This is a genomic window from Myxococcales bacterium, from assembly GCA_016712525.1.
GTDB lineage: Bacteria > Myxococcota_A > Polyangia > Polyangiales > Polyangiaceae > JAAFHV01.
Window position 1 is genome coordinate 173015 of sequence record JADJQX010000008.1, and the last position, 115343, is coordinate 288357.

The 115343-nt window shown below is 69.8% G+C and carries 83 protein-coding genes and 1 pseudogene (2 of these 84 running past the window's edge); 40 read left to right on the plus strand and 44 right to left on the minus strand.

Translation table 11 applies throughout. From position 1 onward, the window contains the following. The 3 genes from IPK71_30230 to IPK71_30240 all read left to right on the plus strand — a co-directional run. A protein-coding gene (locus IPK71_30230; protein MBK8218027.1) for a LysR family transcriptional regulator crosses the window boundary here: on the plus strand, nucleotides 1-527 show its 3' portion. It extends 448 nt beyond the left edge of the window; the window shows 527 of its 975 coding nt (coding positions 449-975); its start codon lies beyond the left edge, outside the window; the stop codon is at nucleotides 525-527. A 25-nt stretch (nucleotides 528-552) separates the two neighbouring features. Then, nucleotides 553-1485, plus strand: coding sequence for a glycerol-3-phosphate dehydrogenase (locus IPK71_30235; GenBank protein MBK8218028.1), 933 nt, complete (start codon nucleotides 553-555; stop codon nucleotides 1483-1485). 139 nt (nucleotides 1486-1624) lie between these two features. Then, nucleotides 1625-4198, plus strand: coding sequence for a metallophosphoesterase (locus tag IPK71_30240; GenBank protein MBK8218029.1), 2574 nt, complete (start codon nucleotides 1625-1627; stop codon nucleotides 4196-4198). A 26-nt stretch (nucleotides 4199-4224) separates the two neighbouring features. On the opposite strand, the gene IPK71_30245 is transcribed toward IPK71_30240, so the two are convergent. Beyond that, nucleotides 4225-5115 (minus strand): endonuclease/exonuclease/phosphatase family protein, encoded by an 891-nt coding sequence (locus IPK71_30245; GenBank protein ID MBK8218030.1) that lies wholly within the window; start codon nucleotides 5113-5115, stop codon nucleotides 4225-4227. A 68-nt stretch (nucleotides 5116-5183) separates the two neighbouring features. On the opposite strand from IPK71_30245, the gene IPK71_30250 reads away from it, so the two are divergent. From IPK71_30250 to IPK71_30260, 3 genes are all read left to right on the plus strand, one after another. Next, nucleotides 5184-6101 carry a hypothetical protein gene (locus IPK71_30250; protein MBK8218031.1) on the plus strand — a complete coding sequence of 306 codons (918 nt, stop codon included), beginning with the start codon at nucleotides 5184-5186 and terminating at the stop codon, nucleotides 6099-6101. Nucleotides 6102-6164: 63 nt separating this feature from the next. Then, nucleotides 6165-7880, plus strand: coding sequence for a hypothetical protein (locus tag IPK71_30255; GenBank protein MBK8218032.1), 1716 nt, complete (start codon nucleotides 6165-6167; stop codon nucleotides 7878-7880). Beyond that, entirely contained in the window at nucleotides 7877-9199 is a 1323-nt protein-coding gene (locus IPK71_30260) for a sigma 54-dependent Fis family transcriptional regulator (GenBank protein ID MBK8218033.1), read from the plus strand. The genes IPK71_30255 and IPK71_30260 overlap by 4 nt, the downstream gene beginning before the upstream one ends. A gap of 22 nt (nucleotides 9200-9221) precedes the next feature. Here IPK71_30260 and IPK71_30265 read toward each other — a convergent pair whose 3' ends face one another. The 4 genes from IPK71_30265 to IPK71_30280 form a co-directional block, all read right to left on the minus strand. Then, on the minus strand, nucleotides 9222-9740 hold the full coding sequence (locus IPK71_30265; GenBank protein MBK8218034.1) for a hypothetical protein: 519 nt from the start codon (nucleotides 9738-9740) through the stop codon (nucleotides 9222-9224). Nucleotides 9741-9868: 128 nt separating this feature from the next. Then, entirely contained in the window at nucleotides 9869-11221 is a 1353-nt protein-coding gene (locus IPK71_30270; protein MBK8218035.1) for a protein kinase, read from the minus strand. Nucleotides 11222-11224: 3 nt separating this feature from the next. Then, the gene (locus tag IPK71_30275) at nucleotides 11225-12595 is read right to left on the minus strand and encodes a serine/threonine protein kinase (protein ID MBK8218036.1); all 1371 of its coding nucleotides are present in this window, start codon (nucleotides 12593-12595) and stop codon (nucleotides 11225-11227) included. 92 nt (nucleotides 12596-12687) lie between these two features. Beyond that, nucleotides 12688-13419, minus strand: coding sequence for a TetR/AcrR family transcriptional regulator (locus IPK71_30280; protein ID MBK8218037.1), 732 nt, complete (start codon nucleotides 13417-13419; stop codon nucleotides 12688-12690). Nucleotides 13420-13512: 93 nt separating this feature from the next. Here IPK71_30280 and IPK71_30285 point away from each other — a divergent pair, with 93 nt between their 5' ends. Further along, complete coding sequence (locus IPK71_30285; protein MBK8218038.1) at nucleotides 13513-14463, plus strand: SDR family oxidoreductase; 951 nt, start codon at nucleotides 13513-13515, stop codon at nucleotides 14461-14463. 564 nt (nucleotides 14464-15027) lie between these two features. Here the strand turns inward: IPK71_30285 and IPK71_30290 are convergent. From IPK71_30290 to IPK71_30300, 3 genes are all read right to left on the minus strand, one after another. After that, nucleotides 15028-15912 (minus strand): enoyl-[acyl-carrier-protein] reductase, encoded by an 885-nt coding sequence (locus IPK71_30290; protein MBK8218039.1) that lies wholly within the window; start codon nucleotides 15910-15912, stop codon nucleotides 15028-15030. A 71-nt stretch (nucleotides 15913-15983) separates the two neighbouring features. Continuing rightward, a complete protein-coding gene (locus IPK71_30295; protein MBK8218040.1) occupies nucleotides 15984-16718 on the minus strand; it encodes a response regulator transcription factor in 735 nt (244 codons plus the stop codon). Nucleotides 16719-16767: 49 nt separating this feature from the next. Continuing rightward, on the minus strand, nucleotides 16768-17793 hold the full coding sequence (locus IPK71_30300) for a histidine kinase (protein MBK8218041.1): 1026 nt from the start codon (nucleotides 17791-17793) through the stop codon (nucleotides 16768-16770). A 114-nt stretch (nucleotides 17794-17907) separates the two neighbouring features. Between IPK71_30300 and IPK71_30305 the strand changes: the two genes are divergently transcribed. After that, on the plus strand, nucleotides 17908-20244 hold the full coding sequence (locus IPK71_30305) for a DUF853 family protein (protein MBK8218042.1): 2337 nt from the start codon (nucleotides 17908-17910) through the stop codon (nucleotides 20242-20244). Nucleotides 20245-20322: 78 nt separating this feature from the next. Here IPK71_30305 and IPK71_30310 read toward each other — a convergent pair whose 3' ends face one another. Then, the gene (locus IPK71_30310) at nucleotides 20323-21882 is read right to left on the minus strand and encodes a 3,4-dehydroadipyl-CoA semialdehyde dehydrogenase (GenBank protein ID MBK8218043.1); all 1560 of its coding nucleotides are present in this window, start codon (nucleotides 21880-21882) and stop codon (nucleotides 20323-20325) included. Nucleotides 21883-21916: 34 nt separating this feature from the next. Then, nucleotides 21917-22789 (minus strand): helix-turn-helix domain-containing protein, encoded by an 873-nt coding sequence (locus tag IPK71_30315; GenBank protein ID MBK8218044.1) that lies wholly within the window; start codon nucleotides 22787-22789, stop codon nucleotides 21917-21919. A 63-nt stretch (nucleotides 22790-22852) separates the two neighbouring features. Here IPK71_30315 and IPK71_30320 point away from each other — a divergent pair, with 63 nt between their 5' ends. Together IPK71_30320 and boxB are read left to right on the plus strand one after the other, a co-directional pair. Beyond that, entirely contained in the window at nucleotides 22853-24508 is a 1656-nt protein-coding gene (locus IPK71_30320) for a benzoyl-CoA-dihydrodiol lyase (GenBank protein ID MBK8218045.1), read from the plus strand. 27 nt (nucleotides 24509-24535) lie between these two features. Further along, on the plus strand, nucleotides 24536-25960 hold the full coding sequence (gene boxB / locus IPK71_30325; GenBank protein MBK8218046.1) for a benzoyl-CoA 2,3-epoxidase subunit BoxB: 1425 nt from the start codon (nucleotides 24536-24538) through the stop codon (nucleotides 25958-25960). A gap of 55 nt (nucleotides 25961-26015) precedes the next feature. On the opposite strand, the gene IPK71_30330 is transcribed toward boxB, so the two are convergent. Further along, nucleotides 26016-27104 carry a serine/threonine protein kinase gene (locus IPK71_30330; protein ID MBK8218047.1) on the minus strand — a complete coding sequence of 363 codons (1089 nt, stop codon included), beginning with the start codon at nucleotides 27102-27104 and terminating at the stop codon, nucleotides 26016-26018. Nucleotides 27105-27278: 174 nt separating this feature from the next. Here IPK71_30330 and IPK71_30335 point away from each other — a divergent pair, with 174 nt between their 5' ends. The 8 genes from IPK71_30335 to IPK71_30370 all read left to right on the plus strand — a co-directional run bounded on the left by IPK71_30335 (nucleotide 27279) and on the right by IPK71_30370 (nucleotide 37327). Continuing rightward, complete coding sequence (locus IPK71_30335; GenBank protein MBK8218048.1) at nucleotides 27279-28484, plus strand: molybdopterin-dependent oxidoreductase; 1206 nt, start codon at nucleotides 27279-27281, stop codon at nucleotides 28482-28484. 31 nt (nucleotides 28485-28515) lie between these two features. Further along, on the plus strand, nucleotides 28516-29007 hold the full coding sequence (locus IPK71_30340) for a hypothetical protein (GenBank protein ID MBK8218049.1): 492 nt from the start codon (nucleotides 28516-28518) through the stop codon (nucleotides 29005-29007). Nucleotides 29008-29220: 213 nt separating this feature from the next. Further along, a complete protein-coding gene (locus tag IPK71_30345) occupies nucleotides 29221-30528 on the plus strand; it encodes a hypothetical protein (protein ID MBK8218050.1) in 1308 nt (435 codons plus the stop codon). Between the two features lie 115 nt (nucleotides 30529-30643). Continuing rightward, nucleotides 30644-31234, plus strand: coding sequence for a TetR/AcrR family transcriptional regulator (locus tag IPK71_30350; protein MBK8218051.1), 591 nt, complete (start codon nucleotides 30644-30646; stop codon nucleotides 31232-31234). 264 nt (nucleotides 31235-31498) lie between these two features. Beyond that, nucleotides 31499-33865 (plus strand): endopeptidase La, encoded by a 2367-nt coding sequence (lon, locus tag IPK71_30355; protein MBK8218052.1) that lies wholly within the window; start codon nucleotides 31499-31501, stop codon nucleotides 33863-33865. A 213-nt stretch (nucleotides 33866-34078) separates the two neighbouring features. Next, nucleotides 34079-35869: a sel1 repeat family protein gene (locus tag IPK71_30360; GenBank protein MBK8218053.1), complete on the plus strand. Its 1791-nt coding sequence runs from the start codon at nucleotides 34079-34081 to the stop codon at nucleotides 35867-35869. Nucleotides 35870-35877: 8 nt separating this feature from the next. Next, entirely contained in the window at nucleotides 35878-36441 is a 564-nt protein-coding gene (locus IPK71_30365) for a hypothetical protein (GenBank protein MBK8218054.1), read from the plus strand. A gap of 337 nt (nucleotides 36442-36778) precedes the next feature. Further along, nucleotides 36779-37327, plus strand: a complete 549-nt coding sequence (locus IPK71_30370; GenBank protein MBK8218055.1) for a hypothetical protein — start codon at nucleotides 36779-36781, stop codon at nucleotides 37325-37327. A gap of 14 nt (nucleotides 37328-37341) precedes the next feature. Here the strand turns inward: IPK71_30370 and IPK71_30375 are convergent, their stop codons facing one another. The 3 genes from IPK71_30375 to IPK71_30385 are packed head-to-tail and all read right to left on the minus strand — an operon-like array spanning nucleotide 37342 to nucleotide 40321. Then, on the minus strand, nucleotides 37342-37929 hold the full coding sequence (locus IPK71_30375) for an aminodeoxychorismate/anthranilate synthase component II (GenBank protein ID MBK8218056.1): 588 nt from the start codon (nucleotides 37927-37929) through the stop codon (nucleotides 37342-37344). After that, complete coding sequence (locus tag IPK71_30380) at nucleotides 37926-39464, minus strand: anthranilate synthase component I family protein (GenBank protein MBK8218057.1); 1539 nt, start codon at nucleotides 39462-39464, stop codon at nucleotides 37926-37928. The genes IPK71_30375 and IPK71_30380 overlap by 4 nt, the downstream gene beginning before the upstream one ends. Continuing rightward, nucleotides 39461-40321, minus strand: coding sequence for an aminotransferase class IV family protein (locus IPK71_30385; protein MBK8218058.1), 861 nt, complete (start codon nucleotides 40319-40321; stop codon nucleotides 39461-39463). The genes IPK71_30380 and IPK71_30385 overlap by 4 nt, the downstream gene beginning before the upstream one ends. 94 nt (nucleotides 40322-40415) lie before the next feature. On the opposite strand from IPK71_30385, the gene IPK71_30390 reads away from it, so the two are divergent. Together IPK71_30390 and IPK71_30395 are read left to right on the plus strand one after the other, a co-directional pair. Next, a complete protein-coding gene (locus IPK71_30390; GenBank protein MBK8218059.1) occupies nucleotides 40416-41126 on the plus strand; it encodes a DUF882 domain-containing protein in 711 nt (236 codons plus the stop codon). 87 nt (nucleotides 41127-41213) lie between these two features. Continuing rightward, the gene (locus IPK71_30395; GenBank protein ID MBK8218060.1) at nucleotides 41214-42485 is read left to right on the plus strand and encodes a TolC family protein; all 1272 of its coding nucleotides are present in this window, start codon (nucleotides 41214-41216) and stop codon (nucleotides 42483-42485) included. A 12-nt stretch (nucleotides 42486-42497) separates the two neighbouring features. On the opposite strand, the gene IPK71_30400 is transcribed toward IPK71_30395, so the two are convergent. Then, complete coding sequence (locus IPK71_30400; protein ID MBK8218061.1) at nucleotides 42498-43205, minus strand: hypothetical protein; 708 nt, start codon at nucleotides 43203-43205, stop codon at nucleotides 42498-42500. 44 nt (nucleotides 43206-43249) lie between these two features. On the opposite strand from IPK71_30400, the gene IPK71_30405 reads away from it, so the two are divergent. Beyond that, nucleotides 43250-44701, plus strand: coding sequence for a deoxyribodipyrimidine photo-lyase (locus IPK71_30405; protein MBK8218062.1), 1452 nt, complete (start codon nucleotides 43250-43252; stop codon nucleotides 44699-44701). 53 nt (nucleotides 44702-44754) lie between these two features. On the opposite strand, the gene IPK71_30410 is transcribed toward IPK71_30405, so the two are convergent. Next, nucleotides 44755-46056 carry an NAD(P)-binding domain-containing protein gene (locus IPK71_30410; protein MBK8218063.1) on the minus strand — a complete coding sequence of 434 codons (1302 nt, stop codon included), beginning with the start codon at nucleotides 46054-46056 and terminating at the stop codon, nucleotides 44755-44757. An 82-nt stretch (nucleotides 46057-46138) separates the two neighbouring features. On the opposite strand from IPK71_30410, the gene IPK71_30415 reads away from it, so the two are divergent. From IPK71_30415 to IPK71_30425, 3 genes are all read left to right on the plus strand, one after another. Then, entirely contained in the window at nucleotides 46139-46546 is a 408-nt protein-coding gene (locus IPK71_30415) for a thiol-disulfide oxidoreductase DCC family protein (protein MBK8218064.1), read from the plus strand. Then, complete coding sequence (locus IPK71_30420; protein ID MBK8218065.1) at nucleotides 46543-47646, plus strand: hypothetical protein; 1104 nt, start codon at nucleotides 46543-46545, stop codon at nucleotides 47644-47646. The genes IPK71_30415 and IPK71_30420 overlap by 4 nt, the downstream gene beginning before the upstream one ends. Nucleotides 47647-47827: 181 nt before the next feature. Continuing rightward, nucleotides 47828-50437 (plus strand): amidohydrolase family protein, encoded by a 2610-nt coding sequence (locus IPK71_30425; GenBank protein ID MBK8218066.1) that lies wholly within the window; start codon nucleotides 47828-47830, stop codon nucleotides 50435-50437. 73 nt (nucleotides 50438-50510) lie between these two features. Here the strand turns inward: IPK71_30425 and xth are convergent, their stop codons facing one another. From xth to IPK71_30450, 5 genes are all read right to left on the minus strand, one after another. After that, the gene (gene xth, locus IPK71_30430; GenBank protein ID MBK8218067.1) at nucleotides 50511-51275 is read right to left on the minus strand and encodes an exodeoxyribonuclease III; all 765 of its coding nucleotides are present in this window, start codon (nucleotides 51273-51275) and stop codon (nucleotides 50511-50513) included. Beyond that, complete coding sequence (locus IPK71_30435; GenBank protein MBK8218068.1) at nucleotides 51272-52858, minus strand: oligosaccharide flippase family protein; 1587 nt, start codon at nucleotides 52856-52858, stop codon at nucleotides 51272-51274. The genes xth and IPK71_30435 overlap by 4 nt, the downstream gene beginning before the upstream one ends. 106 nt (nucleotides 52859-52964) lie before the next feature. Next, nucleotides 52965-53420, minus strand: coding sequence for an AgmX/PglI C-terminal domain-containing protein (locus IPK71_30440; GenBank protein ID MBK8218069.1), 456 nt, complete (start codon nucleotides 53418-53420; stop codon nucleotides 52965-52967). Nucleotides 53421-53422: 2 nt separating this feature from the next. Next, nucleotides 53423-54082: an OmpA family protein gene (locus IPK71_30445; protein MBK8218070.1), complete on the minus strand. Its 660-nt coding sequence runs from the start codon at nucleotides 54080-54082 to the stop codon at nucleotides 53423-53425. Between the two features lie 208 nt (nucleotides 54083-54290). Next, nucleotides 54291-60398: a hypothetical protein gene (locus IPK71_30450; GenBank protein ID MBK8218071.1), complete on the minus strand. Its 6108-nt coding sequence runs from the start codon at nucleotides 60396-60398 to the stop codon at nucleotides 54291-54293. Nucleotides 60399-60428: 30 nt separating this feature from the next. Between IPK71_30450 and IPK71_30455 the strand changes: the two genes are divergently transcribed. From IPK71_30455 to IPK71_30470, 4 genes are all read left to right on the plus strand, one after another. Next, complete coding sequence (locus IPK71_30455) at nucleotides 60429-62450, plus strand: hypothetical protein (GenBank protein MBK8218072.1); 2022 nt, start codon at nucleotides 60429-60431, stop codon at nucleotides 62448-62450. Beyond that, nucleotides 62447-64357: a hypothetical protein gene (locus IPK71_30460; protein ID MBK8218073.1), complete on the plus strand. Its 1911-nt coding sequence runs from the start codon at nucleotides 62447-62449 to the stop codon at nucleotides 64355-64357. The genes IPK71_30455 and IPK71_30460 overlap by 4 nt, the downstream gene beginning before the upstream one ends. A 143-nt stretch (nucleotides 64358-64500) precedes the next feature. After that, on the plus strand, nucleotides 64501-65697 hold the full coding sequence (locus IPK71_30465; protein ID MBK8218074.1) for a hypothetical protein: 1197 nt from the start codon (nucleotides 64501-64503) through the stop codon (nucleotides 65695-65697). 267 nt (nucleotides 65698-65964) lie between these two features. Further along, nucleotides 65965-66510, plus strand: a complete 546-nt coding sequence (locus tag IPK71_30470; GenBank protein MBK8218075.1) for a hypothetical protein — start codon at nucleotides 65965-65967, stop codon at nucleotides 66508-66510. 27 nt (nucleotides 66511-66537) lie between these two features. Here IPK71_30470 and IPK71_30475 read toward each other — a convergent pair whose 3' ends face one another. Further along, a complete protein-coding gene (locus tag IPK71_30475; protein ID MBK8218076.1) occupies nucleotides 66538-67773 on the minus strand; it encodes an ammonium transporter in 1236 nt (411 codons plus the stop codon). Between the two features lie 200 nt (nucleotides 67774-67973). Here IPK71_30475 and IPK71_30480 point away from each other — a divergent pair, with 200 nt between their 5' ends. Next, nucleotides 67974-69929, plus strand: coding sequence for a hypothetical protein (locus IPK71_30480; GenBank protein ID MBK8218077.1), 1956 nt, complete (start codon nucleotides 67974-67976; stop codon nucleotides 69927-69929). Between the two features lie 84 nt (nucleotides 69930-70013). On the opposite strand, the gene IPK71_30485 is transcribed toward IPK71_30480, so the two are convergent. The 5 genes from IPK71_30485 to IPK71_30505 form a co-directional block, all read right to left on the minus strand. Beyond that, on the minus strand, nucleotides 70014-71246 hold the full coding sequence (locus tag IPK71_30485) for an FAD-dependent monooxygenase (GenBank protein MBK8218078.1): 1233 nt from the start codon (nucleotides 71244-71246) through the stop codon (nucleotides 70014-70016). A gap of 54 nt (nucleotides 71247-71300) precedes the next feature. After that, the gene (locus IPK71_30490) at nucleotides 71301-72659 is read right to left on the minus strand and encodes a hypothetical protein (GenBank protein ID MBK8218079.1); all 1359 of its coding nucleotides are present in this window, start codon (nucleotides 72657-72659) and stop codon (nucleotides 71301-71303) included. 181 nt (nucleotides 72660-72840) lie between these two features. Beyond that, the gene (locus IPK71_30495; GenBank protein MBK8218080.1) at nucleotides 72841-74007 is read right to left on the minus strand and encodes a thiolase family protein; all 1167 of its coding nucleotides are present in this window, start codon (nucleotides 74005-74007) and stop codon (nucleotides 72841-72843) included. Between the two features lie 4 nt (nucleotides 74008-74011). Continuing rightward, complete coding sequence (locus tag IPK71_30500) at nucleotides 74012-76387, minus strand: 3-hydroxyacyl-CoA dehydrogenase/enoyl-CoA hydratase family protein (protein MBK8218081.1); 2376 nt, start codon at nucleotides 76385-76387, stop codon at nucleotides 74012-74014. A 217-nt stretch (nucleotides 76388-76604) separates the two neighbouring features. Continuing rightward, nucleotides 76605-77414 carry a 1-acyl-sn-glycerol-3-phosphate acyltransferase gene (locus IPK71_30505; protein MBK8218082.1) on the minus strand — a complete coding sequence of 270 codons (810 nt, stop codon included), beginning with the start codon at nucleotides 77412-77414 and terminating at the stop codon, nucleotides 76605-76607. A 188-nt stretch (nucleotides 77415-77602) separates the two neighbouring features. Here IPK71_30505 and IPK71_30510 point away from each other — a divergent pair, with 188 nt between their 5' ends. Continuing rightward, nucleotides 77603-80113, plus strand: a complete 2511-nt coding sequence (locus IPK71_30510; GenBank protein MBK8218083.1) for a beta-propeller domain-containing protein — start codon at nucleotides 77603-77605, stop codon at nucleotides 80111-80113. A gap of 124 nt (nucleotides 80114-80237) precedes the next feature. Here the strand turns inward: IPK71_30510 and IPK71_30515 are convergent, their stop codons facing one another. The 3 genes from IPK71_30515 to IPK71_30525 form a co-directional block, all read right to left on the minus strand. Then, the gene (locus IPK71_30515) at nucleotides 80238-81833 is read right to left on the minus strand and encodes an FAD-binding oxidoreductase (protein MBK8218084.1); all 1596 of its coding nucleotides are present in this window, start codon (nucleotides 81831-81833) and stop codon (nucleotides 80238-80240) included. 122 nt (nucleotides 81834-81955) lie between these two features. Continuing rightward, nucleotides 81956-82768: a TPM domain-containing protein gene (locus IPK71_30520; protein MBK8218085.1), complete on the minus strand. Its 813-nt coding sequence runs from the start codon at nucleotides 82766-82768 to the stop codon at nucleotides 81956-81958. Nucleotides 82769-82869: 101 nt separating this feature from the next. Continuing rightward, nucleotides 82870-83505: a LemA family protein gene (locus IPK71_30525; protein ID MBK8218086.1), complete on the minus strand. Its 636-nt coding sequence runs from the start codon at nucleotides 83503-83505 to the stop codon at nucleotides 82870-82872. 84 nt (nucleotides 83506-83589) lie between these two features. On the opposite strand from IPK71_30525, the gene IPK71_30530 reads away from it, so the two are divergent. Continuing rightward, entirely contained in the window at nucleotides 83590-84711 is a 1122-nt protein-coding gene (locus tag IPK71_30530; GenBank protein ID MBK8218087.1) for a hypothetical protein, read from the plus strand. A 20-nt stretch (nucleotides 84712-84731) separates the two neighbouring features. On the opposite strand, the gene IPK71_30535 is transcribed toward IPK71_30530, so the two are convergent. Continuing rightward, entirely contained in the window at nucleotides 84732-85841 is a 1110-nt protein-coding gene (locus tag IPK71_30535) for a YdcF family protein (GenBank protein ID MBK8218088.1), read from the minus strand. Between the two features lie 185 nt (nucleotides 85842-86026). On the opposite strand from IPK71_30535, the gene IPK71_30540 reads away from it, so the two are divergent. The 3 genes from IPK71_30540 to IPK71_30550 all read left to right on the plus strand — a co-directional run bounded on the left by IPK71_30540 (nucleotide 86027) and on the right by IPK71_30550 (nucleotide 88481). Next, complete coding sequence (locus tag IPK71_30540) at nucleotides 86027-86620, plus strand: hypothetical protein (protein ID MBK8218089.1); 594 nt, start codon at nucleotides 86027-86029, stop codon at nucleotides 86618-86620. Nucleotides 86621-86784: 164 nt separating this feature from the next. Continuing rightward, on the plus strand, nucleotides 86785-87639 hold the full coding sequence (locus tag IPK71_30545; protein ID MBK8218090.1) for a M23 family metallopeptidase: 855 nt from the start codon (nucleotides 86785-86787) through the stop codon (nucleotides 87637-87639). Then, complete coding sequence (locus tag IPK71_30550; protein MBK8218091.1) at nucleotides 87636-88481, plus strand: aldo/keto reductase; 846 nt, start codon at nucleotides 87636-87638, stop codon at nucleotides 88479-88481. The genes IPK71_30545 and IPK71_30550 overlap by 4 nt, the downstream gene beginning before the upstream one ends. Here the strand turns inward: IPK71_30550 and IPK71_30555 are convergent. Together IPK71_30555 and IPK71_30560 are read right to left on the minus strand one after the other, a co-directional pair. Continuing rightward, on the minus strand, nucleotides 88471-89133 hold the full coding sequence (locus IPK71_30555) for an HD domain-containing protein (protein MBK8218092.1): 663 nt from the start codon (nucleotides 89131-89133) through the stop codon (nucleotides 88471-88473). The genes IPK71_30550 and IPK71_30555 overlap by 11 nt on opposite strands. After that, the gene (locus IPK71_30560) at nucleotides 89130-89702 is read right to left on the minus strand and encodes a TIGR00730 family Rossman fold protein (protein ID MBK8218093.1); all 573 of its coding nucleotides are present in this window, start codon (nucleotides 89700-89702) and stop codon (nucleotides 89130-89132) included. The genes IPK71_30555 and IPK71_30560 overlap by 4 nt, the downstream gene beginning before the upstream one ends. A 71-nt stretch (nucleotides 89703-89773) precedes the next feature. On the opposite strand from IPK71_30560, the gene IPK71_30565 reads away from it, so the two are divergent. The 3 genes from IPK71_30565 (at nucleotide 89774) to IPK71_30575 (ending at nucleotide 94401) form a co-directional block, all read left to right on the plus strand. Continuing rightward, nucleotides 89774-91453 (plus strand): protein kinase, encoded by a 1680-nt coding sequence (locus IPK71_30565; GenBank protein MBK8218094.1) that lies wholly within the window; start codon nucleotides 89774-89776, stop codon nucleotides 91451-91453. After that, entirely contained in the window at nucleotides 91450-92130 is a 681-nt protein-coding gene (locus IPK71_30570; GenBank protein ID MBK8218095.1) for an NAD(P)H-binding protein, read from the plus strand. The genes IPK71_30565 and IPK71_30570 overlap by 4 nt, the downstream gene beginning before the upstream one ends. 111 nt (nucleotides 92131-92241) lie before the next feature. Next, on the plus strand, nucleotides 92242-94401 hold the full coding sequence (locus IPK71_30575) for an OPT/YSL family transporter (protein MBK8218096.1): 2160 nt from the start codon (nucleotides 92242-92244) through the stop codon (nucleotides 94399-94401). Between the two features lie 128 nt (nucleotides 94402-94529). On the opposite strand, the gene IPK71_30580 is transcribed toward IPK71_30575, so the two are convergent. Beyond that, the gene (locus tag IPK71_30580) at nucleotides 94530-95879 is read right to left on the minus strand and encodes an NAD(P)/FAD-dependent oxidoreductase (protein MBK8218097.1); all 1350 of its coding nucleotides are present in this window, start codon (nucleotides 95877-95879) and stop codon (nucleotides 94530-94532) included. 358 nt (nucleotides 95880-96237) lie between these two features. Here IPK71_30580 and IPK71_30585 point away from each other — a divergent pair, with 358 nt between their 5' ends. Continuing rightward, nucleotides 96238-97470, plus strand: coding sequence for a PQQ-binding-like beta-propeller repeat protein (locus IPK71_30585; GenBank protein ID MBK8218098.1), 1233 nt, complete (start codon nucleotides 96238-96240; stop codon nucleotides 97468-97470). Nucleotides 97471-97522: 52 nt separating this feature from the next. Here IPK71_30585 and IPK71_30590 read toward each other — a convergent pair whose 3' ends face one another. From IPK71_30590 to IPK71_30610, 5 genes are all read right to left on the minus strand, one after another. Next, on the minus strand, nucleotides 97523-98722 hold the full coding sequence (locus IPK71_30590; GenBank protein ID MBK8218099.1) for a PD40 domain-containing protein: 1200 nt from the start codon (nucleotides 98720-98722) through the stop codon (nucleotides 97523-97525). 60 nt (nucleotides 98723-98782) lie between these two features. Further along, nucleotides 98783-100201, minus strand: coding sequence for a hypothetical protein (locus tag IPK71_30595; GenBank protein ID MBK8218100.1), 1419 nt, complete (start codon nucleotides 100199-100201; stop codon nucleotides 98783-98785). Between the two features lie 9 nt (nucleotides 100202-100210). Further along, nucleotides 100211-102769 carry an Hsp70 family protein gene (locus IPK71_30600; protein MBK8218101.1) on the minus strand — a complete coding sequence of 853 codons (2559 nt, stop codon included), beginning with the start codon at nucleotides 102767-102769 and terminating at the stop codon, nucleotides 100211-100213. A gap of 77 nt (nucleotides 102770-102846) precedes the next feature. Beyond that, entirely contained in the window at nucleotides 102847-103227 is a 381-nt protein-coding gene (locus IPK71_30605) for a hypothetical protein (protein MBK8218102.1), read from the minus strand. After that, a complete protein-coding gene (locus IPK71_30610; protein ID MBK8218103.1) occupies nucleotides 103224-104495 on the minus strand; it encodes a hypothetical protein in 1272 nt (423 codons plus the stop codon). Before IPK71_30610 ends, IPK71_30605 begins: the two co-directional genes overlap by 4 nt. 189 nt (nucleotides 104496-104684) lie before the next feature. Between IPK71_30610 and IPK71_30615 the strand changes: the two genes are divergently transcribed. Both IPK71_30615 and IPK71_30620 read left to right on the plus strand, forming a co-directional pair. Next, on the plus strand, nucleotides 104685-105536 hold the full coding sequence (locus IPK71_30615) for a class I SAM-dependent methyltransferase (protein MBK8218104.1): 852 nt from the start codon (nucleotides 104685-104687) through the stop codon (nucleotides 105534-105536). Nucleotides 105537-105666: 130 nt separating this feature from the next. Then, on the plus strand, nucleotides 105667-106530 hold the full coding sequence (locus tag IPK71_30620) for a hypothetical protein (protein ID MBK8218105.1): 864 nt from the start codon (nucleotides 105667-105669) through the stop codon (nucleotides 106528-106530). 133 nt (nucleotides 106531-106663) lie between these two features. Here IPK71_30620 and IPK71_30625 read toward each other — a convergent pair whose 3' ends face one another. The 5 genes and pseudogenes from IPK71_30625 to IPK71_30645 form a co-directional block, all read right to left on the minus strand. Beyond that, nucleotides 106664-107635 (minus strand): hypothetical protein, encoded by a 972-nt coding sequence (locus IPK71_30625; protein ID MBK8218106.1) that lies wholly within the window; start codon nucleotides 107633-107635, stop codon nucleotides 106664-106666. A gap of 166 nt (nucleotides 107636-107801) precedes the next feature. Beyond that, a pseudogene (locus IPK71_30630) lies at nucleotides 107802-109714 on the minus strand (M2 family metallopeptidase). A 221-nt stretch (nucleotides 109715-109935) separates the two neighbouring features. Continuing rightward, nucleotides 109936-111126, minus strand: a complete 1191-nt coding sequence (locus tag IPK71_30635; GenBank protein MBK8218107.1) for a pyridoxal phosphate-dependent aminotransferase — start codon at nucleotides 111124-111126, stop codon at nucleotides 109936-109938. Then, nucleotides 111123-113603: a serine/threonine protein kinase gene (locus IPK71_30640; protein ID MBK8218108.1), complete on the minus strand. Its 2481-nt coding sequence runs from the start codon at nucleotides 113601-113603 to the stop codon at nucleotides 111123-111125. The genes IPK71_30635 and IPK71_30640 overlap by 4 nt, the downstream gene beginning before the upstream one ends. Nucleotides 113604-113790: 187 nt before the next feature. Further along, nucleotides 113791-115343 carry the 3' portion of a hypothetical protein gene (locus IPK71_30645; protein MBK8218109.1) on the minus strand. It continues 208 nt past the right edge of the window, so the window shows 1553 of its 1761 coding nt (coding positions 209-1761); the start codon falls outside the window, past its right edge; it ends in the stop codon at nucleotides 113791-113793.

Here is a 115343-nt window from a genome sequence, read left to right on the forward strand (position 1 = left end):
ACGGCCCCATCGGGCCTTCGCACGACGCGCGCGCCGAGAACCACCTCCTCGGAGAGGTCGAGGTGGGGGTGTTCGGCGTCGAGGCCCTCGTGAAACGCGCGAAGAAGCAGTTTCCGTATTCGCTCGCGGGCCTGCCCCTCCTTCTGCCGACGAAGGGCACCCCGCTCCGGCGCGCGCTCGACGGCTGGCTCGACGAGCACGGCATCGTCCCCGACGTGGTGGGCGAGATCCAGGACGCCGCCCTCCTGACCACCTTCGGGGAGATGGGAAAGGGCCTCTTCGTGGGCCCGAACGCCCTCGCCGAGCCCACGTTGGCGGCGAGGGGCCTCGCGCTCGCGGGCCTGCTCGAGCCGCTCCGAGAGCGGTACTACGCCGTCACCGTGACGCGGAAGGTCGCGCACCCCGCCATCGAGACCTTGCTGTCGTCCGCCCGCTCCGAGGTCTTCCCCCCGAGGCCCAAGCGCGCACGCCAAGCCGACGTCCGGGAGCGACGCGCCGAGCCGAAGCGGCGGGGCCGTTCACCCTGACCCAAAGCCGTGTATCGTTCTCGCCATGACGGCGAGGAACGTGTGCGTGGTGGGCGGTGGACCTTGGGGGCTCGCGCTCGCGGCTTCGATCGGGCGAGCGGGAGGGACGGCGCTCGTCGTCACGCGGCGGGAGGGTCTCCTCCCCGAGGGCGCGCGCCGCGTGACGATGCGGGAGGGCTGCGAGGCCGCCAGGCTCGTCATCTTCGCCGTGCCCACGGGGGTCGCACGCGAGGTCGCGCGCGAGCTCGGAGACCACCTCGGTGGCCAACACTACGTCGTACACGGGGTCCGCGGGCTCGTCGGCGACGACCTCGAGACCGTGAGCGACGTGCTCCGCGACGAGACCCCGGCGCGGCGCGTGGGGGCCCTCGGTGGCCCGGCCCTCGAGGCCGATCTCCACGCCGGGAGGCCGAGCGTGATCGTGACGGGCTCTCGTTTCCCCGAGGTGAACGAGGTGCTCACGGAGGCCTTCGCTTCGCCGTCGCTCCGCGTCTACGCGACCCACGACCTCCGCGGCCTCGAGTGGGGCTCGGCCCTCGTCGGGTGCATCGCGATCGCGGGAGGGTTCGCCCGCGGCCTCGGCATGAGCGCGGGGCTCGTGGCAGCCTTCATGACCCGAAGCGTCAACGAGGCGGCACGCATCGCGGTCGCGGCCGGCGGGGAGGACAGGACCTTGCTCGGCCTCGCCGGCTACGGCGACCTCCTCGCCGCCATCGTCCAAGACGATCGGCCCGAGATCGTGCTCGGACGCCTCTTGGCTTCCGGCAAGTCTCGCGAGCAAGCCCTCGCCGAGGTGAAGCTCCGGGTGGAAGCGGTCGAGCTCGTGCCGCGCGTGCTCGCGTGGGCCGACAAACGCGACCTCCGGACCCCGATCCTCCACGCGATCGATCAGGGAATCCTCGGTGGCGCGCCTCCGGAGCAGCTCCTGCATCAGCTCATGACGATGCCGCACGCCTGAGACGCTTCGGCCGCGCGCACGCACCCCGACCGACATCTACCCACGCAGCTCGACGCAGCGCGTGAGATCTGCGTTATCCATGCGGATTTTCCTCCTTCGAGACTCGAAGGGGTCACGTCCGCGTGCGATGATCGACACCATGCGAAGGCTTGCGCGCGCGGGTTGGGTCGGGCTCTTTCCTTTGGTCTTTGGGTTCGTTCACCTCCAGGGCTGCGGCTCCGAGACGGACCCGGGCGGGACGCCCCCCGACCCTACGGCGACGGTGCCCACCGGGACGGGGAGCGTGCCTCCGCCGACCGAGCCTCCGGTCGACCTCCGCAAGGAGCGACCGTGGGAGGTCATCAGCGAGAAGGGCGAGACGTACCTGTCCGACGTGTTCTACGCCGACGCCGCGCAGAACGAGCAGGTCATGCCCTACGCGATCGACGGTCACGTCATGATCGATCGCCTGATCTACCCGACCCTCGGCAACCCGAACCTCTACGTGAAGGGCGATCCGAAGGACTCGTTCATGATCGTGAGCCGGATCGAGGACGCCGTGCTCCGCCACCTCTCGCCGGTGGACAAGGGGCCCAAGGCCGGCACGCAGCTCCACACGGTGCAGCTCACGGAGACGAACGCGAGCGGCGTGTTCTTCCTGCTCGTGCCTCGCGCCCAGCGCGCGCAAAACACCGAGGTCAAGACCCCTGCCCTCTACGGCGCGGGGACCGGCGTCATCCGCATCAAGCCGAGCGAGATCTTGATGCACGACGAGCCCGCCGACATGCCCGCGGCGCTCAAGGCCCGAAAGACGTACAGGTTCGTGTTCCGCCAAGACGTGATGGCGGCCGTGGCCTCGGGCCTCTACGACGTCCGCATGGAGGTGCGCGCCGACAACGCGCTCCTCCAGGTCGGCGGCAAGCCCGTGTACGAGTACCAGTACAACGCCGTGCGCGTGTTCGACCGCGAGACCGAGGAGTACACGGCCCTCAACGTGACCGACACGCAGGTGTCGATAGGCGATTTGTACGACGGCAAGACGCTCGCGAAGCTCGACGACTTCGTCTACTTCGTGAACACCACGCCGAACACGAACGTGCGCCAGGCCGCGTTCATCACGTTCAACGGCGACCTCCACAACGGCGGCTCGCCCGGCGGCTTCCGCCAGCGCTACGTGGCCACGACCTACGCCGAGGAGGCGAAGGTCATCGTGGCAGCCCTGAAGAACCTGACGATCCCGATCTTCCTCACGGTCGGAAACCACGACGGCTACGTGGCGACCGGGCACGTGCCGAGCGCGGTGCGTGGGGTCGACACGGCCGTGGGCACGTCCCTCGAGGAGGTCGTAGGTGAGGCCTCTCCCAAGGCGTGGCCCGACTTCCGCTTCGCGGACTACCAGGCGTACTTGAACCGCACCAAAGACGCGCTCGGTGGCCTCCACAGGGACATCTACACCGGCAGGTTCGCGCGCACGAAGGGCGACACGTTCACGACCGGCTGGAAGGAGCTGCCGGTGGCCGACCGCAACATGTTCCTCTACGACGGCCTCCAGCAGTGGCAAAAGACGTACGGTCCGCTCTACGCGTCGTGGAAGTTCGGGAAAAACCGGTACGTGAACATGAACTCGTTCGAGATGCGCCAGCACAGGCGCTCGGGCTGGGGCATGTACACGGTGAACTACGGCGGCGCCCTCGGCGAGACGCAGGTCGACTGGATCGATCGTGAGCTCGTGCGCGCCCAAGACGCAGGCGACGACGTCATCATGCTCGCGCACCACGATCCGCGCGGCGGGCACAACGGCGAGGACTTCGGCTACCTCTTCGAGCAGCTCGAGTACCAGAGCGTCCAGCAGAGCGCGTTCAACTACATCATCGGCGAGGTCATCAACCCCGTCGTCTGCAAGCTTCCGTGGTGGGCGCTCTCGAGCAACAAACAGGAGGCATGCCTCCACGACGGCCTGCAAGAGTGGATGCGTCCCGACGCCGAGTTCGACTGCCTGCCCGCCGAGAAGGGCGCCGACGGCAAGTGCATGGCGAACCTCTTCACGGGGCCGAACGCGAAGCCGCTCCAGTTCTCGAACCTCGAGCTCATGGATCGCATCGCGAAGAACCCGCAGGTGCGCACGCTCATCTTCGGCCACACGCACTACAACTCGTACGAGATGTGGCAGTCGGGCGACAACCTCTTGCCCGGCAAGCTCCCCATCGACGACGTGAGCGTGAAGAAGTTCGCCACCTACGAGCTCGAGAACCCGGTGCGTGGCCACGCGCTCCTCGAGCGGCAGCGCCCGTACGAGGCCTCGTCCGCGGCCTTCGCCGACAAGACCATGAGCGCCCCCCGGCGCACGACCTACGATCCCAACGAGGTCGACGAGCGCCCGATCGACCGCGCGGTTCGCGAGTACGCCGCGGCCTACGAGCGGGCGATCGCCGGAAAACACCGCACCCTCGCGGGCAACGGCTCGCCGCGTGAGCTCTCGATCCTGCGGCTCACCTGCAACGCCGACCTGACGAGCCAGAAGTACCAGGGGCGCGCGATGTACGGCTTCACCGTGCTCCACGTGAGCAAGAAGACCGACGCGCGCGGCTACACGAGCCCCCAGGTGAACGGGCTCTCGTTCTTCATCAACGCCGGCGACGACCGCTTCGACTTCATCCGCACGGTGGCGCTCGATCGCATGGTGAAGGTCACGCCCAAGGACGGGAAGAACCCCGTGGGCTCGCTCTTCCAGTAGCGCAAACCTTCGAAACCACTAACGTTTTAGTCGACGAAGCGGACCACGACCATGGCGTGGTCCGAGTCGACCGTCGGCTCGGCGTCCGGTGAGAACGGGTGGTCGCGGAGGGCCTCGTTGAAGAACGAAGCCTCCCGCACGCGCTCGCGGAGGCCCGCCGTCACGAGCACGTGATCGATCTGCTCCGGCGTGCCCCGATGCAGGACCGACGTGCGCGCCTCGGCGGGGGCGGCGTCGGTCGCGGGGAAGAGCTCGTGCGGCAGCCCTTCGGCGCGCACGATGCGCACCGGGACCGAGCTCGCGGTGTCGTTGAGATCACCGAGCACGACGACCTCCTCCCCCGCGGACGCACGCGCTTCGACGAGCCCGCGCACGAAGAGCGCCTCGGCCGCGCGGGAGACCAAGCTGCGCAGGTCGGCTTCGGCGCGCTCCAGGCCTCCCTCCCACCAGAGCTCCTTCCCGTCGGGGCCCTCTTTGGCCTTGGGGAGCTTGCTCTTCCAGTGCGTGCAGAAGAACGTGGCCGTGTGGGGACCGAAGGCGAGGGTCGCCCGGACGATGGGGCGCCGGAGCCTCAACCGCCCCGGAAACGGTGGCGCGTCTCCCTCACGAAACACGGGAAATGGCAGCGTATCCGTGGCGATGGCCTCCCACGAGAGCACGGGGACCCGCGTCACGATCGCGTTCCCGATGCCGCGCGCGTCGGCCCCCCCGAAGAGCACCTCGAACCCCTCGCCCCCGGGGACGTGGGACATCACCTCGCGGACGAGCGCCTCGGACCCGACCTCTTGCAGGGCGATGACGTCGGCCTCGGCCCGCGCGATCTCCTTCGCGACGACCCGGGCCTTCTCGCGGAGCACGGGGGCGTTCTTGGGAGAGTCGAAGAAGTCCTTCACGTTGAAGGTGGCGACGGTGACCATCGGCGGAGAATACCGCGGAGCGGGGAGACCGGGGTGGACGACCGGAATCGGCGGGTTATTCTCACGCCATGGAGCTCTCGGCCGACACGTTCACTTGGCTCATCTCGCAGGCTGCCCGCCTCCGTGCGGCGCACGGTGAGGTCATCGGAACCCCCGAGCTCGTCGAGCCCACCGGCGAGTATTTCCCCGACGCCTTCGAGCGCGACGCCGAGAGCGTCGAGCGCCTGCTCACGCGGCTCGTGAGCTACACCCCGCTCGACGAAGAGCTCCCGGTCCGGCTCGGGTTCGAGGAGGACGAGGCGAGCGCGCAAGCGGGAGGGTGCGGTAGCACCGCGTGCGGCAAGGGCGGCGGCGGCGAGAACGGCGCTCGAGGTCGGGTCGTCGCGCTCGAAGAAGGCTATGGCGTCGTCGTGGACGTGCGCGACGCGGGCAACCCGTTCACCCTCACCACCGCCCTCGCCCGCTCGGTCGGTACGATGGTGCTCGCCGAAGGCGGCGAAGAGGTCCACCCCGACGACCTCGGCCCCGTCTCCGAGGTGTGCGCCATGGCCCTCGGCTTCGGCGTGCTCATGCTGAACGGTACGGCGGTGTACGCAAAGGGGTGCGGAGGCATCAAGCTCCATCGCGCCACGCACCTCACGGTCGACGAGACGGCTGCGATGGTGGCGCTCTTTTGCCGGGTGTACGGCCACGAGCCTCGGCGCGTGAAAAAGCACCTCGAGGTCACGCAGGCCGAGTCCTTCGACGAAGCGCTCGCTTGGGTCGACTCGAACCCCGATGTCATCACCAAGCTGCGCGAAGCTCCCGAGCTGCTCGAAGCGGGTGGCTTCGAGCTGTCCCCTCCGAAGGGGCTGCTCGGCCGCCTCTTCACGAAGAAGACCGACCTTCAGGTCAAGGCCGCCCCGAAGCGCGTGCGGTCCGAGGACGAAGAGCGTCGTATCGCGCGCGCCAAGGCCCTGGTCGACGAGGCCCTCGGCTCCTCCTGACGCCCCCTGGGCGAAGAATTGGGGCGCCCATCCGGCCCGTGCTCGACTACGCTAGGGGCGAAGATGCACCGGCAACCGCCCGTCCTTCCCTCCGAAGAAATCAACCTCTACGTCCGCACGTACAACTCGCTCCTTCGCTCGTCGGGGGAGGTGCGTATTCGTGCTCTCGAGGAGGCGCACGCCTTCTCCAAGTCCTCCCTGCACGTGGGGGCGCTCGCGACCAAGATCGACCTCTCGGCCTTCGGCTACGCGGCGGGTCGCTTGCCGTCGTGCATGCCGCAGGTCACCAACGTCGTGCTCGGGCAGTCGCACGAGCTCTTCGAGGCCGCCGGATACGACGTCCGTTCGTGGCAGATCGTGAAGACGCGAGGGCGTAGGCGCCCCCTCCGTTGGAACGGGGACGACCGCCTCGCCGTCTTCGTCGCGAGCGTGAGCGACATCGACGACCTCGTCCCGATTTTGGTCGCGTACCAGATCGAGTGGAACAAGATGCACCAGGCCCTCTCGGGTCACCGAGGCAAAGAGAAGGCCCTCGCCGACGAGCCGGCGCTGCTCGAGGCGGCACTCGGCCTGGAAGAGGGCGGCGCCGAGCGCTTGGCCGACGCCTTCGGGAAAGGTCACCTCCTCGAGGGCTTGCAGGCGGTCGCCAAGGGTCGGCTCGATCTTCGGATCCGCTCGCTCGCCTCGTCGTACTCCCAGTACCAACGGGCGGCGCAGCGCTGGTGGGGCGCCATCGAGCCCTCGTACCTCGAGCGCGGGAAGGACCGCGCCCCCGTGTACTTCGTGTCGTCGAACACGCACGCGATCGCGAACCTCCTCGGCGGGTACGCACGCGCGCACCGCCGCGAGATGATCGCGTGGGCCGTCGCGACCGACCCCGAGGGCCTCGGCGACGACGTGGCCAAGGCCGCCGAGAGCGGCGACGAAGCCGAGCTCGCCCCCCTCCTCTACTACCTGCTCCGCGCGTTCATCCACTCCGGCGCAGGCGAGCAGAAGATGAACGAGGTGCGCGATTTCGAGAGCAAAAACGGCATCTTGCACCTCTCGGGGCCGGGCCGGATCGACGTCGACGCCCAGCTCGTCAAGCTCTCGGATCTCGATCTCTCGCTCGTCGATCCGCGCCTCAAGGTCGAGGGCATGGAGGCGCTCGCGAAGAGCGACGCCGTGCTCATCAACATCGACTACCCGCTCGGCATGGCGGCCTACCACCTGCTCTCCCGCATGGGGCAAGGCGTCGGCGAGGTGCGCGGGATCTACATCATGGGCAAGGCCGCCACGCTGAACGGCCGCGTCGGCGACGTGCTCGTGAGCCACACCGTCTACGACGAGCACTCGGGCAACACCTTCCTCTTCGACAACGCCCTCGGCGCCGACGACGTGGCCGCGCACCTCCGCTTCGGGAGCGTGTTCGACAACCAGTCGGCCGTCACCGTCCGGAGCGCGTTCCTCCAGAACAAGGACTACATGGCCTCGTTCTACCGAGACGGGTACACCGTGCTCGAGATGGAGGCCGGTCCCTTCTTGGGCGCCGTTCACGAGCTCGTGAGCCCGCGGAGGCTCCCCTCGGACGAGATCGTCAACCTGAACCCGCACATGTCGTTCGACGTCGGCCTCCTCCACTACGCGTCGGATACGCCCTACTCGCGCCGCCAATCGCTCCTGTCGAAGAGCCTCTCGTTCTTCGGCGTCGACAGCACCTACGCGTGCGCGATCGCGATCGTCCGCCGGATCTTCTCGCAAGAGGTGGCCCGCGTGAGGAGCGGCGCGAAGGCGACGTGACCTCGGACGACGGCACGCGCACGAAAAAACACGTCCGCGCCGACATCGCGCGGGCGGACGAGAAGGTCGTGCGCGTGACGGTGAGCGTCTCGCGCGGGCCCGACGCGGGGAAGACGTTCGCGGCCGAGCCTCGGGCGAGCGCGACGGTCGGCACGGGAGAGGGCACCGACCTCCGCCTCACCGATCCGACCGTGAGCCGGTACCACGTCGAGCTCGAGCCCACCTCGAGCGGCGTGCGAGTGCGCGACCTCGGGAGCCTCAACGGGACGTACCTCGGGCGAGCGAGGATCGCCGCGGCCGAGGTGCCCCAAGGGACGGCGCTCACCCTCGGAGACAGCACGATCACGGTCACGTCCGCCGACCTCATGGCACCGGGGGACGTCCCCGAGGTGCCCGAGATCGTGACGCGGAGCCCCCGCATGCTCGACGTGCTCCGTCACGTCACGAGGCTCGCGCGGCTCGCCCTCCCGGTGCTCGTGACCGGAGAGACGGGCACCGGGAAGGAGCTCGTCGCCAAGGCCCTGCACGACAAAGGGCCGCGCGCGCGAGGGCCGTTCGTCGTCGTCGACTGCGGCGCCCTGTCTCCGCAGTTGGTGGAGTCCGAGCTGTTCGGCCACGAGCGCGGCGCGTTCACCGGGGCGGTCGCGAGGCACGTCGGGGCGCTCGAGCGCGCGCACGGCGGCACGGTCTTCCTCGACGAAATCGGGGAGCTCCCGGGCCCGGCGCAGGCGGCCCTCCTCGGCGCGCTCGAGCGAAAACGCGTGCGACGGGTCGGTGGCTCCGCCGAGATCGCGCTCGACGTCCGGATCGTCGCGGCCACCCACCGCGACCTCCGCGCCGAGGTGAACCGAGGGACGTTTCGCGCCGATCTCTACTACCGCATCGCGGGGGCGCACCTCTCCCTACCTCCGCTCCGCGAGCGCCCCGAGGACATTCCCTTGCTCGTGAGGCGCTTCGCGGAAGAGGCCGGCGGCTCACCCGATTTGGTGCCCGAGAGCGTCGTCGAATCGTTCACGCGCATGCACTTCGCGGGCAACGTGCGCGAGCTCCGGAACGCGGTCGAACGCGCCCTCGCGCTGGATCTGGAGGGCGCCGCGCCCCTCGATCCGCCCGCGCGCGACGAGGACCGCGATGCCGCCGGCGAGACCCCGGTCGTCCGGTACCGAGACGCCCGAGCGAAGGCGGTCGCGGACTTCGAGCGCGCCTACGTGACCGATCTCATCGCTCGCGCAGGCGGAAACGCATCCGAGGCCGCGCGGCTCGCCAAGATGGACCGCCCGTACCTGCTCGGGCTCCTGCGCCGCTACTCCCTGCGCTGAAGGCCGGGTGCCACGAGCGCGCTCACGCACCGCTCCGGCGTGCGCGCACGTTCGCCACGACGCCGACGAGCCCCACGGCCGAGACGAGGAGACACGCCCACGTCGAGTGGAATCGGCAGGGGACGAGCAGGTTGGCGAAGAAGGCCAAGAGCAGCGGATAGACGAGCACGCGCTTCGCGGCCGCCATCGGGAAGGACGAGGCGACCTCGTCGGCGAGCGTAACGGGCTCCCTCACGATGCTCGCCGCGCGGACCGGCACCATGGCGCGGCCTCCGTCGAACGGCGCGACGAGGTCGGCGTCGAAGAGCCGCTCGCCGCACTCGGGGCACACCCCCACGTCCGCTCCGAGCTCGGCCTGACATACCGGGCACGGGAGGGACCTCACGCCAGTCGCGTGCGCACGAACGGGCGCAACGGCGAGCTCGAGCTCGGGGAGGTCGAGCGTGTCACAGGCCACCTCCGAGGCCCTCGGCGTGCTCGCGCTGTCCGGGAGCGGAGGGAGGACGAGGTCGGGCACCGCGGGCATGTCGCCGTTCTGCATGTCCGGTCCTCCTGCAAAGGGCCGGCCACCCACGACACGGGATGTTTCTCAATAGTTACAATATGTTGCGCGTGCCTGTCCGTAGGCTTCGCCCTCCCCCGTTGGGGCCAGCCAACAGGCGGAGAGCATCACGCGGCGTCGTCGAGGTGCTGCCTCACGACCACGCCCACGGTCGCGACGATCGAGACCACGAAGAACGTGATGGGGAGCACCCCGGACGTTCCGCCAGCGAGAGCCGCGAGGACCGCGGCGCCGAACGAATAGGTCGCCACACGCTTGCCGATGGAGACGGGCAAGATCCCGACGGGGGCGAGCCACGCCGGCACCCTCGGCCCGAGCACGACGTTCGGCCCTCGGAACGGCGTGATCGCGGACGCCCGTGCCCCGCACGAGGCACAGACGACGGCGTTCGGCGCGAGCTTCGCGCCGCAGGTCGTGCACGGCGCAGCGGCGACCTCGATGGCCGTCTCGGGCTTGCGGTCGACCTCGACGAGCTCGAGCGGGGCGTTCGAAGTCGGCTCGGGCTCGAGCACCATCTCGGCGCGTAGACTGCCTGCCGGAGAGGCTTCGGTGCGCGTGGGTGGCGGAGGGAGCGCGAGGTCGGGAACGTTCGCAACGTCCGCGCTCGCGGACAAGGGCGGCTCGGGCTCGCTCTCACCCCGCTCGATGCGAGAGAGCGCGTGGAGCAACGCTTCGGCCGAAGGGGGGCGCGCCGAAGGCTCCTTCTCGAGGCAGGACGCGACGAGGCGGACGAGCGAGACCGGCACGACACGCTTCGTGCTCTCGACGGGCGGCGGGCGCGCTTCGAGGTGCTGGTACATGAGCGACGTCGCGTCGCCCTCGAAGGGGAGATGTCCCGAGAGCATGCGAAAAAAGAGGACGCCGACCGAGTAGAGATCGGCGCGCGCGTCGACGGGCTCGCCACGAATTTGCTCGGGCGCCATCGACTGGAGCGTGCCCACGAACGTGCCGGGCTCGGTGAGCGTCTTCTGTCCCGTCGCCTTCGCGATGCCGAGGTCGAGCACCTTCACGCGCTCCTCTCCCTCAAGCCCTCGCACGAGCATCACGTTGCGAGCGGTCACGTCCCGGTGGACGATGCCGGCGGCGTGGAGCGCGCGAAGCCCCTCGAGCACGCCGCGCGCGACCGGAAAAAAGCGCTCGAGGGCCATTCCCCCCTCGTCGATCACGGACCCGAGCTGCACCCCATCGAGCAGCTCCATGACGAGGTACACGTCGCCCGACTCCGACACTCCGACGTCGATCACCTCGACGAGGCACGGGTGCGAGACCTTGGCCGAGAGCACGGCCTCCGCGTGGAAGCGCGCCACGTACGCCGGATCCGCACGGAGATCCGCGGAGAGGATCTTCACCGCGCAGTCGCGCGAGAGCCTCGTGTCGAAGGCCCGCACGACCCGGGCCATACCTCCCTTGCCGAGCTCTTCCCCGAGCCGATAGCGGCCCCCGAGCAGCGCATCGTCCATCGCTCACGTACCGTAGCGATCGGCGACCCGCCGCGCCACGACGGAGACGATGCCCACGACGACCGCGAGCGACAGGGCCACGTATCCCTCGCTCACCTCGAGCTTGACGAGGAGCGCGAGCCCGAGGCTTGCCCCCAACGTGAGCGGCACCGAGATCCACATCGGGATCGCGCCGAGCACACGAAGGACGACGGGAGCCGAGTCGCGTGGCGGCACGGCGGCGAGCGCGGCGCTCCGGCGCGTCACCGGGCGCATGCCGGAGCCGACCCGAGGAGCCCCACAATGGGGGCATGTGTCGGCCGTCTCGGCGACGTATTTCTTGCAAGATGCACAGGTTTGGGAGACCGGGCGCGCCATGAGCGCCGTCCCCGCGGAGCGAGGGGCGTCGGCGAGCTCGAGCACGACCTCGGCGTGGGGGCCGCTGCTCGACGCGACGGTCACCTCGTCGAGCGGGTCGAGCGCGGGCTGGCTCCCTGCCGCCGGCACGACGCGGCTCGACGGGGGCCCGTCGTCGGAGATCGCGAAGAGCCCTTCGAACGAGGCGAGCGCAGCCGCGACCTCGGTGGCGTCCGAGAAGCGCGCCTTCGGGTCCTTCTCGAGGCACCGCATGACGAGATCCGCGAGAGAACGAGGGATCCCGGCCTCCGGGCACGCGACCTCGGGCCGAGCCGGGACGGTCTCGAGGTGGTGCATGACGAGCGCCGAGCGCGGCACGTCCGGGTAGAGCGGCTTGCCCGTGAGCATGCGGTGGAAGACGACGCCCAGCGCGTAGACGTCCGCGCGAGGGTCGAGGGCTTCACCCATGATTTGCTCGGGTGCGATGTACTCGAGCGTCCCCAGGAACATGCCCGCCTCGGTGAGCTGCGTGCCGGCGTTCTGAGCCTTCGCGATCCCGAAGTCGACGATCTTCACGTAGTCGTTCACGCGCCCCTTCGCGACGAGCATCACGTTGGCGGGCTTCACGTCACGGTGCACGATCCCGAGCGCGTGGGCGGCGCCGAGCCCTTCGCACATCTCCCTCGCGATGCGGAAAAAACGCCCGAGCGAGAGCCTCCCGTCACGCGCGAGGCGCACCGAGAGAGGCTCCCCTTCGAGCAGCTCCATGACGAAGTAGAGATCGCCCGAGTCGGTCTCGCCGTGGTCGAACACCTCGACGACGTGGGGATGCCGGATCTGCGCGGTGCGCCGGGCCTCGCGCACGAACCGCGCGTGGATGTCGGGAGTTCGCGAGTGCGCGTCGACCACCTTCACGGCGACCGGACGATCGAGCTTCAAGTCGAGCGCGCGGTGCACCGTGCCCATGCCTCCCTGGCCGAGCAGGGAGTCGAGCCGATACCGCCCGCCGAGGACCGTGCGCTTCGAGGGATCCGCCATTCGAGACCAACCCTCATGGTATGCGCTTCCCACAACGGCGCGGAAGCTTCATCCAACGCAAAGCCTGCCCACACGTAGGTTCTTAGGCGACCTCAGCCGGGGCTCGCCTCGGGGACGCGCCGACCTCGCGAGAGCCAGTCGTTCGCGAGGGCACGAACGAAACGCTCGAGGTCCGCCTCGAGGTCACGGGCCATCGAGCAGAGCTCGGGTCTCGCGAGGGCTCGACGAACGGCCTCGGCGGGGCACGCGTACGGGTAGAGGCCGCCGAGCGCGGCGACCACGTCGTGCATGAGGGGCACCCCGATCGCGACCGGCACGTAGGGCTCGAGCACGAGCGCGACCTCGTCGAAGAACGCCGCCGAGCGGAGCTTGAACGCGACGATCGCCTCTTCGCTCAGGTTCCTCTCGAGCACGGTGGGGAGCGCGCTCGTCAGCACCACGAGCACCGGCCGCGAAACGAGAGAGCGCGCGAGGGTGCGCGCGAGCTGGTCGATGGACGACGATGCCGGCCCCGGGGCCGCGCGGCGCTCGTGGGCAGGACGACGTCGTCGTGTCCCCGTGGTGCACGGCTTCGGGAGGGAGCCTCGAAGGTCGCCGAGCCACGCCTCGTACTCGGCCTCGAGGAGGGCGAGCAGCACGGCCTCGCGGCTCTCGAAGTACCGGTACACGTTCGACTTGGTCATGCCCGCCTGCCGCGCGAGCTCGTTCAGGCCAAGGCCGTCGACCCCTCCCGTACCTTCGACGAGGGCACGCGCGGTCGACAGGAGGTGCGCCCGACGCTCCTCCTTTTGCTCTGGTTTTCGCGCACGTACGAAGCCCGACATCTCCATCGAATCTACTCCCCCTTGACGAAGAGACCAGTGGTCGTTTAATTAAAGACCACTGGTCTCTAATTGTTGGAGACCGCAGGAGCCCTCATGCCGCGACCTCACATGTGCCCCGAAGCTCTCCTCCGCACCGACCTCACCGGGAAGACGTTCGTCGTCACCGGGGGCAGCTCGGGCATCGGCCTCGTCACGGTCGAGCAGCTCGCGAAGCAGGGGGCGACCGTCGTGCTCGCGTGCCGCCGTGTGGCCGAGGGGGAGCGCGCGGCCGCGGAGATGAAGGCGCGCGGCGCCCGAGGGGCCATCGAGGTCATGAGCCTCGACCTCGCCGACCTCGCGAGCGTCCGAGCCTTCGCCGCGGCCTTCCTCGCGAAGCACGACGCGCTTCACGGGCTCGTGAACAACGCCGGCGTCATGAACACTCCCAAGGGGACCACGAAGGACGGCTTCGAGACCCAGATCGGCACGAACCACCTCGGCCACTTCTTGCTGACCGAGCTGCTCCTCGGTGCCCTCGAGAAGGGCGCGCCGTCCCGCATCGTCGCGCTCTCGAGCTGCTACCACGACATGGCGCAAGGCCGAGAGGGCCGCATCGATCTCGACGATCTCCACTTCGAGCGCCGCCCGTACGACGGGTGGTCCGCCTACGCGCAGTCGAAGCTCGCCAACGTCCTCCACGCACGGGAGCTCGCACGGCGCGTCGCCGACAAGGGCATCACGGCCGTGAGCGTGCACCCGGGTTGGGTGAGGACGAACCTCATTCGCCAGACCATGCCCACCTGGCTCCAAGACACCGTGCTCCGGCCGTTCTTGCGCCTCTCGGGCATGATCGAGCCGTGGGAGGGCGCCCAGACGACGCTCTATGCCCTGCTCGCCCCCGAGATCGAATCGGGTGCATACTACAGCCAAACCGGCATCTACCGCGAAAAGAAGCTCGCGGCAGGCGGGTGGCCCATGCGCTCGCCGAACCCGAACGCCCACGACGACGGGATGGCCGCGCGGTTCTACGACACGAGCCGGGCGCTCGTCGGCCTCTCCGGCTGACGCGGGCCCACGAGGGCCGAGGGCTATCCATCGGTGTCCTACGCCCCCGCCGTGGCCAAACGCGCCTCCCCTCTCCCCTCTCCCCCGTACACGTGCCCGTGCCCGTGCCCGACAACGGCGCCGCGGCCAACCGCGCCTCCCCTCTCCCCCGTACACGTGCCCGTGCCCGTGCCCGTGCCCGTGCCCGACAACGACGCCGCGGCCAACCGCGCCTCCCCCTCTCCCCTCTCCCCTCTCCCCTCTCCCCCGTACACGTGCCCGTGCCCGTGCCCGTGCCCGACAACGGCGCCGCGGCCCTACACGGCCACGCCATGCCGGGCACGGGCACGCGGAGAGCCCTGAACTCCCTCGGCCCGTCGTGGTCACCGATCGCCGGGCGCGGGCACGGGCACGGGCACGCGGAGAGCCCTGAACTCCCTCGGCCCGTCGTGGTCACCGATCGCCGGGCACGGGCACGGGCACGGGCACGGGCACGCGGAGAGCCCTGAATCGACTCCCTCGACCCGTCATGTTCACCGAATGCCGGGCACGGGACGCGGAGAGCCCAGAGCTACCCCTCGAGCCTCAGACCGTCTTGCCCATGATCGAGTAGCCCTTGTCGACGTAGATGGTCGACCCGGTGATGCCGGCGCCCAAGGGGCTCGCCAGGAACGCCGCGGTCGCGCCCACCTCGAGGGCCGTGATCGCCTCGGGCAGGGGGGAGTTCGCCTTGGTGTACGCGATCATGTCGTGGATGAACCCGATCGCCGACGCGGCACGCGACGCGAGCGGGCCCGCCGAGATGCAGTTCACGCGGAGGCCCCACTTGCGCCCCGCCTCGAACGCGAGCGTGCGTGTGTCGCTCTCGAGCGCCGACTTGGCCGAGCTCATGCCCCCGCCGTAGCCGGGAATGACACGCTCGGCGGCGAGGTAGGAGAGCGACACGAACGTCCCGCCGGGCTTCATCATCGGGCCGAACGCGCGCACGAGGGACACGTTCGAGTACGCGCTCGTGCCGATCGCCGAGAGGTAGCCCTTACGGCTCGTCTCGAGCAGCGGGTTCTTCACCTCGGGGCCGTTCGCGAGCGCGTGCACGACGAGGTCGATCGGGTGCTCGCCGAAGTCTTCGCGGAGCTTCGCGGCGACGCCGTGGATGGAGCAGTCGCCGTGCTCCTTGTAGCGCTTGCTCTCGCGCGTCTCCGCGGGGATGTCGTCGAACGTGTCGAAGTCGGCGTCGAGGGCGTAAATCTTCGAAAACTCGAACTTTTCACCCGACGAGAGCACCATCGACTCGTCGAGCTTTCCGCGGCGGAGCAAGGTCGTGAAGATGTTGTACGCCGGTGGCCACGTGCCGACCGTGACCTCGGCCCCCGCCTCGGCGAACGCCTTCGCGATGGCGAAGCCGAAGCCCGCGTCGTCTGCCACACCCGCCACGAAGGCGCGCTTGCCCTTGAGATCGATCGGAAGCATGCGCGCACCCTTTCAAGGGTAGGCCTGCGCGTCAATGCGTAGCGACGTTCGCGACGATGCGCGCCGGGTGATCAGCGCAGCCCGAGGCGACGACGGAGCTTCCTCGCCGACTGACGCGAGACCTCGACGGTGCTCCCGCCGGAGACGTGGGCCGTGTAGCCCCCCGTCGGCAGCGGCTCGAGGCGCACGACGGCCTCGAGGTTCAACAGGGCTCGACGGTGCACACGCTCGAACGTGGCCTTCGGGAGCCTGTCCTCGAGCTCTTGGAGCGTGTGGTCGGTGAGGAGCCGCTTGTCGCCCGCGTGGACGGTGACGAGCGCCCCGTCGAAGACGGCGTGGGAGATCTCGTCCGGAGAGACCAGCACGACGCCCTGCTTGGTGGGCACGGCCAGGCGCCGCAGCGCCGCCTCCTGTCCTTCGCTCGGCGTACGAGGGGGCCCGTCGAGGAAGGCCCGCGCGCGCGCCATGGCACGCTCGATCCGCGCCTCGTCCGCCGGCTTCATCACGTAGTCGACCGCGCCCACGTCGAAGGCCTCGAGGGCGTGCTCCGGGTGCGCCGTCAGGAACACGACGTAGGGCCGCTCCTCCGGCATCTTCGCGGTGGTCTCGAGGCCCGAGAGGCCGGGCATGTGAATGTCGAGGATCGCGACGTCCACGTCCTCCCGAGAGAGCACCGAGAGCACCTCTTCGCCGCTCGCGCACTCGAGCACGGCCTCGATGCCCGAGAGCTCCGACACGATGCGAGCGATGCGCTTTCGCGCCATGAGCTCGTCGTCGCAGACGAGGACACGGAGCGGCGCGCTCATGCCCACACCGGCGCGGACGGAGCCGCCCCAAAGAAGCAATATTCTTCCTTCATTTCAACAATTTACCTTTCGACACGGCCGGCACTTCGACGGTGCAGACGGTGCGCTCTCCCGAGCCCTCGATGACGAACCTCGCGCGATCGCCGTACGCGAGCGCGAGCCTCTTTCGAACGATGTCGAGGCCGTGCCCACCGTCACGCGGCCCCGCGTACGGCCCGGGGTTCTCGATGCGAATCCGGAGGCCCCCGGGCTCCTCGCTCACCGCGACCACGACCTTGCCTCGGTGCCCCTTCGACGGCCCGTGTTTCATCGCGTTCTCGGCGATCGGCAGGAGCACGAGCGGAGGGAGCGTCGCGGCGAGGGCGCGGTCGTCGACCCGGCGCTCGAGCGTGAACATCTCGGGATCGCGGACGAGGTACATCTCGAACAGCGCGTCGCAGAGGTCGAGCTCCTTCTCGAGCGGCCACACCCCGCCGGGCGCGTCGATGCCGGTCATGACGGTTCGGAGCATGCCCGAGAGGCGCACGATGGCCTTCTCGGCCACGCGCCCGTCGGCCCGGCACCACTCGGCGATCGCGTTCAGCGTGTTGAAGAGGAAATGCGGGTCGAGGTGGCTCTTCAGCGCCATGAGCTCGGCGTGCTCCTTCTCCCGCAAGAGCTCGCGGGCCCTCGCCCTCTCCTTCCGTAGGTTCTCCTCGAAGTCGATGTCTCGCGCGAGGCCCCAGCCGCCCACCCAGAAGAGCGCGACCTCGACGAGCAGGCTCGGTCGTGAGGTGAGGAAGGTCGTGCCCATGCCCACGAGGTCGGCGAGGCCGCGCCCGATGCCGACGACGAGCGCGATCCCGACCGCCCCGTAGACGGCGATCGAGGCCACCGGGTACGGGCGGCGGGTGTCGTCCCCCATGGGGAAGAGGTGCCGCCAGAGGGTCGGCCCGACGACGACGAACGCGGCGCACATGAGCGCCCCGAGCAGCAGCGCCCCCGCCTCGCGGCTGTAGACGTGCTGGATGAAGAGGAGCGGCACGATGACGAGCACGATGGGGATCGCGCGGCGCGGCGCGAAGATCGCGGCCATCGTGGACTGGAGCACGTTCGTGTCCTCGGCGGCCGCGGGGCCGACCTGGCTCTCCGGCACGTGGTCCTCGCCTTTTTCCGTCACGTCCACGAAAAAGAGGGTAACCCCTGCCCCATGAGCCAGGTGGAAAACGATGCCCGAGCGGTCGACATCGAGCATCCGGCGGCCTTTTACTTGGGCCGAACGGAAGACTCGCTCCCCTACCTCTACCCACAGAAGAACCTGCTCACGCACGGCGTCGTGATCGGCATGACCGGGAGCGGAAAGACGGGGCTCTCGGTCGCCCTGCTCGAAGAGGCCGCGCTCGACGGGGTGCCCGCGCTCGTCATCGATCCGAAGGGCGATCTGTCGAACCTCCTCCTCACGTTCCCCGCGCTCGACGCGGCGTCGTTCGCGCCGTACGTGCCCGAGGGCGAGGACGCGGCGGCCGTCGCGGCGCGGTGGCGGGAAGGGCTCGAGCGCTCGCACCAGAGCGGAGAGCGTGTGGCCCGCCTCAAGGCCGCGGCCGACGTGGCCGTGTTCACGCCGGGGAGCCGCGCCGGGATCCCGGTCTCCATCGTGGGATCGCTCGCGGCGCCCCCAGCCGACATCGTCGAGGATCCGGAGCTCTTTCGAGAGCGCGTCGGCACCGTGGCGACGAGCCTGCTCGGCCTCGTGGGCGTCGAGGCCGACCCGGTGAAATCGCGCGAGCACATCCTCCTCTCGACGATCCTCGCGAGCGCGTGGGAGCGCGGGGAGAGCCTCGACCTCGCGGCGCTCGTGCTCCGCATCCGCGAGCCCGGAAAAAAGAAGATCGGCGTGCTCGACCTCGAGTCGTTCTTCCCCGAAAAAGACCGCCTCGAGCTCTCCGTTTCGTTCAACAACCTGCTCGCGGCCCCCGGCTTCTCGGCGTGGCTCGAGGGGGTGCCGCTCGACGTCGGCGCGTTCCTGCGCACGAGCGAAGGAAAACCGCGGATCGCCGTGATCTCGATCGCGCACCTCGGGGACGCCGAGCGCATGTTCTTCGTGTCGGTCCTCTTGAACGAGGTCGTCGCGTGGATGCGCGCGCAGCCGGGCACCCAGAGCCTCCGCGCGCTCCTCTTCATGGACGAGATCGTGGGCTACTTCCCCCCCGTGAAGAACCCGCCGTCGAAGGCGCCGCTCATGCTGCTCTTGAAGCAGGCGCGCGCGTTCGGGCTCGGCATCTTGCTCGCGACGCAGAACCCCGTGGACCTCGACTACAAGGGCCTCTCGAACTGCGGCACGTGGTTCGTCGGCCGCCTCCAGACCGAACGCGACAAGGCCCGCGTGCTCGAGGGCCTCGAGGGAGGCAGCGCGCACTTCGACAAGGCGGCCGTGGAGCGCACGCTCGCGGGCCTCCCGCCGCGTACGTTCGTCGTTCACGACGTCCGAGAGCCGGGCCCCTTCCTCGTCGAGAGCCGCTTCACGCTGTCGTACCTCCGCGGTCCGCTCCGGCGAGACGAGATCAAAAAGCTCATGTCCGGGCACCCGCTCCTCGCCGAAGCCAAGGGCCCCGTGACCGACGCGCCCGCTCCCCCGAAGGGCGCCGCGGGCGAAGGGAGCCCCGAAAAACCGGCGGTACCCGAAGACATCAAGGAGGTTTACTTTCCGACGACGGCCGCAGGAGCGCTCTATGCGCCCGTGCTCGTCGGCCACGCGACCGTGCGGTTCACCGACGCGAAGACCGGGCTCGATCACGCGCGCGACGCGACGTTCGTGACGCCGCTCGGCGAGGGCCCACTCGTGACCGACTGGGCTCGCGCGAAGTGGACCAAGCTAAGGCCCGACGAGCTCCACGCCGAGCCCGGAGAGGGCGCGAGGTTCGGCGATCTCCCCAAAGAGGCGACCAAGGCGAAGAGCTACGCCGCGTGGCAGAAGGCGTTCGTCGCGTGGCTCGCGGACACCCAGGGGCTCGGGCGCCCCCAGGTCGCCAAATGGAAGCTCTACGCGAGCCCCGGCGAGCCCGAGGCGGCGTTCCGCGCCCGGGTCGAGCAGCGCGCCCGCGAGGAGCGAGACGCCGCCCTCGAGGCCCTGCGGTCGAAGTACGAGACCAAGTTCACGAAGCTCCGCGAGGCGATCGCGAAGGCCCACGCGGACGTGCGCGAGAAAGAGGCCGAGGCGCGCTTCGACAACGTGGGCTCCGCGCTCTCGGTCGGAGCGCAGGTCATGTCGTTCTTCGGCGGCTCGAGCCGCAGGATCCTCGGCAGCGCGGCGAGCGTCGCGCAGAAGGCCGGCCGCGTCGCGAAATCCCGCGCGACCCTCGAGGAGCGGCGGAAGAAGCTCCAAGACCTCGTCACCAAGGGCCAAGCCCTCGAGGCCGAGTACCAGAGCGAGGCGCGCGGCATCGCCGAGGCGCACGCCGCACCCGAGGTGACCCAGATCGTGCACAAACCGAAGAAGACCGGGATCGACGTGAAGCTCTTCGCCCTCGGGTGGGCCCCAACCTCGTAAACACCTGGATCTATTCAATATTTTCACAAAACACGACGAGGGCCACGTGGCCCTCGCGCGTTTCGGTGAACGGAGATCTCAGCGCAGGCCGGAGAGGGCCTCGAGCACCGCGCGGTCGCCCTGGAGCGCGGTGCGCTGCATGTAGAACGAGAGCCCTCGGCGCGCGCCGAGCTCTTCGCCGCCACCGGCGCGGCCGGGGCCACCGTGAACGAGCTGGGGCATCACCGTGCCCGGCGGGACGGCCTGCGAGGCCACCTTGCTCGTGCCGAGCGTGACCCGCCCGTGGAACGGCGCGATGCCGAGCACCGCGGCCCGCTGGAACGCGGCGTCGTCGGAGTAGACGCTCGAGACGAGACCTCCCCCGCCGGCGGCGACCATGCGCGCCGCGTCCTCGCCGGTCCCGTCGTAGGGCATGACCGTGGCGCACGGCCCGAAGACCTCGTGGTTGTGCACGACGTCGCCCGCGTCGGGGGTCGCGTTCACGAAGAGCAGGGGGCTCATGAAGAAGCCCTTGTCCCCTTCGCGGCCGAGCGCGTCGACCGCGTCGATCGAGCCGTGCACGAGCTTGGCGCACGCCGCGATGCGCTTCGCTCCCTCGCGCACGTCGCGGAGCTGGTTCTTCGTCGCGAGCGGGCCCATGGTGACGTCGTCGCGGGAGGGCACGCCGACCTTGACCCCGCGGAGGCGCTCGGCGAGCAGATCGGCCATCTCGGCGAGGCGCTCACGCGGCACGTAGACGCGGCGGATCGCGGTGCATTTTTGCCCCGTCTTCTGCTGGATGTCGCGGAAGACGTCGGCCGTGAAGAGGTTCTCGAGGTCGCTGCCGAGCTCGACGTCCGGGCCGAGCACAGCGGCGTTGAGGCTGTCGGCCTCGACGTTGATGCGCACCGCCTTGCCGACCACCGCCTCGAGCGCGCGGAGCGTTCGGCCCGTGGTGCTGCCCCCCGTGAACGCGAGCACGTCTTGGGCCTCGAGGTGCGACATGAGATCCCCGACGCCCCCGGCGAGGAACGAGAACGCACCCGTCGGGAGAGCCCCCGAGGCGACCATGATCTCGGCGATGCGGTGCGCCACGAGCCCGGTGCTCGTCGCAGGCTTGCAGAATACAGGCATCCCGGCGAGCAGGGCGACGGCGGCCTTCTCGGCGAGGCCCCAGGCAGGGAAGTTGAAGGCGTTGACGTGCACCGCAACGCCGTGGCGGGGGGTGAGCACGTGGGCGCCGAAGAGGCGCGCGCTCCGCCCGAGCTGGACCGCGTCGCCGTCGACGAGGACGGTGCGGTCGCCGAGCTCTTTGCCGAGATCGGCGTAGTAGGCGAGCGTCCCCGTGGCGCCGTCGATGTCGAATTTCGCGTCGGAGCGGGTGTTTCCGCCGTTCGCGATGGCGAGGCCGATGAGCTCGTCGCGCTTCTCGTAGATGGCCTTCGAGAGGGCACGGATCATCTCGCCGCGCTGGGCGAACGTCATGGCGCGGAGCGCCGGGCCGCCCGTGGTGCGCGCGAACGCGAGCGCCTTCGCGAGGTCGAGGCCCTCGGTCGACACCGTCGCGACGACGGCCTCGGTCGACGGATCGACGAGCTCCGCGCCTTTGCCGGTACCACGTGCCCATTCGCCGGAGAGATAGGATGCGAGCTCGTTCATGGGCCTCGGGGGTAGAGCAAGTGTGCGTGGGGTGTCAACGCGCGCGCTTCGTGTCGTTCGTGTTGCGCTGCGTCGGAGCGCGACGCTTCGCCCCGCTCGCGGGGGCGACCTCGAGGGCCGAGCCCACACGGCGCACGACCTCGGCGGTCACGGCGTCGACCGAGAGCCCGGAGGTGTCGACCACGACGTCGGCGAGGCCGTAGAGCGGAGCGCGGCTCTTCAGGAGGCCCCGGAGCTCGTTCATGGCGTTCGCGCGCCCCTTCATGGGCCGCCCGTCCCCTTGGGCGACGACGCGCTCCCAGTGCTCCTCGGCCGTCGCCTTGAGCCAGACGGTGTGGGTCGTGCGGCGGAGCCTCTCGTAGGTGGCCTCGGCGGTGACGAGAGAGCCCCCGGTCGCGAGCACGAGCGGCCCCGGTGACGCGAGCACCGCCTCGAGGGTCTCGGCCTCGAGCTTGCGAAAGTGGGCCTCCCCGTGCATCTCGAACACCATGCCGAGGCTCATCCCGGCGCGCTCGGCGATGCGCGCGTCGAGCTCGACGAACGCCGCTCGCGTCGCGTGGGCGACGGCGCGCCCGACGGTCGATTTCCCGGCGCCGCGGAGCCCGACGAGCGCCACCGTCCGGGTCTTCTCGGGAGATCCTCCCGCCCGCGCCTCGAGCGCCGAACGGACGAGCACGTCCGCCGGGACGGAGAGGGCGTCGGCGAGCTCGAAGAGGCGGAGGAGCGAGATGTTGCCGTCCCCGGCCTCGAGGCTCACGAGGTACCGGGCCGAGAGCCCCGTCGCCCGCGCGAGCTCGGCCAACGTGAGGCCCCGCTCGTGGCGGAGCGCGCGGACGTGCTCGCCGAACGCCGCGAGGGCGCGCGTCTCCGGCGACAGGCCGGCCGAGTTGTGAACTATACTGCGCATCTTAGGCTCAGTTAGGCACTATACTACTTGCTGAGCGTCTCGCCTCGTGCGAAACCGTTGCGCATGGCGCACGACGCTCCTCCCCATCCGAAGGTTCGTTTCGAGACCCACCCCGACCGCTACCGCAACGTGACGCTCACGTTCCCCGAGGCCTACGGCGGCGAGGTCGCCTGCATCTCGCTCGACATCAAAGAGGACGGAGGGCTCCGTCCGGGTTACCCGCTCAAGCTGAACTCGTACGACCTCGGCGTCGACATCGAGCTCGCCGACGCGGTGAACCGCGTGCGCTTCGAGCACCCCGAGGTGAAAGCCTTGCTCGTCTCGAGCGCGAAGGACCGCATTTTTTGCTCGGGCGCGAACATCTACATGCTCGGCAGCTCGACGCACGCGTTCAAGGTGAACTTCTGCAAGTACACGAACGAGACCCGGCTCGGGCTCGAGGAGCTCTCGGCCGAAGGGGGCGTGCCCACGCTCGCGGCCCTGAACGGCACGGCCTCCGGCGGCGGGTACGAGCTCGCGATCGCGTGCGACGAGATCGTGCTCGTCGAGGACGGGTCGTCGGCCGTGAGCTACCCCGAGGCGCCGCTCCTCGCCGTGCTCCCGGGCACGGGTGGGCTCACCCGCCTCACCGACAAGCGCAAGATCCGCCGCGACCTCGCCGACGCGTTCTCCACCGTCGCCGAGGGTGTGCGCGGCAAGCGCGCCGTCCAGTGGGGGCTCGTCGACGAGGCCCCGCCCCGCGCGAAGTTCGACGAGGCCGTCGTGCGGCGCATGAAGGGCCTCGTTGCCCGATCGAAGCGCAAAGCCGGCGCCAAGATGATCCTCGGCCCGCTCGCCCCGAAGCGCGAGGAAGCCTCGATCACCTACACCTACGTCACGCTCGAGCTCGATCGGCCCGCGCGCAAGGCCCGCCTCGTCGTCCACGCCCCCACGGGCAAGGAGCCGCAGACGCCCGCGGAGCTCGCTCAAAAGGGCGACGCGGCGTGGCTCGTCCGCATGGCCCGTGAGCTCGACGACGCGCTGCTCGAGCTCCGCTTCAACGAGCCCGAGATCGGCGTCGTGTCGCTCGAGACCCGGGGCTCGGCCGAGGCCGTGCTCGAAGCCGAGAAGGTCCTCTTCGCCGACGACGGCCTCGTGACCGAGGTGCGGCTCTTGGTAAAGCGCGTGCTGAAGCGGCTCGACATGACCGCGAAGAGCTTCTTCTGCCTCGTCGAGCCCGGGTCGTGTTTCGCCGGGCTCTTCCTCGAGCTCTTGCTCGCGTCCGACCGCGTCTTCATGAAAGACGTGGACGACGTGGCCGTGCAGGTCTCTCCCGCGCAGACGGGCATTTTCCCCATGGGAAATGGCCTCTCGCGCCTCGAGTCGCGCTTCCTCGGCAACCCGTCCCAGGTCGGGAAGCTGCTCGAGAAGAAGGGCCCCATGGGCACGCAGGAGGCGGTCGAAGAGGGCCTCGTCACCTTCGCGCCCGACGACCTCGACTGGGACGACGAGGTGCGCATCGCGTTCGAGGAGCGCGCGGCCATGTCGCCCGACGCCATGACCGGCATGGAGCAGAACCTGCGCTTCGGCGGCCCCGAGACGATGGAGACCAAGATCTTCGCGCGCCTCTCGGCGTGGCAAAACTGGATCTTCCAGCGCCCGAACGCCGTCGGCGAGAAGGGCGCGCTCACGCTCTACGGCAAGCCCGAGCGCCCCGAGTTCGATTTCAAGAGGACCTGAATTCCCCTTCGGGCATCGGAGATTTTCATGAGCAGCGTCAATAGCGAGCGCATCCCGAACAACGTGCACCTCGGCGACGACAAGCGCCTGCAGCGCGCCCTCGAGGCGTGGCAGCCGAGCTTCCTCAGCTGGTGGAACGACATGGGGCCCTTCGGCTTCCAGAAGGACGACGTCTTCCTCCGCACGGCCATCTCGGTCACGAGCGAGGGCTGGGCGAACTTCGACTACGTGAAGATGCCCGACTACCGCTGGGGCATCTTCCTCGCCGACCCGGTGCAAGACCGCAAGATCGGCTTCGGCGACAACATGGGTCAGCCCGTGTGGCAGCAGGTGCCCGGCGAGCACCGCAACGCCCTCCGCCGCCTCATCGTCACCCAGGGCGACACGGAGCCGGCGAGCGTGGAGCAGCAGCGCTTGCTCGGCCACTCGTGCCCCAGCGTGTACGACCTCCGTAACCTCTTTCAGGTGAACGTGGAGGAAGGTCGTCATCTGTGGGCGATGGTGTACCTGCTCCACTCGTACTTCGGCCGCGACGGTCGCGAGGAGGCCGAGGCCCTCTTGGAGCGCCGCTCGGGCGACCCGGACAAGCCGCGCATCCTCGGCGCGTTCAACGAGCCCTGCGCCGACTGGCTCTCGTTCTTCATGTTCACGTTCTTCACCGACCGTGACGGCAAGTACCAGCTGCTCGCGCTCTCGGAGTCGTCGTTCGACCCGCTCTCGCGGACGACCCGCTTCATGCTCACCGAAGAGGCCCACCACATGTTCGTGGGCGAGACCGGCGTGCTCCGGATCGTCGAGCGGACGGCGAGCCAAATGAAGGAGCTCGGGCTCGAGCACCCGGACGAGGTGCGCAAGCACGGCTTGCTCGATTTGCCGCTCATCCAGCGCTACCTGAACCTCTGGTACTCGCTCTCCCTCGACCTCTTCGGCGGCGAGATCTCCTCGAACGCCGCGAATTTCTTCGCGGCCGGTCTCAAGGGGCGCGCGAAGGAGGAGCGCTACGAGGACCACGTCGCGCTCGACACCTTCTACGACATGGAAGTCGCCCGCGACGGGAAGCTCACCCGCGAGCAAATCCCCCTGCGGAACGCCATGAACGAGGTGCTCCGCGACGAGTACGTCGAAGACTGCCAGCGCGGCGTCGACAAGTGGAACCGCACCATCGCGGCCCACGGGATCCCCTTCGAGCTCAAGCTCCCTCACCGCAGGTTCCATCGTCACGTGGGCCTCGGCGCCGACGTGCCCTGCGATCCGGCGGGGCGACTCATCTCGAAGGACGAGCTCGAGTCCAAGAAGGCCGAGTGGCTCCCGACCGAGGCCGACAAGGCCTACGTGAAGAGCCTCATGCAGAAGCCCGTCTTCGATCCGAAGCAGATGGCGCACTGGATCGCGGCGCCGAAGCAGGGCATCAAGGGGCGCCCGGTCGACTTCGAGTACGTTCGCCACACGTGACCCACGTCCGCCTGGCGGCGGTGGCGGCGCGGGCCCCGAGGGCTCGCGCCGCTCGTCATTTTCCGGGCAAAATCGCGCGACGGTCCGTCTCGTAGAGCTCGTCGGGCTCGTCGGAGCGCGCCCCGATGCGAGGGTACTTGCCGGTCGACGGCGTCGGCTCGAAGGGCGGCGCACGATCGACCACGGTGGCGGTGGCCTCGGAGCCCGAGGCCGCGAGGGGCCGGGGCACGGGGAGCACGACCCGCTTCGCCGCGCGCGCTTCTTTGCCCCGAAGCCACGAGGCCACGTCTTTTCGCATGGCCCAAGCCGTCGGGTAGCGCGCGTCCGGCGACAGGGCGATGGCTCGATGCAGAATGCACGTGAACGCGCGGTCGAGGTCGGGGCGGAGCGACTCGAGCGGCTCGACCACGCCGTGGCTCAGCGCGAGCAGGGTCTCGCCGGGGCTCCCACGCCGGAAGGGGCGAACCCCGGTGAGCGCCACGTAGAGCGCCAACCCGAGCCCGTAGAGGTCGCCGCGCGCGTCGACGTGCCCCTCGAAGATCTGCTCGGGCGGCGCGTAGGAGAGCGTCCCGACCACCTCGCCCGGCACCGTGAGACGTGGCGCGGGGATCTCGGTGGGCCTCGCCGTCCCGTAGTCGACGAGCTTCGCTTTGGCGGTCGCGAGCTCGTGGCCGACCAAGAACACGTTCTCGGGCTTCACGTCGCGGTGGACGTACCCTGCCGCATGGATCGCCTCGAGCCCACCGAGGACCGAGAGCGCGATCCGGGCCGCGGCGTAGCCGTCGAGGCTCTCGCCCACGCCGACCAGCGCTTCGAGCGTGCACCCGACGAGGCGCTCGGTCACGAGGTAGCAGGGCTCCTCGGGGGACACGACGTGCCGCGCGAGCCCGCGGAGGAGCCCCGGATGCTCGAAGCGGAGCGCGATCTCGGTCTCGCGTAGAAACCGCGCAAAGACAGAGGGCTCGTGGGCGAGGTGCGGGTGGAGCACCTTGACGGCGACGTTCGAGCCGTCACGCTCGTCGACGGCCGAGTACACCGCGCCGTACCCTCCCGCGCCGATGAGCTCGACGAGGTGGTAGCGGCCGCCGAGGCGTTGCCCCACGAGATCTCTTGCGGGCGCGTGGATCGAGTCGGGGGTAGGCATCGGCGATGTGTCCTGCACGCGACGTGCCGGGTAGATTCGACGCGTGCTCGTGTCGAGGTGAGGTCGCACGACCTCGGAATCGAGGTCTCGGCACGTGATGCGCCGAGACCTCGGCGGACCCGCCGACACGAAACGATCCGAGCGCGCCCGCGCAACCTAAGGCATGCTCTCGACATGCCGAGGCGCCCCCCCGAAGATGCCCCCACGGCCGAGCGGCGCATCCGCCGACGGGACGCGTTCGGCGCCGCGCTCTCGGCGCTCGTTTGGGCATGCGGGGGCGACGACGCACCCTTCGCGGGGCCGGCCGACGCGGGCCCCGATGCCCCGGCCGATCCCTCGCTCCTCGCGCGCCACACGTTCGTCGGCGAAGCCCCGTTCTCGGTCACGAAGGTCGGGCGAGGTCTCGACGCCCGAAAGCGCCTCGACCTCGGCGAAATCGACACGACCACGACCGACGTGGGCGCCGACGCCTTCTTCGTCCGCACCGAGGCCCCCGACGGGTTGCCGCCGAACGAGCCCGCATTCCTGGCCTTGGGAGGCCTCGTAAGCCAACCGCTTAGCATCCCGATGGGCGAGCTCGTGCGCGACACACGCCCCATGGGGACGCACCTCCTCGAGTGCTCGGGCAACACCCGGGACGGCGCCTTCGGGCTCCTGTCGGTCACGGCGTGGGAGGGCGTGCTCGTGGCAGATCTCCTCGCCAAGGTCTCCTCCACCGACCCGGGCGCGCGGGTGCTCGTCTCGGGCCGCGACGATCACTCGGCACCGTCCGAGGGGGGGCACTCGCAGAAGGGCGCGAGCTGGATCTTCTCGCGGGCCGATCTCGTGCGGGCCGGGGCGTTCCTCGCCACGAAGATGGGCGGGAGGCCGCTCACGCGCGACCACGGGGCGCCGGCGAGGCTCGTGGTCCCCGGGTGGTACGGGTGCACCGCGATCAAGTGGGTCGACACGATCACGCTCGTCCCCGACGACGCCCCCGCGACCGACCATATGAAGGAGTTCGCGCTCCGCACCCATCAGCACTACGCCTTCGACCTCGCGAGGGAATACTCGCCCGCCGCGCTCGAGGTCTCCGCGGTCTGCACACGCGCCGAGACGCGCCTCGTCGACGGCAAACCGCGCCTTCGCCTCCGTGGACTCGTCTGGGGTGGAACCTCCGTCACGACCCTGCTTCGGCTTTTCCTGGACGAGGGAGGCGGCGATCCCGTGACCGTGCGCGCGCCGGCCGCTCACCCGACGACGTGGGGCGTGTGGGAGTGGACGGGGCCCGTGCTCGGCCCGGGCCGCCACACCGTGAGGCTCCGCGCCGAGCCGATCGAGGTGCCTCAACGGCGGCTCAAGTCGGGCCACTACACCCGCACCTTCGAGGTCTCTGGCTAGCACCTCCCGGGCATCGAGGTAGAGTCTCGGCATGCCGAGCTTTTCGATGGAGCCCGCTCTTGGCTTCCGCTCCCTTCCCTTCATCGTCCTCGCCGTCGCCCTCCAAGGAGGGTGCTCGAGCGACCCCGTGCCCTCACCGTTCCTCGGGTCGGGCACCCCGGCGAGCTCGTCGACCGGGCGACCGGGCCGCCCCGACGAGCCCCAAGGCTCCGGCGCCAAGCCCACCCGCGCGAGCTACGACAGGACCTGCACCACCATCGCCGACTGCGTGCTCGTGAGCTTCGCCGAGTCGCCTTGCGACACCTGCAAGTGCCCGAACGACGCCATCTCGGCCGACGAGAAGCGGCGCTTCTTCGACGAAGAGCAGGCCTTCCGCGACACGTGCCGGGAGGCCCCGAAGCCCTGCCTCGCCGACTGCGCCCCCCTCTCCGCCCGATGCGTCGAGGGAAAGTGCACCGTGGTCGCCACCGGGACCCCGTTCGCCGAGGACGCCGGCGCCGACGCGAGCCCCGACGCGCGCTGACCCCCGATCGCGAGCCGCCGAAAAGTGGACTTCTCCCGGCTCCCCTGGATCACCCCCGTGGATCCGACCTTCTCCATGGACCCTGAGAAAACTCTGTGCGATCCTCAAAATAGCCGCGTTTTTACAATGTGGGACAGCGGCACACCTTTCGCAACACTGCCTCACGTCGGACGGAAGGAGCCCCCGGGCGGGGCTTTCAAGGAGCAACCCAACATGTCGCTTTCGGATCTTCTCAAGAAATCTCGCTCGGTCACCTTCGGCGCCATCGTGGCCATCGGCCTCGGCGCTGGCCAAGTCGCCTGTTCGTCCGAAGTGGGCCCCGGCGAAGAGGTCGAAGAAGAGGGCGTGTCGACCGACGACATCACGCAGATCACCGACACGAAGGTGAAGCGCCAGTCGATCGGCAACTGCTGGCTCTACGCCGTGGCCTCGTGGTCCGAGGCGCTCAACAAGCGCGCGACCGGCACCGACTTCAACGTCTCCGAGTCGTACTGGACGTACTGGCACTGGTTCGAGCAGCTCGCGAACGGCCGCGCCTCGACCGAGATCTCCACCGGCGGCAGCTACGGCACGGCCGCGGGCATCATCGACCGCTACGGCCTCATGTCCGAGAACGACTTCATCCCCGAGGAGTCCGAGGCGGAGATGTCGAACCGCCAGTCGACGGCCCTCAACGCCATCAACGAGTCGCTCAAGAACGGCACGCTGAAGGATCCGGCCGTCCGCCGCGACCGCGCCAAGGTCCGCGCCGAGCTCGACAAGGCCTGGCGTCTCACGCCCGAGGTCGTCACCAAGCTGAACAACGTCTTCGGCGCCGGCGTGACCCGCACGCTCGACCGCTCGTTCACGAACCGCCAGCCGGGCAACGGCGTGGTTCGCGCGCGTGACTTCAAGGTCCGCATCTTCAACTTCGCCACGAACCGCGAGAACCAGGCGACCCTCAAGGACGCGATCGGCACCGGCAGCTGGACGCGCACGGGCCCGCAGGCGTTCCACGAGGAGGACTACCCGCGCAGCGCCGACGGCCGCCGCAAGTTCCAGATCGCCATCCAGCAGTCGCTCCACGCGGGCGTGCCGGTCATCGTCTCGTGGAAGGTCGACTTCAACGCCCTCACGCAGGACGCGAAGTTCTCGCTCGACGAGCTCAAGCGCCGCGGCCCCGGCCGCCAGGGCGGCCACATGACCGTCGCGACCGACTACGAGGTGAAGCTCGTCGACGGCAAGATGCTCAAGGCCGGCGAGAACGTGACGGATCCCGACCTCCTCAAGAAGGCGCTTGAGCCCGGCGCGCAGGTCGACTTCTTCCGCGTGAAGAACTCGTGGGGCGCCATCCGCCCCGACCGCTGGAGCGAGGCCGCCAAGCCCGGCTACCACGACCTGACGACGGCCTACATGAACGGCCCGATCAAGGAGTGCGCCGAGAAGAACGGCACCTCCGACCCGAACAACTGCCCGAGCGAGGTCACTCCCTGGTGGGACGCCGTCCTCCCGGCCGGCATCGGCACCAACATCGGGTTCTGATCTTCGAGACCTCCTCGTCCCACGGGCGGTGCCACACGGCGCCGCCCGTCGGCGTTTTGTGGCGACCTGAATGAACGGAGCAGGCAACCGTTCACCCATCGGCTAAGGTGCAGGCATGACCGAGGCGCACGAGGCCGCGCGGAGAGAGAGCATCCTCGACGCCGCGCGCCGCCTCTTCACCAAACACGGCCCCCAGAAGACGACCGTGGCCGACATCGCGCGCGAGGCTGGCGTGGGCGTGGGCACCGTCTACCTCGAGTTCGACTCGAAGGACGCGATCGTGGCCGAGCTGTCGGGCTCGATGCACGCCACGGTGGTGAGCGCGATGCGCGCGGCGCTCGAGGCGCGCGACGGCCTCGAGGCGACGTTCCTCCGCGTGGTCGAGGCCCGCACCCTCGCCTTCTCGAGCTGCCGAAACCGCGGGGAAAAGGCCTGCGAGCTCGTGACGTGCCGAACCGACGCGACCCGGAGGGAGCAGGTGCGGTTCTTCGAGCGGGAGCGCGCGATCTACGTGGAGCTCTTCGCGCGGGCCGAGGCGCACGGGGAGCTCGGCCCCCACGACGCCTTCCGCACCGCCGAGATCGTGCAGCTCGCCCTCGCGAGCCTCTCTCCGCCGGGCCTCTTCTTGCTCCCCGAGGGGGACGCCCTCGCCCGCGCCCGGGATCTCGCGCGCCTGCTCGCCGCGGGGCTCGTCCGCCGCGGGTGAACGCTCGAGGGCTCTGCTCACGAGCCGCTTCACGAAAGGAAGCTTGTGAATAGCGGGCCCTTGACGACGTCGTGAACGGTTTTAGGTTCTGTTCACGGTGGTTGGGTTGGCTCGAGGGGCGGTTCCTTCGGCCTCGACCACCGTACGACACGCGGGCTCGCCCGTAGAGGTTTGCGCACGGCCAAAGGCGCCCGCAAGCCCCGACGATGGGCGAGCCCCGAAAGGACCGTCATGACCTCGTTCTCGACCCGGGGCGGCGCCCCCATGCCCAAAGAACCTCTCGCCGCGCTCCCGCTCCGCTCCGGGGTCCTCTTCCCCGGTGCCTCGCTCACCCTCTCGGTGGGCCGGCCGCGCTCGCTCGCCTTGCTCCGCAGCGTGTACCCGGGCGACGTCATCGTGACGCTCACCCAAAAGACCCCGAAGACCCACGACCCGAGCCGGGAGGACCTCTACGAGGCCGCGACGCTCGCGCGGGTCGAGAGCATCCAGAAGCGCACCGAGACCGACTGGCAGCTCACCGTCACGGGGCTCGACCGCGCAAGTCTCGTCAGCTTGCATGACGACGGCCCCTTCTTGCGGGCGCTCGTCGAGAAGAAGGACGAGGTCGGGGGCGCGTCGGCCGAGGCTCAAGAGCTCGCGTCGGCGCTCGTGCGCAAGCTCCGCGACACGACCGAGTCCGAGGGCGGCGCCCTCTCGCAGCTCGACACCCGAGGCCTCGAGCCCGGCGCGCTCGCCGACGCGGTGGCTTCGCAGTCGAACGTCCCGACCGAGCGCGAGGTGGCGATCCTCGCGGAGCTCGACGTGCCGACGCGGCTCCGCCTGCTCACCGACGCGCTCGGGGAGCTCCGGGCCCGCGGTGAGCTCAAGACCAAGATCGACAGCGAAGTGCGCCAGCGCTTCGGGAAGATCCAGCGAGAGGCCGTGCTGCGGGAGCAGCTCCGCGCCATCCAGAAAGAGCTCGGCGACGACGAAGACGGAGACGACTCGCTCGGGGCCCTCCGGAAGCGGCTCGACGAGGCGCAGCTCCCCGAGGAGGCCCGCAAGGTGGCCGATCGTGAGCTCGCGAGGCTCTCGCAGGCCGGCGCGCAGGGGGCCGAGGCGAACGTCATTCGCACGTACCTCGAGCTCATCGCAGACCTCCCCTGGTCGAAGCGCGCCGACGCGAAGAACGACGTCGCCGCGGTGGAGGCCGAGCTCGATCGGGATCACTTCGGCCTCGACGACGTGAAAAAGCGCATCCTCGAGCACATGGCCGTCCTCGGCCTCTCGGCCGAGCAGAAGGGTGCGCTCCTCTGCCTCGTGGGCCCGCCCGGCGTGGGCAAGACGAGCCTCGGCGAGTCGATCGCGAAGGCGACGGGGCGACCCTTCGTGCGCGTCGCGCTCGGCGGCGTGCGCGACGAGGCCGAGATCCGAGGGCATCGGCGCACCTACGTCGGCGCGCTCCCGGGGCGGATCCTGCACGCCCTGCGCAAGGCCAAGGTGAAGAACCCGGTCGTGTTGCTCGACGAAATCGACAAACTTTCCCAAGGGTTCCAGGGCTCGCCCGAGGCCGCGTTGCTCGAGGTGCTCGACCCGGAGCAAAACCACACGTTCACCGACCACTACCTCGAGATCCCGTTCGATCTCTCCGAGGTGCTCTTCCTCGCGACGGCCAACACCCTCGAGACCTTGTCGGCGCCGCTCCGTGATCGCCTCGAGGTGGTCGAGCTCTCGGGGTACACCCCCGAGGAGAAGGTGAAGATCGCGAGGTCGCACCTCCTGCCGAAACGCACGAAGAGCCACGGCCTCGACGGAGGAAAGCTCACCATCGACGACGACGTGCTCGCCGAGATCGTGCGGAGCTACACGCGTGAGGCCGGCGTGAGGCAGCTCGACCGCGAGGTGACGAGGCTCTGCCGCGCCGCGGCCCTCGAGATCGCGCGCAGAAAAGGCGAAGAAGGCGAGGCCGTGGTCGTCCGCTCGGAGGACCTCGCGAAGCACCTCGGGAAGCCCAAATTCGAGCGTGAGGCGCACGAGGGCTCGGCGCTGCCGGGCATGGCGACGGGGCTCGCGTGGACCCCGTTCGGAGGCAGCACGCTCTTCATCGAGACGAGCCGCATGCCCGGAAAAGGCCGCGTCGAGATCACGGGCCAGCTCGGCGACGTGATGAAAGAGTCGGCGCGCGCCGCGCTCACCTACGTGCGTAGCCACGCGAAGGAGCTCGGCCTCCCGGACGGCACGCTCGAGAACGAGGACGTGCACATCCACGTGCCCGCAGGCGCCGTTCCGAAAGACGGGCCCTCGGCCGGCGTCACGATCTTCACCGCCCTCACCTCGCTCTTCACGGGGCGGCGCGTGCGGCAAGACACGGCCATGACCGGCGAGGCGACGTTGCGTGGGCGCGTGCTCGCGGTCGGTGGGATCAAGGCGAAGGTGCTCGCCGCGCATCGAGCGGGGCTCTCCAGGGTCATCTTGCCCTCGGCGTGCGCACGCGACCTCGACGACGTGCCGAAGGAGGTCCGTGACGCGCTCGACGTCTTGCTCGTGGACGACATGCGCCAGGTGCTCGACGCGGCCCTCGAGCCCGAGCCTGCCACCGGGACGTTCTCGCCCGAGGGGACGAAGGAGCCCCTTCCCCAGCTCGCGAGCTGACCCTACGTTCCTCACACGGGCGCGCCGATCGGGCCCCCATCCACGACCTCCGAGAGCCCCGCGGTCCCCTCCCCCCGCGGGGCTCGCCTATTTCGGCGCCTTCCACGCCGGGCAACGCCGTGCGCAAGATGGCGCTTGTCGTGCCGGGCAGGACCGCACGATACTTGGGCGTTGAATCGTCGCTCTCGTGCGCGGTGTGGAAAGGTGGTCTCGATGAAGAAGCTCCTCGGATTCTCGGTCCTTGCGCTCGCGGCGTTCACCGGCTGCCCCGACCCGAAGCTGCCCGATCCGCCCCAGCCGACCCCCGGGCCCAAGGTCATCGAGGGGACCGGCGAGCCGCTCATCGTCGACTGGCAGCCGCAGCACCGCGGTGATCTCGAGGTGGCCATGCAGGACGGCCTCGCGGTGGTCGAGTACTCGGACAAGGGCTTCCGCTTGCTCAAGGGGTGCCGCGTCGACGGCACCTACGGCTTCATCGGTATGTCGACGAAAGAGCAGGTCGTGCGGCTCGAGTCGGCCGACGACGTGAAGGCGAACCTCCCGTTCGGCGGGGCCGCGCTCGTCGGCCAAATCGGCGCCGATCTCGGCCGCTCGACCACGCTCGACGTGGCGATGGTCATGGTCGGGAAGCTCCGCACGACCTGGAACAACGTGACCCAGAAGGACCTCGTCGGGAGCTGCGCCGGCGCCACGCACTTCGTGAAGGGCGCGATGGTCGGCGCGTTCGTCATGGACACGGGGGACAAGTCCCACGCGCGCGCCGTGGCCGAGTTCTTCAGCATCGGCGCGAGCGGCGGGGGCCGGAGAGAGAGCAAGATCCGCAACGCCGACGGCAAGCTCGAGGAGTGCAACCAGGCCTTGCCCGACTCGAAGAAGGCGCCCGCCAAGTGCTCGGCGCTGCTCCGCGTCGAGCTGCTCGAGATCACGAAGGACGCCGTGAAGCCGAAGGCCGAGGAGAGGACCGCGGCGCTCCCGAGCTGTCCCGCGGGCATGGCGCTCATCGGCGGCAAGTGCACCCGGCCTAGCACGGTGACCGCGAGCGCGGGACCTCGCGAGTGCGTGTACGGCAACGCGGCGCAGTGCGCAGACCTCTGCGACAAGGGCTCCGCCGTGAGCTGCGGCAGGCTCGGCCTCCAGCTTCTCCGTGGCGAAAATATCAAACAAAACCCAGACTTGGGGGCGAAGGCCACCCTCCAGGGGTGCAAGCTCAACGACGGTCCGTCGTGCGAGTACCTGGGTGACTTCCTCGCGAGCACCATGGGCGGCAAGCCCAACATGGCATCGGCGGCGCAGGCGTGGGTGCGTGGGTGCGAGCTCGGTCGCGAGCGCGCGTGCACCATGGCCGGGGACACGTACTACACGGCCAACGGGGTGAAGCAGGACTACGCGCTCGCGGCCAAGCTGCTCGACCGCGGCTGTATGGGCGGCGATCACAACGCGTGCAGCGAGCTCGGGATCATGTTCCTCGGCAACGCGGGCGTCGGGACCGACGTGTCGCGCAGCGGGCGCCTCTTCAAGTCCGCGTGCGACGGCGGCTCCTCGGCCGGGTGCACGAACCTCGGCTACCTGGTCGAGTTCGGCAAGGCGACCACGAAGAACCCGCAGCTCGCCGCCCAGCTCTATGCGAAGGGCTGCAAGCTCGACGACGCGAGCTGTTCGTCGCTCGCGCAGGCCACGCACGCAGGCATCGGCGTGCCGAAGAGCATCGAGAACGCCGAGAAGCTCTTCCGGATCGCCTGCCGGGCCCACGACGTCTCGTCGTGCGCGGTGCTGCGTGTGTTCGCCGACCCGTCGACCGTCGTGAACCCCGTCGACGCGAAGCGGAATTTCGAGGTGTGGAAGGGCACGTGCTCCTCGGGCATCGAGCGCGACTGCACGGGCATCGGCGTCATCGGCATGGCGACGGGCAGCATCTCCGAGGGGCGCAACTTCGTGCAGAAGGGGTGCTCGATGGGCGACGCGTGGGCCTGCGAGCTCTTGAAGCTCCAGGTGAAGGTCAACTGACGCCCACGGTGAAGTCTTCGACTCGACGCGCTCGCGTGGGTCTCGTCGCGGCGATCGCGGCGCTCGTGCCTCACGCGTGCAAGCCCACGGCGGGCCCCGCAGACGCCCAGGCCGACGCGGCGCCCGAGGATCCGAAGGCCGCGTTCGTGCCTCGAATCCCGGACGCGGCGACCCTCCCGGGCGACTTCTCGCCACCGAAGGACCCGTGGGTGGCACCGCCGGCTCCTCCACCCGCCTCGCCGTGGTTCGGGTTCGAGCCCTTCCCCGGAGCGGAGCTTTTGTGCGGCGAAGAGGTCGCGATGGCCAAATCGGGGAAGCTCCGTGAGATCCACTGGGCGACGTACGGGGTGACGTCTCCCGTGGCCGACGTGCTCGCGTTCTACCGTCGGCGCGACGCCGGCACCCAAGAGGTGGACCGCGACGAAGTGACGTTCGTCGTGGGCAAGGCGCAGAAGCTCAGCGTCGTCCGCCTCCCGACGAGCCAGCCCTTCCCTCGTTGCGAGCGCACCCCGAAGCCCACTTACAAAGGGATCATCGTCGTGTCGCGCGCGGAGGGTCACCCGGGGCCGTAGGGCGTGTCCCCGTCGCGCACGGCCCCGTGCCCGTGCCCATGCCCGACCCCCCCGCTCGTCTCAGCCCCTGGTCGCCGTGCACGACGGCGCAGGCGCGGCGCCCCGGTCCCCCACCTGACCATGCTCGTTTTGGCCACGGGGCAGACCAAGGCGGCCGTGGGGCGCGGGGCAGAACGGTGAATCCCGAATCGTTCCGGTCGATTAGAGAAGCCACCGAGGGCGGCCGACCCGACTCGACATACCGCGCGGAACACCCGAGGATTCTCGCCGATTCTCTTGGGGATCGAAGGCCGGGTCAGCTACGCTTACCACTATGGGATCGAACTCCGGCGACCCAATGCCGCGACTGAATGACCTGGACACGGTCCCACCGCCGGACGGTGGCGACGCGTACGGGAACGCGACCGTCGTGCGACAGGCGCCGAGCGAGATCCTCGAGGCCGTGCGACGCGAGGTCGCGGCGGAGAAAGAAGCGGCCCAGTCCGAGCGCCGCCCGACCGGGTCGCACGAAGCCAAGGTCGTGGTCGAGGAGCCCGAGCCGGAGACGGTCGTGGTCGACCTCCCCGACGAGAAGCCCCGCGCACCGGCGGCGGCGGCCCGTCCGGAGCCTGCCCGCGCCGAAGCTCCCCCAGCGCCCGCCACGCTCGACGCGGCCGCGCTGAGGCCCGCGCGTCTGCCCCAAGACATCGAGAAGCTCGTGCCCGGAACGGCCGCGCCCAAGGCCGAGCCTGCGGCCCCGAAGGTCGCCCCCGAGGCCGAAGAGATGCCCCTCGAGGTGCCCTCGACGCGCCGAAAGCGGCTCATCGTGTCCATCGTCGTCGGGATCATCGTGGCGTGGCTCGCCGCGATGGCGGCGGTCGGCGTGTCCCACTTCGCGGGGACCTGAGCCGAGGCTTTGGGTCAGCGTCCTCGCTCGAGGAACGACCGCACGATCACGAGCCCTTCGGGAGTACCTATCGACTCGGGGTGGAACTGCACGCCGACGATCGGATGCTCCACGTGGCGCATGGCCATGAGCGTGCCGCACGCCCCCTTCGCGATCGGGACGAGGCACGATGGCAGGGGAAGATCCACGACGAGCGAGTGGTAGCGCATGGCGAAAAAGGGCCGCGTCGCCGCACGAAAGAGAGGGTCGTCCTCGAGGAGGATCTCGCGCGACTTCCCGTGGAGGATCTCGGGAGCCTGCACGATACGAGCGCCGAAGGCGACGCCGATCGCTTGGTGCCCGAGGCAGACTCCGAGGATGGGCACGCGTTCTCCGAGCTCTCGCACCACGTCGCAGCTGATGCCCGCGTGCCCCGGGATCGCGGGGTTCCCCGGGCCGGGCGAGATCACGATGCGATCGGGCGCGAGCCCCCGGACGTGCGCGACGTCGACCTCGGTGCTCCTCCGCACGGTGACACGCGCACGCCCGAGGGTCGCGACCTCGACGAGGTGCACGAGGTTCCACGTGAACGAGTCGTGGTTGTCGAGGACGAGCACGTTCACGGGCCGTCGAGCTCCCAGCGCATCTCGGCCCCGAGCGCCGCGCCCGCGGCTTCGACCAGCGCCCGTGCCTTGGCGAGGGTCTCGCGCCACTCGTCCTCGGGCACCGAGTCGAGCACGATGCCTCCTCCTACGCCGAACGTCGCTCGATCTCCGGAGAACGTGACGGAGCGGATGACGATCGAGGCGTCCATGGTGCCGCGTTCGTCGATGTACACGAGCGTCCCCGAGTAGACGCCACGCGGACGAGGCTCGAGCTCGGCGAGGAGCTCGACGGCCCTCGCCTTGGGGGCCCCGGTCATGCTCCCCCCCGGGAACGCCGAGCGGAGGACGTCGATGGGCCCGAGCCCGGGGCGTAGAGTCCCGATCACCGTCGAGACGAGCTGGAGCACCGTGGGGTGCCGCTCGACGATCCGGCGCTCGCGCACGACGACCGAGCCGGGCTCCGCGACACGGGCGAGATCGTTGCGCAAGAGATCGACGATCATGTCGTTCTCCGCGCCGTCCTTCTCGCTCCGGGCGAGCTCGTCGGCGAGCCTCTCGTCGTCGGCGGGGGTGTGCCCACGAGGGCGCGTGCCCTTGATGGGCCGCGTCTCTACGGTGCCTTCCTGCACCCGCAAGAAGCGCTCGGGCGACGATGAGACGAGGTGGGTGTCCGGTGTGAGAAAATATGCCGAAAAGGGCGCAGGATTCGAGCGACGCAGCTCGGCGAAGAGCGCGTGAGGGGCGGGCGCGGGCTCGAGCGAGACCGTGTGGGTGAGACAGAGCTGAAACACGTCGCCGGCGACGAGGTGTCCCTTGGCGCGCTCGACGAGGTCCGAATAGGAGCGCTCCCCGTACGAGGCGCGAGCGATCGCGCATTCGACACGCGGAGGGTCGGGCTCGGGGGGCGAGGCGAGCAGCGCGAAGAGTCTCGACTCGCGCGCTTCGGCGTCGGCGCGGGCCTCGTCGTCCGTCGCACCACGACCGACGACGTGGATGCGCGCCGCGAGCGCCCCGGGAGAAGCGGTGCTCACGCTCGAGTCGGCGAAGAGGAGATCGATGTCGGCGCCGTACGCGCCCTCGCGCGTCTCCGGAGGGAGAGTGTCGAGGAAGGCCGCGGCGCCGTACGCGATCGTCCCGACGAGACCACACGCAAAAGGTGGCGCATCGGGATGCGACGAGCCGCGGGCTGCCGCGAGCAGGGCTTCGGCGAGCATGAACGGGCACCCGTCGTGCTCTTCGCGCTCCTCTCCGAACGTGACGACCGTTCGCGCGCGCGCGACGAGCCTCGGGGGGCACGTCGCGTCGTCCCAGGGCATGGCGCGAGGCACCATGCCGCTCGCCCGGAACGCGACGAGCCGGAAACGCGGGTCGAGCACCGCGTAGGCTCGCTCCGCGTAGGCGGACGCGCTCGTGGCGCGATCGAGGAGCACGCGGGGGCCCGCCGCCGCGACGAGACCGGGGACGTCGTCGAGGGGGCGAGGGAGCACCACGTCGCGGACGATGGTGTGGCGCTTCCCACGGAGGAGCGAGAAGACACGCTCGACGAGGGTCACGAGCGTGCCCTCGGGGGATGGAGCCCGGTGGTCTCTTCGTACGCGGCGCGGAGCTTTCCGAGGAGCTCGGGGGACACCTCGAGCGGGACATCGTCGAACGCGCTCGCCGCCACGAGCGGGAGGAGCGCGCTCGTGAAGACGACGGAGGTGGCGCGGGCGAGCGCGTCGACACCGGCGCGACGTTCGGTGACCGAGACTCCGAGCGACGACAAGAGCCGAAGGCAGAGCTCGCGCGTGACCCCGGGCCGGCACCCGACCGAGAGCGCCGGGGTCCACACGTCGGGCCCTTCGAAGACGAGCAGGTTCGACGCGATGCCGGACACGACCTCTCCCGTGACACCGAGCACGACCGCCTCGCCATGCCCGCGCTCCGCCGCTTCCCGTCGCATCACGACCCGAGCCGCATAGCTCCCGAGCTTCCATGAAGGGTCGAGGCACTCGGCGGGAGGCGCGCGCAGGCCGGCAACCCCCACACGGACCGGGGCCGGGAACGGCGCGGCCATGGCCCTCACGACGACCGAGAGCGTGGTCGTGGCCATCGGATCGGGGAGCAGGCCGGGGGCCCCCTCCCCGCGGCTCGCCGTGACACGGACGTAGCCGTGACCTTCGCCGAACCTCTCGCAAGCCTCGCGCACGATCGCCTCGAGGGCCTCGCCGTTCGGGACGTCGAGCCCGAGGCCGCGGGCCCCCTCACGAAAGCGTGCAAGATGCATGTCGAGCGCGAGCGGTCGGCCGGCGAACGACCGGGTCGATGCAAAGACCGAGTCTCCGAGGAGGTAGCCGCGGTCGAGGATCGACACGCTCGCGCGCTCGCCGGGCCCGAGGAATCGGTCATGAAAAAAGACGACGGGCAGCAACGAGGTGGGGACTTTACACCCAAGGTAGGTTGCGCGGTGCGCAAGTCGAAAAAGGTGCGCGGCACGGGCGCTTTGCTACCGTCGAGGGCGCGCAATGGCGATCCCGCTGAAGCTCCCGATGGCGGCCGTGGTGCTCTTCGGAGCGCTCTTCGGCGGTGGCAGCGCGCCCCCCTCGGCGCCCGTGCCCGCCGTGCCCAACGAGCGTGCGACGGACGTAGGCGAGGCGACCTCCTCGGCCCGCGAGAAGACCCTCGTGTGGGCCGTGCGCACGTGGCCACTCCACTTCCGCAACCCGAACACGAACGAGACCATCGACGTGCGCCTCTACACGGACGAAGGCCACGTCGACGACGAAGCCCTGCGGCGCGTGACCGAGGTGGTGAACCCCGACGGGGAGCCCGAGTCCCCGCGTGTGCTGCTCCTCGTCGCGAGGGCGGCCTATTTCTTCGGGGCGAGCCAGGTCGAGGTGCTGAGCGGGCACCGAAAGGATCCGAAGGGCGCGAGCAAACACCACACGGGGGACGCGCTCGACTTCAAGCTCGTCTCGGTCGACTCGGGCCTGCTCGCGGCGCACCTCCGGACGTTCGGCCACGTCGGCGTCGGCGTCTACACCCACCCCGGCACACGGTACGTGCACCTCGACACGCGCGAGTCGAGCTTCCACTGGCTCGACGCGTCGCCTCCCGGGAAGGCCTACCGCGAGCTCGGCATGACCGACAAAAAGAGCGAGTCCCGCGATCGCGCGTGGACGGACGACGACGACGCGCCTCGGTTCTTGGCGGTGCAGGTCCCGAAGCGACGCTGACCTCGCCCTTACGCGTACGTCTCGCCCTTACGCGTACGTAAGTTAGTTCTTGCCAAAATTTCTCTGCGTCCTACTTCATGGGTCCCCATGAAGACGCGATCGCCGCTGGCCGCGCCCCGCAGGGGGACCGAACCGAAGAAGCTCGGGCTCGTCGGGTGCTTTTTTGCGCTCGTCGCCCTGTTCGCGCCCGAGACGGCTCGCGCCGATTGGCTCAAGCTCGACGACGTGGTCCGCCTCGCCAAGGGCCAGGCGCTCTCGTCCGTGCGCGCCGAGGGCGAGGTGGCCGTGGCCGAAGCGGGCATGCGCGGCGCCAAGCTCCCCATCGTGGGAAACCCCTACCTCGACCTCCAGGTCGACCGCGGCAGCAGCACGAAAGACGTGCAGGCGCTCGCCTACCTCTACCTACCGCTCGAGGTGAACGGCGTGCGCGGGGCCCGGATCGACGAGAACCGCTCGCTCGTCGCGTTCAAGCAGGGGCAACGCGAGGAGGCCTTCGCGCTCGTCACGGGCGAGGCGGTGGCCGCGTACGGGGAGCTCGCGGTGGCGGGGGCGCGTGTCTCCGAGAACACCTTCGGCGAGCAGAGCGCGCGGGCCGAGGCCGCCTACTTCGAGGCGCGCCTCAAGGCCCAAGATGCCACGGTGTACGAGAAGACCCTCGCCGAGGCCGAGGTCGCCCGCTGGGTGCAGACCAAAGGCGAGGCCCTCGTTCGGCTCGCGCAGGCCAAGGGGCGCGTGTCGGCCCTGACGGGGCGCCCCATCGACGGGCCGCCCGCCGGCACCGACGTCACGCTCCCGATCTTGCGCGGCCGGTGGGACGAGGCCGCCCTGGCCGACAGGCTCACGCGCTCGCCGCTCCTCGCCAAGTACAAAAAGGAACGCGCCTACTGGGAGTCGGCCGTCGCTCGCGCCGAGAAAGACTCGTTCCAGCCGCTGAACCTCACGCTCATCGGCGGCCGCGGTGATCCGGGCGATCTGAGGCTCGGCGGAGGCGTGGCGCTCACGTTCCCCATCACGAAGCGAAACCTCGGCGAGATCGCGCGCGCCGAGCGAGCGGCCAGCCGCGTGACCCACGAGGAGAACGCCGCGCTCGTCACCGTGCGGGCGAGGCTCTCCGCTGCCTACGAGCAGATCGTCGCGGTCCGTGACACGATCAAGGTCCTCGACGACACCGGGCTCCCTGCCATGCAGAAGGCCCTCGAGGCCGCACAAGACCTCTACAAGCTCGGAAAAACCGAGATCTCACGCCTCTTGCTCGCGCGGCGCGACTACGCCACCGCGCGCGCACGCCGCCTCGATCTGCTCGAACAGGGGTGGCGCGCCTACGCCGAGCTCTGCGCCATCACTGGCGAGTCCCCGTGACGACGGTCCAGTTCACTCGCCGACCTCGAGCGCGGCGAGGAAGCGCTCGATCGCCATCGTGAGCTCCGACGCGGCGTTGAGCGGCGCCGACCGCGACTCCGCGATGACGTCGCGCAAGCGCTCCGCCGCACCTTTGAGGGCGACCTTCTCTTTGGCGACACGCTCGTCGTCCGTCGGAGGGAAGACCCGAGGGGCGAAGTGTTTGGAGAGCGTCGGCATGGACACGGGGTGCTCGAGCACCTTCTCGCGGATCTCGTCGATCACCTCGCGAGGAGCGTCGTTTCGCTCCTCGGCGCGGCGCAAAAAGTCGACCGACTCGTAGCTCGGGATCTTCTGCGTCACGCCGTCGCGGTCCATCACGTCGGGGGCGCGCTCCTTCAAAAAGAGAAACGATCCCGTGAGCTTATCGACGGTCTCTTGGCGTAGGCGGAGCTCCTTCTTGGTGTAGTCCTCGAAGGTCTCGTAGCCCCAGGCCGCGAAGCTGCGCGACTTTCGCACGCGCACGAGCGCCTCGGCGAGCTCGAGCCAGCCGGTCTTGAAGATCCGAGCGCGACGGAGCATGTCGGCGCGCTCCGGATCGTTCGCGTGGGCCTCTTCGGCGGCTTCGAGCTGGGCGAGAGATTTGGCGCGCGACATGGTCGGGGCCGGAGATACTTCGGTTTCGGCTCGACCGAAAGGGGCGACCTTGCCGTAGGTCGTGGCATCGGACAGAGGGGCCATGGGTCCGAGCGCGAGGTACGCGCCATCGCCGAAGGAAGCGCAAGTTGCGAACGCTCGTTTGGTTCCGAGGAAAAGACCTGAGGGTGTCCGACCACGAGCCCCTCACGAGCGCCGTCGGGACGAGCCGCGGCGGGGGCGACGTCGTCCTCCTCTTCGTGCTCGATCCGTTCTTCTTCTCGCGCGAGGCGGCGGCCGAGATGCCGCACCGGATGCAGTTTCTGCTCGAGTCGCTCACCTCGCTCGCCGAGAACCTCGCGCACCTCGGGGGCACGCTGCTCGTCGTGCCCGGGAAGAGCTACGAGAAGGTCCCCGAGGTGGCGCGTGCCCTCGCGGTCGAGCGGGTCGTCGCCCAGGCGTGGACCGAGCCCTTCGGCCGTGAGCGCGATCGCCGTGTGCGGGAGCGGCTCTCCGTGCCCTTCGAGCTCATGGAAGGTGAGCGCCTCGCGCCACACGGGACGCTTCGAACGGGCCAAGGCCACCCCTTCTCGGTCTACACGCCGTTCTCTCGCGCCTTCGCGCGCGACGTGCGCCTCGAACCTCCGAAGAGGGCGCCTCGGGCGCTTCCCCCGCTCGGCTCCTCTCTCTCCCGCGCGGCCTCGAAGCTCGGGCTGCGGGCGATCCCCACCCTCGAGGAGCTCGGGCTACGGCGGAACCCGGACCTCGTCGAGGGTGGCGAGCGGGCCGCTCGCGCGAGGCTCGGGGCGTTCGTCGAGTCGCGGCTCGCGGCGTACGCGGACGCGCGGGATCTCCTCGGCGCGACGGGCACGAGCCGCCTCTCGCAAGACCTGAAATTCGGCACGCTCTCGCCACGTCAGGTGTGGGCGGCGGCCGCGAGCAGCAGAGGGCCCGGGCCCGACACGTTCCGCCGCGAGCTCGTCTGGAGAGAGTTCGCCCACCACATCCTCGACGCCCGACCGGACGTGCTCGATCGTCCGTTCAAGAGGTCGTTCGAGGGGTTCCCCTACGTCGACGACCCCCGCGGGTGGGAGGCGTGGATCACGGGAAAGACGGGCTACCCCGTCGTCGATGCGGCCGCGCGCGAGCTCCTGGCGACGGGCTACGTGCACAACCGCGCGCGCATGATCGCGGCGAGCTTCCTCACGAAGCACCTCCGGATCTCGTACCGCGCGGGCGAGGCGCACTACATGAAGTACCTCACGGACGGCGACTGGGCGCAGAACGACGCCGGCTGGCAGTGGTCGTCAGGGTCGGGCTGCGACGCGCAGCCGTACTTCCGGGTCTTCGCGCCCGTCACCCAGGGCGAGAAGTTCGACGCCGACGGCGCCTACGTGAAGCGCTGGGTACCCGAGCTCGCGAAGCTCGACGCGCGCCACGTGCACGCGCCGTGGGAGGCGCCGCCGCTCGCGCTTCGGGCGGCCGGCATCGAATTGGGCAAGACGTACCCCTTCCCCATCGTCGACCACGCCAAGGCCCGCGACACGTTCTTGTCGGTCGCGAAGGCGTATTTCGGGACCGAGGGCCCACCTCGCAGCTGAACGCCGCCGCACGAGCCCGGGCGAAACGCGGTCCGTATCCGACCGGCCGCGACCTACGCGTTCGCTCGGGCGCGCTTCGCCCCCCGTGCCCGCTCGTGTGCCACGTCCTCGCGGTACTCGTCGAAGTCGACCTGCATGGTGTGACGCTTCGAGGGCACGTACCGGGCGCGCATCGCCTTGCGCTCGCGTTCCATCGTTCGCTCCATCTCGGCGCGCGGAGGGAGCTTGGCCGTGCCCTCGAGCACGTCGGCGATCCAGGCTGCCTGGGCTTCGGCGAGCGGCATGATGGCCCCGAGCGGCTGAAGAAGCCCGACGAACGCGAGCCCCTCGTGGTCAGGATGAAAGACCCGTTTGTAGAGCGGAAGATCGTTGTCCTTCGCAGCGACGAACGACGGATCGAAGAACGGGAACGTGACCTTGTACCCCGTGGCCATCACCACCGCGTCGCAGCGCTCACGCGAGCCGTCGGTGAAGACCACGTGCTCCCCTTCGAACCGCGCGACGTTCGGCTTGGGCGTCACGGCCCCGTGCGCGATGCGGTCGAGGATACGGCTCGAGATCGTGGGGTGCGCTTCGCCGAGCCGATGATCCGGCCGGGGCAGGCCGTACGAGGTCACGTCGCCCACGGTGAGGCGTAGCGCGAGCTCGCCGAGGCGCATGCGCGCCCAGAGAGGCACACGCGTCGACGTGAACACCTGATCGAGGGGGACGCCGAAGAGGTGCTTCGGCACGACGTGCGCGCCCCTTCGCGCCGCGAGGAACACCTTGTCACACACGTTCGAGAGCTCGACGGCGATGTCCATCGCGCTGTTGCCCATTCCCACGACCACGACCGACTTGCCCGTGAACGGCTCGGGCACGTCGTAGTGGTGTGCGTGGAGCATCATGCCCGAAAATTCCCCTGGAAAAGGAGGGTCGGGCCAGAGCGGATCCCAGTGGTGCCCGTTGGCGACCACGACAGCGTCGTACCTCCGGGTCTCTCCGGTCGAGAGCGTCACGTCGAACTTCCCGTCGGCGCGCTTCTCGACCGACCTCACCGAGGTCGAGAACGTGATGCGCTCGCGGAGCCCGAAGTGGTCGACGTAGGCGTCGAAGTAGCGCGCGATGACCGAGTGGTGCGGGAAGTCCGGCGTGCCCGCGGGCATCGGGAAGTCCGAGTATTCCATGCGCGCGCGCGACGTATTGATGTGGAGCCCGCGGTACGCCGAGCTCATGCCGTTGTCGTTCCGGTACACCCAGTTGCCACCCACCCGGCTCGAGGCCTCGAAGGCGTCGAACGGAAGTCCACGTTCGTGCAGCGTCTTGGCGACGACGATCCCGGAGGACCCACAGCCGATGAGGCAGGCTTTTTTCATGGCGAGGCTTCACGGTAGCAGCGAGCGCCCCTCGAGAACGAGCGCCCTCGCGCGGAGCCCTTCGTGCGGATAGACTCGCGGAATGGCCGAGCCCGGAATCGTGCTCTTCGACGGGGTGTGCAACCTCTGCAACGGAACGGTCGGCTTCTTGATCGATCGGGATCCGCGCGGCGTGCTCACGTTCGCGTCGCTCCAGTCCGAGCCGGCGAAACGGCTCCTCGAGGAGCGCGGGTACCCCGTCCCCGAGGGAGACCCTTCGTCGATCCTCTTCGTCGTCGGGCCCAAGGTGCACGCCGGCTCCGGAGCGGCCCTACGGATCGCGGCGCGCCTCGGCTTCCCTTGGAAGCTCCTCGCGGTGCTGCTCGTCGTGCCGTGGTTCGTGCGGGACGCCGTGTACTACCTCATCGCCAAGAACCGCTACCGGTGGTTCGGCAAAGAAGAGGCGTGCCGCGTGCCGACCCCCGAGCTCCGCGCGCGGTTCCTCGCGTGAGCCGTCGGGGCGGCGAACCCTCGGTCGGAGGGCGTGTGCTCGGCCTCGCGGCGCGCGCGATCGACCGCGCCGTCGTGACCGCGGTGCACCTCCGAGGAGCGAGAAAACAAGCGTTTCGCGACGGCCTCACCCCCGAGCGGAAGCTCGAGCTCCTCGAGCGCGCGGCGGAGGACTACCACACGGCCACCCACGGCCCCGCCGACGCGTTCTTCGTCCCGCCGAGCGGCGTCGCGGTCGCGCGGGAGAGGACGGCGTCTCTCCGGAGCCGCTCGCGTGACCGCGATGGCGGCGTGTTCTCTCTGTCGTGGCCGAGCGACGTGCCCGCGCACCTCCCGTCGATGCGGGACTCGCTCCGCGCGCGGAGGGAGAACCTCGTCGGCCGCGCTCGCGTCTACCGCGGAGGCGCTGGGCGCCCGGTGGTCGTGTGCGTGCACGGCTACCTCGGAGGGCTCTACGCGATCGAGGAGAGGAAATTTCCGCTCGACGCCTTCTTCGAGATGGGGCTCGACGTCGCCCTCCCCGTGCTGCCCCACCACGCGATGCGCGGCGCACGGGGGAACGGCCCGCCTCCCTTTCCGAGCGTCGATCCCGCCCTCACGAACGAGGGGTTCCGGCAGGCCATCTACGACCTCCGCGTCCTCGTGAGGCACCTCGTCGCCGAGGGCGCGCCGTGGGTCGGTGTGGTCGGTACGAGCCTCGGTGGGCACACGGCCGCGCTGCTCGCGACCCTCGAGGACGACCTCGCGTTCGTCGTGCCGGTCGTTCCCCTCGCGTCCGTGGCCGATTTCGCGCGCGACCACGGCGAGCTCGGCGAGGGAGACGGGAGCGACGAGCTCTTCGCGGCGTTCGAGCGCGCGAACGCCGTGGTGAGCCCGTATTCGCGTCCCTCGAGGGTGCCATCCGAGCACGTCTTCGTCATCGGCGCCGAGGCCGACGCCATCACGGGGGTCGCGCACGCCGAGCGGATCGCCCGCCACCTCGGGGCAGAGCTCGAGGTCGCGTCGGGAGGCCACCTGCTCCAACTCTGGAGGGGGCCCCTCGTCCGCCGTTTGGCGCCCATCGTCGCGGGCCTCGAACGCACCTCACGTTCTCCCACATAGGCGTACGTCACGCCTCGCCTCGGCCGAGCTCGGCCAGGCCCCGACGGCACGCGGATTCACCCCGCCCGGGGCGGGTTTTTCGTGCGAAAGGGCGCCTTAGACGTCACACTCGTTCGTCGGCCCGGGTCCTCCTCGGGCGCACGCTTTCTTCGTCCTCCTTCGCCCGAAACTTCGAGGTTCCATGCCCACGTCTCCGCGAGCCCAGAGAGCTCCGATCGTCCGCGCGGTGTCCCTTGTCCTCACGCTCGCCGCGAGCACACTCGCCCTGGGCGCCTGCCGCGACGAGAGCCGCCCGGACGTCGATCCCCCCGACATCGGGCGCGACGGCGGCGACGGCGCCGCGGACGTGGTCGTGCCTCCTCCGAAGGTCGAGGCGCACGCCAGCAAGAACCCGCAGCCCAAGGTGAACGAGTGCGCGCGCGCGGCCTTCCCGGCTACCGGAGGTGGCACGTGCGCCATCACGAAGGCCGGTACGGCGGCGGGGCGCGTGGTGCTTCAAGGCACGGTGCTCGGCCCCGGGGAGACCTTCCGGCGCGGCGAGGTGATGATCGACGCGGGGCGCGTGACGTGTGTCGGCTGCGATTGTTCGGCGCAGGCCGGGTACGCCGACGCGTCCGTCGTCACCTGCCCCGACGGCGTCATTTCGCCGGGCCTCGTGAACCCGCACGAGCACCTCACCTACGCGAACAACACCCCCGTCGGGCACGGCCAGACGCGCTACTTGAACCGCGCCGACTGGCAGGGCCGGCGCGGGGGCCCGCGCCTCGCCTACGACAGCGGCGCCAACACCCAGCTCCAGGCCTTCGCCGAGCTCCGGTACATCTTGAGCGGCACCACGACGATCGCCGGTGGCGGCGGCGCGAAGGGCCTCGCCCGTAACGCCGACGACGGGGCCGAGAACCTCGAGGGCATGCCCATCCAGATCGCCGACTCCGACGTGTTCCCGCTCCCGGGGGACCTGCGAAAGTCGGGCTGCGAGTACGACAACGGCCGCACCACGGGCGCCGAGGTCGACGGGCTCACGGGCTACCTCCCGCACATCGCCGAGGGCATCGACAGCGAGGCCAAGAACGAGCTCGTCTGCGCAGGCGAGGACGGTCGGTTCGACCTCTTGAAGCCGCAGACGGCCGTCATCCACGCGGTGGCCGCGAGCCCGAAGGAAGCCCAGCTCATTCGCGCGTCGCAGTCGAGCGTCGTCTGGTCCCCTCGCTCCAACGTGGACCTCTACGGCGACACGGCCCCGATCGTGATGCTCGACATGGCCGGCGTGCCCATCGCGCTCGGCACCGACTGGGTCGTCTCCGGCTCGATGAACATGGCGCGCGAGCTCCGCTGCGCCGACGAGCTCAACCAGAAGTACTTCGGGAAGCATTTCACCGACGCCGACCTCTGGCGCATGGTCACGTCGAACGCGGCCACGGCGGTGGGCGCGGGCAAGGTGGTAGGCTCGCTCAAGCCCGGGTACCTGGCCGACATCGCCGTGTTCGACGGCTCGAAGGCCAAAGACCACCGCGCGGTGCTCGAGGCCGGCGTCGAGGACGTCGCGCTCGTCCTCCGCGGCGGGAAAGCCCTCTACGGCGACGACGCCCTCTTCGCCGCGGGGCCGTTCGCCCCGGGCGGCACCGATCGCTGCGCGGCCTTCGCGGGCGGCGTGTGCGGCAAGGCGAAGCGCGCCTGCATCGACGCAGGCACGTCCACGGTCGACTATACGCTCGAGTCGCTCCGAACCGCGGGCGAGGCCATTTACCCGCTCTACACCTGCAAGACCGAGACGCCGAAGAACGAGCCCTCGTGCGTGCCCTTCCGCACGGCCTACCCCAAGGGAATCACCGCGGAGGACAAGGACGGAGACGGCATCGCCGACATCCAGGACAACTGCATCGACGTCTTCAACCCCGTGCGCCCCATGGACCCCGATGGTCTCCAAGCGGACGCGGACAAGGACGGCGTCGGCGACGCGTGCGACGTGTGCCCGAACGACCCGACGCAGAAGTGCACGCAGCCCATCGCGGGTGACCTCGACGGAGACGGCGTCGCGGACGCGATCGACAACTGCCCCAAGCTCGCGAACCCCGGCCAAGAGGACGCGGACAACGACGGCCTCGGCGACGCGTGCGACGGCTGCGGGTCGGCGAACCCGGGCGCCACCTCGTGCGCGGCGACCATCGTCGACGTTCGTGATCCATCGGCTGCGGCTCACCCGAAGCCCGGGACCATCGTCACGCTCGTCGGCGGGCGCGTCATCGCGCGGAAGACGAGCGATCGCATCTGGATCCAGGCTCCGAACGCGACGCCCGTCCCCTTCACGGGGATCACCCTCCAGACCGACGGACTTACCACCGGCATCGCCGTCGGCAACGAGATCAACGTCACGGGTGTGTACACCGAGCGCTTCGGCATCAGCACCGTGGTCGTGGCCAAGCTCGATCGGACCGGGACCCAGACGACCCTCCCCTTCGCCCCGCTCGTCGTGAACGCGTCGAGCTACGGCAACGCCGCGGCCACGGCCGAGGGCCTCGAGAGCATGTTGCTCCAGCTCGACAACGTGACCATCACGAACGACAACCCCGACTCGGGGCCGTTCTACGAGCTCGTGGTCACCGGCGGCCTCCGCCTCGACGACGACATCTTCGCGCGGTACGGGGTCGGTACGTCGGCCATGCCTCCGCCCCAGCCCATCCCGGGCTTCTTGAACGGGACGGTGTTCACGCGGGTCGTCGGCGTGGGCGGATTCTCCTTCGGAAACCGCAAGATCCTGCCGCGCTCCGACGCCGATCTCGTCCGCCCCTGAGACGCCCCACAGGCACCGCCGGCTGTGCCCACAAGCACTACCGGCTGTGCCCACAAGCACTACCGGCTGTGCGTCACGCGAGCTCGACGAAGACCGGCGCGTGGTCGCTCGGCTGCTTGCCTTTGCGTTCCTGGCGGTCGACCCACACCTTCGTCAGCCGCGGCACGAGATCGTTCGTGACCAGGATGTGGTCGATCCGGAGGCCCTTGTTCTTCGGGAAGCCGAGCATGCGGTAGTCCCACCACGAGAAGGTCTGCGTGTCCGGGTAGAGGTGACGGAACGAGTCGACGAGGCCGAGCGCGAGGAGCTTCTCGAAGGCCTTTCGTTCGGGCTCCGAGCAGAGCACCGAGCCCGCCCACCCGGCGGGATCGTGGCAGTCGATGTCGGCCGGGGCGACGTTGTAGTCCCCGAGGAGCAAGGTCTTCCCGAGGCCGACACGCGACGCGAGGTACGCGTGGAGCCGCTCGAACCACGCGAGCTTGTACTGGTACTTGTCCGACGTGACGCTCTCACCGTTCGGCATATACGCGCACATCACACGTAGATCGCCGACGGTCGCCGCGATGAAACGCGCTTGAGGATCGCTGACTCCGTCGCCGAAGCCGCGTTCGACGTGGGTCATCGGGAGCTTCGAGAGGATGGCGACCCCGTTGTAGGTCTTCTGTCCGAAGCTCTCGACCTGGTAGCCGAGCCCTGCGAGCGCGAGGGTGGGCACCTTCTCGTCCTCGAGCTTGAGCTCTTGGAGACACACGACGTCGGGGGACTCTTTGGCGAGCCAGGCGAGCACACGCTCCTCGCGCGCGCGGAGGCTGTTGACGTTGTACGTGGCGATCTTCATGGGGCGCTCTCTGCGTCTTCCTTCTTGCCGCGGCGCCGCGCGAGGGCGCTCTTCGTGAGGCTCAAGAACTCCTTCGACTGGGACCGCGCGAGCACGAGCGCGCCCGCCACGTAGGCGACACCGCCGACGGCCACCTGAGCGACGAGGCTGACGATCACCGGGATCGACTGGAGCCCGCGGCGCGTGAGCTCGACGGCGATCACCATGGGCACACAGGCGAGCAGCGGAGGCACGAGGCGCGCGAAGAACGCCGTGAACGGGATGCCATCGCCGCGCGACATGATGAACCACGAGAGGGACAGCTCGAGCAAGAACGCGACGCCGACGCCGAAACACGAGCCGAGCGGCCCGAGGCGGGAGAACGCGTAGATGCAAGAGATCACGGCGACGAGCTTGAAGGCCTCGAGCTGCGTGATGCGAATGGTCCGGTCGGTCGCCTGGAGGTACGAGTGCGCCTTGGAGATGAGAGGGCGCGTGATGCTCATCACGCAGAGGACCATCAGCATGTTGCCGATGCCGAGCCACTCGGGGCGCATGAGCCGCTCCGCGGTGAGGGCCACCGCGCCGAAACCGACGGCGACCGGGAAGATGACGAGCGCGATCATGCCCGTCACGCGGACGATGGCCTTCTTGCGATCCTCGGGCGACATGCGCGCGAACGAGGGAAGGAGCACCTCGGCGATCTGCTCGCCGATCTGCTCGGCGGGCACGTCGGCGAGGTTGTACGCGAGCGTGTACCGGCCCATGACGGCGGAGCCGAAGAGCCGCTTCATGAGGAGGTTATCGAAGCGGGTGTTCGCGAACGCGAGCGATTGGCTCACGCCGAGCGGGAGGCCGAACTTGAGGATCCTCCGGTAGACGTCCCACCGGAGCTTCGTCGGCGTGAGCCATTCGGCCCGAGGGACGAAGCGCGTGGTGATGACGAGACGCACGAGGCCACGGACGATGTTCCCGTAGAGAATGGCCATGCCCCCGAACCCGGCGAACGCGAGCGCGACGCTCGAGAACGTGTAGGCGAGCTCGGACATGGACCGCGCGACGGCGACGCGGGGAAAATCGAGCTCACGGATGAGGACACGCTCGGGCACGAAGTAGAGCCGCTCGAGCCCCGCCGCGATGAGCATCCACGGCAGGTATTTCATGAGCGTCGGGGCGTGGAACGCCCACGACAAGGGGAGGCCGAGGGCCAACGTCGCGGCGAACGCGAGCACCCCGAGCGCGAGGTGCAGCACCGTGACGTGGAACACCGTGTCGCGCCCTTCGTCGGGCTTGGCGACGAGGTACTGCCCGTACCCGAGCAGGGTGAACTGGTTCGCCGAGAAGCAGATGATGACCGCGATTTGAACGTCGCCGATGGCCTCGGGGGTCAAAAAATAGGTGATCCCGAGCGACCCGAGCACGCCGAGCACACGCGCCAAGAGCCCCGCGGCGATCGTCCACCCTGCGGCGCGCACGGCCTTGTCACGGAGGTCGCGCTTGGCCCCCTCGGACGCCGGCGCGACCGACACCGGGCCCTCCGCGCGCTCGGGCTCCGCCTCGGCTCGTTTCGCTTCCGTGCCGTCCCCGGGATCGTTTTCGCTCACGCCCGAACTCTACAGGCAAGCCTCCCCACGACGGCGCAAATCCTCACAAAAAAGCCGCGGCGGGGGCCGCTGTGGGCTCCCGCCGCGAGGTATCGTGACCGAACCTTCAGCGAAGGATCTTGGTCGCGTTCACGCTGCCCCCGGGGAGCGCCGAGCCGGGAGCGGCCGCCCCCGGAGCACCCGCGGGCGCGGTGAACTCGTAGGCGTACGTCGCGTCGCCGGTCTTCTGGTCCGGCGGGGTGAGGGTGAGACCGACGAGCGCCTTCGTGAGACACTCCTGCACGGGCGCCGGCGCCGTGGTGTTGGCGGCGTCGACCTTCACGTCCTTGACCGTGCCGGTCTTCTCTTCGACGGTGAACTTGACGGTCACCTTGCCGGCGGCGCCGGGAGTGGCCTTCACGACGCCGTCGTAGCAGGCGTGGATCTCGCCCTCTTTGGAGGCGAGCAACTTGGACGTGTCGTCGCGGTACATGTCGGCGCTACGCACGGCGAAGCTGCAGCCGGTGACGAGAGAGATCGAGGCGAGCCCGAGCGGGGCGAGGGTACGGAGGGTGCGGAGCATGATCACTTCGCCTTTCCAGCCTTGGGGGCCTTGAGGAGCGCGCCGGCCGAGGTCGGCGGCGTCGCGGGGGTGGCGGGGGTGGCGGCGGCGGTGCCACCGGGAGCGGCCGGAGGATCGACGATGACGAACTCGACGCGGCGGTTCTTCTCTTTGCCTTCGTCCGTGTCGTTGCTGGCGAGGGGCTTGGTCTCGCCGAAGCCCTTCGAGACGAGGGCGTCGGCCTTGATGCCACCCTTGTCGATGAGGTGCTGGCGAACCGACGCCGCGCGATCCTCGGAGAGCTTCTGGTTCATCTTGGCGTCGCCTTCGGCGCTCGAGTGGCCCTCGATCGAGATCTTCTTGATCTGGGGGTTCTTCTTGATGACGTCCGCGATCTCGGCGAGGAGGGCGTAGCTCTCCTGCTTGATGGTGGCCTTCGCCACCTCGAACTGGATCTTCTGGTGGATGTCGATGTGGTTGCCCTTCACTTCGACCTTGGGCGCGGGCGCGGCCTCGACGGGCGGGGGCGGAGGCGGAGGCGGCGGGGGCGGAGGCGGGGGCGGCGTCGCGCCGACGGCCATGTTGCCCTGGAACGTGGTCACACCGCCGCAGCCTGCTGCGAACGCGAGGAGCGCCGCGGCGACCACGGGCGCGACCTTCGAGGAAAAGCCGAACGAAGACATCAGAGCACCTCTCGAGGGTGGAAAAACAAGACGAAAACGGCCGCAGGCTAGACCCAAAGCGCCCGCACGTCCACCCCGTGGCCGAAGCCGCGCGGGCGCCACTTGGACGGCGGCGCCACGCGTTTCTTCAATGGCCACGGCACGATCGCCGCGGCGGCACTCGCGCCCTCGCCGTTCGCCGAAGGACGCGCATCACCCTACGATTTCGTCATCGAATCTCGACCCGATCGCCCGGGCCACGCCCGAACGTCTCGGGCATGTACATCTCCTCCGCGCGAGGCGGCGGGACGACGAAGTCCCCGGGGGTCGTGGCACGTGCAACATACACGTACTCGTGCACCCCCTCCCACAGGAGAGACGTGAACGCCTCGACGCGCTCGTCGCGCATGTTCTCGTGCTCGTACCAGCGCCCCCACCACCACCGCCCGCGGCGGGACGACGGGTCGTCCGAGCGGTTGTCCTCGGGCACGGGCCCCGTCATCTTGAGCGCAGGGTTCATGGGCTCGAAGCCCGCCGGGAGCGGATCGACGAGGGCGACGTGGTACCTCCGCGCGGGCGCGACCATCGTGACCCGTACGCGCACCCGCGCGCCGGCCTTGACGTGCCACACGCCGGACTTGTCGATCGACACGTCCTTCGGATCGTCGGCGCCCTCGTAGCTCCTCGTCACGACGAAGCCACGATCGATCGGCGGCGGCCTTAGGTCGGCGGGCGCGTATTGCATGCCCACGCGGTAGTACATGCGCCCCTCGCCCTCTTTGCCCACCACGAACGACTGGGGCTTGTCGCCCGCCTGCGCGAGGAACGACATCGGCACGTCGGCGCGATCACGCTCGGTCGTGCGGCCTCGGAACGCGTGCTCGGCGACCATGGTGCTCCCGAGCCACGCGCGCGCCACGAAGTCCGGCGTGGTCTTCTCGTAGGTGTTGAAGTACCGGTCGAGCGCGAGCAGCACGAACGCGTTGTCGTTGGTGCTCCCCCAGTGGCCGCGCTTCCGGTGGGCGAGGAGGCCCGTCACGATCTTCGGGATGACCGTGTTCTTCGGGTCGACGCGGATGAGCGCGTCGAGGAGCACGCCGTCGTCGCGCCGATCCGAGTGGAGCAGCACGTGCGCGCCGTCCGAGTAGGACGAGGTGAAGTGCGCGGCGCCAGCCGTCTCGGTGACGCGGTTCGCGAGGAAGGCGAGGATCTGCGCCGCGTCGCTCTTCGTCGAGGGGTCGGCGTCGAGCGTCGGCAAGAGCCACCCGAGCGCCTCCATCGACAGGTTCTCGACCCCCTTCGCCTCGGCGATGAGCGAGTGGGCCTTGGCCGAATCCCGGTTGCCGAGGAGCTCACGCACGAAGAGGGCGTAGGCCACGATCGCGCGACGCGACTCGCGGCTGTACCAGTGCGGGATGTGGGACTCGATGCTCTGGAGGTACGAGAGCCCACGCGCCCGCGTCGACGCGTCGGGCTTGTAGCCCTTCTGCTCGGCGCGCACGAGGGCGTGCATGACATGGAGCGTGACGAACGGATCGTCCTCGCGGGAGCGCCAGTAGCCCCAACCGCCGTTCCACTTTTGGAGCGCCTTGAGCTCGGCGAGGTCGACGTTCATCGAGGCGAGCACCGCCTCGGGCGCGGGCATTCCCTTCGCCTTGAAGGCCGAGAGCACGTCCCTTAGGGCCGCGATCGCGAGCACGCGGGAGGCGCGCTGCTCGGCGCAATCATAAGGATACTTGACTAGATAGAGTACCGCGTCCGTCAGGGCCTGGAGGGCGGTCGACGAGGTCGACACCTCGAGGCCTCCGAACTCGGTCACGACCCCGCGCGGCATGGTGACGGTCTGGGCCACGGCGCCCTTGTCGACGACGCCGTACGTCGCGAAGGCCTCCGTGGTCGCGGGCGTCCACACGGGGAGGTCGACCTCGGCCGCGTCGGCCTTGTCACCGCTCGACGACGCGATCTGGAAGCGCGCGCGCCCCGGCTTTTTCGCCCTCGCGGGGAGCCTCACCTCGACACGGTCTTGCGCGGGCACGACGACCTTCCGACCACGAGGATCGTCGAGCACGGCGTTGGTCGACCGGGCCGCGAGCTTCACCGTCATCGGCTTGTCGGTCTGGTTCTGGAGCACGACCGGCAGCTCGAACACGTCCCCGAAGTTCAAGAACCTCGGCGGCGACGGGCGCACCATGAGAGGCAGACGCGCGGTCACCGTGCCCTCGCCTTTGCCGAACTCACGCTCGCCGTGCACGGCCACGGCCATGATGCGGTAGCGCGTGAGGCTGTCGGGCAGCGTGAAGGAGACCTCGGCTTTGCCACGGCCGTCGGCGGTCACCTTCGGGAGGAACGCGACGAGGGCGCGGAAGTCCTTGCGCACTTGGATCGCGGCCGTCGAATCGGGGGCGTCGTCGAAGGCCTCGGCGGCATCACCCGCCCGCCCCTTGTCCTTTTTCGCCTCGGCGCTCTTGGCCATCTCGCGGCGGGGTGCGGCGCTCGCGGCAGGCTTCGCGGCCTGGATGGGAGCCCCGGGTGCGGCGCCATAGCCCATGCCCGAGCCGCGCCCACCGCCACCCTCTCCGATGCCCGAGAGCCCGAGGCCCCCGCGGCCGAACGCCTGGTTCGACTCTTCGCGCTCCTTCAGCGCCCCCGGCTCGGCGATGCGCACGAAACCCCTATTTTCATAGCTCGTCGTCCCCGCGCCACGGGCGGGGTAGAACGCGGCCATCGGGTCGGGGAGCTCGTACCCCGCGAGGGCCAGGATCGACTCGTCGACCACGGCGAGGGCCGCGCGGGCCTCGGGCAGCGGCTCTCCGTTCGCCTTCGTGAAGGTCACGTCGGCGGTCACCTTCGCGCCAGGATCGACCCTGTCGACACGCGGCTTCACGGCGACCTGGATCTTGCGATCGACGGCCGGGATGCTGAGCGCGGCGGTCCCCTGCCCGTACGCGGGGCGGCGGGGGAGCGAGGCGTCGGCGCGGTTCTGCGCGTCCTCGCGGACGGCGCTCCCGACGACGTGGATGTGGACCGTGGCCCCCGGCTGGAAATCGCCGTCGAGCTTCACCTGCACGGTCTCGGTCGTCTTCGTGATGCGGAAGCGGCGCTCGCGCACGACGCCTGCGCGCTCGAGGGTGAGGAGCGCCTCGGCCGGAGCGATCGGCGACATGACGAGCAGCTCGGCGGTGTCGCCCTGCGCGTACTCCTTTTTGTCCGGCACGATGGTGACCGCTTCGCTCTTCAGGTCGCGGTCTTTCTCCGTGTCTCCGTACACGTACACGTCGGACTCGGTTTGGTTCTTTCGGCCGAACTCGTCCACGACCGTGGCGCGGACGCGGTAGAGGCCCGCCCCCTTCGTGGCGAGCTCGCACGGCCTCGGCTCCTCGGCGGAGTCGAGCTCGCACGAGGCTTGGTCAACTTCCTTGTCGATCCACTCGGCCCCCTTTTGCTCCGTCTCGAGCCGCGCGCTCTCGACCGAGAGCTTGCGACCGAGCACGGCCTTTCCGTCGAGGTCGGCGGCGATCGCCGAGAGCCGGATCGCCTCGCCCTGACGGAGGTAGCTCTTCGCGAGCTTGAGACCCACGTAGACGTTGGACGGATGCACGAGCATGGAGCCGTGCGCCGACCACTCCTGCCGGTTCACGTCTTTGACGCGCGCGTCGAGCGAGAGCATGCGCGGGAAGGACGGCGTCACCCCGTCGAAATCGACGCGGACCCTGTGCACGCCGTCGGGCCCCGTCGCGCCCGAGAGCGTCTCGGTGCTCGGCGCCGAGCCACGGCCACGACCGAACGAGCCGTACCCGTAGCGGCCACGCCGAAAGTAGCCGTACCAGAAGCCGCCGCCGCGACCGAACTGGAAGTCCGAGCGGTTCGGCGGAGTGAAGTGCCCCTCGGTGCTCGAGACGGTCCACGTGGTCTCGGCGTTCGGCAGGCCGCCGCCCGAGAAGTACTTCGCCGAGACCGTGGCGATGGCGTGTTTGCCCACCGCGTGCGGCCCCTCGCCGGTCGACATCGAGACCTCGAACTCGGGCCGACGGAACTCCTCGATGCGGAAGTCGTGGGAGTGGCTCTCCCCCGCGCACCGGAGCGAGACACGTCCGTAACCGAGGTTCCCGTTGTCCGGGATCTTGAAGGCGAGGTCGAAGCCGAACGAAGGATCGAGATCGGCCTTGCCCTTCGCGATCTCGTTGCCGCGCCCGTCGTACGCCGTGAAGGTCACGTCCTTGCCGGCGAGCTCGCGCGGGAAGGTGACGTCCCCCTTTTTGCCGAGGTCGACGTTGCGGAGCCACCCCTTGACGTGCACCTCCTCGCCCGGCTTGTAGAGCTTCCGATCGTCGAACGAGAACCAGCGCACGTCGTTGTAGGGCGTGTAGCTGTGGAAAAAGGGGTTGTCGTGGCCGCCGAGGAAGGCCACGTCGTCGCCCCTCCGCGCGGTGAGGAGGCGCACCGAGTCCGCCTTGAAGTGCGCGAGGCCATCGCCGGACGTGACCGCGGCGTCGACGCCGTCGAGGGCGATCTTGGCTCCCGTGACGGCCGCTCCGGTCGCGAGATCGGTGACCCACGCGATGCCCTCGCCGGGCTCGTGGATGGTGGTCACGCCGAGCTTGGTCACCTGGACCCACTGCCGCGACCACTCGTGGTACTCGGGCTTCTTCGGTTGCACCGTGGGCTCGACGATGACGACGACGTTGCCGACCCCACCGCGGAGCGCCGGCGAAAGATCGACCGGCGTCTCGACGAGCTCGTCGGGCGCGTTCTTGACCGTGAGGATCTTCGTGCCGACGAGCTTGCCGGGCACGGGCGTCATCTTTTGGTAGTAGTCCCAGTCGCGGCGGAATTTTTCGTACGCGGCGAAGTCCTTCGGGTCGACCTGGTAGAGGCTCGCCTTGAGGGCCTTGTGGTTCACCGTGAACGCGAGCGTCTCGGGCTTGCCGCCCGGGTCTTGCACGCGCATCGGGCGGTCCTCTTCGAAGAACGCGGGCGTCGCGCGGCCCACGTGGAGCTCGGCCACGGCGTCCTTGGCGAGCGTCTGTCCGAAGACGTCACGGAGCCCCGCCTTCACCGTGACGCGGTACACGGTCCGGCCTTTTTTGTGGCCCTGGATGCTGATCCCGCTGCCCGACGTGGTGATCTTCGCGTGCGGGAGCGGCGGCACGATCTCGACCTGCGCGGGCTCGAACGCCGCGGCCTGAATGCCGTTCGTGAACGAGAGGTAGAAGCTGTCGGCGGGCTCGCACGGCTCCTTCTTGGGGCACGACGACTCGCGGAGCTGCATCGGGCCGTACGTGCCGAACGACTCGACGTGATCCGCCGGCGTGGGGATGGGACCTTCGGCGGAGGGCGTCCCCTTTTGGACGTTCAGCGAGTAGCTCGAGGCGAGCGGGAGCGGACGGTCTGCCTTGAACGCGAAGGCGCGCCCCTTCTCGGCCTTCTCGAGGCGGTAGGCGATGCCCTTGTCCTTCTCGATCTCGGCCTCGGTCGCGAGGCGGAGCGGGATGGACGAGAGCCCCCCGCCCGACAGGCGCACGTGAGGGAGGACCTTCGCGGGATCGACCTCCTGATCGAGCTCGACGTAGAGGAGCGGATCCTCGGTGTTCTGAGAGCCGTCGGGGAGCACCGCGAGCACGCGAGGGGGCGGCGTCTTGAAGGTGAAATGCTCGGCCTTTTCGAGCACTTTGCCGTTCATCGCGCGGGTCCCGGCCGGGATGTCCACGGTGTACTCCGTGGCCATCGGGAACCTGGGGTCCGGCTGGAACATCACGGTCTGCGTTCCGAGCCAGCGCCACTCGCCCTTCGGGGTCGGCGTGAGCTTCACGGGGGACGGGAGGTTCGAGAGCTCCGCGTGGGACGTGAGCGGCACCATGGGGTGCGAGAACGTGACGGCGAGGTGCGGGGCGATGGGCACGTCCCCTTTGGGGAGCGCACGCTCGACCTTCAAGGGCCCCGCGACCACCTCGGCAGGGGGCGGGCCGGGGGGCGGCGGGAACGGCTCTTTGACGGTCTCGCCGGTGATGGGGGGAGGGAGCGACTTGGCCCGGAGCGCGAACGGGACCACGTCCTCGGGGGCATCTTTGATGGGCGCGACGCGGGCGAGGAGCGCCTGGGTCTCTTTGTCGTCGAGGGGCGTCGTCACGGCCTCTTTTGCCCGCTTTTGCGGCCCGTCTCCGTCGACCTGGCTCAGTCGAAAACCGAGGCCGCTCTTCGAGGGGCGCCAGACGATCTTCTCCTCTTCCTCTTTTTGAGCCACCTTGGGGCCAGAGGGCGCCTCGATGGGCTTCTGCCCGGGGCAGCCGAGGGCCAACATGGAAATGCAGAGACCGAGAGCCCAGTGAGAACGTCGCATCCGTCACACCTCGAGTCGAAGGAGCCGCAAGTGTCGGGGCTTTGGACGCACGTGAACAGAGAAAAACCTAAAGCCCCCGTTCGCCCTCCCCTCGCGCCGTGGCGCTCCGCGTCGCGCGGGCTGCGGGCTCGGGCCCTCGCGCTGGGGCTCGTGGCGGTGCTCGGCGCCTCGGCGTGCGGTCGGCCCGAGCCGCGCGGCCCCGCGACCGTGGTGGTGGTGCTCGTCGACGCCAAGGGGAAGCGCCTCCCCTTCGACCCCGAGGCCCTCCGCGCGAGGCGCGCACGCGAGGCGGTCGACGCCGTCGCCAAGAAGAGCGTGGCGCTGTCGATCGAGATGGCCCTCCTCCCGGAGGAGACCGAGGCACGCGAGGCGTACGTCGCGGACGCACTCGAGGCCCTCGCGCGGGGGCTCGACGCCGAAAAACGTCGTAATATCGAAGCCTTCGAGCTCGGCACGGGGAACCTCACCGAGGTCGCGTTTCGGTTCGATCCCGTCGCGCGGAACGTCTCCGCGAAGCTCTCGGACGACGGCACGAAGCTCGTCGTGGGCACGTCGCGCCCAGGGACGCCGCCGGTCACGAGCGAGGACTACGCCTATCTCTTTCGAAAGCGCGCCGACGAACGACGACGCGCGCGGTACGCCTCGAAGCGGGCCGACGAGGTGCCCCCGAACGAACGCGAGGCCTACTTCCTCTCGCTCGCCGACTCGAGCGACGCCCCCCGCGAGGAGCGCGCCCGCCTCGCGTTCTTCGCCGATCGCACCCTCTCCATGCTCGATCTCTACGCCCTCACGGAGCGAGATCGGTCGCCCCTCTCGGCCAAGGTGCGCCACACGCTCGTGTCCTCCGGGGGAGACGTGCTCCGCGACGCCGCGTTCCATCACGCGGCCATCTTCACGTCGGCCCCCGCGGACTCGAGCCTCCGGCGCGCGGAGGCTGCCTACTCGGCCTTCCTCCGGCGCGAGGAGCCCAAGATGACCGAGGAGGACGCCCTCGGGACCGCGCGCATGGCCTTCCTCCGCGCGAGCCGAGGGGACGAGCCGACCCGCTACGCCCTCCCGAGCTTCGACAGGCTCGGCTACGCCGTCGACGTCCTCTCGGCCTACCGAAGAGCCGGCCAGACGAGGGACGCCGCGACGCCGAAGGTGCACGCCGTCGTGTGCCCGGAGGAGCGTGTCCGCCAGGGAAACCGGATCGCCACGTCGCGGAGCGGCCACTGTGGCGAGGAGCTCTACGCCATGGCACGAGAGGACGAGGCCGCACGAAAGGCGCTCGTCGCCTACGCGAAGCGCGAGGACGACGTCACCTTCGCCAAGCTCCTCTTCGCCCGCATCGCGCACGGCCCCCGCCGCGAAGGGCGTGTGTTCGCCGCGCTCGGCGACGTGCTCGACGCGCGCATGTTCCCCGTCGCGCTCACGGCGGTGGCCGACGCGCTCGAGGGCTCCGGGGACGCCGCCTTCGTCTCGGAGGCTCGAACGTTCGTGCGCGCACACCCCGAGCGGCGCGGCGACGTGGCCTACCTCGTCGCGCGCGCTCTTACGCACCGCGACGCCGAGGACGTCTTCACGCGCTTCGACGAGCTCTTCGGCGAGAAGCTGACGCTCCAGGACTACGAGAGGTTCCTCTCGTACGGCGACGAGGCCGTGGCCTCGACACCCGAGATTTTCCCCGCGCTCGCCGAGTCGACCCGGGGCCTGCCGCGCATGCGCGCGTTCACGGGCAAGCTCGGCGGGTACCTCGATCGCGCGGGAGATCGGCACATCGTCGGCCCCGACGCGACCTACGCGGACCTGAAGACGAGGCTCTGCGACGACGACGACGCAGCCGGCATCGCCGAGGTCGCCCGCGCGTTCGCCGAGCGGCGAAGGTCCCACCCCGGCGAGGTGCTCACGGACATCTTCTCCGACCCGTGCCCGAAGCGCGCGCCTTCGGACCCCATCAAGACGCGCAAGCCCAAGCCGGGCGCGAGCCCACCTCTGCCCACGGGCAAGACCACGCCCGCGAAGCCTCGGGCCCCACGACAACCCGATCTCAAGGACCCCTTTCGGCCATGAAGGTCACCGATCTCGTACGTGCGCGCGCGCGCGTCCAGACGTACGGCCTAGCCCTCGTGCTGGCGCTCGCAGCTCCGCTCGTCTCGTGCGCGTCCGAGCCGAAGATCGTCGTCGAGGCCGGGCAGCCGATCGTGGTCGACCCGAAGCCGAACGACCCGAAGTACGATCCCCGTACGGCTCGGGTCCGCGCCGCGGGGCGCGAGATCGAGCGCATCGCCGGCCACCCCGTGCGCCTCCGGGTGGAGGCCACGCTCCTCCCGAACGTCCCGGGCGCGTTCGAGGACGTGCTCGTCGGGGCCCTCGTCGATCTCGCGCGTGCGCTCGACTACGCGCGGTCCGAGGATCCCGAGGCGTTCCGCGCGGGCACGGCCAAGCTCGAAGAGGTGTTCTCGCGGTACGAGCCCCTCGCCCGTGAGCCGCGCGCTCGGCTCGAGAGCGGCGGGACGAGGCTCGTCGTGGAGACCTCCGCGCGCTCCGGCCAGCTCGCCCCGGGGTTTGCCATTTCCCATGCATTTTCAGACAGTTACGACGATACCGTGGCGACCGAGATGCGCGGGAGACCGAGCCCTCGGACCGACGACGAGATCGCCGCGCGGTTCGCGTGGCTCACACGCACGCGGCCCGGTCGAGGGAGCGTCGTCGTGGCGCGCGCCGTCGCGAGGGCCACGGGAGAGGGCCGTGAGGCCGCACACCGTGAGGCGGCGGCGGAGGTGCGCCTCGAGGTGCTCGCGCTCGAGGAGCGCGCCAAGGGCGCCGAGCTCGTGGCGAAGCTCCGAACGTGGCTCGTCGACGAGCTGCCTCGCGTCGTCCACGCGAAGACCGAGAGCACGAAGCTCGGCCTCGCCCCGCGCGACTCGGCCGTGTTCCGCGCCGACCGCGCGTACGACGCCTTCGTCCAAAAGCGCCTCTGGGACCTGCCGGAGGCCGAGGCGAAGAAGGTCGTCGAGGTGCTCTTTCCGCGGGGAGAGCCCTGCCATGGGGCCGAGGCGAGCTGCACGAGCGGGCGCGCGCCGTTCGGGATCTCGCGCCTCGACGTGGGGATGAAGCTGCTCGCCGAGGCGAGGAACGCGAGCTGGGATCCGGCCCACGCGGCGCACCCGGAGCTCGTGCGCCTCGTCGTGTGCCCGGCCCGTCGCGATCCGCGTGGGAAGCCTCGCGAGTCGTGCAACGCCTCGTTCGCGGCCCACGCCATCGCGACGAACGACGGCAGGGCGCGCCTCGTCGGCGAGCTCTCGCGCGCGGCCGATCCCGTCTTCGCGAGCGAGGTCGCGGCGACGCTCTCGTACGCGAGCCCCGACGATATCCGCGCGTACCTCCGCGCCCTGGAGGAAAAGCCCACGCTCTACCGCGAGACCGTGCGCGCGCTCGTCGACGCGCGCATCGACCGGGCACGCGGGGTGCTCGACGAAGAGGGGCGCCGGGTCTATCGCACGAAGGATCCCGTGCTGAAGGCAGCGACGTTGACCGTGCTCGCCGAGACGCGCGGCTCGCTGCACCCGCACTACGCCGACGGGTACTTCGAGCGGTTCGAGACCGAGTGGGGAGAGCGCATCGACGCCGCGACGCTGCGGGCCTTCCTCGACGGCTCCCCTCGGGCCTTGACCTCGGTCCCGCGCGTTTGGAAGGCGCTCGGTCCCGGGAAGCGGGTGGGGCCCGTGGCCGACGCCCTGGGCCCTTTCCTCGCGGCCCCCACCGACAGCCTCGCCGAGGCTCGGAGCGTGACCCTCGAGGCCATCGTGCGGAGGCTGTGCGACGAGGGCGCGGTCGCCGAGCTCGCCGCCTTCCACGAGGCACTCGAGCGGGCGAAACGAGGCTACTCGGGCGCCGCCCACGACGTCGACAACGCGCTCGCCGACTCGGAGAAGGGGCGCTGCAAGAAGACCGACAAGACGGAAAACCGGGAGTAGCGCGCGGAGGCTTTCGTCTCCGGGGCGTCTCAGCGGCAAGTGTCCGAATTTTCGAGGGAAGGTCCAGGCGCCGGAGGGACGTATGACCCCCCAGAAGACGTCGACCCCACTGCGCGGTCGGCCCCCAAGGAGAGCCCACGTCCATGAAGCGCCTCGTACCGTCTGCCGTCCTCGTCTCGATGCTCCTCGCCTCGTCCTCGGCCCTCGCCCTCACGGACGAGCAGAAGCAGAACCTCAAGTCGCTCGACTACTACAAGTCCCAGGTCGACCTCAAAAACCGCCCCTTCCGCGACGGCCAATCGGACAGTGACGTGAGCTCGGCGCTCTACGGCTACGAGACCAAGCTGAAGACGGTGAAAGAGCGGCTCGACAAGATCCCCGCGGCCGACCGCAAGGACCCGATGTACGAGAGCTACGCGGCCTGGGCGAACGAGTTCGAGTCGACCCTGAAGCGCTGGCAAGGCGAGCGCGCGACGAACGCGCAGAACCTCAAGAACAAGGCCCAGGCCGAAGAGATCTACAAGAACGAGACCCGCGAGGTCGGCGAAGGCCTCGGGTTCGTGAAGCAGCTCCGCGGGACCTACTCGTACTCGCTCGACGCGAAGGAGATGCTCGCGAAGTGGAAGGCCGCCGAGAAGCTCACGGCCTACGCCGCGAAGTGCGACAAGGAGCTCGCCCCCGTCGACGCGACGAGCTACTACGGCAAAGACAAGGCCGAGAACTGCAAGAACGCTGCCGAGTGGAAGACGCTCGTCGTGCCCTTCCTCGAGAAACGCTCGGGCGAGAACGTTCAGAAGCTCGGCGCCGACCTCGAGGGCGTCGCGCGCCGGATCTCGAACGGCGAGACCACGTACGACGGCGCGCTGAAGCGCCTCCGGTCGCCCGACGAGTACATCGCCACGCTCCGCGGCCCGTACGAGGCGCTCTTCCAGGCCATGGGCAAAACCCTGCCCGCCGACTTCTTCGCGCCCATCACGAACGCAGGGAAGGGCTACGCCGCCGCCATCTCGGCCTCGCAGGCCAAGGTGTCGTACAAGCCGGGCAAGTTCGCCGACGCGACGGTCACGAACGCGGTGAAGGCCGCGCTCACGGCGAAAAATGTGAAGGTCCTCAAGATCAGCCAGACCTTCGGCGACTGGGACATTCGCAAGACCGACTACGGCCTCCCGACCCACCGCATCCGCGACTCGATCGTCCTCGGCCAGGTGGCCGGCGAGACGTCGTGCCGCCTCATCGAGCTCACGTCGAAGCAGGACTACCAAGGCGGGGGCCGCTACACGACGAACACCGTCGTCGACCTCCCGAAGGAGCCCGCCTTCAAGGTCGCCTCCTGCAAGTGACCACGCGAAAGTGAACGAATCGACGCCGTGAGGTCATAAGGCCCGCCGCGTGTGTCCACCTACCGGAAGAACGCGGGCGAGCCGCGCGAAGGAGGACACATGCGGCGGTCATTTTTTGTCGTACTTTCGGGAGTTTGCGCACTTTCTTTCGGGGTGGCTCGCGAGGCGCGGGCCGAGGGTGAGGGGGAGTCTCGCGAGGCCCCTGTCTCGACCCCGCATCGGGCGACGGTCGAACCCGGGGCGCTCGAGCCTCGTGAATCGGTCGCCGTGGAGCTCCGAGCGAACGACGGCCGGGCCACGATGGAGCGACGAAAGGGAACGCAGACGCTCTCGGGGCTCGGCCTCGCCGACCTCGGGATCGGAGGAGTCACCGAGTGGGAGCCCGTATGCGTCGCTCCTTGTGCGGCGAAGCTCTCGCCCCGCGACACGTATCGGATCGCCGGCGACGGGCTCGTGCCCTCGGCGACCTTCGCGCTCCCTCGGGCCTCGCACCTTCGGCTCGACGCGGACCTCGGCTCGTCACGGGCGAGGGTCTCGGGCGTCCTCGTGACGTTGGCCGGCGCCGGGGCGATGGCGCTCGGCACGGGGGCGCTCGTCGCCTCGCCTTTTCTCGCCGAGGGGGACGTCGGGAGCCAAGGTTTTCGCACCGGTGTGCTCGCGGGCGGGGTCGGCTCACTCGCCCTCGGCACGGTGCTCGTGGCGGTCGGCGTCACGCTTTGGGCGACGAACGGCACCTCGCTGAGGTTCGATCCGACGGCCACGACGACGACGGCGCGCCCGACACGCCTCCTCCCGAACGGCATCGCGTTCTGACGGGCCGCACGACGCGAGGCGAACGGGTCAGCCCGCGTAGCCGCTCTCGCCGTGCTGGGTCGTGTCGAGGCCCTCGCGTTCGTCGGAGTGCGACACGCGGAGGCCGATGGTGCGGTCGATGAGCTTCAAGACGACGTACGTGACAGCGCCCGAGAAGGCCGCCGCGACCACGGTCGTGAGGAGCTGCACCCCGAGGAGCTTCGGGTTTCCGTAGAGGAGCCCGTTCGCTCCGAAGGGCTTGTCCATCCCGGGGAGCGTGCGCTCGCGAGCGAACACGCCGGTGAGGAGCGCCCCCAGGATTCCGCCGACGCCGTGCACGCCGAACGCGTCGAGGGAGTCGTCGTAGCCGTACCGGTACTTGGCGAGCACGGCCAGGTAACACGCGAGCCCCGAGAGCGCGCCCACGAGCAGCGCCGCCCAGGGAGACACGAAGCCCGCCGCGGGCGTGATCGCGACGAGCCCGGCGACGAGCCCGGACGCGACGCCGAGCGCGGTGGGTTTGCCACGATGACGCCACTCGACCACGGTCCAGCCGATGACGCCGCCCGCTGCGCCGAGGTGCGTCGTCACGAACGCGAGCGCCGAGAGGTGCCCCGAGGCGAGCGCGCTGCCCGCGTTGAAGCCGAACCAGCCGAACCAGAGGATGCCCGCTCCGGTCATGGTCATCGTGAGATCGTGCGGGAGCGGACGCTCGTGCGGGTACTTGAGCCTCGCCCCGAGCACCTTCGCGCACACGAGCGCGGAGACACCCGCCGTGACGTGGATGACCGCGCCCCCGGCGAAGTCGAGCGCGCCCATCTTGGCGAGCCAGCCCCCGTCGGCCCAGACCCAGTGGGCCATCGGCACGTACACGAGGACGGCCCACGCGGCGACGAACACGAGGTACGCGGTGAAGCGCATGCGCTCCGCGAACGCGCCCGAGATGAGCGCCGGGGCGATCCCCGCGAACATCATCTGGAACGCTACGAAGGAGAGCTCCGGCACGGTGGTCCCTTCGCGTGTTCGACCGGCGAGCGCCTCGAGGCCGACGTCACCGAAGCCCCCGATGAGACCGTGGTGGGTCGGACCGAACGCGAGCGAGTAGCCGAAGAGGAGCCAGATCACGAGCACCACCGGGATGCTCGAGAACGAGTGCATGAGCGTCGAGAGGACGTTCTTGCGACGCACCATGCCCCCGTAAAAGAGGGCGAGGCCCGGGCTCATGAAGAGGACGAGCGCCGCGCTCACGAGCAGCCAGGCGGTGTCTCCGGTATCGGCACGCATGAGGACTCCTGAAGGGCGCGAGGCAGATCGCCCGCGCACGCATGAGAGAAGCCGCGGCCGCGTTTCGAGAACGTTTCGAGGCCGAAGGTTCGCGCCGGAGAGCGGACTTGTTTCCGATATGTTTCGTCCCGAGCGGCCCGTGTTGCGGGTACGTTCTTCGAGGGAGACATACGGAAATGGGCACTCCGAAGGTTCGCAAGATGGTCATGTTCAAGCACGGCGTGGCCTACATCGAGCGCGCTGGCGCCGCCGATGGGCCGTTCGAGCTCGCGTTCAAGCGAGACGAGATGAACGACGTGCTGAAATCCCTCACGTTGTGGGTGGCCGACGGCGACGCCAGGGTCGGAGCCGTGGCCTTCGAGAAGCCCGAGGACCCGGAAGATGCCCTCGTCCGGAGGAAGCTCAACTACCCGGCCGGAGGCACGCTCTTCGCCATGCTCGCGTCGATGCGGGGGCGCAAGGTTGCCGTCACCGTCGATGGCACACGGGTCGAAGGAGAGGTCGTCGGCACCGAGCAGGCGCCCGACCGCGACGGCGGGGAGCGGAGGTCCCTCGTGCTACGCGAGGGCGCCTCGATGTCCCTCGTGGACATCGCGCGCATCACCAAGGTCGATCTGGAGGAAGAGAGCGCCCGCGCCGATCTCGCGTTCTTCGTCGATCGGAGCCGCGCGGCGAGCACCGGAGAGAACCGCATCGTGCGCGTCGACGTGCACGGCCGCTGCAACGATCTGCGCGTCTCCTATGTCGTCCCGGCCCCGGCGTGGCGGGTCTCCTACCGCGTCGCGCGCGAGGGCGAGACCACGCACCTCATGGCGTGGGGCATCGTGCACAACCCGGTCGAAGAGGACCTCGACGACCTCGCCCTGGTGCTCACCACGGGCCAACCGGTGAGCTTCGTCATCGACCTCTACAACCCGAAGAGCGTCCGGCGCGCCGTCGTCGAAGAAGAGGACCGCGCGGTCTCTGCGCCCACGCGGTTCGAGCGCGCGCGAAAGATGGCGCCGCCGCCCCCCCCCGCCGCCGCCCCCGCCTTCGGTCCACCGGGGTTCGGTGGTCCCCCGCCCGCACCTCGCATGGCGATGGCCGCGATGCCCATGCTGGCCGAGGCCGACGACGAGCTCGAGGCCACCTCGGTGGGCCGTATGATGGGAGGGGGCGACGACGCGGCCTCCTTCGGCGACAAGGGGGAGCTCTTCGAGTACCGCGTGGGCCCGCGCATCTCGCTGAAGCGCGGCGGCTCCGCGATGGTGCCGCTGCTCGCCGTGAAGGTCGACGCCAAGAAGGAGCGCATTTGGCGCATCGGCGCCCCGCCCGCGCCGGACCTCGTGCTCTCCTTCGCCAACACCTCGGGCGCCGTGCTCGAAGAGGGCGCCGCGGTCGTCTACGACGGGGACGTCTACGCAGGCGAGGCGATGGTTCCCTACAGCGCGCGTGGCACCGACGTGAAGATCTCGTTCGCGAAGGACCTCGCCGTGCGCTGCGCACACAAGGAGGTCGCGTCGCACGCGACGAGCGCCCTCCGGATCATGAGTGACAGCTTGCGCGTCGACTCGCGGAGCGAGTGGACCCACACCTTCTCGGCCGAGAGCGACCACGACGAGCCGGTCACGGTCACGTTCGAGATGCCCGTCTACGGGAACCGCAAGCTCGTCCCTGGGACGCAAGCGCCGTTCGAGACCACCGCGAGCTACCGGAGGTTCTCGCTCGAGGTCCCCGCAGGGAGACGCGCCGAGCTCGTCGTGAAGGAGTTCGAGACGAGCTACTCGCGCTCCGAGTACGCGCAGCTCCGCCACGCCCAGATCGACGAGTGGCTCGCGGCGCGCCTCCTCGAGGTGCCCCACGCGACCGCGATGAAGGAGGCGCTCGGCCTCTTCGAGAGCTGGCGCGCCCTCGACCGCCAGCAGAAGCTCGTGCAGACGGAGCGGCAAGCCGTCTACGAACGTCAGCGGCGCATCAACGAGCAGCTCGCGGTGCTGAAGGACGGCGGCCCCGAGGCCCAGCTCCGCCTCCGCTACGTGAGGGAGCTCGAGGCCGCCCAAGACGAGCTCGTCGCGCTCGACGCCAAGGAGAAGCGCCTCCAAGCCGAGGCCGACGAGGCCGCCAAAGCGGCGTGGAGGGTCATCGGCGCCGAGGCGAAGAAGGCCACACCCGCCTGAGAGTGATCAGAGCCCGACGACCGACCGTCGTCAGGCTCTTTCCTACCCAACGCGCTCACGGCAGCCGTTCGCGCTTCCGCATCGTCACAGACGAAGCGTTCGGCCCGAGAAGCCCTCCGTGAGCCCGCACATCGAGAGGGTCATGAGGCGACGGGCAGGCCCGATGCGGTTCATGACCGGCATGACGAGGTCGCGTACGGCGCCGTACGCGGGCTCGTCCCCTTGGAAGAACGGTGTCAAGAGGCGGGTCGCCACCTGGTAAAACCCCAGGTGTGACGCACGTTTACGAGAGTAGGCCTCGAGCGCGAGGGCGAGATCGTCGTGCTCCGCGAGCGTGTCGGCCAACACCATCGCGTCGACGAGCGCGAGGTTCGCCCCCTGCCCCAGCTGCGGGCTCGTCGCGTGCGCGGCGTCACCGAGGTAGACGACGTCGCGGGTGCTCCAGCGGTTCATGACGACGTCGTGGTACGCGGAGAAGACGAGGCTCTCGGGGCCCCGAACCTGGAACATCAGGTCCTCGGCGTCGGGGCAGAGGTCGAGCACCTCTTCTCTCCACTTCGAGAGCCCCTCGCCGAGGAGACGCTCGACAGCGTCGACCCGCACGCTCCAATAGAGGCTCACGAGAGGGGTGATGCCCGCGGGCCCCGTCCCCGTCGGCAAAAAACCGAGCATGGTGCGGTTCGAGCGCACGTACTGCGAGAGGACCCGCCGGAACCTCCGCTCCTTGTCCTCTCCGACGAACCAAAGCGCTCCCCACGGGTACGCTTCGACCGACTGCGTTCGATCGGTGTCGTCGCGGAGGCTCGAGCGGGCGCCGTCGGCGACGACCACGAGGTCGTGAGGGCCATGGCGGACGCCCGCGTCGTCGACGACGTAGTGCCTTCGCGCGAGCGCTCGACCCGCGAGCGTCCTGAGCGGTGCGCGCGCGAGATCGACCACGCTCACGCCGAGGCGGAGCTCGGCTCCACTGTCGCCTACCTCATTGAAAAGACTTTGGAAAAGGACGCCGCGGTGGAGCCCGACGCCGTAGTACTTGTCGTCGAGCTCACGGTACTCGAGATCGAACAAGGTGCGTTTGCGATCGGTGACACACGTGAGGCGATCGATACGCGCGCCCCGAGCGAGGATCTCTCGTTTGATGCCGAGCCGATCGAGCACGGCGAGCCCCGTGGGTTGGAGCACGATGCCCGCGCCGACCGGGCGTGGCTCGGCGACACGCTCGTAGACCACGACGTGATGGCCCTGACGCGCGAGAAAGACGGCCGCGGCGCTCCCCGCCGTGCCGCACCCGATGACCCCGACCGAAAGCTCGCGCACGCCGCGTGTCATACCACGTGCGCGTGCCGCGCGGGGGGAACGCGGCTCGGCCCGTCAGGCTTCGTCCGCGACACGCGGCCCCTTCGCCGGCACCGAGAGCACGAACGTCGCCCCGACGCCGGGCCGGTTCTCGAGCGACACGCGGCCGCCGTGGGCCTCGGCGATGCGCTTCACGACGGGAAGACCAAGGCCCGTCCCGGTGGCCCTCGTGGTGAAGAACGGCGAGAAGATGCTCTCGACCGCGGACGCCTCGACCCCGCCGCCGTCATCGACGACACGAATGGCGACGTGCTCGCCCTCGGCCGACGCCACCACGGTGACGGCGCGCGTGCGTCGGGGCGCGGCGAGGGCGTTGGCGAGGAGGTTGATGACGGCCTGCCTCACGAGGCGCGCGTCGCATCGGAGGGCGGGCAGCTCCTCGGGGAGCTCGACCTCCACCTCCACGGGGGCACCGGGGCTCGCCGTGCGGAGGGCCTCGACGGCACCCGCGACGATGTCACGGACCGCGTGGTCGTCGAGCACGAGGCTCGCGGGGCGCGCGAACTCGAGCAGATCCGACACCATGCGCTTCAGCCGCTCGGCCTCTTCTTCCACGATCGCGAGGAGCTTGTCGGGGTCGTCGGGGCGCTTGCGGAGCGCGGCCACGGCGTTGAAGATGATGGCGACGGGGTTGCGTACCTCGTGCGCGACGACGGCCGACATCTCGCCCAGCGCCGCGAGCCTCTCCTTGCGCACGAGCGCGGCTTGAGCCGCCTGCAGGTCGCGTGCATTCCGCACGAACTCCCTCGCGAGCTCGAGCGAGATCGCCGCGATCATGACGAGGTAGCCGACGTCGAGCAGGTACGGCATCGCTAGCGCCCCCGAGGACACGAAGCTGTCGTTGATGCCCGACACGAGGAGCGCCACGATCCCGACGAGCTCCGCGCGGGCGCTCTTGTCCCCCCTCCGGATCCTGGCGAAGGCCCTCGCTCCGAGGAGCGAGACGGCGAAGACGAAATAGACGAACGAGAGGTTCCCGACCCACGTCGAGCGGGTGTCGATGTACGTGATGCCGAGCCAAGAGATCTCGTGCGTCCACGGCTCGTCGTGGTGGTAGAGGAGGTTCGGCACGAACCCGAGCACGCCGAAGACGCCGATGCCGGCAAGCAGCACCTTCTCCCAGCCGTAGAGCCGCCGGTCCTCGCGGCGCGCCGAGAAGACGAGCCAAGCGCCCGCGTGGAGACCGACGAAGAGCACGGCGAAACGCACGGCGAGGCTCGCGAGACCGAAGCTCCCCGACGAGAGGCACGCGTTCGTCAGGCCGTACGAGGCACCGAACGCGGCGCTCGCCGCAAGGGCCTTCATCCCGCGCATCCCCGGCGCGCCCGACACGGCCCACAGCCCCGCCGCGAACACGTACCCGAGCGTCGACACGCTGACGGACACCAGGGTAGCGACGTTCAACGGCGCGCCCCCGCGGGAAGGCAGCCCGGAGAATGACGCTTGGCAGAGCTCCCCATCTCGCGGTCAGCATCGACCGAGACACGCGCCCGTGACAAGCACGAAGCGGCGCGAGCCAGAGCCCGCGCCGCTTCGCGTCCGCATTCGGTGACCGCTACTTGACGGCTTCGACGAGGCCGGCCGCGCCCATGCCGCCGCCGATGCACATCGAGACGATCGCGTACTTGCCGCCGCGGCGTTTGAGCTCGTAGAGCGCCGTCGCGACGAGCTTCGCGCCGGTGCACCCGAGCGGGTGGCCGAGGGCGATCGCGCCGCCGTTCACGTTCAGGCGATCCTCGGGGAGACCCAAGGTGTTCTTCACGTAGACCGACTGGCTCGCGAAGGCCTCGTTGATCTCGAAGAGATCGATGTCCGAGATCTTGAGGCCCGTCTTCGCGAGGAGCTTCCGGATCGCGGGCTCGGGCCCGATGCCCATGATGGCCGGGTCGACGCCGACGGTCACGAACGCGCGGAAGATGCCGAGGCCCTTCACGCCGAGCTCGTCCGCCTTGGCGCGGCTCATGAGGAGCGAGGCGGCCGCGCCGTCCGACAGCGGCGAGGCGTTGCCCGCCGTGACGCTGCCCTTGGCCGAGAACGCGGGCTTCAGGCCCGCAAGGCTCTCGAGGGTCGTCTCGGGGCGCGGGAGCTCGTCGCGGGTGAACGAGAAGGTCTTCTTCTCCTGTCCGTCGAACTTGATGCCCGTGACCGGGACGATCTCTTGATCGAACTTTTTCGCTTCGATCGCGGCCGCCGCCTTCTTCTGGCTGGCGAGCGCGAACGCGTCTTGCTCCTCGCGCGAAATCTTGAATTGTTTCGCGACGTTCTCGGCGGTGATCCCCATGGGGGTGTACGCCGACGGGTACTTCTCCATGACCTCGGCCGAGGCCGAGAGCTTGTTGCCGGTCATCGGCACCATGCTCATGGACTCGACGCCGCCGGCCACGACCACGTCGTTCGACCCGGCGAGGATCGAGCCCGCCGCGAGCGCGAGCGACTGGAGGCCGCTCGAGCAGAAGCGGTTGATGGTCATGGCGGCCGAGTCTTGCGGGAGGCCACCGAGGAGCCCGGCCATGCGGGCGATGTTGAGGCCCTGCTCCCCTTCGGGCATGGCGCAGCCGAGGACGAGATCCTCGACGAGCTCGGGCTTCACCTGGGGAACACGCGCCATGAGGCCACGAATGACCTCTCCGGCGAGATCGTCGGGGCGACGCAGGGCCAAGGAGCCCTTGTGCGCGCGGCCCACGGCGGAACGAACGGCTTCGGCAATGACGATGTCCATCATGGGCTTAGTTCCTGAGCGGCTTGTTGTTCATGAGCATGAATTGCATGCGTTCCTGGCTCTTCGGCTCGCCGCAGAGGCTCACGAACGCTTCGGCTTCGATGTCGAGGAGCTCTTGCTCGGTGCACTCGTGCGACGCGCCCGAGATGCCACCGCAGAGGACCTCGGCGACCTTGCCGGCGATCTTCGCGTCGTGCTCGGAGGCGAAGCCACCGGCGACGAGGGTGTCGACCATCATCTTGAGGGTCGCGATGCCGCTCTCGCCCGGGAGCACGTAGGCCTTGGGCGTGGGCGCGTGGTAGCCCGACTCGGCGAGGCCGATCGCGCGCTTCTTCGCGTCGACGAGGACGCGGGCCTTGTCGAACGAGACGCCGTCGGTCTTGCGGAAGTAGCCGAGCTGCTTCGCCTCCTCGGCGCTCGTCGCGATCTTGGCGAGGGCGATGTTCTTGAACGTGTTGGTCACGATCTCGAGCGTGTTGAGCTGGGCGCCCTCGGGCACGCCGTCGAGCGCGCGCCAGAGCATGTTGAGGTTGCCCGCGCCGCCGGGGAGGAGGCCCACGCCCACCTCGACGAGGCCCGAGTACGTCTCGGCCGCCGCCTGCACCGCGGCGCCGCCGAAGCAGAGCTCGAGGCCGCCGCCGAGCGTCATGCCGTACGGCGCGACGACGACCGGGACCTGCGAGTACTTCATGCGCTGCACTGCGCCCTGGTACCCCTTCACCATCTTGCGGATGTCCTCCCACTGCTGGGAGCCCGCCGCCATGACGACGAGGAAGAGGTTCGCGCCGACGCAGAAGTGCTCGCCCTCGTTCGCGACGACGAGGCCGCGGAAGTCGGTCTCGGCCTTCTCGACGGCCTGGCCGATCATCGAGATGACGTCGGGGTCGATGCTGTTCGCCTTCGTCTTGAAGGTGAGCCCGAGGATCCCGTCACCGAGGTCCCAGGCCTCGGCGCCGTCGTTCTTGAGGACGGGGGCCTGGCCCTTGCGCAGGATCTGGAGCGTCGCGTAGCGCGGGTCTTGCTCGCGCTTCACGTACTCGCCCTTCTGGAGATCGAACACGGCGCCGTCCGCGCGGTAGAACGCCGTCGCGCCGCTCGCCTTCATCTTGATCACGGACTCGGGCAGCTTGATGCCGTCCTTGATCATGCGGTCGGTCGTCTCGACGAAGCCCAGGGCGTCCCAGGTCTCGAACGGGCCGAGCTCCCAGTTGTAACCCCACTTCATCGCGTCGTCGATCGCGGTCACGTCGTCCGTGATCTCGCCGATGCGCCGCGCCGAGTACGCGAGGCTCTTCGAGAGCACCTTCCACGCGAACGCGCCGGCTTTGCCCTCGTCGGCGACGAGCTTCTTCACGCGCTTGCGAACATCCTCTTCCTTCGCGATCGCCTTCGTCGCGTTCTTGATCGCGTCGTCGCCGCCCTTGGGGCGGTAGTCGAGCGTCTTCGGGTCGAAGGTGGAGATGCTCTTGTCGGCGCCCTTCTTGTAGAAGCCACCCTTCGTCTTGTTACCGAGGAGCTTCTTCTCGACCATCGTGCGAACGAAGGCCGGGACCTCGAAGATCTTGCGGTCCTCGTCGTTCTCGAGCGCCTTGAAGCAGTTGTCGGCGACGTGGGCGAAGGTGTCCAGGCCGACGAGATCCGCCGTGCGGAAGCTCGCGCTCTTGGGGTGACCCATGGGCGTGCCGGTGACGTTGTCGACGTCCTCCGGGGTGAGCCCGTCCTCGAGCATCTGGTGGATGGTCGACATCATCGCGTGCACGCCGATGCGGTTGCCGACGAAGTTCGGGGTGTCTTTCCCGAAGACGACGCCCTTGCCGAGCACGTCCTCGCCGAACTTCTTCACGAACGAGACGACGCCGGGGTCCGTGTCGGGCCCCCACACGATCTCGAGGAGCTTCATGTAGCGGACGGGGTTGAAGAAGTGCATCACGAGGAAGCGCTTCTTGAACGCGTCGGAGCGGCCCTTCAGCATGTCGACGATGCGGAGGCCCGAGGTGTTCGAGGCCACGATCGCGTGCGGCGGGACGAGCTTCTCGAGCTTCTCGAGGAGGGCCTGCTTCACGTCGATGCGCTCGAGCACGGCCTCGATGACGAGGTCGCACGTGGACACCTTCGCGAGGTCGTCCTCCGTGTTGCCCACGCTGACGAGGCGGGCGTTCTGCTTGTGGAAGAACGCGGCAGGGCGGGCCTTCAGGGCTTTGTCGAGGCCGCCGGCGGCGAACGCGTTGCGCGCGGCCTTGGGCGCCTTGTCCGCGTCTTTGAGGTCGGGGGGAACGATGTCGAGGAGGAGGACCTCGATACCGGCGTTGGCGAAGTGGGCGGCGATGCCTTGCCCCATGACGCCCGCGCCGATCACACACGCGCGGCGAATCGGTTTGTTCATGAACGCGTCCTCGGGATGAGTGGGCCGACCCGCACGGCGCGGGCGGCGGCGATAGTGAACCGTCATTCAGTCGCGAGCGCAAGGCGGGCGACGACGAAATCGCGCGGCGCGGCAAGGTGGCCCGAGCGCGCGAAATTTCCGCGCGAAGACGCTCACCTCAGGCATACGTTACGTGAACCCACGAGGCGCTATCGGGCGCTCCGAGACGGCGTCGCGCTCAGCCGCGCTCCCGGCGATCCTCCTCACCGAGGGCGGAAATGGCCCCGAGCGCGCGATCGGCGGCGCGCTTCGCGGTCGTGAGCTTCGCCGGCCCCACGCGGAGATCCGAGAAGTCGAGCGCGGGCCCGAAGCGCACCGAGATCCTGTGAGCGGACGCGTCCGTCCAGTTCCAGAGAAACTCGCGCGACAGCTCGTTCGACATGCCGAGCACGAAGACGGGCACCACGGTCGCGAAGTCGGCCGCGAGGATGACCTTGCCCACGCCGGGCTGCGCGGGCAGGAGGGCGTAAGGGTCCTCCCCTTTGTTGCGCGTGCCCTCGGGGTGGAGGCCGACGATCGTTCCGGGCTTGCGGAGCTCGTCGATCGTACGGCGCAGCATGTACTCGTTCCACGCGCGCTTCTTCGCGTCGCGGAGCACGGGAGGGAACATGCGCATCGCGCTCATGGCGAGGTTCACGACGGGCCCCGCCGGGTGGTCGTAGAAGAAGGTGCCGCGTGTCGGGAAAAAGAGCCGACGCGGAAGGCGCGTGCGGAAGAAGAGCACGTAGAGGATCGTGAAGAAGTCGAAGAAGCTCCTGTGGTTGGCGAGCAGCAGGATCCGCGCGGACGGGCCGAGGGACGCCACGTGCTCGAGCCCCGTCACGTCGATCCGCCGGCTCCCGCACGACCCGATGAGCGTCCCCATCACGGTCGCGAGGTAGCGCCCGGACACCTCCGTGAACGGCTCCCGCACGCAGAGGTCGGCCAGCTCGAACGCGACGCGCTCGCGGGTCGACAGCTCCGAGAGCTCTTTCGTCGTCGGTCGCACCGCGCGACCATAACGCGTTCGGAGCGGGCGCCGCGAGGGTCACCGCGGCACAGGCAACCGTGCGCTGTGCCAGGCTGCGCCTCCACGAGGCTGCGCATGGAATGCGCCCATGAATTTATTGAACTTTTTGACGTTTCGTATCTGGCACGCGGGGTGCTTATGGGACGGCCAAGGAGACCTAAGAAGCCATGAACGTCAAGACTGCCTTCGTCCTCTTCGCTGCCTCGGGCCTCGCCGCGCTCTCGGGTTGCGGTGGCTCCACCACGACCGAGCCCACGCCCATCGGCCAAGACGAGGCGATGCTTCGACGGATGAAGAGCTGTGGCGAGCTTTTGACCGAGCTCAAGGCCGACGCCTCCTTCAAGTTGAACCGCAACATCGATCGCCAGATCGACATGATCCAGCGCTACGGCGCGCAGGGCGGCTACTACGGCGGCGGCCTGCCGATGTCCGACGGGCGAGGCGCCCCCGAGGCCAGCAACGCCCCGAGCGCTCCGAGCGCCCCGGGCTCGGGCGGCTCGGGTGGCGCGACGCCTTCGCCGGCTCCCGCTCCCAAGGCGCAAGATCACTCCGAGACGACCACGCAGGTCGCCGGCGTCGACGAGGCCGACTTCGTCAAGGTCGATAACGAGCGCATCTACGTGCTGCACGGCACCGAGCTCAAGGTGCTGCGCGCGTGGCCCAAAGAGTCGCTCGCCGAGATCGGCAAGGCCACGGTGGAGGGCACACCGTCGGAGATGTTCCTCGACGGCCAGAAGCTCGTCGTCTACTCGCAGGTGAACGGCGCGAAGCTCTTCACCGCCACGGGCACCCCCATCCGCGAGGGTTACTCGGACGGCGGCTACTACGGCGGTGGCGTCGCGACCGACGTCGCCGTACCCGAGTCCGCGCCGCGCCCCGGCGGAGGAGGCACGGGTCCCGCGCCCGAGCCGTACGTGCCGCTCACCAAGATCACGGTCTTCGAGCTCGCGAACGGTGTCCCTCAGGTGGCCCGCGAGCTCTACTTCGAGGGAAACTACAAGGACTCGCGCCGCGTCGGCTCCGAGGTCCGCACCGTGCTCGTCGGCGGCGCCCACGGCCCGAAGCTCGCGTACGGCATCGAGCTCGCCCCCGGTGAGCAGTACCCGCAGGACGCGGCCGGCATGATCGCGAAGCTCGAGGCGCTCCGCACGAAGAACCAGGCTGCGATCTCCGCGAGCCAGGTCCAAGACTGGATGCCCGTCTCGTTCGAGAAGCGCGGCACCCAGGTCACGGCCCAGTCGCCGAGCTGCAGCGACTACTACCTGCCCACCACGGGCTCCACGGCCTACGGCCTCACGCAGGTCGAGTCGATCGATCTCGCGGCTCCCAACGCCTCGGTGAAGAGCGCCGCCATCACCGGGCAGACCAACGTGGTGTACGGCAACGCGCAGAGCCTCGTGCTCGCCCAAGAGGCCTATGTCGAGATCCCCTGGGCCGACATCTGGGGCGTGTGGCGGTCCGCGCAAGGTCAAGGGAGCACGGGTTCGAGCGGCGGCTCGGTGCCGCCCTCGACGGGCACCGGCACCGGCACCGCGGAGCCCTCCCCCGCCCCGACCCCCGCGCCGAAGCCCGGCGGAGTCGGCACCCGAACGAGCCCCGCGGTGACGCCGCAAGCGCTCCCGGCGCGCTTTCTCCAGAGCCGCACGCACGTGCACAAGCTCGCGTTCAACTCGGCCTCCGAGCCCGGCTTCCCGATCTACGTCGGCTCCGGCACGGTGGGCGGCTCGATCGACGACCAGTACTCGATCGACGAATACCAGGGGAATCTCCGCATCGCGACGACCGAGCGCTTCGTCTACACGAACCCCGCGCGGAACGAGGCCGACCGCCTCGCGCAGCCGGACACCGAGAACCACGTCCGCGTGCTCGGAGCCCCGACGCTCGCGATGCGGCTCCCCCTCCGCGGCGACACGGGCCCCCTCGCGCCGGGCGAGCGCATCTACTCGACGCGCTTCATGAACGGCAAGGGCTACATGGTCACCTTCCGCCAGGTCGACCCGCTCTTCGCGCTCGATCTCTCGAACCCGAACGCCCCGCGGGTCACCGGTGAGCTAAAAATCCCGGGGTTCAGCGAGTTCATGGTCCCCATGGACGACAATCACCTCCTCACGATCGGCCGCGACGCCACGAACGACGGCCGCGTGCAGGGCATCGCGCTCCAGATCTTCGACGTGACGAACCCGGCCCAGCCGCGCCTCGCTCACAAACACGCCTACGCCAACACCGAGTACGGGCACTCCGAGGCCCTCTACGATCCGAAGGCGTTCACCTACTTCAAGGACCGTGGCCTCCTCGCGTTCCCCTACTACGCGTACGGCCGCACCGGCATGCGTAGCTCGCTCGAGGTCTTCCGCGTGAACGCGCAGACGGGCTTCGCCAAGGCCGGCTCGCTCGATCACAGCCCGTTCTTCGCGAACCAGCCCGGCGGCTACGCCTGCGGGTACTACCAGCCCAGCGTGCGCCGCGGCGTGTTCATGGAGGACGTCATCTACTCGATCAGCTACGGCGGCGTGATCGCGCAGAAGGTCGACCAGCTCGCCTCGCCCGGCAAGGTGCTCCCGCTCAGCGCCCCCCTAACGCCCGAGGGTTACCCGACCTGCGGCGGCGGAGGCACCGACGGTGGCGGTCCCGTGCCGATGCCCTCCACCGAGCCCGTCGAGCCGCCCTCGCGCGGCTGAGACGACCGAAGGTGCGACGAAGCCCGCGGCCTCTCTCGAGGGGCGCGGGCTTCGCGTTTTCGGGGCCGACGAGTGGCGCGCTCGGTGACCTCGTACGGTGGAGGTGAAGGAGCGGGCTCCCTCGTCAGATCAGCACGCCGGGGTTCAGGATCCCACGAGGGTCGAGCTTTGCCTTCATCGCGCGGAGCACGTCACCGAAGAGCGCGGGGCGCTCCGCCTCGTACCCCGCCTTGTGCCAGCGGCCGACGGCGTGATGGTGGGTGATCGTCCCACCTTCTCGGCGAATCGCGGCGGAGGCGGCCTCCTTGATGACCGCCCATTGCTCGAGCTCCTGCCCCGGCTTCGCCTTGCCGAGGAACGTGTAATAGGGCGCGGGGCCGTCGGGATAGACGTGGGTGAAGCGGCACGACACGATGCCGCCGCCGCACTGCTCGTCGAGCGCGCGCTGCACGTCCGCGCGGATGGCCGCGTCGAGCTTCGGGAACGTCTCCCAGGTGCAGGCGGTCTCGAAGGTGTCGACGACGACGCCGAGCGAGACGAGCGCGCTCTGGAGGTACGGCGCCGCGAGGAACGCCGCCTTCCAGGTGGACTGGCCGCTCGGGCCCGCGTCGCCGTCGGACGCCGTGTAACGCCCCTCTTCCTCGCAGACGCCCCCGAGATCGGTCGCGATCGACAGCGCGCGCTCGAGCCAGGCTTCGAGAGGGTGATCGGCGCTCTCGAACGCGAGGAGCAGCACCGCCTCGCCCTTCTTCGAGACCTGGTGCATGAGCGCCTCGACCGGGTCGAGCAGGCGGCAGTTCGACGGGTGGAGCCCCGACTGCGAGAGAGCGCGAATCGCGCGGACGCCGTCGTCCATGCTCGCGAACGTGACCGTGGCCTGCCCACGCCAGCGCGGGACCTCCTGCAGGCGGAGCACGGCGTCTACGACGACACCGAACGCACCTTCGGAGCCGAGCACGAGCCGCTTCGCCGATGGACCCGCCCCCGAAGCGGGCACCTTGTGCGTCTCGAAGAGGCCCCGCGGCGTCAGCATACGGACCGACTGCACGAAGTCGTCGATGTGGGTGTGGAGCGTCGCGAAGTGGCCGCCCGCGCGGGTCGCGATCCATCCACCCAACGTGGAGAGCTCGAAGCTCTGGGGATAGTGCCGGAGCGTGAGCCCGTGCGTCGCGAGCGCAGCCTCGATGGCGGGACCACTGGCGCCCCCTTGGATGCGCGCCGTCCGGTCCGTCTTGGAGACCGAGACGACGTTCGCCATCTTCGCGAGCGAGAGCGTGACGACGCCGCGGAAGCCCTTCTCGAGCACGGTCTCGACGCCACCGACGACGCTCGTGCCACCTCCGAACGGGACGATGGCCACGTCCTCGCGCTCGCAGTAGGTGAAAATCGAGGCGATCTGCTCTTCGGTCTCGGGGAAGAAGACCCAGTCGGGCGGGCTCGGGAACTCGCCACGGAAGGCCCGCACGATGTCGCGGTACCCTTTGCCGTAGGCGTGGCCGATGCGGGCACCGGGATCGTCGCTGCCGAAGGCCCGGAGCTCATACGGGGGCACGATGCGCGACGCCGGCAACGTGATGGCGTCGCGCGCCACGGGCTTCGTCGGAGAGAGGGCCCCGAGCCCCGCCGCCTCGAGCCTCGCCGCGAGCTTGGCCCTCGCAGCCTCGTCGGGAAACGCGTCCTCGTAACCCCAGGCCCAGTGGCTTCGCTCGCGAACGCTCATCGTCCTCAAGCTTAGGCCGAATGGAGGATCGCCCTCAACGAGTCAAACGAGCCGCCGGGCACGCGCACCCGCAGATCGCCATATTTCACATGACTTTCGATACGTTACAGGCAACCACAAGCTCAGTAGTCGCCGCTCGAGCCCCCGCCTCCGAAGTCGCCCCCGCCTCCGCCGAAGTCGCTGCCGCCCGAGCTCCCACTCGACCAATCGCTGCCGCCCGAGCTCCCGCTCGACCAATCGGAGCCCCCGCCGTACGTCCCGCCGTAGCCGCCACCGCCCCGTGAGTTGGCCTGGAGCGCGGAGAGATAGATGAAGAGGCCGATGAACGCGACGATCGCGACCAGGATCACCACCACGACGAGGACGAAGAGGATGCCCGAGCCGCCCCCGCTCGACGTGGGCTTCGCGGGCGGCGCGACCCCGGAGAACCGCGCGCCGATCGCGTCGACCCCGGCCTCGATGCCGGCGCCGTAGCGCCCGCTCTTGAGCTCGGGGGCGACGTTGTCCCGGATGATGCGGCTCGCGTCGACGTCCGTGAGGTCGCCGCCCACACCCTTGCCGGTCTCGATTCGGATCTTTCGTTCGGCCGTGGCCACGAGGAAGAGCACGCCGTCGTCGCGCTCGGCCGAGCCGAGGCCCCACGCCTTCGCCGTCTTGTAGGCGAAGTCTTCGACGGTCTCGCCGCCGAGCGTGGGCACGACGAGCACCGCGACCTCGTGACCGTGCGCGGCCTTGAGCGCGAGCACCTTGTCGGAGATGCGCTCCTTCTCGACGACCGAGAGGACCTTGGCCTTGTCGGTGACCGGGCCCTCGAGGGTGGGCGGCGTGAAGGCGAAGGCCACGCGCGGAGCGAACGTCGCGACGAAGAGCGAAACGATGACCGCGAACCACGCGAATCGCGCGAGGACCGCGCGGACGTTCGTCGAACTCGACATGAGAGACCTCCCTGACGACATGGCGCGGAGCTCGACCAAGAAAAAGGGGCGCCGCCAAAGAGGCGACACCCCGAGAGTGTCACGAGCCCGGGACCCGGGTGTCAGAAATTGACCTTGGGTGCGGCCTGGGCCTCGCTCGAGGCGCTGAAGTAGACGCGCTCCTTGAACGGCTTGCCGGTGGCCTTGTTGACCACTTGCCCTTTGATCTTCTTGAGCTCCGTGTTGTAGACGCGGACCGCATTGTTGTATTCCTCACGCGATCGGAGGATGCGGTTCTCGGTGCCTTCGAGCTGCACCTGGAGGTCGCGGAAGGCCTGGTTTCCCTTGAGCTCGGGGTACGCCTCGTTGGCGACGAGGAGCCGCGAGAGCGAGCCCTTCAGCTGGTCTTGTGCCTTCTGGAAGGCGGCCATCTTCTCGGGGTCGGTGAAGTCGTCGCCCGAGAGCTTGATGCTCGTGGCCGAGGCGCGCGCCTCGGTGACCTTGGCGAGGGTGTCCGCCTCGTGTTTGGCGGAGGCCTTCACCGTGTTCACGAGGTTCGGCACGAGGTCGTACCGGCGCTGGAGCTGCGCCTCGTAGTCGGCCCATTTCTGCTCGCAGATTTGGTCCTTCTCGACGAGCTGGTCGTAGTTCTGGCAGCCGGGCACGAAGAAGAGCCCGACGAGGCCGAGGACGAAGGCGAGCTTCACGAGCGCATGACGCGCGAGCCAGGGGAGCGCGAAGGCGGAGCGTTTTTTCATCACCGCGCAAGCTAAGGACTCGGGCCCCACGAAGCAAGCACGGCAGTTTTTGCGTCGGCGCGGGAAAGTGCTACGAGGGCACCCATGGCCGAAGAGCGCACGCTCGATCGAGACGCGGCCTCGGCCCAACGCGCGCGAAAGCGTGCCTCGTGGCCCCGCGACGGGCAGGTGCTCGTGGCGTCGGTGCTCGTGCACGTGGCGCTCGCGGCGGCGCTCCTTCGACCACGGGCTCCGTCGCCTCCGGCCCTCGCGAAGGGTGCCGACGATGCCGCCGAGATCGAGCTCGATCTCGCACCGCCCCCGCGCCCCGACCTCCCCACGGGGCCGCCCGCCGAGGGCTCGCCGCCCGAGCGAGGTGCGCGCGACGTGAGGCCCTCTCTTCGAGCTCCTCGCGCCCCGAGCGAGCCTGTCGCCGCGGCGCCCGGCTCGGACGAGCCCATCGCCGAGCCGCCCGACTCTCCGCTCGGCGCGCCATCCCCGGCGGGTTCGGCGCGCCCCTCCCTCGGGCTCGCCGACCTCGGCGTCGGAAAGAACCCGTTCGTGCCCGGGCGGTCCGACGCGGCGACAGTCGCGCCCGGCGCATCGTCGCCCCCGAGCGATGTCCCGTCGGCCAAAGAGCGCGTCGAGGCGGCGCTCCGCGAGAGCGCGCGGGCACGCGAGGCGGAGCTCGGTCTCGGCCCCGACGGGCCCGTTCGAGCCGCCCTCGCCGAAGCGATGTACGCGAGCGACGCGCCGGTCAACGGCATGGTCCGGTTCTCCGTCGTCGCCGACGGGCGCGGCCACGTGCTCTCGGTCGAGGCGGTCTCCGGAGACCGGGGCCTCTCGGCCTATCGATCCATGGAGAGCCTCGCGCGAAAGAAGCTCGCGAGCGCGGTCCTTCGGCTGCCTTCCACCGCGAAGGGAGCCAGGCTCGAGGTGGTGGTCACGTCGGCGTGGAAGCTCCCGAGCGGGCACGACCCGGGCGCCAAGATCTCCCTCTTCGGCCAAGACCTCACGAAGGGCGGAGGCAAGGCGGCCACGCAGATCGCGGTGCTCCCCCTGCCCAAGGTGGTGTGCGTCTCGGCCGACGATCCCAAGAACGAGCTCAAGCTGCCGCTCTGCGGGATCTCGGCGCCGCTCGTCGCGACCGACGGGGACCCCGCCGATATCGGCGCCAAGCCGAGGCGCATCGTGTCGACGAAGGTCGCGTCGAGCCAAGTGCTCTGACTCGACCCCGGCGTGGCCCGTCACGGCCGCGGCGAGACGACGTCCGTGAGGCACGTCGCGTCGCGGAGCGGACCGTCGTCTCCCCAGAAGCGATATGGCGTGTACCAGAACCCACCGAGCGTGCCTCGGCTCGCGCGCCGCCACGCTCCGACGAGGTAGCCGAAGTCGCGGAGGCTCCGCTGATCGACCGACCCTCCGATCGCGTCGAAGGCCATGAAATCACCGAGGTATTCGGATTGGAGGTACGGGTCCGTCACGAGGTAGGCGACCTTCGCCCCGAGCCCCACCACGACAGCGCCAGCGTTGCGGAGGTTCGTGTGTGTGTGGTCCGCGCACGGGTCCACGACGATCCGCGACGCCGGGATCCCGAAGCGGCACCGCGCGACGTGCTCGAGCGCGAAGGCCTCGACGAGGTCCGAGTGCACGGCGCCCCCGCTCACCACGAGGACCGGCGCCACGCCGTCTCGAACCACCGCCGCGCCGCGCTGGGCGCGAAGGACGTTGACCCCGAGCTTCTCGAGCTCCGCGCCGTCGAGCGCTCGGCACGTGTCCCCCGGCTTCGCCCCGACGAGCACGCTCGTGTCTTGGCGAAGGGCGCCGTAGCCCGGAACGAGCGCGGCCGCGTAGGGGTAGCGCCTCGGCGTCTCGATCGCGGAGAGCGCGCGAAAAACCGCCGCGTTGTGCCGCGCGGCCGACTCGCGCACCTCCGTAGGCAAGCTGCACGAGAGCTCCCGCGGGAGCACCGCGAGGTCGCCTCGCGCGACGCGGTCGTAGAGCGCCGCGCGACCCAGAAGGTGCGCGCGCGACGTGACGACGTCGCTCGGGAAGCCGCAGCCCGCGGGCACGGGCCCGGCCCGAAGCCCTCGCTCGTCGTGCGAGACCTCGACGTAACAGCTCCGCGACGTGTCGAGCTCGGGGAACGAGGTGTGGGAGCTCGCGTCGCGATCGTAGTCGACCGCTCGTCGCCACTCGCCGCAGAGGAGGTCCGCGCGCGCAGGCACGGGCGCTCGGCCGAGGCGCGGGGGCGTGCGCGCCGCGAGGGTCGTGAGGTCTCTCGCGCACCCGAGGCCGAGCGAGGCGACGAGCACCACGAGGACCGAGCTCGTCCTGCGTTCCTTGCGCCGCGTCATCTCGACGAGGGTAGTTCGGGCGGGTTGGCGGTGCGGCGCCATTTTTCCAATCTCCGAGCCTCGCGCGACGTGGTGCACCGCGTCGGCGCAGGTTCGCCCACACGGCCCACATACGCCGACAAAAGCGCGCCCCGTCGTGGCCGTTTGGTTGTCCGTCGAGGGCGCACAAACTAGCCTCGTGCATCGTGAATTTCCGCGTCCTTGCCGGTCTTTGTCCCCTGCTCGCCTCGGCGCTCCTCGTGGCCTGCGCCGACCGTCCGAAGTCCGACTCCGGCGAGTCCGTGCCGTCGGTCTCGGCGGGCAAGCTCACGAAGAGCGCGGTCACCCTCCCGGCCGTTCCTCGCGACGAGGCTGCCCGGGCAGCGCTCCCTGCCGCCGAGCGCGCCAAGATCGACGAGTCCTTCGTGCCGGTGCTCGTGCCCCGCGCTGCCGCGACCGACGTTCACCTCGTCGTCGAGGCGGGCTTCTACGCGTACTCCGGCCGCATCGACGCGAAGCTCGGCGACGGTCGCACCTCGGTCGCGACCATCGCCATCCAGGGCAATCGTTTCGCGCACGAGCACCCTGATTTCCCCAAGGACGTGAGCACCCACACCTTCCGAGGCACACGCGGCCTCTTCACGATCAACGAGGGGATCACGACCGCCACGTGGGCCGAGAACGGGGCGACCTACTCGGTCGACGTCGAGTGCAGCCTCTCCGAGGACACGCGCTGCCAGGACGAGAGCTTCGTCCTCGAGGTCACGAAGAGCCTCGCGTTCGTCGGAGGTCGCCCGTGAGCCGCGCCCTCGCCCTCACCCTCGCCGCGGCCCTCTCGGCCGGTTCGCTCACCGCCCTCCCGTCGGTCGCGCACGCGCAAGCGTTCACGTACGATCCCGCCGGCACGCTCGTCCCTTCCCGGTCGGGGCGAGGGCGGGTCGACGCCAAGGTCTACGCCCCGACGATGCGCTTCCCCATGGAGCAGGCGCGCGCCTTCGCGAACTCCCAAGTGTACGGGAACGGCGGCGGACAAGGCCCTGGTGGCGGCCAGTGCGACGCCGTGAACTACGCCTACCCGTGGCACGACAACTACTGCGAGTCGCGCTCCTACTCGATGCCGCTCTGCCCGGCGGGCACGGGCCACCAAGGGCAAGACATTCGGCCTGCGACCTGCGTCAAGGACACCCACTGGGCCGTCGCCGCGGAGGCGGGCACCATCACGAGCGTCGGCAGCTACTCCGTGTATCTTACAGCTGCCGACGGCACGCGCTTCGACTACCTCCACATGAGCCAGGTTCAGGTGGCCGTGGGCGCGCGGGTCACGAAGGGCCAGCGGCTCGGCAAAGTGTCGAACGTCTTCGGGGGCACTCCCACGACGATTCACCTCCACTTCAACATTCGTCAGAGCGTCGCCAACGTGGGCGCGGTGTACGTGCCCCCGTACACGTCGCTCGTCGAGTCGTACAAGCGCGCGAACGGCTTGGCTCCCACCCCCGACGCCGGCGCGGCCGACGCGCGCGCCACCGACGCACGCGCCACCGACGCACGCGCCACCGACGCACGCGCCACCGACGCACGCGCCGCCGACGGAGCCGTCCTCCCCGAGGAGCCCGAGGAGCCGGGCGTCCCGGTCGGGCCCGAGAGCCCCGACGAGCTGCCGACCCCCGAAGGTGAGCTCCAGGCCGAACAGGGAGCGGGCCTCGAGCCGATCGCCGAAGAGGGGTGCAACGGCTCGGGCTCGGCCCCCTCGTACGGGCTCGTCGGCCTCGGCGCGTTCGTGTCGCTCGCGGCGCTCCGCCGACGCCGCGTCAAGGCATGAAGGAGCGGCCGCTCGGGCGCACCGGGCGCCGCTTGCCGATCGTCGGCCAGGGCACCTGGCGGCTCGAGAGCGAGAGCCGGGCCGAGGCCGTGCGCGCGCTGCAGAGAGGCATCGAGCTCGGTCTCACCCACATCGACACGGCGGAGCTCTTCGGGAGGGGGGCCGTCGAAGAGCTCGTGGGCGAGGCCATCGCGGGCTACCGCGGCTCGGTCTTCTTGTCGTCGAAGGTCGTCCCCGAGCACGCCACCTACGCGGGGACGCTGCTCGCGTGCGAGCGCTCGCTCCGCAGGCTCCGCACCGACAGGCTCGATCTCTACCTCGTCCAGCGCCCTTCGGAGCACCCGCTCGAAGAGACGATGCGCGCCATGGAGACGCTGAAACACGAGGGGAAAATCCTGCACTACGGAGTGAGCAACTTCGACGTGGCGGACCTCGAGCACGCATGCACCCTCGTGGGCGCCGAGAACGTCGCCTGCAACCAGGTGCTCTACCACCTCGGCGAGCGCGACATCGAGCACGTGCTGCTCCCCGTCTGCGAGCGCCTGGGCGTCTCGGTCGTCGGGTACTCGCCGTTCGGTTCGGGCGACTTCCCCGACCCCGCGAGCCCCGAGGGGCGCGTCTTGGTCGACATCGGGAGAAAGTACTTCGTCGGGCCGAGGGCCGTCGCGCTCGCGTTCCTCGTGAGGCGCGACTCGCTCTTCGCCATCCCGAAGGCGACGACCCCGGCTCACGTCGACGACAACGCGCGCGCAGGGGCCCTCGAGCTCACGCCGTACGAAATCGCTCGCATCGACGCCACCTTCGGGCTCGGCCCGCCTCGCTCACACCTGCCTACTGTGTAGGAAAGCTCCAGGGTGGCTCGAACCCGCACTCGGCCGCGAGCGCGTCGACGAAGGCGCGCATGAACGCGACCCGAGGGGCCGCGAGCGTACGCGCCGTGGCCGTGTGGAGCCGCTCGGGGATGCGAAAGAGCTTCTTCGCGAAGTGATCGAGGGCGTTCTTGCGGTCGTCGAGGGCGCGCGACGCGGCGAACGGATCGGACGGGTCGTAGAAGCGGCTCCGCATCTCGGCGGCCGTGGCCATGCACCGCGCGACGCCGACGGCCCCGATCGCGTCGAGCCGATCGGCGTCTTGGAGGATCTTCCCCTCAAGGGTGGTCGGCAGGGCGCCCTTCGAGAAGGCGTGGTCACGGATGGCGTCGCTCACGGAGACCACGAACGCGCGGCTCGCGCCATGCTCACCGAGCACCCGAGCCGCCTCGATCGCGCACAAGTCTCCCGACGTGTGCGACTCGGGGTGGTCCTTCGGGAGGTTCACGAGCTCGTGGAGCAAGGCCGCGATCCGACACACGTCGACGTCGGCCCGCTCGGCCTCGGCGAGCCGCGTGGCGTTCTCGACCACCCGGAGCACGTGAGAGGCGTCGTGGCTCGCCGGCGCCCCGACGAGTCGGCCCAACGCGACGGGTAAAAGACCGCCGTAAAGATCCGAGATCATGGCCCTTTTGGCCCATCCACCCACTTCGAGCCGTAGACGGGGCGCTCGAACGAGCAGAGCTTCTCGACGAGCTCGTGCGGGTCGGGATCGGACACGAAGAGGCCCTCGTGCTCCGGCAGGGCGAACCCCTCGATCACGGCGTGCCGCACGAGCGCACGGAAGGGCTCGAAGTAGCCTCCCACGTCGAGCAGGCCCACGGGCTTCGTGTGGAGGCCGACCTGCGCCCACGTGAGGACCTCGAAGAGCTCGTCGAACGTCCCGAGCCCGCCCGGCAGCGCGACGAAGGCGTCGGAGCGCTCGATCATCCGGGCCTTGCGGGTGTGCATCGAGTCGACGATGTGGAGCTCCTTGAGGCGCTCGTGCCCGACCTCCTTCGCCTCGAGCCACCGCGGCAAGATGCCGATCACGTCGCCGCCCGCGTCGAGCGCGGCGTCCGCGACGGCCCCCATGAGCCCGACGCTCGCGCCGCCGTAGACGAGGGTGATCTGCTTTCGGGCGAGGGCCCTCCCGAGCTCGATGGCCGCCTCGCGGTACTCGGGGCGGGCCCCGGGGCGAGAACCACAATACACACACACGCTTCCGAGGGTTCGTCTCACCCTTCGATTCTACACGATTCCGAAAACGACGTATCCTGCCGCCCATGCCCGCAGACGACTTCGGCCTCGTCGGTCACACGATCGACCAGCTCCGCTTCGACGAGGTCGTCGACGGCGGCGGCTTCGGTCTCGTGTACCGGGCCACGCACATGGGGCTCGGCGAGCCCGTGGCCGTCAAATGCCTCCGCATCGACAAGAACGTCGACGAGAAGCTCACGGCCTCGTTTTTCCAGCGGTTCCGTGACGAGACGCGCATCCTCTACCGGCTAAGCCAAGGCACCTTGGACATCGTCCGGGGCATCTCGAGCGGCACGCTCCGATCGCCGAAGACGAACGAGGACGTGCCCTACATGGTGCTCGAGTGGCTCGACGGGCACACGCTCTCCCACGAGCTTCGCGGCCGGGTGCAGGCCTCCCGGCCCTACACCATCGACGAGGTCATGGAGCTCTTCGCGCCGGTCTTCTCGGCGCTCGCGCACGCCCACGCGCAGGGCATCGTGCACCGGGACATCAAACCCGGGAACCTCTTCTTCACGCGCGCGCGCGACGGAAAAATGCGCATCAAGGTGCTCGATTTCGGCCTCGCCAAGATCTACGAGCCCACCCTCGGTGTGACCCCGAGCGTCGAGACCATGAAGGGGGTCGCGCTCTGCTCGCCTTCGTACGGGGCGCCGGAGCAGTTCGTGAAGCGCTTCGGCGACATCGGCCCCTGGACCGACGTGTACGCGCTCGGGCTCGTCATCCTCGAGCTTCTCTCGCTGAAGAAGGCGCGTCACGCCGACACGCTCGTCGAGGGGCTCGGAAAGGCCATCGCCAAAGAGACGGCCTCGCCCACCGCGGAGAGCCTCGGGGTGAGCCTCCCGCCGGCCGTATCTCTCGTGCTCGAGCGTGCCGTCGCGCGGGAGACGCGGGTGCGCCCGGCGGACGCGGCCCGCTTCGAGCGCGAGCTCCACGAGGCGATCGCGCAGACACGCGCGGCTGCCGGAGGGGCGCGACGCGAAGGCGGACCGAGCGCCATGGCGGCGACCATCGTGAGGCCCGACGCGCAGGCCGACGACCTCAAGGCGACGAACGTGCTCCCCCCTCGCTCCGCGGCGCCGAACGCGCTGAAGAGCACGGCGCTCCTCCCTCAAGGCATGGGCCCACAGAGCATGGGCGCCGCGATGCCGCCGCGGACGTCCTCCAACTCTCAGCTGGCCGCGGTCCGTCCTTCGAGCCCCCCGGGCCCTCCAGGGCACGCCGCGCACAGAGCGCAGCCCGCCCCCCACGGACCGCCCCAACACGCCGCGCACCCCGGCGCCCACCCCGCCCACGCGAACGCCCACCTCCACGCGCAACAGGCCGGGAGGCGCCCCTCGCACGGGGCGATGGCTTCCCCGTTTCCGCCGCGAGGGCCGGAGAATCGCCCCTCGTCGGGCCCTCCGCAGCCGATGCTGAGCCCTCTCCCCGGTCCACCGCCACCCATGCCGGCGACGATGTACGGGCAAGGCGGCTTCATGCGCGTCCCGCCGTCGGCGAACGGGCCTTCGTCGTCCCAGGGCGACCGCGTCTCGAGCGTGAGCGCCCAAGGGCCGGCGCAGGCTCCTGGGAACGGCAAGCTCATCGCGGTCGTGCTCGCGTTCGTCTCGGCCGCGCTCATCGTGGGGGCGTACATCGCGTACGACAAGCTGGTTCGTCACGGCACGTTCGCCCCCGCGGCGGACCACGCGGAGGGTCACGCATGAAGGTGTTCGTCGCAGGGGCCACCGGCGCGACCGGCCAGGTGTTCATCCCGATGGCCGAAAAAGCGGGTATCGAGCTCACCCTCCACGTCCGCCCCCAATCCCGGGAGAAGTCGCCCCTCGGGAGCGATCCGCGCGCCGCGGTCTTCGATCTCGCGGACGAGGCCGCCCTCGACACGGCGCTCCGAGGTCACGACGCGATCGTCTCGTTCGTCGGCACCATGCGGAGCCGCTTCGCCCAAGGCGACGACTACGCCTCGAGCGACGTCGCGTCCGCGAAGAGCCTCGGAGCCAGCGCCGAGCGCGTGGGCGTGCCTCGCATCCTCTTGCTCAGCTCCGTCGGCGCGGGCGGCGCGGGCGCTTACCTCAAAATGAAGCTCGAGTGCGAACAGGCCGTCCAGCGCCCGGGCATCGCGTGGACCGTCTTTCGGCCGAGCGTGCTCGTGAGCCCCGAATGGGCCGCCGACGGCACCCACGGCAAGCGCCGCTCGCCTCCGGGGCTCTCGGCGCTCTTCGCCGGCCTCGGCTGCCTCCCCGGTCTGCGCGGCTTCGCCGACGACACGAAGCCCATCCCCCTCGAGCGCGTCTGCCAGGGCTTCGTCGACGCGCTCCTCCACCCGGACGCGTACCACGACCGCGTCGTGCTCGGGCGCGATCTGTGGAAATTGCCGATGCCCTGAGGCGCCCACCACGGCCCCCCTGCGGGGTCGGGAGCGGCCTCGCGCGTCGACGTCGCGCGGCATGTGGGATAACGCGCCGCACCGGGGAAAAAAGCTGGTAGTGGCGGGCACATGTCGATTTTCCAGAAGCCCCCGAGCACCCCCGAAGAGCTCGAGGCCGCGCGGCCTCTCGAGCTCTCGCCCGAGGAGGTCCTCAAGTTCGACGAGGCCGAGTGGTACGCGCGGGCCTACCGCGGAGACGCCCCTCAGCTCACGGCGCGGGCCATCGCGATGGGCACCGTGCTCGGCTTCTTTCTGTCGTTCACGAACGTCTACATCGGCCTGAAGACGGGGTGGTTCCTCGGGGTCGCGCTCACGGCGTGCATTCTCTCGTACGCGATCTGGTCGTTCCTTCGCACGGTCGGCGTCGCGAAGACGGACATGACCATCCTCGAGAACAACTGCATGCAGTCGACGGCATCGTCGGCGGGGTACGCCACGGGCAACGTGGCCGTGTCGGCGATCCCGGCGCTCCTGCTCCTCACCGTGACCGACGAGAACCGCCACGGCGTGCAGCTCGCGTGGCCGCTCATGGCGCTCTGGGTGCTCTGCCTCGCCACCTTCGGCGTCGTGCTCGCGATCCCGATGAAGCGGAACCTCATCAACCGCGAGAAGCTGAAATTCCCCTCGGGCACGGCCGCGGCCGTGACGCTCCAAGGCCTCTACAGCAAGGGCGACGAGGCCATGAAGAAGGCGCGCGCCCTGCTCTACGCCGCGCTCGCCTCGGGGCTCGTCCCGCTCTTGAAGGACCTCGAGTTTCTCAAGGTGAAGAAGGCCGGCGTGGTCGTCGGTCGCGAGGCGCTCCTCCCGCCGTCGTCGAACATCTTCAACCTCCTCCCTTCGCCGAACGTCGACGGTCGCGCCTGGAAGTGGAGCGACTGGAACGTGAAGCTCGATCACGGCGTCGTCCTCATCGCGGCCGGCGCGATCATCGGCATTCGAATCACGGGCTGGATGGTGCTCGGCGGCCTCTTCGTCGCCGTCTTCCTCGGCCCCCTCGCGCTCGAGACCAAGTGGACCTCTCCCGCGGCGATGGAGACCGCAGCTCACGCCAAGATCGTCGCGCTCAAGCTGCTCGGGCCGAAGGCCTACGCCACGGGCATGGCCGACGCGCTCGTCGCCCCGAAGGCGAGCGGAGCCGCCGCGCTGCCGAAGAGCGCGTGGAAAGAGATCGGGATCTGGTTCGGCGCGCCGCTCCTCGTGGCGTCGGGGCTCGTGCAGCTCGCGGCTCAGTGGCGCACCATCGTGCGCGCCATCTCGGGCATGTTCGGATCGGCGAAGAAGGCCGAGCCCAGCCAAGAGCCCTCGGGCTACCGCGCCCCCGCCGAGCGGGACGGCGACGAGAAGAAGCCCGTGGTCGCCTCTCCGGACGACGTCGAGGTCCCGACCAAATGGTTCCTCTACGGCCTCTGCGGCTCGGGTCTCGCCATCATCGTGGTCGCCGCGCTCTTCTTCGACATTCCCCCCTACTTCGGCCTCCTCGCCGTCGGCATGACGTTCGTGCTCGCGCTCGTGTCGGCGCGCGCCACAGGAGAGAGCGACATCACGCCGGGCGGCGCGATGGGCAAGATCATGCAGCTTACCTACGGCGTGCTCATCCCCCAGAGCACCACCGCGAACCTCATGACCGCCTCGATCACGTCGGGCGCGGGGCTCGCGACGGCCGACCTCTTGAACGATCTCAAGTCGGGGTACTTGCTCGGCGCGAACCCGCGCAGGCAGTTCTTGGCGCAGGCGATGGGCATCTTGACGGGCACGATCGCCACGACCCTCGGCTACTTCCTCCTCGTGCCCGACGCGACCGTGCTCACCGGCACTCCCGCGACCGACAGCATGCCCGCGAAGGATCCGGCCTTCCCCGCCCCTGGTGCCCAGCAGTGGCTCGCCGTGGCCAAGCTCTTCAAGACGGGCACGAAGAACATGCACCCGATGGCCGTCACGTGCATCAAGACGGGCCTCATCGTGGGCGCCATTCTCGCGCTCGTGGAGTCGCTCGTGCCGAAGAAGCACAAGAAGTACGTGCCGTCGCCCACGGGGCTCGGGCTCGGCATGATCCTCCCCTTCTTCTCGCCCTTCGCGATGTTCCTCGGGGCCGTGCTCGGAGAGATCGCGACGCGGGCCAACAAGGCCTGGGCGGAGCGCTACGTGGTGCCGCTCTCGGCCGGTGTCATCGCGGGCGAGAGCATCGTGGGTGTCATCGTCGCCGGGCTCAACAACTTCGTCTTGAACTGACCTCACCGACGAACCCGAGGGCGGGCATCCCCGCCTCGGGCTCGCACCAACACCGACATCCTACGACCCCTTTCCTTTCGAGCACTTAGGGGCTCGAAGAGGCTCCTCGCGGGCCGAAGGCGTAGGGCTCAGACGCGCTGGGACACGGGCTTGTGCTCGTCCCGCTCGGGCACGATCACGCGCGCACCGATGGCCTTCATGGGGTGGGTCATGAGGCGCGCGCCGCGGTCGTAGGCGAAGTACGACCACGCCCACGTGAAGAGCACGACCGCGCGGCTCCGGAAGCCGATGAGATAGATGAGGTGGATGAAGAGCCACGCGAGCCACGCGAGGAACCCTCGCATCTCGACGCCCGCGGCGTACGCGATCGCGCGGCTTCGGCCGATGGTGGCCATCGACCCCTTGTCGACGTAGCGAAACGGCTTGGGGAGCGGCGCATCCGGCCCTCGGAGGAGGATCTTCGCCACGTGCCTCGCCTGCTGCATCGCGACGGGTGAGAGGCCGGGAAGCGGCTTTCCGTCCTGTTCGAGGTGGGCCATGTCGCCGATCGCGAACGCCCCGTCGGCGCCCGGGATGCGCGCGTGCTCGTCGACGATGACACGACCTTGACGATCGAGCGGGACCCCGAGCGAGCGCGCGAGCGACGTGCCCTGGACGCCCGCGCCCCACACGACGGTGCTCGCCTCGATGCGACCACGAGCCTCCTTGCCGAGGCCGGGGAGGTCGTCCTCGTGGGCCGACTCCCACGCGACGCCGTAGGGATCGATCCCCGTGACCTTGGTGCCCGTACGCACCTCGACGCCGAGCTCGCCGAGCTGCTCGACCGCGCTCGCCGACAGGCGCTCCGGGAAGCTCGCGAGGATGCGCGGCCCCGCCTCGAGCAAGACGACCTTGGCGTCACGAGGGTTGATCGAGCGAAATTCGTCGTTCAGGACGTACCTCGCGAGCTCGCTCACGGCGCCCGCCAGCTCCACCCCGGTCGGCCCGCCGCCGATGACGACGAACGTGAGGAGGCGCGTGCGGATCGCCGGATCGGTCTCGCGCTCGGCCCGCTCGAACGCGAAGAGCACCCGGTGACGGATCTCGAGCGCGTCGTCGAGCGACTTCAGCCCGGGGGCGTCGCCCGCCCATTCGTCGTGACCGAAGTAGCTCGTCCTCGCGCCCACGGCGAGCACCAGGGCATCGTACGCGATGGCTTCGCCGTCGACCGTGACGGACTTCTTGGCGAGGTCGACGGCGGTCACGTCCCCCAGCAAGACCTTCACGTTTTTGTGGGGCGCGAGCACGCCGCGAATGGGGGCGGCGATCTCGGCCGGGCTGAGCCCCGCCATCGCCACCTGGTAGAGGAGCGGCTGGAAGAGATGGTGGTTCTGCCGGTCGATGACCGTGACGCGGACGGCCTCGCCGCCGAGCTCCTGGGCGACGGTGAGACCGCCGAAGCCGGCCCCGACGACGACGACGTGACGATCGCGGTTCATGCGTGACCTTGTGACCTCTCGGGTGGCGCGACCGCAAGCTTTTCGACGACCACCGAGGCTCGCAGGAGAGCTCGGCCACGCCCGCGCTCCGGTTCTAGGGTCGTCGCGAGCGCGAGCAAGGGGAAACGGTCGCCCTCGCAAGGCCGATTTTCCGACCTCTTCACGCCGGAGACGGCGCGTCGTCACACGGGCCTTGCAGACTGCACTCACCTCGAAAGGAGGCGCCTCATGGGGATGGTCGAGACCTGGGTCGTGTTGTCGATGTCGTACGCGTTGCTCGTGGCGGTCCACAGGTTCGCGCCGGAAAAGGACGCCTGACCGGGCAGGTGCGCCGACTTCGCGGTAAAGTCGCGGGCATATGACGTCGCGTGGCTTTTCCCTCTTTGTCGCCGTGCTCGGTCTCGTGGCCCACACGGCCTCGTGCGCCGACGATCCCGTCGCCCCCCCGGACGCGAGCGCCCCCTCGACCGACGCGGGGCTCGAGGGCGCTGTCGCCACGGACGCCGACGCCTCCGAGCTCCCTCCGCTCTCGGACCCATGTGAGGGGGCTCCTGGCGTCTCGGCGGCCGCGGCGTGGCCGATGGCCGGGGGCTGCCCCGCCCGCCCCGGGACTCGCCCCCGCCTGCGTGGACCTTCGACGAGCGCCGTCGCCACGCTGGGCGACGTCACCGGCACCCCCACGGCCCCCGTCGTCGCGGCCGACGGCACCGCGATCGTCGCCACGTCCGACGGGCACGTCCTCGCCCTCCCTCGCGGAGGTGTCCCCCGGTGGGACGTCACGATCTCCGGCCCGGTCGACGTCGCGCCGGTGCTCGTCTCGGACGACGTCGTGCTCGTCGCCACCCGCGAAGGCCGTCTCCACAAGCTCGCCGTCGCGGATGGGCGCGCGCTCGGCTCGGAGGCCTCGGCGAACGCGCCGTCCTCGCTCCTCCCCTTGTCCGACGGCACCGTGGTCTTCACGGCCAAAGACTCGAACCTCCATCGGGTCTCGGTCGCGACCCTGACCACGGCGGGCCCGGACACCCCGGCGTTCGCGACGACGGCCCCTTCGCTCGAGCGGGGCGGCGCCGTGCTCGTCGCCGGGAGCGACGGCGTTCTCCGACGCTTCGGCCGAGACGGCGTCACGACCGACGTGTACCGAGCCCCTGCGCCGCTCACCGAGAGCCCCGTCTCTGGCTTCTCGGGGGAGATCTTGCTCGTCTCCTCGGACGGCGTGCTCCGCGCCGTGACCGCCGACGGCAAGCTCCGTTACGAGCGCGCCCTCGGCAGCACGGCGAGCGGCCCCCCCGCGGCGTCGCCGGACGGAAATGTGTATGTTGCAACCACGAGCGGAAAGGTGCTCGGCGTCGACCGCGCGGGCAAGGAGCTCTTCGCGTTCGAGCCGCTCGGTCGCCCCGAGGCGCCCTCGGTCGGAGCCGGCGGTACGGTCTTCTTCGGCGCCGAGGACACGAAGCTCTACGCCGTGCAGCCCTCGGGGAGGCTCCTTTTTGCCGCGTCGCTCCGCAAACGGGCGCTCGGCGCCCCGGCGCTCGGCAGCGATGGCGCCCTGTTCGTCGCGGCCCAAGGCTCGGTCATGATGGTGGGGCCGTAGCTCGGCGAGCCACGGACCGCGAGGCGCGGTGGTGGAGCCCCACGCCGGTTTTTCACGGCCCGAAGCGCACGGCGGTCGGCACGTTGGCGGCGTTGAAGCCCGTCAACGTCGCGATCGTGGCACCTCCCGCGGCGGCCCTCACGGCCACCTTGGCCGTCGCGCCGACCCCGTCGAAGGCCGCGTAGTGCTTGCCATCGCGCGTGTAGGCGATGGGACGGTCCCCGGTGTGAGGGACGAGGGTCTCGTAGTCGGCCCCGGTGGCAGCGCTGGAGAGCGTCACTCGGGCGCCGGACGACACCCCACCCTTCACGTACTGATCCCTATTGCTTGTAAAGTACACACGACCGTCGGGAAGGAACCCCGAGCTCTCGGCCGTGAACGAGCCGTTGTTCTCGCCCGTGGTGCCGTCGTGGACCGTGACGCATAGATTGCCGACGCACGTGGGCTCCTCTCGGTTCTGGGCGAACGTGAAGAAGCCCGCCCCGTACGACCTCGTGACGAGGACGGCGACGCCGGTGGTGGCGTCGATCGTGACCATGCCGTGGGCCTTCGAGGTGTTGTCCGGGCGACCCTCGAGACGCTCGGGGCCCGTGAGCAGCGATCCGTCCCACTTCCAGGCGTAGCGATCGAGGTCGGTGTGGAAGGCGGCGCTCGGGAGCTCCCGCACGACGGTCGGCGTTCCCCCTGCGAACGGCACCTCGACGATCGCGACGTCGTCGAAGCGCCCCCCACCCTGCCGAAGCCGTCTCACGTACCGCACCTTCGTCCCGTCGTCCGAGAATCGAGGCGCGCGTGCCCACGTGTCGGCAGGCACGGTCACTCCCCCGGCGAGGTTCGAAAGCTCGGCGAGGTGGAGCACGCCATCGCGCAGGATCGCGATCCGTTTGCCGTCAGGAGAAATGTCGAAAGGCTCGTAGTTTCCATCCGTTCCGTACGTCGCGAAGCCCGACCCGAGGCCCGGTCCGATCTCCGTGTGGGCATCGGGCGTGGCGAGGTCGAACACCCACATCTTGAAGGTGGTCATCACGTACGCGTGTTTCGGACCGGCGCCCGGAGCCGCGGAGTCGGTCGCCCCGTCGACGGCCGGTCCGGAGTCGGGTTTGGGCGGCGCGCTCGCGTCCTCTTGGGGCGCGACGACGGAGGAGTCGGTACCGGCGTCCCCGGGGGACCCAGCGGGATCGTCGGAGCACCCCCCGGCCAGCGCCAGCGGCAGTGCAAGGAGGAACAGCGCGGAAAAGCGAGCGGAGGCCATGCTCCCAGAGTACCGACTCGGACGGCACACGACGTGACGTTTGCGAAAGCCCGGGGCGCGCTACGCGCCGAGATCCCGCGCGGCACGCAGGTGACGGATCGCCTCGTCCCTGCGCCCCTCGAGCGCGGCCTTCCACCCGAGCTCGCGCGCGAGGTCGCCGAAGGTCTCCTTCGCGAGCGGCTCCTTCGCGGCGACGGCGATCGCGAGGATCCGCGCCGCGAGCTCCATCTCACCGGCGAGCCGGACCGAGCGCGCGATCGCCAGGCCCGAGCCCGACGGGAGCGGGGCGGCCCGCTCGACGAGCGCGCGGGCGCAGACACACGCCGCGCGACGTACGGCCTCCTCTTCGGACGAGAGCGCAAACCGCGTCACCTCCCACGCGGCACCGAGCGCCCCGACGTGCGCCTCTCGGGACCGCTCGGCCCAGGCGGAGAGGGCCGTCGAGGCGCGCGGTCCGTCACCGTCACGCAGCGCGAACGCCGCGGAAAGAATCAGGTTTTCGGGGTCTTTGGGCAGATCGGTCTTCGGCTCGAAGCGGCCGGTGGCGAGGTCGAGCGCGCGCATCGCGAGGCCCTGCGTGCGCGGCGAAGGAGATGCTTCCGCGAGAACGGCGAGGACCTCCTCGCGCACGACGGGCTCTCTCGCGGCGGCGGCGACGAGCCGAGGCCACGACCGGACGCGCGCCGAAAGACGCGCGGAGAGCGCCTCGTCGCGGAGCTTGGCGAAGACCGCGAGCACCCGGTCGAGCTCGAGCGCCGTGAGCGTGTCACCGTGACGATCGGCGTGAGCGCACACACGTGCGAGCGCCGCGTCGGCGATCCGCGGCGCCGCGCCGGAGACCAACCTGTCGAGCTCGCCGAGCCAGGCTGCGCGAACGAAGCGACTCGACGCGACAAGGCCGTGGTCCGAGAGAGCGAGCAGGAGCTCCGGGGGAACGTCCGAGAGCGTGAGCGCCTTCTCGACGGCGCGCGCCTCGGCCTCACGGCCCACGCCGTGGAGATGCAGCGCGAGGAGCGCCCCCGAAGACGCCGCGACCGGACGGTCTCCCTCGGCGGCCGCGAGGGACCTCGCCCGCTCGAGGGCCGTGGCCGCGGACGGCTCGCGAGCGCGGACGAAACAGCGCGCCAAGACGTACGCCGTTCGAGCTCGAGGGAATCGCTCGAGCTCGAGGGCCGCGAGGCCACGCGCAGCGAGCCCGAACCCTAGGCGCTCGAGCGCGAGCACGGTGGCGCGCGCTCGTGCGTCGAGGCGCCCCTCTTTGACCCCTGCGTAGAGCCCGACGAGCCCACCCATCGCCCCCTCGTCGCGGAGCGCGAGCGCGCACCCGATGGCCTCGAGGATGGCGATCCCGCGCGTCTCCGAGTCGGACGAGCCCTCGGCGAGGGTGCGGTAGGCCACGAGCCCCGCCGAAGGCCCCATCGTCCGAGCCACGCGCGACGCCGCGCCGAGGGCCACGTCTTTGGCGAGATCACCCATCATGGCGAGCCTTCATCCCCCTCCACGATCGGTCACCATCCCGATCTGCGGGACACGCTCGAGGGCCGCCTCGATGCGCTCGAGCTCGGCGCCGAGGGCGTCGGCCTTGCGGCGCGCCCCGTCGGGATCGGCCTCGTACGCCTCGAGCTCGGGGAGCTTCTTGCCGACCTCGTCTTGGAACCACGTCCGGATGCGAGAGAGCTCCGCGTCTTGGAGCTTGCGGAGATCCCCCGCCGAGGTGAGGGCGCACTCGTCGATGTCGGCGCGCACCCGCTCGGCCCACGCCGCGACCCGGGCCACGCGCGACCGGACGTACCCCGGATCGTCGAGCTTCATGGCCGAGAACTCCTCTTGCCACGCCGTCTCGAGCAGCGCCTGGACCTCGTTGAAGGCCCGACGCCAGGTGGTCGCGTCACGCGCGTCGTAGGCTCGCCTCGCCCGCGCGTCGACGTCGTCCACCCGCGCCTCCCACTCGGCTCGGGTCATACCGACCAAGGTGTCTTTCGTGCGGTAAATGAGCCGCCGGAGGCCGTCGAGGGCCTCTTCGTAGCGCGCGAGCGGCGGGGTCATCTCGTCGGCCGACGAGCCCGCCAGCTCGTCGATCAGATGCCTTAGCTTGCCCGCGAGCGCGTCGAGCTTGTCGGGGTCGGTGAGGGCGGCCTCGCGGATGCCTACGGTCAGCTTGTCGGCCTCGCGCTGGTACACGGCGGCGAGCCCGCCCCAGAGGTTCCGCTTCGCGCGCTCGGCCTCCTCGAGCAGCTTCTCGACGTCCGGGCGCGCGCTCGCGGTCTCCTCCGGGGTCACGAGCGCTTCGATCTGCGTCGGACCGGCGGTCGCCCGCGCTTCCATGCGCATTGACTCGTCGCACCGAAGCACCACCTCGACGGGCGTGCCGACAGGGAGCCCCTTCGGGACCTCGAGCACGAGCATCTTGATGGGCACGCGGTTCTGCAGGATACGAAGCACGACGCCGCCCGACTGATCGGCCGTGTAGAAGATGTGCGTCGCTTGGGTCGGGAGCCCCGTCCCTCGCGCCACGAGGACGCGCCTGTCGCGCCTGCCCCCTCGCACGACCTCGAGTGCGATGTCTTTGGCGACGACGGCGGCACGAGACAGCGCCGTCGGGCGCGGGCGCAAATCTCCCCTGTGGAGGGAGAGAGGGAGCTCCGCGAGCGGCGCGCCCATGGCCGAGGCGAACGCGAGCGTCACGCGCGTCTCTTCGTCCTCGCCGAGCGAGAGCTCGACCTTCGTCGGCTCCTTCGCCGGGAGCTGGACCTCCGCGAGCAGGTCCTCGCCGCTCCAGACCCCGAGGGTCTTCGCCTTCTCGGGAGCCCTCTCGGCGAAGAGCGCGACCTTGAGCTTGTTCCCGTGCGTCACGAGCGGGCCGTCGACACGCACGTTGGCGCCCGCGGCCTCGTCGCCGACGATGTGCCCTCCGAGGTGCGCCGCGTGGATGGCGGCGCCGAGCGCGACGCACGTGTCGACGTCGTCGCGGAGAGGCTCTTGCCCCTTGGTGCAGAGCGCCTCCTTCACCCTCCGAACCACCGCGGGCACGCGGGTGGACCCGCCCACGAGCACGACGTGATCGATGTCCTCGAGGCCCACCTTGGCGACCTCGAAGCTTCGCTCGAGCGCGCGGCGTGCGCACGCGATCGTGGTCTCCACGAGGTCCGCCACGAGCTCCTCGTACTCGGCCCTCCCGAGATCGGCCTCGAACGACACGCTCTCGCCGGCCTTGTCGACGAGCACGTCGCTCTTCTGCACGTGCACCACGTCCGTCGTCGAGAACGACTCTTTCACGTCCTGTGCGAGCGCGAAGAGGCGCTGGAAGCGCGCGCGATCGGCCACGTCACCGACGACATCGAGCTCGAGCGCGTACCCCTTCTTCACGAGCTCCTTTCGGAGGTGCTCGGCGTAGCGTCGGTCGAGGTCGTCCCCTCCGAGGAAGTTGTCCCCGTCGATGGCGAGCACCTGGTACTCACCGCCCACGCACCGGAGGACCGACACGTCGAACGTGCCGCCGCCGAGGTCGTACACGAGGAAGTTGCCGTCCCCGAGCTTGCGCTTCCACGTGTGGTAGATGGCGGCGGCGGTGGGCTCTTGGAGGACACCGATCACGTTCAAGCCCGCGATTTCACCCGCTTTTCGCGTAGCTTCGATCTGCGGTGCGTCGAAGTAGGCCGGCACCGTGATCACGGCGCGGGTGAGTCGCCGCGGCAGGGCGTCCTTCTCGGCCTTCTGGGCGAGGTGCTCCCGCATGCGCGTCACGAGCTCGGCCAAGATCTTCGCGGAAACCTCTTCGGGGAGGAGCTCGTGAGGCCCCACGGTCACGCGCGTGCGCTGGCCCATCTTGCGCTTGATCGACTCGACAGGCGGCTCGGCCGACGCCCGTCGCTGACGTGCCGCGTGGCCGACGACGAACCCCTTCCCGTCCCAGGCGACGGCGCTCGGCACGGTGCGCCGACCGAACTTGTCGGCGTAGAGGAGGATCTCGCGCTCGTGCGGGAGCAGCTCCGCGATCTCCGAGTTCGTTGTACCGAGGTCGATGCCGACGGGCCTGTCGATGAACATGACGCTTCTCCCGATCTCTTGGCTCACGAGGGCCGAGCGGCCCGAACTTCACTCTCTGCGCGGCAAAGGCGCCCGGGTCACGGCTCCTCGGCGAGTGCCGGGTCGGTCGCGTCGAGGGGGAGCTCGACAGGGGCCCGCCCCCCTTCGCTCACGAGCTCGCTCGCCGAGGGCAAGACGAGCAGGCGGGCGAGCGACATGGGCTCGGGCGCGGCGAAGGGCGTCCGCTTTCGCGGAGGCGGGGATCCGAGCGCCGGGCGTGTCTCCGGGTGGGCGAAGAAGGCCGCGCGCACCCGCTCCTCAGGGTTCAGGGTCAACGCGTCCCACGCCGAGCGGAGCGCCTCTCGCTCGGCCTCCGAGGCGTCCGCGACGAGCTCGCGGAACCGCTCGGTGATGGCTTCGGGGGTCGACGCGGGATCGATGCCGTAGCGCTCGAAGGGGTTCGCAGAGGGTTCGGTCATGGGAGCCTCGAGAGCATGCCCGTCTTCCGAGCCTCGATCGCCGCCCGCGCCTCGCGCGCGTCACGGCACGAGGGGAAGAGCGCCTCGGCCCGCTCGACCAGCGCGAGCGCCGCGCGGAGATCGGCGTCCGTCGCGAACCCTTGCACGAGCGCCTTGGCCTTCTGCGCGAGGTAGGAGGCGAGCACGGCGCGCCCGTTGCGGTGGGTCGGGCACACGTCGACCGCACGCTCGGCCACGGCGATCTGCCGCTCGAACGTCGGCACCACATTGGTGTAAAATACAAGAAACTGCGCGCACGCCGCGGCGTACGCCACGTTCGCTCGATCGCGTTTCGTGCGCGCGACGAGGCTCTCGACGAGCCTGAAGGTCGCCGTCGGCGCCCCGCGCGTCACCTCGTCGGGCGTGCCGAAGAGGCGCGCGAAGCCCTCCCACTCGCGCCGCCGCTGAAGCTCCCAGCACACGGGCTCGGCGCGCTCGACGAAGAACCGCTCGACGGCCTCGTCGCGTCCCACGTGCTCCCACACGGCCACGAGCCCGCGGAGCGCGTCGAGGCCCGCGGTCGTCAGCTCCCCGCGCGTCGACGCGTCGTCGAGCGCGTGGCCGATGCGCTCGGTCGCGAGGTCGATGGCCTCGGCCCGGAGCGCGTCGGCGCGGCTCGCGAGCTTCGTGACGAGCCCGGGCGTTGCCCCCGACCGCGCGAGCGCCGACCGGACCCGCGCGAGCGCCTCGAGCGCGAGACGCGACTCCGGCGTGAGGCTCAAGACCCCCTCGCGAGCGCGGCGACCGAGGCCTTCGAGCGGCTCGGCCGGCAGCGCCGTGGCGAGCCTCGTGACGTCGTCGCGCGACGCCTTCGGCCCGAGGCCCCGACGTACGAAGCCCTCGAGGTAGCTCGGGTGCGCGAGCAGCCCGAAGAACGACGCCAAAGAAGCCTCGTGGTGCACGAGCGCCCGCGCGGGCTCGCGGCCCTCGAGAGCGCCCGCGATACGCGCGTGATGGAGCCCGAGGTGATGAAGCACGACGGGCGGGTAGCCCACGAACGACGGCGGATGCGTGAGCCCGGAGAGCACGTCGAGCCTCGGGGCCTCGGCCCGCGTAGCCACGGCGAACGCCACGTCGGCACCGCCGAGACCTCGCAGGGCGTCGAGGAGCCCCGAGGCCCGGCTCGGCACGGGGACGTCGACCGCGGCCTCGAACCGCACGAGACGCTCGTACAGCGCTTCGTCCTCGAGGCGCGCGAGGAGGGCGTCGTCTTCCGGCCTCTGGGGCATGCGCCCGAATGATGCCAAAGGACGCCGCGTTGCACGAGCGAAGCGTGCCCTGCCCGCGTACGAACCCGGGCGGCGCGCACGGAATTACGCGCCAATCGAGGGGCAACGGGTGTGGAAATCGGCCCCGATTCGTGCAAAGAGAGCCGCGGCGCGGGCGGGCTCGGCCGCACGCCAAAGGAGAGTGCCCAAGTGACGTCCACGCAATCGCAGATCGAAGTCTCCTACGACGTCTCGAACGAGTTCTTCCGCCTCTGGCTCGACGAGAAGATGCACTACACGTGCGCCGTCTACGACGCCGAGAACGACACGCTCGAGAAGGCGCAGGAGAACAAGAGCCGCATCCTCTACGAGCTCGCCGAGATGTCCAAGGACAAGACCATCCTCGACATCGGCTGCGGGTGGGGCGCGAACCTCGAGTACGTCGCGAAGCGCGGGGCCAAGGCCGCCCACGGCGTCACCCTCTCGCCCCTCCAGACCGAAGAGATCCAGGCGCGCAACCTCCCCGGCGTGAAGGTCTGGTGCAAAGACTACAAGGACTTCGTCGCCGAGGAGCCCTACGACGCCCTCGTGTCGATCGAGATGGTCGACCACGTCGTGTCCCCCGCGCAGGCGGCCAAGGGCCTCGCCGTCGATCTCTACCGCGACTACTTCAACAAATGCGCCGAGCTCGCGAAGCCCGGCGCGCACTTCGCGTTCCAGAGCATCCTGCGCAATCGCGTCCCCCGAAACCGTAAAGATCTCGAAGACTTGCGCTTCACGGCGGACGTCATCTTCCCCGGTGGCCTCAACGCCCGCATCGAGGAGCTCATCATGGCCTTGAACCCGCACTGGGAGCTCAAGGAGCTCTACATGCGCCGCGAGGACTACGGCAAGACGACCGGCGAGTGGCTCCGCCGCCTGCGGATGAACGAGCGCAAGATCCGCGACACGTGGGGCGACCAGGTCTTCGTCGACTACGAGCGTTACCTCGACACCTGCGTCCGCGCGTTCGCGAACCACTGGTCGGGCGACGTGCAGATGAAGCTCCGCCGCATCGGCTGATCCGTCGACGCTCTCTCGGCAGCGGGCCCGGCTCCTTCGTGGAGCGCGGGTCCGTTTCCGTTTCGGCACGTCGCCTTCGTTCGAGCGCCCCGCGCTTCCCCCCGCCTGGCTCGTCTGGAAAGATACGCGGGTGGGACCGTTCCGTCAGGGCAAGCCGCTGAAGCTCCCTACCCCTGAGCTCGACGCGTACGAGGCCGAGCTCCGCGCGCGGTCGCACCGCAAGGTGACCTACGCGGGCATCGGCGTCGTCGTGCTCACCCTGCCGCTGCTCGCGGTCCTCTTCCAGGCCATCGTGCCCGACCTCGTCTACAAGGTGCAAAACCCGCTGCACACGCCGTCGCCCGCGGTGGTCGAGAGCGGGCGAGCCACCATCACCCGCCTCCGGGAGAGCGCCGCGCGCGAAGAAGAAGCCATGCAGAAGGGCGTCGCGGCCGCCGCGGCGAACGGCACCGAGGCGCACCCCGAGCTCGGCCGCTGCCCTTACTCCCACGAGCCGAACCGCGAGAAGGGCTTCTTTGCCCGCGCGACCTACGCGCGCCTCGGCGATCCGAGCCTGTGTTTGCCCTGCCGCGAGCAGCGCTCCCGCGCCGAGACCCTCGAGAAGAGGCTCGTCGAGCGCTCACGCGACAAGGAGCTCGACGCGAAGGTGAGCGCCGAGATCGCGCGCGCCGAATCGGTCGGGCGCTACTCGGTGGTGCTCGCCGTCGACAAAGAGGCCGCGCCCCACGGCACGCCCCACGTCGACTTCATGCCGGGGCTCGTCGAGGGGCGCACCTTCGTCTGGGACACGAAGACCCACGCCGTCGTCTGCGCCGGCCACGCCCGCGCCGAGAGCTCCGACACCATCGACTACACGTACACGACGCAGAACGGCTTCGCGACGAACGCCGCGTCCGAGCTCAAACGCGCCCTCGACGAAGACCTCCGCCTGCGCACCGAAGAGGCCGTCGCCTCGTCCCTACGGTACCGCGCTGGGCCCAAAATCTTCGAATGAGCCCCTCCGCCAAAAAGCATCGCCGGCGATGCCTCGAAGCATCGCCGGCGATGCCCGGCTCTCTCCCCTAGAAACACGAAGGGCCCAGAGCTGCGAGGCTCGGGCCCTTCGACATGTCACAGGAGGACGACGCTCAGCCGGTGGGCTCCCAGGGGACGATGATCATGAGCACGCCGACGATGAGGCCGATGACCAGACATGCACCGAGGCCAGCGCGGGCCCACATGGGGGCGGGGCTCCCGTCGGCCGAGCGCTTCGGCTGACCCGTCACGACGAGCCACAGACCACCCCACCAGAAGATGGCGCCGATCGTGTAGAGGTACGGGTAGTAGAGGTGGAGGACGAAGATGAGGATCGAGTTCAGGATGGCGAAGAGCATCCCGAGACCGACCATCGCGCCGCCGACCTTGCGGGGCGACTCGAAGCCCTTCCCCTGAACGACCGCGGCCATCAGCGCGTCCTTCGAGAAGTCGCTCCCGCCGAGGTTCACGCCGCCGATCGTCGGAGCCTGGAAGCTCACGCCGCCGATGCCGATCTGCATGTTGCCCTGGCCGCCCGTGGGCTGCTGCGGAGGCGCGCCGAATCCGGGCTGAGCGCCGGGCATTCCGGGCTGCTGAGGCTGACCGTAGCCGCCGGGCATCGCGCCGGGCTGCTGGCCGAACTGGCCCGCGTTCGGGTCGAAGCCAGGCTGACCGCCGAACCCTTGCTGGGGCATGCCGGGCTGCTGGGGAGGCGCGCCGTAGCCGCCGGGCATCGCGCCGGGCTGCTGGCCGAAGCCGGGCTGCTGCGGCTGGCCGAACCCAGGCTGCATGCCGGGCTGCTGGCCGTACCCACCGGCGTTCGGATCGAAGCCGGGCTGCTGACCGTAGCCAGGCTGCTGCGGCTGACCGTAGCCGCCGGCGTTCGGATCGAAGCCGGGCTGGCCACCGAAACCGGGCTGCTGCGGCTGGCCGGGGAAGCCGGGCTGCTGCGGCTGACCGTACCCGGGCTGCTGCGGCGCACCGGGCTGCCCGTACGCGCCACCGGGCATGAGCTGCGTCTGCCCGAAGTTGGGCTTCTGTCCAGGACCAGGGGGGAAACCGTTGCCGCCGGGGGGCTGATTCATGGGTGAGATCCTACCTTGCTTCGGTATTCGTGGGGGAAGAACCGTACGCGACGACGAGGCGCCTTGGAAGCGCCTCGTCGAAGGCTCGAATCGGGCGCCCGAAAAAGTGGGTACCCCATCGAAACCATTCACATTTCGTTCGACGATCCGGCGAGCCCCGTGAGGGTCAGAAGCCGCACGTCTCGCCCTTGTTCTGCTCGTCGAGGAACGCCGCGAGCGGCTTGAAGTACTCGAGCATCGCGGTCGCGTCGGCGCGCGTCTCGCCCGAGAGCACCGCGAGGGCCTCGGGCCACGGCTTGCTCGCCCCGAGCGCGAGCATCGCGCGGAGCTTCGCGCCCGCCTCTTTGTTGCCGAAGATCGAGCACGTCTCGAGCGAGCCCTTGTGCCCCGCCGCGCGGCAGAGCGCCCTGTGGAACTGGAACTGGTAGATCCTCGCGAGGAAGTACCGGAGGTACGGCGTGCTCCCCGGCACGTGGTACTTCGCGCCCGGATCGAAGTCGTTCTCGGAGCGTGCGCTCGGCGGCGCGACGCCCTGGTAGCGCTGCTTCAGGTCCCACCACGATTTGTTGTAGTCTGCACGGGACGTCTTCCCGGAGAACACGTCCCAGCGCCACTTGTCGATGAGGAGCCCGAACGGGAGGAAGGCCACCTTGTCGAGGGCCATCTTCATCTGCACGTTGAGCTTGGCCTTGTCGTTCGCGGGCACCGTGTCGAGCAGGCCGATGCTCTTCAGGTACTCGGGCGTGACCGACAGGGCGAGCGTGTCGCCGATGCCCTCGTGGAAGCCGTCGTTCGCGCCCTGCTGAAAGAGCGCCGGCAGGCGGTAGTAGTAGTGGAAGTAGTAGTCGTGCCCGAGCTCGTGATGGATCGTGATGAGGTCGTCCTCGGTGGGCTCGATGCACATCTTGATGCGGAGATCGTTCGACCACGTCACGTCCCACGCGCTCGCGTGGCAGACGACGTCACGGTCCTTCGGGCGCTGGAAGAGCGAGCGCTCCCAGAAGGTCTGCGGGAGCGGGTCGAGCCCGAGCGACGTGAAGAACGACTCGCCGACCTTCACCATGCCCTTCGCGTCGAGCACCTTCGTGCCCTTCACGTCCTTCTCGAACTTCTTCTTGAGCTTCGAGTCGACGTCGAGCGAGCCCTGGCCGGGGAAGGCTCGACGATGTCGTAGATGCCGTCCCACTGCTGCGCCCACATGTTACCGAGCAGGTGCGCCGGGAGCGGCTTGCCCGCGGGCACCTTCTCTTTGCCGTATTTCGCGCGGAGCTTCTTGCCCACGAAGCAGTGGAGCTTTTGGTAAAGGGGCTTTACCTCGGTCCACAGGCGCTCCACGTCGGACTCGAGCTCCGAGGGGCGCATGTCGTAGCCCGAGCGCCAGAGCGCTCCCATGTCCGCGAAGCCGATCTCGCGGGCGCCCTTGTTCCCGAGCTCGACGTAGCGCGCGTACTTCTCGCGCATGGGCGGGGCGATCTGGTGCCACCCATTCCACGCCTCTTCGAGCTCCTCGGGCTTGCGGCTCTTCTTGAGGATACGGGAGAGGTCGTCGAGGGTGAGGCACGCGGCGCCGGGGCGCTTCGGGCAGTACTTGCCCTTCCCGTAGGTGCTCGTCATCGACGCTTGGATCTCGGCGAGCTCGCGCCGCTCGTTCTCGTTGTCGGGAGCGGGCACGACCTGCGAGAGGCGCAAGAGATCGAGCTGCCTTCGCGCGTCCGGCTCGAGCTTCAGGCCGTCGAAGCGCTTCGCCTCGAGGATCTTCTTCGTCACGTAGCCGGCCGTCGCCTCTTCGCCGGCCGCGCCGAGCGCCTCGGTGTCGTCGGTGATGAAGTTCTGGTTCACCCAGCCCGCGCGATCCCGCTGGATCCACAGACGGCGAAGGTCCGAGTCGATCTCGGCGAGGAAGCGTCGCGCGTCCTCCGGGGTCGCCGCGGCCGACGCCGCCGCGCCGGCATCGCCGCCCTGCGCCTGTGTGTGAGGCGACTCGGGGCAAGGCACGACGGGCGCGGGAGCTTCACCTCCGCACGCGGCGGCGAAGAGGACCGGGGCGAGGAGGGAGAGAGACGTGGCGAGCGTACGCATCCGGTTCACGAGGAGCTTCCTTTTCGTAGTGGCGCGCGTCGCTCGGGAGAGCGTTCGAGCACCGAGGACCGAGAGCCCACGAGCCGCGCGTGTGCGGGGCCATGGGCGCGGGAGAAACGTGGGACGGGCGGCTTCGTCCCATACCGCGGAAAGGCACGCGCGGGGGCCAAGATCGCGCCCGGAACCGAGGACGCACCGCGGCACGGGACCCGCGCGCGCCGCTACGAGGCGAGCGCCCGGAGGAGCGCCGAGATCCCGAGGAGCGTGCGGTCGCGCGGCACGCTCGTGAAACAGATGCGTACACGCGCCTCGTAGCCCGCACCGAACGCCGGCCCCGGGGCGACGAGCACGCCCTCGTCGATGCCACGGAGGAGGACCTCCGAGAGCTCGCGCCCGGCGAGGTGAGGCCCGAGGTCGACGAAGAAGTAGACCCCCGCCTCGGGTGTGCGCGCGACGACCCCCGCCTCGGCGAGCGCCGAAGCGACCGCGTCGCGGGTCTCGAGGTACGCGGCGCGTGTGCCTTCGAGGAAGGGCGACGGCGAGACGAGGGCCGCGAGCGCGGCATTTTGCGAGGCGACCGGGACGTTGAACACCGTGTGGGTGGAGATGCGCAGGGCCGCCGCAACCACCGCGGGGGGCGCCACGGCGAAGCCCACGCGCTGGCCGGCGAGGGCGAAGCTCTTCGAGAACGAATAGAGCGACACGGTCCTTTGCGCGGCGTCCTCGGCGGAGGCCGGGCCGACCGCGGCGCGAAACGCGACGTGCGCGCGCTCGTAGGTGACGTCGGCGTAGACCTCGTCGGCGAGCACCCAGAGGTCGTTCCCGCGCGCCACCTCGTGGATCACGGCGGCGAGCTCGGGGCCGAGGATCGCGCCGTCGGGGTTCCCGGGAGAGACGAAATAGATCGCCCGCGTGCGGGGACCGATGGCGCGGTCGAGGCGCTCGCGGAGCCCCTCGGGGGAGAGGGGCGCGTGCCCGAGATCGAGCGGGACCTCGACGCACGTGGCGCCTTGCGCCTCGAAGATGCCCGGGGCGAGCGGCCAATACGGAGAGAGCAGCACGACCTCGTCGCCCGGATCGAGCAGCACTCGCGCCACGCAGTGGAGCGCGTGAGTGCCCCCGGCCCCGAGCAGCACCTCGTCGGCGCGCACCGGGTACCCTCGTCGTTTCGTCACGTAGTCGGCGAGGGCCTCGCGGAGCGCGGGGAGGCCTCCCGTCGGGCCGTACCGGAAGAGCGCCGCGTCCTCGCGCACGAGGGCATCACGCGACGCGGGAGGCGGGAGCACGTGGGTGTCGCCGATGTGGAGGGGCACGAGCGCACGTCCTGCGCGGGCGACCTCCGCGATGCGCTCTTCGAGGGCCGCGAACACCCCCTTGCGTAGCGTCGCGGCCCCACGACCGAGGCGGCTCACGGCTTCGCCCGCCCGAGGCACGGCGCGACGTAGACCGAACCGTTCGGGACGTCGAGCGTCGACAGGAGGAGGCGCGACGTGCCCTGCGGTCCTTCGCTCGCGGCGTCGCAGCGCTTGGCGGCGACGTCGATCGTGACGCCGTCTTGGCGCGCGTCGATGGCGCCGTAGAGCCTCGCGCGGAACGAGCCGAGCGCCCACGTCGAGCCTTGCGCGACGTCGACGACGCCCGTGCCTTTGCCGACGAGCGCGGCGTCGATGTCCCCGTCCATGAGGGTGCCTCCCGGGCCCATGCGGAGCCCCGTCGCCACGAGGTGCACACGATCGGTCGCGAGGGTCGTCGGGAACGTGACGGTCCCCGAGAGGCCCACGCGGGTGGCAGGAGACGCGAGCCCAAGGAGCGCCCCCTCGGGGACGTGGAGCTCGGAGAGCGGGCGCATGGGCACGGAGAAAGCCACGGTGCGCTTGGGCGAGCCGTCGGGCGATTTTACGGAACCATCCGTATTCATTGACATTTCTGCGCCCGAAGCGCCGTACGGGTCCATGCGCAAGGTGACCGACGACGCCTCACCCGCGCGTGTGGCGCGGAGCTCGTACGGCCCGAACGTGCCCGCCGTGCCGCCGACCTTCACGATCGCGGCGGTGAGCGTGTACGCGCGGAGCCACGGCGTCGCCGAGTCTCCTGTGAATGCACCCGACACGTTCTCGAGCGTGGCCGATGTGCCCGGTCCGAAGGGCGCCGACCAGGTCACCTTCGCGTCGGTCACGGTGACCTTCTCCAAGAGCCCGCCGGGCGGCACCGCCCCGGTCGACGCCTTGGTGACGAACGCATCGAGCGCCTTGCCGACGCGCGGGTAGCTCCCTTGGACCTCGAGCTCGAGGTGATCGAGCTCGACGCGCGCGACCGTGAGGCCACGAAGGCCGAGCACGACCTTCGGAGCCTTGAACGACGCGACCTCGGGCACGGTGCCCGACACCTCCCCGAGCGTGAGCTCTTGGAGGCCCGCCGACACCTTGCCGACGGTGAGCGTGGCCCCCATGGCCTCGGCCGCCTTGACGTAGCGGTCGCGCATGAACCCAGGGCCGAAGAGGGCAGCGCCCGCGAGGGCGACCAGCACGAACGCGAGCACGAAGAGGCCGCCGCCGATCGAGCGGGGTTTCTCGGTGACGACCACGACGTCGCCCGTGTTGGCGTTCGGCGGGAGCCATCCGACGTTCGCCATCTGGATCTCGGGACCACGGAGGGCACCGGGCGGGGGCGGGAGCGGGCGCGGTGGCTCGGGCGCCGAGCGGAGCGTGGGAGGCAGCGGGCGCGGCGGAGGCGGAGGGAGCCCTTGGGTCTGCGACGGACGCGGCGGAGGCGGTGTGCCACGCAAGGACACGGGAGGCGGACGCGACGGCGGAGGCGGCCCCGGAGGCGGTCCCGGCGCGCGCGACGAGATCCCCGACACGGGCGAGCGACCGTGAAGGCTCGGCATCGTCACCTGCCTGCGCGACGACGAGAGCGACATGGAGAGCTCGTCGGGGCCGACCGAAGGCAGGGCCTCGAGCCGCGCGAGCTTCTCGGCGCGTTTTCGTAGATCGGCCTCGGCGAAGTGCTCGACCCACGCCCCCACGTGCGAGGGGTTCGCGAGCGACACCACGTTCTCGATGGCGAGGGCCATGTCGCGCGCGGACGCGAACCGGGCCTCGGGCTCGCGGGCCATGCCCTTCATGACGATGGCGTCGATCTCGGGGGGGACGTCGACGAAGGTGCTCGGCGGCTCGACGTTGCCGCGCAGGATGAGCGCGACGATCGCGTGGTCGTAGTCGGCGTCGAAGAGCCGACGACCGACGAGCATCTCCCACATGACGAGGGCCGACGCGTACACGTCGGTCGCGATGGTGGCCTGGCGCCCGTCGAGCTGCTCGGGCGCGAGGTAAGGGACCTTTCCTTTCACCATGCCGGCCTGGGTGGCCTCGCTGCTCGTCTTCGCCTTGGCGATGCCGAAGTCGATCACGCGGGTGATGCCGTCGACCCCGACGATCACGTTGTGGGGCGAGATGTCCCGATGGACGATGCCGAGCGGCACCCCGCGATCGTCTTTGGCGGTGTGGGCCGCATGGAGCCCGTGCAGCATCCCCACCATGACCGAGGCGCACAGGGGCACCGTAGTCGGCTGGCCTGCCCCCGCCGCCGCGCGAATCAGCCGAGAGAGCGCCTGCCCGTGCACGTACTCCATCGCGAGGAGCACCTCGTCCTCGAGGTCGATGACGTCGATGGGCGAGACCACGTTCGGGTGACGAATGCGCGCCGCGAGCCGAGCCTCGTCCAGGATCATCGAGCGAAAGTCGGGGTCTTGGGCGAACTGCGGGTGGAGGCGCTTCACCGCGATCGACTTCGCGAAGCCGCCGGTCCCCTCCATGCGTGCAAAATACACGGATGCCATGCCGCCGGCCGCTATCTCCCCGCAGAGGGTGTAGCGGCCGAGGGTCATCACGGCGTCGCGTTGGCTTGTGCTCCCGGCGTGCACGATGGGTCCGTGGCCGTGCCCGAGAAGACCGAGAACGGCGCCTCGAGTGTACCTTACCGAACGGGTCGATCGCGAGGTTTGGGCCGAAATGGTCGATGCCCCGAGGGCCTTTCGGGCCTTCGGGGCATCGTGGAGGTCGAGCTTTCGGGTCGGCTCAGAAGCCGAACTGCACGCCGAGCTCGGGCGAAATCGCGGGGAGAACGCCGTTTCCGAGGGCGAACGCCATGCGGAGCCCGAGGGGGATGGCGACACGCTCGGTCGCCATGATGCGCACGCCGCCGCCGAACCCGATGAAGCCCGGTCCGCCGAGGTACCAGGCGTCGACCGTGCAGTTCTGGCCGGTCCCGGTCTTCGTGCAGTTCGCCGTGGAGGGCGAGGGCTGACGCGCTTCGGTCACGGTGACGCCGACCTTGGCGTCCCAGTTCGAGATGCCACCACCGAGGAAGGCGTAGGGCACGATGCCCTTGGTCTTGGCGAGGCCGTCTCCGAAGAGGTAGGTGCCGCGGGCTTCGAGGTGGATGGGGGCGCTGAAGCCCTTACCGTCGACGCCACCCTCGGTGCCGGGGTACGTGTTCACGACGAGGCCGAGGCGCGCGCCGATCATGATGTTCTTCGTGACGCCGTAGTCGGCCGTCGCGAGGATGCGGATGGTGGCCGGGGCCACGCCGCCCTGCACCTTGTTGTTGGCCTGGCCCGCGGTGATCGCGTCGTTCTCGGCGCGCTCGGCCGTGTTGGTCGGGCGCGTCGGGTAGTCGCGGCTGCCGCCGCTGTCGTAGCAGTAGTAGCCGGTGTCCTTCAGCGGCAAGAAGTTGTTCTTGTCGTCGAGCTTGCAGACGTCGTCACCCGAGGGCAAAAACGCGAAGTCCATGCCGAACTGGAGGCCTGCCCAGAACTTGCGGTAGCCCTTGGGGCCACCGGCGGGGGCCGTGCAGACGCCCTTGTCGAGCGGGTCGGCGCCCTTGTCCTTCTCGCACTTGTTCGACTGGCATTCGTTGTCCTCGACGCACGCCTCACCCTCGGGCTTCCCGGTGGGCTCGTCGCCCCCGCCGGTCGGCGGCTTCTTCTTGCAACCGGGGAAGTCGGGGGGGCAGTCGCCCGTATCGGCGCACTGCGTGGGCGCGGGCTGGTTCGGGAGGTGCGGGGCGTCGGCGACGGCCTGCGCCGTGATCTTGGTCTTGTAGGGCTCGTTGCGGCTGCCGGCCGTGGCGACCGGGTCGTTCTGATCGTTGAACCCCTGGATATAATAGAGGAAATCGCCGGTCTGAACGTCGCCGCAGGGGGAGTTGCCGCCCCACTGCTTCTCGGAGAGCTTGCGGAGCTCGAACTGCTTGAACTCCGTCATGCCGAAGCCCTTGTAGCGAACGAGCACCTTCACGAGCTTCTCTTCGCCGCCGTACTCGACGAGCACGGGCACCGAGGTGCGCACCTGCTGCTCGGGGAAGGGCGTGTGCACGAAGTCGCCCGAGGGGCCCTTGGAGGGGCCGGGGCCCGGGCCGGGAGCGGGCGCGCCGCCACCCTTCTTGGCCGCCTCGAAGACCGCGGTGATCTCTTTGGTGGTGAGGTCCTTGTCGAGGGCGACGGCCGGGTCGGCCTTGAGCGCCTCGGCGAAGGCCGCTTGGCCCTTGTCCTTGTCGTTCAGGCCGCCCACGTAGACGACGCCGAGGTCACGGTGGAGGAGCGCCTTCACGCCCGGGGCGCACTTGTCGG

What these genes read in the sequence shown, in the direction of transcription:
- IPK71_30235 (MBK8218028.1), top strand. Translation starts at nt 553, where the DNA reads ATGACGGCGAGGAACGTGTGCGTGGTGGGCGGTGGACCTTGGGGGCTC.
- IPK71_30240 (MBK8218029.1), top strand. Translation starts at nt 1,625, where the DNA reads ATGCGAAGGCTTGCGCGCGCGGGTTGGGTCGGGCTCTTTCCTTTGGTC.
- IPK71_30245 (MBK8218030.1), bottom strand. Translation starts at nt 5,115, where the DNA reads ATGGTCACCGTCGCCACCTTCAACGTGAAGGACTTCTTCGACTCTCCC.
- IPK71_30250 (MBK8218031.1), top strand. Translation starts at nt 5,184, where the DNA reads ATGGAGCTCTCGGCCGACACGTTCACTTGGCTCATCTCGCAGGCTGCC.
- IPK71_30255 (MBK8218032.1), top strand. Translation starts at nt 6,165, where the DNA reads ATGCACCGGCAACCGCCCGTCCTTCCCTCCGAAGAAATCAACCTCTAC.
- IPK71_30265 (MBK8218034.1), bottom strand. Translation starts at nt 9,740, where the DNA reads ATGCAGAACGGCGACATGCCCGCGGTGCCCGACCTCGTCCTCCCTCCG.
- IPK71_30270 (MBK8218035.1), bottom strand. Translation starts at nt 11,221, where the DNA reads ATGGACGATGCGCTGCTCGGGGGCCGCTATCGGCTCGGGGAAGAGCTC.
- IPK71_30275 (MBK8218036.1), bottom strand. Translation starts at nt 12,595, where the DNA reads ATGGCGGATCCCTCGAAGCGCACGGTCCTCGGCGGGCGGTATCGGCTC.
- IPK71_30280 (MBK8218037.1), bottom strand. Translation starts at nt 13,419, where the DNA reads ATGTCGGGCTTCGTACGTGCGCGAAAACCAGAGCAAAAGGAGGAGCGT.
- IPK71_30285 (MBK8218038.1), top strand. Translation starts at nt 13,513, where the DNA reads ATGCCGCGACCTCACATGTGCCCCGAAGCTCTCCTCCGCACCGACCTC.
- IPK71_30290 (MBK8218039.1), bottom strand. Translation starts at nt 15,912, where the DNA reads ATGCTTCCGATCGATCTCAAGGGCAAGCGCGCCTTCGTGGCGGGTGTG.
- IPK71_30295 (MBK8218040.1), bottom strand. Translation starts at nt 16,718, where the DNA reads ATGAGCGCGCCGCTCCGTGTCCTCGTCTGCGACGACGAGCTCATGGCG.
- IPK71_30300 (MBK8218041.1), bottom strand. Translation starts at nt 17,793, where the DNA reads ATGGCCGCGATCTTCGCGCCGCGCCGCGCGATCCCCATCGTGCTCGTC.
- IPK71_30305 (MBK8218042.1), top strand. Translation starts at nt 17,908, where the DNA reads ATGAGCCAGGTGGAAAACGATGCCCGAGCGGTCGACATCGAGCATCCG.
- IPK71_30310 (MBK8218043.1), bottom strand. Translation starts at nt 21,882, where the DNA reads ATGAACGAGCTCGCATCCTATCTCTCCGGCGAATGGGCACGTGGTACC.
- IPK71_30315 (MBK8218044.1), bottom strand. Translation starts at nt 22,789, where the DNA reads ATGCGCAGTATAGTTCACAACTCGGCCGGCCTGTCGCCGGAGACGCGC.
- IPK71_30320 (MBK8218045.1), top strand. Translation starts at nt 22,853, where the DNA reads ATGGCGCACGACGCTCCTCCCCATCCGAAGGTTCGTTTCGAGACCCAC.
- boxB (MBK8218046.1), top strand. Translation starts at nt 24,536, where the DNA reads ATGAGCAGCGTCAATAGCGAGCGCATCCCGAACAACGTGCACCTCGGC.
- IPK71_30330 (MBK8218047.1), bottom strand. Translation starts at nt 27,104, where the DNA reads ATGCCTACCCCCGACTCGATCCACGCGCCCGCAAGAGATCTCGTGGGG.
- IPK71_30335 (MBK8218048.1), top strand. Translation starts at nt 27,279, where the DNA reads ATGCCGAGGCGCCCCCCCGAAGATGCCCCCACGGCCGAGCGGCGCATC.
- IPK71_30340 (MBK8218049.1), top strand. Translation starts at nt 28,516, where the DNA reads ATGCCGAGCTTTTCGATGGAGCCCGCTCTTGGCTTCCGCTCCCTTCCC.
- IPK71_30345 (MBK8218050.1), top strand. Translation starts at nt 29,221, where the DNA reads ATGTCGCTTTCGGATCTTCTCAAGAAATCTCGCTCGGTCACCTTCGGC.
- IPK71_30350 (MBK8218051.1), top strand. Translation starts at nt 30,644, where the DNA reads ATGACCGAGGCGCACGAGGCCGCGCGGAGAGAGAGCATCCTCGACGCC.
- lon (MBK8218052.1), top strand. Translation starts at nt 31,499, where the DNA reads ATGCCCAAAGAACCTCTCGCCGCGCTCCCGCTCCGCTCCGGGGTCCTC.
- IPK71_30360 (MBK8218053.1), top strand. Translation starts at nt 34,079, where the DNA reads ATGAAGAAGCTCCTCGGATTCTCGGTCCTTGCGCTCGCGGCGTTCACC.
- IPK71_30370 (MBK8218055.1), top strand. Translation starts at nt 36,779, where the DNA reads ATGCCGCGACTGAATGACCTGGACACGGTCCCACCGCCGGACGGTGGC.
- IPK71_30390 (MBK8218059.1), top strand. Translation starts at nt 40,416, where the DNA reads ATGGCGATCCCGCTGAAGCTCCCGATGGCGGCCGTGGTGCTCTTCGGA.
- IPK71_30395 (MBK8218060.1), top strand. Translation starts at nt 41,214, where the DNA reads ATGAAGACGCGATCGCCGCTGGCCGCGCCCCGCAGGGGGACCGAACCG.
- IPK71_30400 (MBK8218061.1), bottom strand. Translation starts at nt 43,205, where the DNA reads ATGGCCCCTCTGTCCGATGCCACGACCTACGGCAAGGTCGCCCCTTTC.
- IPK71_30410 (MBK8218063.1), bottom strand. Translation starts at nt 46,056, where the DNA reads ATGAAAAAAGCCTGCCTCATCGGCTGTGGGTCCTCCGGGATCGTCGTC.
- IPK71_30415 (MBK8218064.1), top strand. Translation starts at nt 46,139, where the DNA reads ATGGCCGAGCCCGGAATCGTGCTCTTCGACGGGGTGTGCAACCTCTGC.
- IPK71_30425 (MBK8218066.1), top strand. Translation starts at nt 47,828, where the DNA reads ATGCCCACGTCTCCGCGAGCCCAGAGAGCTCCGATCGTCCGCGCGGTG.
- xth (MBK8218067.1), bottom strand. Translation starts at nt 51,275, where the DNA reads ATGAAGATCGCCACGTACAACGTCAACAGCCTCCGCGCGCGCGAGGAG.
- IPK71_30440 (MBK8218069.1), bottom strand. Translation starts at nt 53,420, where the DNA reads ATGCTCCGCACCCTCCGTACCCTCGCCCCGCTCGGGCTCGCCTCGATC.
- IPK71_30445 (MBK8218070.1), bottom strand. Translation starts at nt 54,082, where the DNA reads ATGTCTTCGTTCGGCTTTTCCTCGAAGGTCGCGCCCGTGGTCGCCGCG.
- IPK71_30450 (MBK8218071.1), bottom strand. Translation starts at nt 60,398, where the DNA reads ATGCGACGTTCTCACTGGGCTCTCGGTCTCTGCATTTCCATGTTGGCC.
- IPK71_30460 (MBK8218073.1), top strand. Translation starts at nt 62,447, where the DNA reads ATGAAGGTCACCGATCTCGTACGTGCGCGCGCGCGCGTCCAGACGTAC.
- IPK71_30465 (MBK8218074.1), top strand. Translation starts at nt 64,501, where the DNA reads ATGAAGCGCCTCGTACCGTCTGCCGTCCTCGTCTCGATGCTCCTCGCC.
- IPK71_30475 (MBK8218076.1), bottom strand. Translation starts at nt 67,773, where the DNA reads ATGCGTGCCGATACCGGAGACACCGCCTGGCTGCTCGTGAGCGCGGCG.
- IPK71_30480 (MBK8218077.1), top strand. Translation starts at nt 67,974, where the DNA reads ATGGTCATGTTCAAGCACGGCGTGGCCTACATCGAGCGCGCTGGCGCC.
- IPK71_30495 (MBK8218080.1), bottom strand. Translation starts at nt 74,007, where the DNA reads ATGATGGACATCGTCATTGCCGAAGCCGTTCGTTCCGCCGTGGGCCGC.
- IPK71_30500 (MBK8218081.1), bottom strand. Translation starts at nt 76,387, where the DNA reads ATGAACAAACCGATTCGCCGCGCGTGTGTGATCGGCGCGGGCGTCATG.
- IPK71_30510 (MBK8218083.1), top strand. Translation starts at nt 77,603, where the DNA reads ATGAACGTCAAGACTGCCTTCGTCCTCTTCGCTGCCTCGGGCCTCGCC.
- IPK71_30515 (MBK8218084.1), bottom strand. Translation starts at nt 81,833, where the DNA reads ATGAGCGTTCGCGAGCGAAGCCACTGGGCCTGGGGTTACGAGGACGCG.
- IPK71_30520 (MBK8218085.1), bottom strand. Translation starts at nt 82,768, where the DNA reads ATGTCGAGTTCGACGAACGTCCGCGCGGTCCTCGCGCGATTCGCGTGG.
- IPK71_30525 (MBK8218086.1), bottom strand. Translation starts at nt 83,505, where the DNA reads ATGAAAAAACGCTCCGCCTTCGCGCTCCCCTGGCTCGCGCGTCATGCG.
- IPK71_30530 (MBK8218087.1), top strand. Translation starts at nt 83,590, where the DNA reads ATGGCCGAAGAGCGCACGCTCGATCGAGACGCGGCCTCGGCCCAACGC.
- IPK71_30535 (MBK8218088.1), bottom strand. Translation starts at nt 85,841, where the DNA reads ATGACGCGGCGCAAGGAACGCAGGACGAGCTCGGTCCTCGTGGTGCTC.
- IPK71_30545 (MBK8218090.1), top strand. Translation starts at nt 86,785, where the DNA reads ATGCGCTTCCCCATGGAGCAGGCGCGCGCCTTCGCGAACTCCCAAGTG.
- IPK71_30550 (MBK8218091.1), top strand. Translation starts at nt 87,636, where the DNA reads ATGAAGGAGCGGCCGCTCGGGCGCACCGGGCGCCGCTTGCCGATCGTC.
- IPK71_30555 (MBK8218092.1), bottom strand. Translation starts at nt 89,133, where the DNA reads ATGATCTCGGATCTTTACGGCGGTCTTTTACCCGTCGCGTTGGGCCGA.
- IPK71_30565 (MBK8218094.1), top strand. Translation starts at nt 89,774, where the DNA reads ATGCCCGCAGACGACTTCGGCCTCGTCGGTCACACGATCGACCAGCTC.
- IPK71_30570 (MBK8218095.1), top strand. Translation starts at nt 91,450, where the DNA reads ATGAAGGTGTTCGTCGCAGGGGCCACCGGCGCGACCGGCCAGGTGTTC.
- IPK71_30575 (MBK8218096.1), top strand. Translation starts at nt 92,242, where the DNA reads ATGTCGATTTTCCAGAAGCCCCCGAGCACCCCCGAAGAGCTCGAGGCC.
- IPK71_30580 (MBK8218097.1), bottom strand. Translation starts at nt 95,879, where the DNA reads ATGAACCGCGATCGTCACGTCGTCGTCGTCGGGGCCGGCTTCGGCGGT.
- IPK71_30585 (MBK8218098.1), top strand. Translation starts at nt 96,238, where the DNA reads ATGACGTCGCGTGGCTTTTCCCTCTTTGTCGCCGTGCTCGGTCTCGTG.
- IPK71_30590 (MBK8218099.1), bottom strand. Translation starts at nt 98,722, where the DNA reads ATGGCCTCCGCTCGCTTTTCCGCGCTGTTCCTCCTTGCACTGCCGCTG.
- IPK71_30595 (MBK8218100.1), bottom strand. Translation starts at nt 100,201, where the DNA reads ATGATGGGTGATCTCGCCAAAGACGTGGCCCTCGGCGCGGCGTCGCGC.
- IPK71_30600 (MBK8218101.1), bottom strand. Translation starts at nt 102,769, where the DNA reads ATGTTCATCGACAGGCCCGTCGGCATCGACCTCGGTACAACGAACTCG.
- IPK71_30605 (MBK8218102.1), bottom strand. Translation starts at nt 103,227, where the DNA reads ATGACCGAACCCTCTGCGAACCCCTTCGAGCGCTACGGCATCGATCCC.
- IPK71_30610 (MBK8218103.1), bottom strand. Translation starts at nt 104,495, where the DNA reads ATGCCCCAGAGGCCGGAAGACGACGCCCTCCTCGCGCGCCTCGAGGAC.
- IPK71_30625 (MBK8218106.1), bottom strand. Translation starts at nt 107,635, where the DNA reads ATGAATCAGCCCCCCGGCGGCAACGGTTTCCCCCCTGGTCCTGGACAG.